At 34.2% G+C, this 115,343-nt stretch carries 120 protein-coding genes, 2 tRNA genes and 1 pseudogene (2 of these 123 cut by a window edge); 65 read left to right on the top strand and 58 right to left on the bottom strand.

Annotated elements, in window-relative coordinates:
• The 8 genes from H5J24_RS12665 to H5J24_RS12630 form a co-directional block, all read right to left on the bottom strand.
• On the bottom strand, window positions 1–788 hold the start of the coding sequence (locus H5J24_RS12665; RefSeq protein WP_068942882.1) for a hypothetical protein. Its footprint begins 4,858 nt before the window's first position; only the first 788 of its 5,646 coding nucleotides appear in the window; its start codon is at window positions 786–788; the stop codon falls past the left edge of the window.
• A 98-nt stretch (window positions 789–886) separates the two neighbouring features.
• Window positions 887–1,732: a tail fiber domain-containing protein gene (locus H5J24_RS12660; RefSeq protein WP_232816353.1), complete on the bottom strand. Its 846-nt coding sequence runs from the start codon at window positions 1,730–1,732 to the stop codon at window positions 887–889.
• A 60-nt stretch (window positions 1,733–1,792) separates the two neighbouring features.
• Entirely contained in the window at window positions 1,793–2,329 is a 537-nt protein-coding gene (locus tag H5J24_RS12655) for a TetR/AcrR family transcriptional regulator (protein ID WP_068942884.1), read from the bottom strand.
• 290 nt (window positions 2,330–2,619) lie between these two features.
• Window positions 2,620–4,065 carry an autotransporter outer membrane beta-barrel domain-containing protein gene (locus H5J24_RS12650; RefSeq protein WP_068942885.1) on the bottom strand — a complete coding sequence of 482 codons (1,446 nt, stop codon included), beginning with the start codon at window positions 4,063–4,065 and terminating at the stop codon, window positions 2,620–2,622.
• 198 nt (window positions 4,066–4,263) lie between these two features.
• Window positions 4,264–4,584, bottom strand: a complete 321-nt coding sequence (locus tag H5J24_RS12645; RefSeq protein WP_068945048.1) for a transposase — start codon at window positions 4,582–4,584, stop codon at window positions 4,264–4,266.
• A gap of 25 nt (window positions 4,585–4,609) precedes the next feature.
• Window positions 4,610–4,924: a hypothetical protein gene (locus H5J24_RS12640; RefSeq protein ID WP_315096836.1), complete on the bottom strand. Its 315-nt coding sequence runs from the start codon at window positions 4,922–4,924 to the stop codon at window positions 4,610–4,612.
• 598 nt (window positions 4,925–5,522) lie between these two features.
• Complete coding sequence (locus H5J24_RS12635; protein ID WP_068942887.1) at window positions 5,523–6,245, bottom strand: hypothetical protein; 723 nt, start codon at window positions 6,243–6,245, stop codon at window positions 5,523–5,525.
• 87 nt (window positions 6,246–6,332) lie between these two features.
• Window positions 6,333–7,214 carry a cupin-like domain-containing protein gene (locus H5J24_RS12630; RefSeq protein WP_068942888.1) on the bottom strand — a complete coding sequence of 294 codons (882 nt, stop codon included), beginning with the start codon at window positions 7,212–7,214 and terminating at the stop codon, window positions 6,333–6,335.
• A 567-nt stretch (window positions 7,215–7,781) separates the two neighbouring features.
• On the opposite strand from H5J24_RS12630, the gene H5J24_RS12625 reads away from it, so the two are divergent.
• From H5J24_RS12625 to H5J24_RS12610, 4 genes are all read left to right on the top strand, one after another.
• Window positions 7,782–10,349 carry a M1 family aminopeptidase gene (locus H5J24_RS12625; protein ID WP_068942889.1) on the top strand — a complete coding sequence of 856 codons (2,568 nt, stop codon included), beginning with the start codon at window positions 7,782–7,784 and terminating at the stop codon, window positions 10,347–10,349.
• 335 nt (window positions 10,350–10,684) lie between these two features.
• On the top strand, window positions 10,685–12,184 hold the full coding sequence (gene putP / locus H5J24_RS12620; RefSeq protein ID WP_068945049.1) for a sodium/proline symporter PutP: 1,500 nt from the start codon (window positions 10,685–10,687) through the stop codon (window positions 12,182–12,184).
• Window positions 12,185–12,520: 336 nt separating this feature from the next.
• A complete protein-coding gene (locus H5J24_RS12615) occupies window positions 12,521–13,432 on the top strand; it encodes a hypothetical protein (RefSeq protein ID WP_068942890.1) in 912 nt (303 codons plus the stop codon).
• The gene (locus tag H5J24_RS12610; RefSeq protein WP_068942891.1) at window positions 13,419–14,054 is read left to right on the top strand and encodes an ABC transporter ATP-binding protein; all 636 of its coding nucleotides are present in this window, start codon (window positions 13,419–13,421) and stop codon (window positions 14,052–14,054) included. Before H5J24_RS12615 ends, H5J24_RS12610 begins: the two co-directional genes overlap by 14 nt.
• A 13-nt stretch (window positions 14,055–14,067) precedes the next feature.
• Here H5J24_RS12610 and H5J24_RS12605 read toward each other — a convergent pair whose 3' ends face one another.
• Window positions 14,068–14,478: an MFS transporter gene (locus tag H5J24_RS12605; RefSeq protein WP_232816352.1), complete on the bottom strand. Its 411-nt coding sequence runs from the start codon at window positions 14,476–14,478 to the stop codon at window positions 14,068–14,070.
• On the bottom strand, window positions 14,447–15,211 hold the full coding sequence (locus H5J24_RS12600) for an MFS transporter (RefSeq protein WP_232816351.1): 765 nt from the start codon (window positions 15,209–15,211) through the stop codon (window positions 14,447–14,449). The genes H5J24_RS12605 and H5J24_RS12600 overlap by 32 nt, the downstream gene beginning before the upstream one ends.
• 104 nt (window positions 15,212–15,315) lie before the next feature.
• Here H5J24_RS12600 and H5J24_RS12595 point away from each other — a divergent pair, with 104 nt between their 5' ends.
• The 4 genes from H5J24_RS12595 (at window position 15,316) to H5J24_RS25620 (ending at window position 17,165) form a co-directional block, all read left to right on the top strand.
• Complete coding sequence (locus tag H5J24_RS12595; RefSeq protein WP_068942893.1) at window positions 15,316–15,672, top strand: winged helix-turn-helix transcriptional regulator; 357 nt, start codon at window positions 15,316–15,318, stop codon at window positions 15,670–15,672.
• Window positions 15,673–15,946: 274 nt separating this feature from the next.
• The gene (locus H5J24_RS12590; protein WP_068942894.1) at window positions 15,947–16,507 is read left to right on the top strand and encodes an AAA family ATPase; all 561 of its coding nucleotides are present in this window, start codon (window positions 15,947–15,949) and stop codon (window positions 16,505–16,507) included.
• A gap of 80 nt (window positions 16,508–16,587) precedes the next feature.
• Window positions 16,588–17,025: a DUF6624 domain-containing protein gene (locus tag H5J24_RS12585; RefSeq protein ID WP_232816350.1), complete on the top strand. Its 438-nt coding sequence runs from the start codon at window positions 16,588–16,590 to the stop codon at window positions 17,023–17,025.
• Window positions 17,026–17,042: 17 nt separating this feature from the next.
• Window positions 17,043–17,165 (top strand): hypothetical protein, encoded by a 123-nt coding sequence (locus tag H5J24_RS25620; protein WP_283250783.1) that lies wholly within the window; start codon window positions 17,043–17,045, stop codon window positions 17,163–17,165.
• Window positions 17,166–17,400: 235 nt separating this feature from the next.
• Here the strand turns inward: H5J24_RS25620 and H5J24_RS12580 are convergent, their stop codons facing one another.
• From H5J24_RS12580 to H5J24_RS12570, 3 genes are all read right to left on the bottom strand, one after another.
• A complete protein-coding gene (locus H5J24_RS12580) occupies window positions 17,401–17,739 on the bottom strand; it encodes a nuclear transport factor 2 family protein (RefSeq protein ID WP_068942895.1) in 339 nt (112 codons plus the stop codon).
• A 345-nt stretch (window positions 17,740–18,084) separates the two neighbouring features.
• The gene (locus tag H5J24_RS12575) at window positions 18,085–18,249 is read right to left on the bottom strand and encodes a hypothetical protein (protein WP_232816349.1); all 165 of its coding nucleotides are present in this window, start codon (window positions 18,247–18,249) and stop codon (window positions 18,085–18,087) included.
• 38 nt (window positions 18,250–18,287) lie between these two features.
• Window positions 18,288–19,226, bottom strand: coding sequence for a tetratricopeptide repeat protein (locus tag H5J24_RS12570; protein ID WP_232816348.1), 939 nt, complete (start codon window positions 19,224–19,226; stop codon window positions 18,288–18,290).
• 180 nt (window positions 19,227–19,406) lie between these two features.
• Here H5J24_RS12570 and H5J24_RS12565 point away from each other — a divergent pair, with 180 nt between their 5' ends.
• The 4 genes from H5J24_RS12565 (at window position 19,407) to H5J24_RS12550 (ending at window position 23,234) form a co-directional block, all read left to right on the top strand.
• On the top strand, window positions 19,407–19,910 hold the full coding sequence (locus tag H5J24_RS12565) for a DinB family protein (RefSeq protein WP_068942897.1): 504 nt from the start codon (window positions 19,407–19,409) through the stop codon (window positions 19,908–19,910).
• A 76-nt stretch (window positions 19,911–19,986) separates the two neighbouring features.
• Window positions 19,987–21,723 (top strand): S41 family peptidase, encoded by a 1,737-nt coding sequence (locus H5J24_RS12560; protein WP_232816347.1) that lies wholly within the window; start codon window positions 19,987–19,989, stop codon window positions 21,721–21,723.
• Window positions 21,724–22,265: 542 nt separating this feature from the next.
• Window positions 22,266–22,616, top strand: a complete 351-nt coding sequence (locus tag H5J24_RS12555; RefSeq protein ID WP_068942900.1) for an immunity 51 family protein — start codon at window positions 22,266–22,268, stop codon at window positions 22,614–22,616.
• 123 nt (window positions 22,617–22,739) lie between these two features.
• Window positions 22,740–23,234: a hypothetical protein gene (locus tag H5J24_RS12550; protein ID WP_068942901.1), complete on the top strand. Its 495-nt coding sequence runs from the start codon at window positions 22,740–22,742 to the stop codon at window positions 23,232–23,234.
• Window positions 23,235–23,833: 599 nt separating this feature from the next.
• Here H5J24_RS12550 and H5J24_RS12545 read toward each other — a convergent pair.
• Window positions 23,834–24,262 (bottom strand): hypothetical protein, encoded by a 429-nt coding sequence (locus H5J24_RS12545; protein ID WP_232816346.1) that lies wholly within the window; start codon window positions 24,260–24,262, stop codon window positions 23,834–23,836.
• A 161-nt stretch (window positions 24,263–24,423) separates the two neighbouring features.
• Between H5J24_RS12545 and H5J24_RS12540 the strand changes: the two genes are divergently transcribed.
• Together H5J24_RS12540 and H5J24_RS12535 are read left to right on the top strand one after the other, a co-directional pair.
• A complete protein-coding gene (locus H5J24_RS12540; protein ID WP_068942903.1) occupies window positions 24,424–25,203 on the top strand; it encodes a hypothetical protein in 780 nt (259 codons plus the stop codon).
• Window positions 25,204–25,347: 144 nt separating this feature from the next.
• Window positions 25,348–25,686, top strand: coding sequence for a hypothetical protein (locus H5J24_RS12535; RefSeq protein WP_232816345.1), 339 nt, complete (start codon window positions 25,348–25,350; stop codon window positions 25,684–25,686).
• A 95-nt stretch (window positions 25,687–25,781) separates the two neighbouring features.
• Here the strand turns inward: H5J24_RS12535 and H5J24_RS12530 are convergent, their stop codons facing one another.
• The gene (locus H5J24_RS12530; protein ID WP_068945051.1) at window positions 25,782–26,630 is read right to left on the bottom strand and encodes an alpha/beta hydrolase family protein; all 849 of its coding nucleotides are present in this window, start codon (window positions 26,628–26,630) and stop codon (window positions 25,782–25,784) included.
• An 864-nt stretch (window positions 26,631–27,494) separates the two neighbouring features.
• On the opposite strand from H5J24_RS12530, the gene H5J24_RS12525 reads away from it, so the two are divergent.
• The 5 genes from H5J24_RS12525 to H5J24_RS12505 all read left to right on the top strand — a co-directional run bounded on the left by H5J24_RS12525 (window position 27,495) and on the right by H5J24_RS12505 (window position 31,902).
• Window positions 27,495–28,313, top strand: a complete 819-nt coding sequence (locus H5J24_RS12525; RefSeq protein WP_228407613.1) for a helix-turn-helix domain-containing protein — start codon at window positions 27,495–27,497, stop codon at window positions 28,311–28,313.
• 136 nt (window positions 28,314–28,449) lie between these two features.
• Window positions 28,450–29,913 (top strand): serine hydrolase domain-containing protein, encoded by a 1,464-nt coding sequence (locus tag H5J24_RS12520; protein WP_068942906.1) that lies wholly within the window; start codon window positions 28,450–28,452, stop codon window positions 29,911–29,913.
• 86 nt (window positions 29,914–29,999) lie between these two features.
• Window positions 30,000–30,278, top strand: a complete 279-nt coding sequence (locus H5J24_RS12515; protein ID WP_232816344.1) for a hypothetical protein — start codon at window positions 30,000–30,002, stop codon at window positions 30,276–30,278.
• A gap of 205 nt (window positions 30,279–30,483) precedes the next feature.
• On the top strand, window positions 30,484–31,182 hold the full coding sequence (locus H5J24_RS12510) for a Z-ring associated ZapG family protein (protein ID WP_068942908.1): 699 nt from the start codon (window positions 30,484–30,486) through the stop codon (window positions 31,180–31,182).
• A gap of 66 nt (window positions 31,183–31,248) precedes the next feature.
• Window positions 31,249–31,902 (top strand): DUF1266 domain-containing protein, encoded by a 654-nt coding sequence (locus H5J24_RS12505; RefSeq protein ID WP_228407614.1) that lies wholly within the window; start codon window positions 31,249–31,251, stop codon window positions 31,900–31,902.
• Window positions 31,903–32,058: 156 nt separating this feature from the next.
• On the opposite strand, the gene H5J24_RS12500 is transcribed toward H5J24_RS12505, so the two are convergent.
• The 8 genes and pseudogenes from H5J24_RS12500 to H5J24_RS12470 all read right to left on the bottom strand — a co-directional run bounded on the left by H5J24_RS12500 (window position 32,059) and on the right by H5J24_RS12470 (window position 41,668).
• Window positions 32,059–32,598 carry a DUF3575 domain-containing protein gene (locus H5J24_RS12500; RefSeq protein ID WP_068942910.1) on the bottom strand — a complete coding sequence of 180 codons (540 nt, stop codon included), beginning with the start codon at window positions 32,596–32,598 and terminating at the stop codon, window positions 32,059–32,061.
• A gap of 89 nt (window positions 32,599–32,687) precedes the next feature.
• Window positions 32,688–33,317, bottom strand: coding sequence for a helix-turn-helix domain-containing protein (locus H5J24_RS12495; RefSeq protein ID WP_232816343.1), 630 nt, complete (start codon window positions 33,315–33,317; stop codon window positions 32,688–32,690).
• Window positions 33,318–34,409: 1,092 nt separating this feature from the next.
• Entirely contained in the window at window positions 34,410–35,006 is a 597-nt protein-coding gene (locus H5J24_RS12490; protein WP_027383975.1) for a master DNA invertase Mpi family serine-type recombinase, read from the bottom strand.
• 1,788 nt (window positions 35,007–36,794) lie between these two features.
• Window positions 36,795–38,417, bottom strand: coding sequence for an Eco57I restriction-modification methylase domain-containing protein (locus H5J24_RS26195; RefSeq protein WP_488153963.1), 1,623 nt, complete (start codon window positions 38,415–38,417; stop codon window positions 36,795–36,797).
• A 54-nt stretch (window positions 38,418–38,471) separates the two neighbouring features.
• Window positions 38,472–39,823 (bottom strand): annotated as a pseudogene (locus H5J24_RS26370) (DUF7149 domain-containing protein); the annotation flags it as partial.
• Between the two features lie 21 nt (window positions 39,824–39,844).
• Entirely contained in the window at window positions 39,845–40,945 is a 1,101-nt protein-coding gene (locus H5J24_RS12480; RefSeq protein WP_228407616.1) for a PDDEXK nuclease domain-containing protein, read from the bottom strand.
• A gap of 107 nt (window positions 40,946–41,052) precedes the next feature.
• The gene (locus tag H5J24_RS12475; protein WP_082811166.1) at window positions 41,053–41,385 is read right to left on the bottom strand and encodes a hypothetical protein; all 333 of its coding nucleotides are present in this window, start codon (window positions 41,383–41,385) and stop codon (window positions 41,053–41,055) included.
• Window positions 41,386–41,410: 25 nt separating this feature from the next.
• Entirely contained in the window at window positions 41,411–41,668 is a 258-nt protein-coding gene (locus H5J24_RS12470) for a helix-turn-helix domain-containing protein (protein ID WP_068942914.1), read from the bottom strand.
• A 1,023-nt stretch (window positions 41,669–42,691) separates the two neighbouring features.
• Between H5J24_RS12470 and H5J24_RS12465 the strand changes: the two genes are divergently transcribed.
• Both H5J24_RS12465 and H5J24_RS12460 read left to right on the top strand, forming a co-directional pair.
• Complete coding sequence (locus H5J24_RS12465; protein WP_068942915.1) at window positions 42,692–43,507, top strand: helix-turn-helix transcriptional regulator; 816 nt, start codon at window positions 42,692–42,694, stop codon at window positions 43,505–43,507.
• 126 nt (window positions 43,508–43,633) lie between these two features.
• Window positions 43,634–44,116, top strand: coding sequence for a DUF6265 family protein (locus H5J24_RS12460; RefSeq protein WP_068945053.1), 483 nt, complete (start codon window positions 43,634–43,636; stop codon window positions 44,114–44,116).
• Between the two features lie 16 nt (window positions 44,117–44,132).
• Here the strand turns inward: H5J24_RS12460 and H5J24_RS12455 are convergent, their stop codons facing one another.
• The 4 genes from H5J24_RS12455 to H5J24_RS12440 all read right to left on the bottom strand — a co-directional run bounded on the left by H5J24_RS12455 (window position 44,133) and on the right by H5J24_RS12440 (window position 47,330).
• Window positions 44,133–44,654 (bottom strand): AAA family ATPase, encoded by a 522-nt coding sequence (locus H5J24_RS12455; protein WP_068942916.1) that lies wholly within the window; start codon window positions 44,652–44,654, stop codon window positions 44,133–44,135.
• Window positions 44,655–44,708: 54 nt separating this feature from the next.
• Window positions 44,709–45,449, bottom strand: coding sequence for a hypothetical protein (locus tag H5J24_RS12450; RefSeq protein ID WP_068942917.1), 741 nt, complete (start codon window positions 45,447–45,449; stop codon window positions 44,709–44,711).
• Window positions 45,450–45,655: 206 nt separating this feature from the next.
• Window positions 45,656–46,627 carry a helix-turn-helix domain-containing protein gene (locus H5J24_RS12445; protein WP_232816341.1) on the bottom strand — a complete coding sequence of 324 codons (972 nt, stop codon included), beginning with the start codon at window positions 46,625–46,627 and terminating at the stop codon, window positions 45,656–45,658.
• Complete coding sequence (locus H5J24_RS12440) at window positions 46,617–47,330, bottom strand: hypothetical protein (protein ID WP_232816340.1); 714 nt, start codon at window positions 47,328–47,330, stop codon at window positions 46,617–46,619. The genes H5J24_RS12445 and H5J24_RS12440 overlap by 11 nt, the downstream gene beginning before the upstream one ends.
• A 402-nt stretch (window positions 47,331–47,732) precedes the next feature.
• Here H5J24_RS12440 and H5J24_RS12435 point away from each other — a divergent pair, with 402 nt between their 5' ends.
• A complete protein-coding gene (locus H5J24_RS12435; protein WP_346729999.1) occupies window positions 47,733–48,155 on the top strand; it encodes a MauE/DoxX family redox-associated membrane protein in 423 nt (140 codons plus the stop codon).
• A gap of 279 nt (window positions 48,156–48,434) precedes the next feature.
• A complete protein-coding gene (locus tag H5J24_RS12430; protein ID WP_141395671.1) occupies window positions 48,435–48,743 on the top strand; it encodes a hypothetical protein in 309 nt (102 codons plus the stop codon).
• A gap of 81 nt (window positions 48,744–48,824) precedes the next feature.
• Here the strand turns inward: H5J24_RS12430 and H5J24_RS12425 are convergent, their stop codons facing one another.
• The 4 genes from H5J24_RS12425 to H5J24_RS12410 form a co-directional block, all read right to left on the bottom strand.
• Complete coding sequence (locus H5J24_RS12425; RefSeq protein ID WP_082811168.1) at window positions 48,825–50,189, bottom strand: RagB/SusD family nutrient uptake outer membrane protein; 1,365 nt, start codon at window positions 50,187–50,189, stop codon at window positions 48,825–48,827.
• A 29-nt stretch (window positions 50,190–50,218) separates the two neighbouring features.
• Window positions 50,219–53,413: a SusC/RagA family TonB-linked outer membrane protein gene (locus tag H5J24_RS12420; protein WP_232816339.1), complete on the bottom strand. Its 3,195-nt coding sequence runs from the start codon at window positions 53,411–53,413 to the stop codon at window positions 50,219–50,221.
• A 95-nt stretch (window positions 53,414–53,508) separates the two neighbouring features.
• Window positions 53,509–54,807 (bottom strand): TlpA family protein disulfide reductase, encoded by a 1,299-nt coding sequence (locus H5J24_RS12415; RefSeq protein ID WP_068942923.1) that lies wholly within the window; start codon window positions 54,805–54,807, stop codon window positions 53,509–53,511.
• Window positions 54,808–54,952: 145 nt separating this feature from the next.
• Entirely contained in the window at window positions 54,953–55,483 is a 531-nt protein-coding gene (locus tag H5J24_RS12410) for a hypothetical protein (protein WP_141395672.1), read from the bottom strand.
• Between the two features lie 502 nt (window positions 55,484–55,985).
• Here H5J24_RS12410 and H5J24_RS12405 point away from each other — a divergent pair.
• The 11 genes from H5J24_RS12405 to H5J24_RS12355 all read left to right on the top strand — a co-directional run bounded on the left by H5J24_RS12405 (window position 55,986) and on the right by H5J24_RS12355 (window position 65,289).
• Window positions 55,986–56,273: a helix-turn-helix domain-containing protein gene (locus H5J24_RS12405; protein ID WP_068942925.1), complete on the top strand. Its 288-nt coding sequence runs from the start codon at window positions 55,986–55,988 to the stop codon at window positions 56,271–56,273.
• Window positions 56,274–56,405: 132 nt separating this feature from the next.
• The gene (locus tag H5J24_RS12400) at window positions 56,406–56,933 is read left to right on the top strand and encodes a hypothetical protein (RefSeq protein ID WP_068942926.1); all 528 of its coding nucleotides are present in this window, start codon (window positions 56,406–56,408) and stop codon (window positions 56,931–56,933) included.
• The gene (locus H5J24_RS12395) at window positions 56,930–57,115 is read left to right on the top strand and encodes a hypothetical protein (RefSeq protein WP_068942927.1); all 186 of its coding nucleotides are present in this window, start codon (window positions 56,930–56,932) and stop codon (window positions 57,113–57,115) included. The genes H5J24_RS12400 and H5J24_RS12395 overlap by 4 nt, the downstream gene beginning before the upstream one ends.
• 134 nt (window positions 57,116–57,249) lie before the next feature.
• Window positions 57,250–57,426 carry a DUF3606 domain-containing protein gene (locus H5J24_RS12390; protein WP_068942928.1) on the top strand — a complete coding sequence of 59 codons (177 nt, stop codon included), beginning with the start codon at window positions 57,250–57,252 and terminating at the stop codon, window positions 57,424–57,426.
• Window positions 57,427–57,529: 103 nt separating this feature from the next.
• Window positions 57,530–58,474, top strand: a complete 945-nt coding sequence (locus tag H5J24_RS12385) for a hypothetical protein (protein ID WP_068942929.1) — start codon at window positions 57,530–57,532, stop codon at window positions 58,472–58,474.
• A 65-nt stretch (window positions 58,475–58,539) separates the two neighbouring features.
• Window positions 58,540–59,472 carry a hypothetical protein gene (locus H5J24_RS12380; protein WP_068942930.1) on the top strand — a complete coding sequence of 311 codons (933 nt, stop codon included), beginning with the start codon at window positions 58,540–58,542 and terminating at the stop codon, window positions 59,470–59,472.
• 273 nt (window positions 59,473–59,745) lie between these two features.
• On the top strand, window positions 59,746–60,174 hold the full coding sequence (locus H5J24_RS12375) for a hypothetical protein (RefSeq protein WP_232816338.1): 429 nt from the start codon (window positions 59,746–59,748) through the stop codon (window positions 60,172–60,174).
• 179 nt (window positions 60,175–60,353) lie between these two features.
• Window positions 60,354–62,480 carry an AAA family ATPase gene (locus tag H5J24_RS12370; protein WP_068942932.1) on the top strand — a complete coding sequence of 709 codons (2,127 nt, stop codon included), beginning with the start codon at window positions 60,354–60,356 and terminating at the stop codon, window positions 62,478–62,480.
• Between the two features lie 146 nt (window positions 62,481–62,626).
• Entirely contained in the window at window positions 62,627–63,691 is a 1,065-nt protein-coding gene (locus H5J24_RS12365) for an endonuclease domain-containing protein (RefSeq protein ID WP_068942933.1), read from the top strand.
• 114 nt (window positions 63,692–63,805) lie between these two features.
• Window positions 63,806–64,984, top strand: coding sequence for a hypothetical protein (locus tag H5J24_RS12360; RefSeq protein WP_232816337.1), 1,179 nt, complete (start codon window positions 63,806–63,808; stop codon window positions 64,982–64,984).
• Window positions 64,954–65,289: a hypothetical protein gene (locus tag H5J24_RS12355; RefSeq protein ID WP_232816336.1), complete on the top strand. Its 336-nt coding sequence runs from the start codon at window positions 64,954–64,956 to the stop codon at window positions 65,287–65,289. Before H5J24_RS12360 ends, H5J24_RS12355 begins: the two co-directional genes overlap by 31 nt.
• A gap of 88 nt (window positions 65,290–65,377) precedes the next feature.
• On the opposite strand, the gene H5J24_RS12350 is transcribed toward H5J24_RS12355, so the two are convergent.
• From H5J24_RS12350 to H5J24_RS12280, 15 genes are all read right to left on the bottom strand, one after another.
• A complete protein-coding gene (locus H5J24_RS12350) occupies window positions 65,378–66,463 on the bottom strand; it encodes an IS481 family transposase (protein WP_068942935.1) in 1,086 nt (361 codons plus the stop codon).
• Between the two features lie 210 nt (window positions 66,464–66,673).
• Window positions 66,674–67,162 (bottom strand): hypothetical protein, encoded by a 489-nt coding sequence (locus H5J24_RS12345; protein WP_068942936.1) that lies wholly within the window; start codon window positions 67,160–67,162, stop codon window positions 66,674–66,676.
• A gap of 182 nt (window positions 67,163–67,344) precedes the next feature.
• Window positions 67,345–67,755 carry a TIR domain-containing protein gene (locus tag H5J24_RS12340; protein WP_068942937.1) on the bottom strand — a complete coding sequence of 137 codons (411 nt, stop codon included), beginning with the start codon at window positions 67,753–67,755 and terminating at the stop codon, window positions 67,345–67,347.
• A gap of 86 nt (window positions 67,756–67,841) precedes the next feature.
• On the bottom strand, window positions 67,842–68,171 hold the full coding sequence (locus H5J24_RS12335; protein WP_068942938.1) for a WW domain-containing protein: 330 nt from the start codon (window positions 68,169–68,171) through the stop codon (window positions 67,842–67,844).
• 16 nt (window positions 68,172–68,187) lie between these two features.
• Window positions 68,188–69,156 (bottom strand): caspase family protein, encoded by a 969-nt coding sequence (locus tag H5J24_RS12330; RefSeq protein ID WP_068942939.1) that lies wholly within the window; start codon window positions 69,154–69,156, stop codon window positions 68,188–68,190.
• Between the two features lie 113 nt (window positions 69,157–69,269).
• A complete protein-coding gene (locus tag H5J24_RS12325) occupies window positions 69,270–69,827 on the bottom strand; it encodes a TIR domain-containing protein (protein ID WP_082811170.1) in 558 nt (185 codons plus the stop codon).
• Between the two features lie 9 nt (window positions 69,828–69,836).
• On the bottom strand, window positions 69,837–70,280 hold the full coding sequence (locus H5J24_RS12320; RefSeq protein ID WP_232816335.1) for a hypothetical protein: 444 nt from the start codon (window positions 70,278–70,280) through the stop codon (window positions 69,837–69,839).
• Window positions 70,281–70,393: 113 nt separating this feature from the next.
• Window positions 70,394–70,606, bottom strand: a complete 213-nt coding sequence (locus H5J24_RS12315; protein WP_232816334.1) for a hypothetical protein — start codon at window positions 70,604–70,606, stop codon at window positions 70,394–70,396.
• Window positions 70,607–70,736: 130 nt separating this feature from the next.
• Window positions 70,737–71,372, bottom strand: coding sequence for a response regulator (locus tag H5J24_RS12310; RefSeq protein WP_068942941.1), 636 nt, complete (start codon window positions 71,370–71,372; stop codon window positions 70,737–70,739).
• Complete coding sequence (locus tag H5J24_RS12305) at window positions 71,369–73,486, bottom strand: tetratricopeptide repeat-containing sensor histidine kinase (RefSeq protein WP_068942942.1); 2,118 nt, start codon at window positions 73,484–73,486, stop codon at window positions 71,369–71,371. The genes H5J24_RS12310 and H5J24_RS12305 overlap by 4 nt, the downstream gene beginning before the upstream one ends.
• 66 nt (window positions 73,487–73,552) lie before the next feature.
• Entirely contained in the window at window positions 73,553–73,765 is a 213-nt protein-coding gene (locus tag H5J24_RS12300; RefSeq protein ID WP_068942943.1) for a hypothetical protein, read from the bottom strand.
• A gap of 189 nt (window positions 73,766–73,954) precedes the next feature.
• Window positions 73,955–75,184, bottom strand: a complete 1,230-nt coding sequence (locus H5J24_RS12295; protein ID WP_068942944.1) for a site-specific integrase — start codon at window positions 75,182–75,184, stop codon at window positions 73,955–73,957.
• A gap of 251 nt (window positions 75,185–75,435) precedes the next feature.
• A tRNA-Ser gene (locus H5J24_RS12290) sits at window positions 75,436–75,523 on the bottom strand.
• A 240-nt stretch (window positions 75,524–75,763) separates the two neighbouring features.
• Entirely contained in the window at window positions 75,764–77,065 is a 1,302-nt protein-coding gene (locus H5J24_RS12285) for an Ig-like domain-containing domain (RefSeq protein ID WP_068942945.1), read from the bottom strand.
• 56 nt (window positions 77,066–77,121) lie between these two features.
• Window positions 77,122–77,206, bottom strand: a tRNA-Ser gene (locus H5J24_RS12280).
• Between the two features lie 381 nt (window positions 77,207–77,587).
• Between H5J24_RS12280 and H5J24_RS12275 the strand changes: the two genes are divergently transcribed.
• From H5J24_RS12275 to H5J24_RS12255, 5 genes are all read left to right on the top strand, one after another.
• Window positions 77,588–78,634 (top strand): hypothetical protein, encoded by a 1,047-nt coding sequence (locus tag H5J24_RS12275; protein WP_068942946.1) that lies wholly within the window; start codon window positions 77,588–77,590, stop codon window positions 78,632–78,634.
• 113 nt (window positions 78,635–78,747) lie between these two features.
• Window positions 78,748–79,245 (top strand): DUF4280 domain-containing protein, encoded by a 498-nt coding sequence (locus tag H5J24_RS12270; protein WP_068942947.1) that lies wholly within the window; start codon window positions 78,748–78,750, stop codon window positions 79,243–79,245.
• Window positions 79,223–79,570, top strand: a complete 348-nt coding sequence (locus H5J24_RS12265; protein ID WP_232816333.1) for a hypothetical protein — start codon at window positions 79,223–79,225, stop codon at window positions 79,568–79,570. The genes H5J24_RS12270 and H5J24_RS12265 overlap by 23 nt, the downstream gene beginning before the upstream one ends.
• Entirely contained in the window at window positions 79,548–82,100 is a 2,553-nt protein-coding gene (locus H5J24_RS12260) for a hypothetical protein (RefSeq protein ID WP_232816332.1), read from the top strand. The genes H5J24_RS12265 and H5J24_RS12260 overlap by 23 nt, the downstream gene beginning before the upstream one ends.
• 1 nt (window position 82,101) lies before the next feature.
• On the top strand, window positions 82,102–83,139 hold the full coding sequence (locus H5J24_RS12255) for a hypothetical protein (RefSeq protein WP_068942949.1): 1,038 nt from the start codon (window positions 82,102–82,104) through the stop codon (window positions 83,137–83,139).
• 606 nt (window positions 83,140–83,745) lie between these two features.
• Here H5J24_RS12255 and H5J24_RS12250 read toward each other — a convergent pair.
• Together H5J24_RS12250 and H5J24_RS12245 are read right to left on the bottom strand one after the other, a co-directional pair.
• Entirely contained in the window at window positions 83,746–84,978 is a 1,233-nt protein-coding gene (locus H5J24_RS12250) for a TCR/Tet family MFS transporter (protein ID WP_068942950.1), read from the bottom strand.
• 160 nt (window positions 84,979–85,138) lie between these two features.
• Window positions 85,139–86,011: an AraC family transcriptional regulator gene (locus H5J24_RS12245; RefSeq protein WP_068942951.1), complete on the bottom strand. Its 873-nt coding sequence runs from the start codon at window positions 86,009–86,011 to the stop codon at window positions 85,139–85,141.
• Between the two features lie 289 nt (window positions 86,012–86,300).
• Between H5J24_RS12245 and H5J24_RS12240 the strand changes: the two genes are divergently transcribed.
• The gene (locus tag H5J24_RS12240; RefSeq protein WP_141395673.1) at window positions 86,301–86,621 is read left to right on the top strand and encodes an FHA domain-containing protein; all 321 of its coding nucleotides are present in this window, start codon (window positions 86,301–86,303) and stop codon (window positions 86,619–86,621) included.
• Between the two features lie 92 nt (window positions 86,622–86,713).
• Here the strand turns inward: H5J24_RS12240 and H5J24_RS12235 are convergent, their stop codons facing one another.
• Window positions 86,714–87,388, bottom strand: coding sequence for a suppressor of fused domain protein (locus tag H5J24_RS12235; protein WP_068942952.1), 675 nt, complete (start codon window positions 87,386–87,388; stop codon window positions 86,714–86,716).
• A gap of 16 nt (window positions 87,389–87,404) precedes the next feature.
• On the bottom strand, window positions 87,405–87,827 hold the full coding sequence (locus H5J24_RS12230) for a hypothetical protein (protein ID WP_141395674.1): 423 nt from the start codon (window positions 87,825–87,827) through the stop codon (window positions 87,405–87,407).
• 306 nt (window positions 87,828–88,133) lie between these two features.
• Between H5J24_RS12230 and H5J24_RS12225 the strand changes: the two genes are divergently transcribed.
• Window positions 88,134–89,474: a hypothetical protein gene (locus H5J24_RS12225; protein WP_141395675.1), complete on the top strand. Its 1,341-nt coding sequence runs from the start codon at window positions 88,134–88,136 to the stop codon at window positions 89,472–89,474.
• Between the two features lie 366 nt (window positions 89,475–89,840).
• Complete coding sequence (gene arr / locus H5J24_RS25950; protein WP_068945056.1) at window positions 89,841–90,254, top strand: NAD(+)--rifampin ADP-ribosyltransferase; 414 nt, start codon at window positions 89,841–89,843, stop codon at window positions 90,252–90,254.
• A gap of 68 nt (window positions 90,255–90,322) precedes the next feature.
• On the opposite strand, the gene H5J24_RS25615 is transcribed toward arr, so the two are convergent.
• Window positions 90,323–90,685 carry an MBL fold metallo-hydrolase gene (locus H5J24_RS25615; RefSeq protein ID WP_283250795.1) on the bottom strand — a complete coding sequence of 121 codons (363 nt, stop codon included), beginning with the start codon at window positions 90,683–90,685 and terminating at the stop codon, window positions 90,323–90,325.
• A gap of 80 nt (window positions 90,686–90,765) precedes the next feature.
• Window positions 90,766–91,266 (bottom strand): MBL fold metallo-hydrolase, encoded by a 501-nt coding sequence (locus tag H5J24_RS25610; protein ID WP_283250782.1) that lies wholly within the window; start codon window positions 91,264–91,266, stop codon window positions 90,766–90,768.
• A 319-nt stretch (window positions 91,267–91,585) separates the two neighbouring features.
• On the opposite strand from H5J24_RS25610, the gene H5J24_RS12210 reads away from it, so the two are divergent.
• Complete coding sequence (locus H5J24_RS12210) at window positions 91,586–92,128, top strand: hypothetical protein (RefSeq protein WP_068942956.1); 543 nt, start codon at window positions 91,586–91,588, stop codon at window positions 92,126–92,128.
• 78 nt (window positions 92,129–92,206) lie between these two features.
• Window positions 92,207–92,458 (top strand): hypothetical protein, encoded by a 252-nt coding sequence (locus H5J24_RS12205; RefSeq protein ID WP_068942957.1) that lies wholly within the window; start codon window positions 92,207–92,209, stop codon window positions 92,456–92,458.
• A gap of 109 nt (window positions 92,459–92,567) precedes the next feature.
• Here the strand turns inward: H5J24_RS12205 and H5J24_RS12200 are convergent, their stop codons facing one another.
• On the bottom strand, window positions 92,568–93,560 hold the full coding sequence (locus tag H5J24_RS12200) for an MsnO8 family LLM class oxidoreductase (protein WP_068942958.1): 993 nt from the start codon (window positions 93,558–93,560) through the stop codon (window positions 92,568–92,570).
• A 90-nt stretch (window positions 93,561–93,650) separates the two neighbouring features.
• Complete coding sequence (locus H5J24_RS12195) at window positions 93,651–94,283, bottom strand: NAD(P)H-dependent oxidoreductase (RefSeq protein ID WP_068942959.1); 633 nt, start codon at window positions 94,281–94,283, stop codon at window positions 93,651–93,653.
• A 154-nt stretch (window positions 94,284–94,437) separates the two neighbouring features.
• Here H5J24_RS12195 and H5J24_RS12190 point away from each other — a divergent pair, with 154 nt between their 5' ends.
• From H5J24_RS12190 to H5J24_RS12165, 6 genes are all read left to right on the top strand, one after another.
• Window positions 94,438–94,794, top strand: a complete 357-nt coding sequence (locus tag H5J24_RS12190; protein ID WP_068942960.1) for a winged helix-turn-helix transcriptional regulator — start codon at window positions 94,438–94,440, stop codon at window positions 94,792–94,794.
• Between the two features lie 215 nt (window positions 94,795–95,009).
• Window positions 95,010–96,464 (top strand): tetratricopeptide repeat protein, encoded by a 1,455-nt coding sequence (locus H5J24_RS12185; RefSeq protein ID WP_068942961.1) that lies wholly within the window; start codon window positions 95,010–95,012, stop codon window positions 96,462–96,464.
• 750 nt (window positions 96,465–97,214) lie between these two features.
• Window positions 97,215–97,571, top strand: a complete 357-nt coding sequence (locus tag H5J24_RS12180) for a hypothetical protein (protein ID WP_068942962.1) — start codon at window positions 97,215–97,217, stop codon at window positions 97,569–97,571.
• Window positions 97,572–97,717: 146 nt separating this feature from the next.
• The gene (locus tag H5J24_RS12175; RefSeq protein ID WP_068942963.1) at window positions 97,718–97,954 is read left to right on the top strand and encodes a hypothetical protein; all 237 of its coding nucleotides are present in this window, start codon (window positions 97,718–97,720) and stop codon (window positions 97,952–97,954) included.
• A 74-nt stretch (window positions 97,955–98,028) separates the two neighbouring features.
• Window positions 98,029–99,471, top strand: coding sequence for an autotransporter outer membrane beta-barrel domain-containing protein (locus tag H5J24_RS12170; RefSeq protein WP_232816331.1), 1,443 nt, complete (start codon window positions 98,029–98,031; stop codon window positions 99,469–99,471).
• Window positions 99,472–99,574: 103 nt separating this feature from the next.
• The gene (locus H5J24_RS12165; RefSeq protein ID WP_228407617.1) at window positions 99,575–100,042 is read left to right on the top strand and encodes a transposase; all 468 of its coding nucleotides are present in this window, start codon (window positions 99,575–99,577) and stop codon (window positions 100,040–100,042) included.
• 421 nt (window positions 100,043–100,463) lie between these two features.
• On the opposite strand, the gene H5J24_RS25605 is transcribed toward H5J24_RS12165, so the two are convergent.
• Window positions 100,464–100,961, bottom strand: a complete 498-nt coding sequence (locus H5J24_RS25605) for a DNA glycosylase AlkZ-like family protein (protein WP_283250781.1) — start codon at window positions 100,959–100,961, stop codon at window positions 100,464–100,466.
• Window positions 100,933–101,661: a DNA glycosylase AlkZ-like family protein gene (locus H5J24_RS25600; protein WP_283250780.1), complete on the bottom strand. Its 729-nt coding sequence runs from the start codon at window positions 101,659–101,661 to the stop codon at window positions 100,933–100,935. Before H5J24_RS25600 ends, H5J24_RS25605 begins: the two co-directional genes overlap by 29 nt.
• 251 nt (window positions 101,662–101,912) lie before the next feature.
• Between H5J24_RS25600 and H5J24_RS25595 the strand changes: the two genes are divergently transcribed.
• The 5 genes from H5J24_RS25595 to H5J24_RS12140 all read left to right on the top strand — a co-directional run bounded on the left by H5J24_RS25595 (window position 101,913) and on the right by H5J24_RS12140 (window position 105,975).
• Window positions 101,913–102,047, top strand: a complete 135-nt coding sequence (locus H5J24_RS25595) for a hypothetical protein (RefSeq protein ID WP_262495872.1) — start codon at window positions 101,913–101,915, stop codon at window positions 102,045–102,047.
• Window positions 102,048–102,586: 539 nt separating this feature from the next.
• On the top strand, window positions 102,587–103,846 hold the full coding sequence (locus H5J24_RS12155) for a hypothetical protein (RefSeq protein WP_141395676.1): 1,260 nt from the start codon (window positions 102,587–102,589) through the stop codon (window positions 103,844–103,846).
• 179 nt (window positions 103,847–104,025) lie between these two features.
• Window positions 104,026–104,454: a transposase gene (locus H5J24_RS12150; RefSeq protein ID WP_068942968.1), complete on the top strand. Its 429-nt coding sequence runs from the start codon at window positions 104,026–104,028 to the stop codon at window positions 104,452–104,454.
• 110 nt (window positions 104,455–104,564) lie between these two features.
• Window positions 104,565–104,882, top strand: a complete 318-nt coding sequence (locus H5J24_RS12145; RefSeq protein WP_068942969.1) for a transposase — start codon at window positions 104,565–104,567, stop codon at window positions 104,880–104,882.
• 148 nt (window positions 104,883–105,030) lie between these two features.
• The gene (locus H5J24_RS12140; RefSeq protein WP_068942970.1) at window positions 105,031–105,975 is read left to right on the top strand and encodes a helix-turn-helix transcriptional regulator; all 945 of its coding nucleotides are present in this window, start codon (window positions 105,031–105,033) and stop codon (window positions 105,973–105,975) included.
• A 108-nt stretch (window positions 105,976–106,083) separates the two neighbouring features.
• On the opposite strand, the gene H5J24_RS12135 is transcribed toward H5J24_RS12140, so the two are convergent.
• Window positions 106,084–106,503 (bottom strand): EamA family transporter, encoded by a 420-nt coding sequence (locus H5J24_RS12135; RefSeq protein WP_068942971.1) that lies wholly within the window; start codon window positions 106,501–106,503, stop codon window positions 106,084–106,086.
• 659 nt (window positions 106,504–107,162) lie between these two features.
• Here H5J24_RS12135 and H5J24_RS12130 point away from each other — a divergent pair.
• Window positions 107,163–107,624 (top strand): DUF1062 domain-containing protein, encoded by a 462-nt coding sequence (locus H5J24_RS12130; protein ID WP_232816330.1) that lies wholly within the window; start codon window positions 107,163–107,165, stop codon window positions 107,622–107,624.
• Between the two features lie 204 nt (window positions 107,625–107,828).
• On the opposite strand, the gene H5J24_RS12125 is transcribed toward H5J24_RS12130, so the two are convergent.
• Window positions 107,829–108,755, bottom strand: a complete 927-nt coding sequence (locus tag H5J24_RS12125) for a Dyp-type peroxidase (protein ID WP_068945058.1) — start codon at window positions 108,753–108,755, stop codon at window positions 107,829–107,831.
• A gap of 210 nt (window positions 108,756–108,965) precedes the next feature.
• On the opposite strand from H5J24_RS12125, the gene H5J24_RS12120 reads away from it, so the two are divergent.
• The 9 genes from H5J24_RS12120 to H5J24_RS12085 form a co-directional block, all read left to right on the top strand.
• Window positions 108,966–109,715: a sulfite exporter TauE/SafE family protein gene (locus H5J24_RS12120; protein WP_068942973.1), complete on the top strand. Its 750-nt coding sequence runs from the start codon at window positions 108,966–108,968 to the stop codon at window positions 109,713–109,715.
• A gap of 82 nt (window positions 109,716–109,797) precedes the next feature.
• Window positions 109,798–109,977: a MoaD/ThiS family protein gene (locus H5J24_RS12115; protein ID WP_232816329.1), complete on the top strand. Its 180-nt coding sequence runs from the start codon at window positions 109,798–109,800 to the stop codon at window positions 109,975–109,977.
• A gap of 28 nt (window positions 109,978–110,005) precedes the next feature.
• Window positions 110,006–110,422, top strand: a complete 417-nt coding sequence (locus H5J24_RS12110) for a molybdenum cofactor biosynthesis protein MoaE (protein WP_068942975.1) — start codon at window positions 110,006–110,008, stop codon at window positions 110,420–110,422.
• A 46-nt stretch (window positions 110,423–110,468) separates the two neighbouring features.
• The gene (gene fdhD / locus H5J24_RS12105; RefSeq protein WP_068942976.1) at window positions 110,469–111,341 is read left to right on the top strand and encodes a formate dehydrogenase accessory sulfurtransferase FdhD; all 873 of its coding nucleotides are present in this window, start codon (window positions 110,469–110,471) and stop codon (window positions 111,339–111,341) included.
• A 130-nt stretch (window positions 111,342–111,471) separates the two neighbouring features.
• Entirely contained in the window at window positions 111,472–111,822 is a 351-nt protein-coding gene (locus H5J24_RS12100; RefSeq protein ID WP_068942977.1) for a DUF7009 family protein, read from the top strand.
• Window positions 111,823–111,844: 22 nt separating this feature from the next.
• Window positions 111,845–114,238, top strand: coding sequence for an FdhF/YdeP family oxidoreductase (locus H5J24_RS12095; RefSeq protein WP_068942978.1), 2,394 nt, complete (start codon window positions 111,845–111,847; stop codon window positions 114,236–114,238).
• Between the two features lie 18 nt (window positions 114,239–114,256).
• Window positions 114,257–114,742 carry a molybdopterin-dependent oxidoreductase gene (locus H5J24_RS12090; RefSeq protein WP_068942979.1) on the top strand — a complete coding sequence of 162 codons (486 nt, stop codon included), beginning with the start codon at window positions 114,257–114,259 and terminating at the stop codon, window positions 114,740–114,742.
• A 31-nt stretch (window positions 114,743–114,773) separates the two neighbouring features.
• A complete protein-coding gene (locus H5J24_RS25590; protein WP_346729978.1) occupies window positions 114,774–114,920 on the top strand; it encodes a bestrophin family ion channel in 147 nt (48 codons plus the stop codon).
• Window positions 114,892–115,343, top strand: the 5' portion of a protein-coding gene (locus H5J24_RS12085; RefSeq protein ID WP_346729998.1) for a bestrophin family protein. The gene runs 349 nt beyond the window's last position; the window shows 452 of its 801 coding nt (coding positions 1–452); it begins with the start codon at window positions 114,892–114,894; its stop codon lies beyond the right edge, outside the window. Before H5J24_RS25590 ends, H5J24_RS12085 begins: the two co-directional genes overlap by 29 nt.

Raw genomic sequence — 115,343 nt, 5'->3', positions numbered from 1 at the left:
ATATTTCCGCCTGCTATTTGAGAATATCCTGAAGCACTAAGGACGATCTTTTTAATATTCTGGGTCGTCTGTATGTTCAGCATGGGAAAAGAAACAGTTGCCTGGGTAAGATTGGCCGCTGAATTCAATGTCATTGTACTGGTGGTAGTTACTGTTGAAGATCTGAAATTAGAAGCTGCTGTAGAAGTATGGTTGAAGACCATCGCACTGATATTCTTACTATCCGTATCTAAAAAAGCGCTTTCATTGATGTTGAAACTGAAAAAACCATTGCTGGCAAAATTTTTCACAAGTTTGAAAGTACCGTTCCCTTTAAAATTGATAGCAGATTGATAACCACCGCTGATATAGTATGAGTCAATCATATTATCAGGAATATCAATCAGATTAGGGGTTGGATTCGTGCTTTCTGAAAAGAGATTCACCGTAAGGTTGTATAAAGCTGTGGCATTGGACTTCCATTTCAGATTTCCATAGATATTAAAAACACTTGCTGATGGAAAGCTCAGTTTAGTGGTAAATGAATCATCTATAATGAAATCTTTACAGGTAGCTGATGATGGGATGGTTAACGTTCCTCCACTGGCAGGAAATCCACTTCCTGAAGTAATATAAACATTATCATACCGTGAGGGGATAATTGTGGCTGCTTGTCCTGATGCTGACCCTATTCGCCAGTGATTCAGGTCACTCCAGCTGCCAGCACCACCTACCCAGTAGTAATTATTCTGGGCCATGAGAAGCTGAGAGGCCAGGAATAATATGATGAAATATAATTTATGTTTCATGTTCTTAGAATTACAAAATTGGTAATCGATTGAGAGATTCTGTCTCAATCTTTGCTAAACATAGTACACCTTTGAATTAAGGTGTTCCTGGATGAAGTTTATCTGGATTTTTTCAGATGCTGCAGTTCTTTCTGTAATTCTTCTATCTTTTTGCCCTGTTCCTGAACGGTTTGTAATAATAAAGGAATCAGTTCGTTATAATTGACTGATTTATAGCCTTCATTGTCGGTGCTGACGATATTGGGCAGCACTTTTTCTACCTCCTGAGCAACAAGACCATATTGAAGCTGGGCATTTCCGCCTTTCTTTTTTCCGGTTTTATTCCAAAAATAGGAGACAGGTCTTAGCTTGTTGATGATTTCTTGAGAAGAGTGTAATTCAACGATATTTTGCTTTAATCTTTCATCAGAGTTATAATCTATAGCACTGGCTTTTATTGTTCCGGCAACATCCAGTTTAGCTGTTGCAGAAGGAGTGGTTCCAATCCCAACACTTCCAGTTCCGGAAAAGACAAGGTTTTTACCATTCAAATCTACATTTCTTGCGGCCAAAGAAGTTGTGATAGCTCCATCCGAGGTATAGAGGTTTGAGTTTACCCCCATACTTTCCCAATTGCTTCCATTCCAGAAATAATAACCTGGCTGAGTGATCTTTGCGACCTTAGAAGTAGGAGATGCTGGAGTAGCGGTTGCATAGATCATCAGGGACTCCGTTCCCGGCTGGATGCTTGCTGTCATGGTTTGAATCTGATCTCCCGTGAGTCTTGGAATCATCAGCCCTTCAGCCTGGGAACTTCCGTCCGTTTTAGCATTAATATCCAAAGTAGCTTTTGGGTTGGGAGTGTTAATTCCGATTTTACCTCCTGCTTGGGAAAACATCATTGAGCTGGTAGTGATACTTCCGATGAGGCATAGTCTGAACATTGCAGAATAAGTCTTCTGCACAAAAGTAGAGTTTTGCATAGTTTTTTAATTGCTTTTTATTTGAGTATGTTTAATACTTCCTTAGTGCGAGGTATGAAGTATATTTTTAATAATCGTTTTGGAGGTTTCAATGAATTCGTTTGACCTGTAGAGCTGGCTGGTAAGTATTGAACTTTCAAAAAGGAGATAAACATGTGCTGCTGTTGTCTCATTCTTCATTTCATCGTTGAAGAATATTCTCAGCTTATTCTTGTGATAACGGAGAGTAGTATGAATGTTCTCTTTATCAGCGGGTATTTCAGATAAGATATTCCAAAAGCTGCAGCCTCTGAAATCTTCTTTTTCATTCATATAAATAAGGAAATCAAAAGATTTCAAGACTTTTTCTTCAGGCGTTGAAGTTCCGGAAATAAACTTTTCCAGCTCAGACACCCAATAATTGTATCTTTTGTTAAGAAATTCAATACATAGATCGTCTTTTGACTTAAAATGTTGGTAGAAGCTTGCTTTTGAAACCTTGGCTTCTTCAATAATTTGGTTAATACCGGTACTGTTAAAACCTTGCTTATGAAACAGAAGCAAAGTTGTACTTAATATTCTTTCACGAGGTTTGGACATGGGTCAAAGTTTTTCACAAATGTAATTAAAATATGAACAGACTGGTATGTTTGTTAAAAAAACATTAAAAAATATATAAAATGTAGATTTATAAAGATTTATATTAACTAAATTAACTTGTTTTGGGATAAAGTATTTCTTTTTTAACAAAGTAAGGAAGCCTGAAGTTAGATGAAGGAATCTATTCAGCCTCTGTTCAATCCGCCAGTCTTCTCAATCTTAATTTTACATGGATATCAAAAAATGGCAGTGAATCTCACTGCCATTGGATAGGATATAAAATAAAAAAGTTAATTTTTTACAACAAATAAGGTATTGAGCAGGAAAGTTCCCTGCCAATTGTTAAGTATATTATCAGCTCTTACGATCGATACAGTCATTCTTGTTTTACCACCTATTGTTTCGAGCTTAATAAAAGAGGGAGTATATACATCAGGAAATGACTGATTATTACCTGCGGTGAGCTGTGGATAAATCTTTCCAGGATCTGAAAAAGGAGTTCCTTGATATTCATAGACGATAGTCATTCTTGCAGGATTGAGATTAGTTGCTTTGGTTGTGTAGGGACTGCTGCTTCCGCTAAAACCACTTCCAGTTGTTGTAAAAGTAACATTGGATGCAACTGATGATTTTGAGATTACCCACCATCCATTAGAATCATAAGCTGTATTTGAATGGTTACTAAAATCTGCAGTAAATTCATTGTGTGGTGGGATCATCAACTGGAAGGAAGACATAGAGAGAGAAGAATATCCTAACGTACCATCTGCTTTGGCAACAACCGATCTAGGGAAGTTTGCAGCATCATTGCCGTCTACTAATCCTCTTATGCGGGCATTACCGTTTACATCCAGCTTTTCTGTGGGAGTATCCGTTGTTCCCACCCCTACATTTCCTGTGGGTTTGATGACTAGGCGATCTGTTAGTCCGGAAGCATCGCCTCGTGTTTGAAAAGATAAACCACCAAAATTGCTGCCAACATTTCTATCGATGCTTTTAATTACTGCTGCTGAAATTCCGGTGGAAGCAATGGCGGAAACAAAATCTATGGATCCTGCGGAAGTGCTTGTCGCATTGGTGTTATAAATAACCATATTTCGAGCTGCACTTTGGGTACAGTTTGCTCCACAATTACTGATTCCTGTTGCAAAAACATCTCCGGTATCACCAGCAATAGGATTAAGTGTGTTGAGTATGGCTGATGGAGTAGTTGTTCCCATTCCGATACGATTTGAGAAAGTATTGACACTGAAGGTAGTTCCGTCAATATTAAAATGATCTGATCCTGAGGCAGCAGAAGAAGTAAAAGCAAGTGTTTTATCTGTCATAGTTACAGTACGGTTCGCTCCAATAGTTCCGTCAGCTGTGTAGATATTAACAGCCCCGGGACCACCACTTATTTTCTGCCATAAAGTTCCATCAAAATAATAATAGCCAATAGTATTCATATTAATTCTTGAACCCGTTGTATTACCACTACTACTATCAGTAATATAAACTAATGCCCCTTTTTGATCTGCTCCATAGTCCGCTGTATTGACTGTAAGTTCCCCTCTTGTAATTCTTGGTGCTTGTAACCCAATAAACTGGCTGTTATCCGTAATATTTCCCGAAGCATCTCTTTTAGCACTTACATCTAGTGAAGTTTTAGAAATAGTAGTGTTAATTCCTACCTGTGCATTGATTAAACTGTTAAAAGTAATAATACCAATAATAGATAAAATAGTTTTTTTCATAATTTTATATTGTAAAAGGTTATTAATTAAATGAAGTGGAAAGGTATCCAGGTGAGAAATATTTTACGATACAAGAATTATTTAGTATCTCTTTGTACTCAATAAAAATACCTCTCAAGTGGTATACAATAACTATATATTGTGTAATTGGAATAATTTTTCGATATAAAATAGACTGGTTTTAAACCTAATTTCTTTTCATGATAAAAATAATTTTTTCCATTTGGTAACAGTATTCCTGCTAAGTCTGAAATGAATTGCCAACTGACTGTTATTCAGATTGTGGGTTTTTTGATATTCCAGAATCTGTAAAATAGAAGTTTCATTAAATGACCTGTGCTTTTGATTAATGTCTGTATATCCAGTGTTAAAAATAAGCCTGTTCAGCTGTAGAACATCCAATGCCGTAAGTTCTTTTTTGCTGAGAATAGGAGTGCAGGTTTCTAATTTTTCAGGATATTTTCTGGTAAGGATATCTGTGAAAATACGTCTATAGTTGGGCTCGTGATACTTTTTCATATAATAGTAATAAATAATGGTCGATTTAGGAGGAATATTTTTCAATCCATTTATACAATGTAGTTTTAGGAATCCTGTATTCCTTAATGACCTGTTGTTTGGTTTTTGTTCCGGAACGGATCATTTCTAAAATAAAATCTATCATTTCAGTGGTGTAGATATTTTTTCTAAATTGTGGCAGAGAGGTTTTAAATTCAGAATCTTTACGTTCATTCTTAACAACTGGCGGAGAATAGAAAATGAGATGCTGGGAATAGAGCCTGAAAAAATCATATTCCAATAGCTTACTCCATTTTAAAAGTAATGCTGCCGAAATATCTTCAGATTTGTATATTTTCATAAGATCATTTTCCGTGCATTTAAAGTAACTGCATAAACGTGCAGTTTCAATTTCCATTTCTTCAACTCTTATGTGTATGAGTTGACCAATATGTATTTCCTTCAGATTCATCGGTATATGGTTTTGTGTTTTTTTATTGACCTCCCTGCCACATGTTTATAGAGATCTAGTGATTCCCAAATAGTAGCAAAAATAAAAATGCTAATTCCTACTTGCGTTTTCCAGATAATAACAAATAATGGTGAGAATAATTAAAATACTTTTTATCCATGATTGTAACTTTTTAAAGAAAATAACTTTCAATCCATGAGAATTGGATTTGAAAATATTTTGTGTTTTATATGAATACAATGTTAGTGAAAAACAATTTTCTATAAATGATAATTCATGCCTACTTACATTATACATGATTTTAATTTATTGAAAATCAGGTTGTTTTATATTTGAAGAGGGATAAATGTAGTATCTTCAAAAGAAATAAAGAATCTTTTTTTATATCTTTTTGAAGAGAACCATGGAGTCAAATTATAGATTTTGGGACATAGATATTACATTTTTTCTTAAGCAAATTGAATAATCGGGCCTAAGAAATAATATTTTATATAAATCCTTTCGTGTAATAAAGCTGGATAAGAAAAAATAATAAGGTAAAAAACCATACTACATAAGGATGGTAACGGAAATTTTCTTTCAGAATATGATGCAGGGCTTTGAATAGTTTTGCCAATCCAATGATTCCAATGATAAAAAACACAATGAAAATGATAAAAAAGAATTTGTCTCTCCAACTATAGCTTCCGGAACGGGTCAGGTTATCAAGGTGGTCTAAATAAGATTGGACATTGATGGTCTGTCCTAGAAACATCACCGAAAAGATCAGGATAAAAAATGGAGTAGAAGTATAAACCGTAGTATAGATAAAGGAAAAAAGTAAAGTACGGAAGGTTACCGTATTCACTTTTTCTTTTTTATACCATAATAAGATTACGCTAAAAATGACGGCCGTAAAATTGTTCATCAAGAAAATAAATAAGGCTTTTTCCACCATACTTAATCCTTTGATCTTTGACAGAAAATTCTGTTCTCCGCCATAATCCATTAAAAGCACAGATACAATCACTGAAGTATAAACTGAAAGTTTGATAGGAGACAAATAATCACGAAATCGCTCAGTTTCTTCTTTTTCCATTTCATGTACGGACAGATCATAGCAGCGGCGTGGATCCTGAAACAATTTAAAGATAGTTACCGGAACCAGCAATATTTCAATAATAATCTGAAGACACAGCTTCTCAAAACTGTCAATCAATTTTTCGAACATACACTAGGTGTTAAGGGAACGGGTTCTCTATGCAATTTAATCATTTTTAAATTGCATATTGTATAAAACCTGTGAATTAAAGTGTGTTTATTTAGGAAGCCCTTTTTTCAGAGCGTTATTGGCTCTTTCTACGGATTTTCTTTCCTTCCAGTCCATATATCTTTTTTTATACCTCCCTTTCATGAAGTTATCAAAATTACGCTGAATGGCAAGATTCCATAGGGAATGCGCTTTTACCGCCCAGCTTTTATCCCATGCACGAAGAGAAAGCGAGAAAGATCCATCCAGATATTTCATCCAGTGCCACCAGCCGGTAGGCATAAACAAAGTATCTCCATGTTCCAGATAGCATTCTATCCCTTCAATACCGTTCAGTGCCGGGAACTTTTCAAAATCAGGATTGGCAATATCATAGTCTTCCAAAGCATAAGTAGCGTAAGGAAGCTTGTACAAACGGGTTTTCCATTTGTATTCGAAAAGAAGGACATGCTTTCTTCCATTAAAATGAGTGTGGAAGATATGAGGCATATCGATATCATAATGAAGGAAAGTCACAGAACCCTTACCCCCAAAGAACATACTCGGATATTTATCCAAAAAACCACCCATTAGATTCTTAGGCGGGATATAGTCATCCAACAACTTAGGCGCAAATTTGATCGGGTCAAAAAAGAAGATTCTCAGATCTGTAGGTTCCCGTTGAATCAAATCCACATATTCTCCAAAAGGCATTTTGGTGGTAGGTGTATTGATAGGAGCTGCAGGATCAGCTTTAGCACTGTCGTATAAAGGAACAACAACGTCGCCAACCACTTCCTTCATATACTCCATGGTCCATTTTTGATATGCAGGCCAATTTTTAGCCATGTTTTTGATGACGACTGGTTTGCGAGGCTTTAAATATTTTTCACGGAAATCTTCTTGTGAAATATCATCTACAATATCAATCGGTTTAAGGAGTATGCCCATTCGTTTTAATTATTCCGCTAAATTATTAATAATTTATGATAATAGATGAAAATAATTTTGTTTATCTGGAATTAATATAAATAAATAAAAAAGTAACAAGATGTTTTTTATTGTAAAGCGTTTATTAATAAGGTTATTTGTGCTTTTTTTTGCTTAAAATAAATTTAATTTTTTGAAAATAATTATTGCTTAAGTTACATCATAATATAGCATTATGTCTCATGTTGGCAGGAAGCAAAATGGGCCGCCAAATTCTACCAATAATTATAAAACGAAAGTATTGAAAACGGTGTATATTTTTTTGTAGGAGAGAAAGCCGCTTTTCTTCTTGTATTTTTACCACTGCGGAACTGGCAGAGCAATGAATCATAAAATATTCTTTAAGTCGAATATTAAGCCAATATTCTGTAGATGAAGGACTCTATGATTGGGCTATAGAGAAGGATTTAAGGTTAAAAATGTACTTTATAGAATATTTTCATTTTGAAACGGAAAAAAAGATAGGTCAATGTGATTTTTGATTGATTTTTTTCACTTAGCTTCCAATCGTTATATTATATTTGATGTATGAAAAAAGTACGTCTATTAGCATTATGTCTTTTCGTTTTCAATAGTGGTTATTATGCACAAACAAAATCTTTACCTAAGATTGAATCTGGAGTATCATATGAATTGGTCCAGTTGAGAAAAAGTACATTAAGTGATATTAAATATGAGCTTCATCTGAAGATTCCTGAAAGTAAATCAGAAAGAATTTCCGGAACTGAAGTTCTTACATTTAACTATAAGAAACAAAACGAATCTCCGTTACTAATAGACTTTAAAGAAGATCCCGCTTCGCTTTTATCAGTATCTGTGAATGGGCAAACGATACAACCGGTTCTGGAAAATGAACATGTAGTTATTGATACCCAATACCTGAAGTCGGGATCCAATCAGATTAATTTCAGTTTTCTGGCAGGAAATGGAGCATTGAACAGACGTGACGGATATTTGTATGCTTTATTTGTACCGGATCGTGCAAGAACGATGTTTCCATGCTTTGATCAGCCCAATTTGAAGGCGAAATATTCTTTGACCTTAACAATTCCTGAAAAATGGAGTGCAATATCCAACGGAAAATTAGAGGATACCTTTGTACAACAAGGACAGAAAACATTGCGGTTTCATCAGTCGGAGCTGCTTCCAACATATCTTTTTTCTTTTACAGCGGGAGATTTTAAAAACCATACAGAGAAAATTAGTCAGCAGGATTCCAGAATTTTATACCGTGAAACCGATTCTGAAAAAATTAAAAACAGTATGGATTCTATTTTCACACTGTACCGTAATTCTCTGGCCTATTATGAAAAATGGACAGGTATCAAACATCCTTTCCAAAAACATGGAATGGCTGCCATTCCGGATTTCCAATTCGGAGGAATGGAACATCCGGGAGCTATCTTATTCCAAAACTCTACATTGTTTTTAGATAAAAGTGCAACACAGAATCAGTTGAATAACCGTTCCAATCTGATTGCTCATGAAGTGGCTCATCTTTGGTTTGGAGATATGGTGACGATGGATTGGTTCAATGATGTCTGGATGAAAGAGGTCTTTGCCAATTTTATGGCAGATAAAAGCACTGGAGCGTCTTCAGATAAGAGTATATATGATCTGAAGTTTTTAACGACTCATTTTCCGGCTGCATATTCCGTGGATCGTACTTTGGGGGCAAATCCTATCCGCCAGATTTTAGATAATCTGCAGAATGCAGGAATGATGTATGGGCCAATTATTTATAACAAAGCCCCGATTATGATGCGCCAGTTAGAACTATTGATCGGTGAGGAAGATTTCCGAAAAGGAGTCAGTGAATACCTTACCCAATATGCCTTCAACAATGCAAGCTGGCCGGATCTTATTGCCATTCTCGATAAACATACGCCGAAAGATCTGCAAAGTTGGAATAAAGTATGGGTAAATGATCCCGGAAGACCAGTCATCGATTATGATGTAAAATATAACGGTGATAAGATAGAACGTTTTACCAGTATTCAAACACCGGAATATGGAAAAGAACCTAAACTATGGCCGCAGGAATTTGAGATCAGTTTATTTTATCCTGACAGAATTGAGAAGGTTATTGTAAAACTGGATGGTAAACAGCAGGATATTCCTGAATTAAAAGGAAAATTGAAACCTCTCTTTATCCTGCAAAATTCATCGGGAATAGGATATGGAGTGTTCAAAACAGATCAAACGATTATCTCCAATTTTGCTTTGATAAAAGATCCAATCAACCGTGCAAGTGCTTATATTTCTTTGTATGAAAATATGCTGAACGGAGCAGGGGGTAATAAACAGGATGTATTGAATTTCTTTGCAGAACAATTGCCTAAAGAAACTACAGAACTGAACCTTCGTTTGATTACCGGCTATATTTCCTCTGTTTATTGGAATTTTTTACCTGAAAATACCAGACTGAAGGAATCTGGAAATATAGAAGATAAATTATGGAAAGCATTACAGGTACAGACAGCAAAAAACAACAAGAAAATTGTGTTTGACGGTTACCAGAGTATTTTCCAATCTCAACAGGCTTATGATAATCTGTATAAGATCTGGAAGTCGCAAACTCCTCCACAAGGAGTATCGCTTAATGATGAAGATTTCACAAACCTTGCACTTGCTTTATCATTAAGAAATTCAAATAATAATGATTTGCTGCAGGAGCAACTGACAAGAATTAAAAATCCGGATCGGGTGAATCGCTTCAAAATCATTATGCAGGCGGTTTCATCCGATCAAAAAATACGTGACAATTTTTTCAACGGACTGATGCAAAAACAGAATAGATCCAATGAATCTGCTGTGGGATCAGCGTTGGGTTATCTGCACCATCCATTAAGGCAGCAGACATCCGTTCATTATCTTCCTAAGACTTTGGAGATTTTACAGGAAATTCAGAAAACAGGGGATATATTTTTTCCGGATAACTGGCTCCGTTCCACATTTAGCAGTTATCAGGATCCAAAAGCGTTTGAAGTGGTCAATCAGTTCCTTTTGAAAAACCCTGATTATAATGCTATTCTGAAAAATAAAATTTTACAGGCGACAGATAATTTGAGAAGAGCACAGAAGCTGGTGAAATAAAATCTAACTGGATATTTCACTCTGTCATTCTGACGGAGGAAGAATCTAAACAATAAATGAGACTCTTCCTTCGTCAGATGATAATAGCGTAAAATTGTATATTAAGTACTTTGATTTTATCTGATGCCCCTAATAATCATCTGAAACACATATCCAAAGCTTTATCTTGATAATTTAAGCTTTCAATACTTCTTCAGGAAAAAATAATTTAAAATATATCATTTTTTAGTTGAAAATTTACACTGCTTTTCCCGGTGTCTGATAACGTTATTACCAGACAAAAGGCTCCTTATTTCTCAGAAAATGGCTATATTCGGCTTCATAAAAAAAATGATATGCAATTATATGAAGGGATTTCTGTGGGGTTGTATCTGTTATTAATGATAGGTATAGGCATATATTCTTATAGAAAATCAACAAACAATTCAGAAGAATTTTTAATTGGAGGAAGAAAAATGGGGGCGGCTGTTACGGCACTTTCTGCAGGAGCAGCTGATATGAGTGGCTGGCTGCTGATGGGAGTTCCGGGAGCCATGTATCTTTCCGGTATTTCTAGCTCATGGATCGCGATAGGGTTAACCCTTGGAGCATTTCTGAACTACATTATCGTAGCACCGAGGCTTAGAATTTATACCGAAGTGGCTCAAAACGCTATTACATTACCCGTATTTTTTGAAAACAGGTTTAAAAACAAGAACCACCTTTTGAAGATTACGTCTTCAATCTTTATTCTGGTATTTTTTACCCTTTATACCTCAGCAGGAATGGTGTCGGGCGGAAAACTTTTCGAATCAGCTTTCGGAATGGATTATACTGTAGGGCTATTGCTGACGAGTTTAGTTGTGGTTTTATATACTTTCTTAGGCGGTTTCCTGGCCGTAAGTCTTACGGATTTTGTGCAGGGAACGATTATGGTATTGGCGCTAGTCATTGTACCCATTGTTGCCATTATTCAGATTGGAGGAGTAGGAGAGACTTTATCACTGATTGAGGCTAAAGATCCAAAATATCTGGATTTATTCAGAGGAACAACTACCGTGAGTATTGTATCTTTATTAGCCTGGGGACTAGGATACTGCGGACAGCCGCATATTTTGGTTCGTTTTATGGCTATTGATAAGCCTAAAGATCTGGTTAAGGCAAGAAGAATCGGGATTACATGGATGATCTTTACGGTAGCGGGAGCCTTAGCGATTGGACTGGTGGGAATTGCCTATCTTCAGAAATTTGATATCGAAACGATGATGAAATTCGACGGATCAAAAACCGAGGCAGAAACTATTTTTATTTATTTCTCACGTATTTTATTTCATCCATTTATTGCAGGATTCTTATTGACAGCAATTCTTGCGGCTGTAATGAGTACTATTTCTTCCCAGTTATTGGTAACTTCAAGTTCATTGACCGAAGATATTTACAAAGCGTTCCTGAATAAAAAAGCGACACCCAAGCAATTACTTTTTGCCAGCAGACTTTCCGTTTTATTAGTTGCTGTTATTGCGGTACTTTTATCATTAGATCCTAAAGATAGCATCCTTAATCTGGTTGGAAATGCCTGGGCAGGTTTCGGTTCTGCATTCGGACCATTGATTCTGTTATCTCTTTTATGGAAGAAAACAACCTGGCAGGGAGGTTTGGCAGGAATGTTAGTGGGAGGAATTACAGTGCTGGCATGGGTATATCTTCAACACCCTTTAAAAGACTGGTATGAAATCATTCCGGGATTCGTTCTTTCTTTACTTACCAACATTATTGTATCCTTAGCCACTTACAAGTCTGATGCAGTAATTGAAAGTGAATTCGATGAGGTTAAAAAGATTATGCAGGAACCATAGTGGTAACTGAGCTAGAATATAATAGATAACCCTTGCCGAAAAGCGAGGGTTTTGTATTTTTATAGGAGATAGGGAAAAGAAGCTGTGGCGCTGGAAGAGGAAGTAGCTAAAGTTCTCTAGATATTTTTATTAAGATTGGAATTTCATTGACAAATTATAAATGGATTTTTCTTTCAGTTTCACTTAAAGCCGAACTTGAAAAAGAATATGCTCCTTATTTGTATTTTTCAGATAAAAGTCTCAACTTTCAACTTTTTACAACCAGTCAGAACAAATTGTATTTGATAAGCCCTCTTCAATAGACTTTATAGATAAAAAAGATAACCTTAGAACCTTTTGGAAAAACTCATTAACCATTTTAAATTCAGATTCGTTCAGGTCTTTAGAATATTCAACCTGAATCCTAAAGTAAGTATTCCTGCTTTGCTTGTTTTTGTCGCTTTGATTGCCGTAAAGCTGCCGAAACACTCTTATTACCCCATTATATTCTGCGTTATTATCGCTCTTTTTCATGCTGAAAGAAAGGATATTCCTTTTCTGAAGAAGGTTTTTGTGCAAAACTGGCGATGGATTATTTTATTGGAAGTAACCATTATATACACTGTTTTATTGTTGGTAAACATCCATTACAAAATTGAGAGAATAGGGTTGATTTCCTATCTATTGATAACTTCATTGATCTTTATTCCTTCAAGAACAAAACCATGGCTCAGTTTGGAATGGAATATTGTTCCTAACAGTTTGTTTGAATGGAAGAGCTTTTTGCGTAAGAATAGCTGGAAGGCAATACTGGGATTTATAATTGTTCTCTTTTCCTCCTATCAGCCGGCAGTCTTGATTTTTATAGGAGCTTTTGTGCTGGATTTTATTTCCCATATTTATCAACCGCATGAAAGTAAGGAAATGCTTGAAATGTACTTCAAAAAATATACACTGAAGGAAAAAATACGGAAAAACACCTTGTTTTTCAATATGCTGCTTTTACCTACTTGCTTTTCTTTTTTGATTTTAAATCCTTATCAAAGCCTATATATATTATATTACTTTGCCTTTATGAACCTGTACCTTCTCTTAATGCTGGTGAGAAAATATAAAAATTACAACCATAAAAATAAAGATAGCGATTACAATATGGGTATTTATTTTGAATATTTCCTATGTAGTATGACTATTATTCCTGCTCTTTTTATCCTTAAATCCGGAATAAAAGAGGCTAACCAAAATATTAAAACCTATGTTGGAAATTAAAAATGTGAATGTTGAATTTAAAAATCAGAAAGTTTTAAACGATTTGAACTTATCAATAGAAGAAGGATGTATTTTGGGAATTCTCGGAAAGAATGGGGCAGGGAAGACCACTTTGTTTGAATCCATGTACCAAAGTTTATCATTCTCAGGAAATATTACCTGGAAAAATATGCGTTTACAGCGGAAACATATCTCTTATCTGGAAACCGAAAATTACTTTTATCCCTATATGACAGGAGAAGAGTACCTATCTTATTTTTCTTCTGAAAAGGAAGACGAAATCCATAATATCATTGATAAATTTAATCTTCCACTGAAAAAATATATACAATATTATTCCAGTGGAATGAAGAAAAAATTGTCCCTCATTGGGATGCTTATGTTGAATAAACCGATTAATATTTTGGATGAACCTTTTAATGGAGTAGATTTCGAGGGCGTTCATCTTCTGTATGATATCATCAGACAATTAAAGACGCAGAATAAAGTGGTTGTGATAAGCTCCCATATCATAGAAACACTTTTCCATACCTGTGATAAAATTGCTTTGCTGCAAAACGGAAGAGTTGAAGCTATATACCATAAAGAAGATTTTGGACAGCTGAATACACTAAGATTTTAAGGCTGGCAGTGATTTATTTCACAAGTTTTTTCTTAATGCAGACCATTATTAAAGCAAGGATCAAAATCAAAATGCTTGATCCAATACTGTTTTCAATACCGTAATGAGCAATCCAGAAACCTCCGAATAAAGTTCCGACTGTGACTGCAAAATTTCCACAGGAAGTAAAAATACTGTTGATAAATTCCGAAGAACCAGAAACAGAAGAAATCACATTCATATTGCTGATAAGAAACCCTCCGGAATGAATCATTCCCCAAAATGCAATAATCCAGATCATGGGAACAAAATAACTTCCATAAGAATAGATAAATATATGGGTAACAGTGAGTAAGATCAGGAATAAACTGGTGGTATGTAACGGAAACCTGCTCATATATTTTCCTGCCATTTTATTTCCTAAAATTCCCACTGTACCAAACATAAAAAAGCATTATACTGATCTGTTTGCCATTCATATGGGTTACTTTTTTAAGAAAATCAGCCATATATCCGTAGGTAGAATACATTGCAGCAATGGTGAAAAATGCAATGGATAATCCTATCCACAGGCTTTTATTTTGAAAAATTTTAAGATCAAATACCGCTTGAGCTTCAGTTTCTTTTTCAATAACCGGCAATAAAAGCTGTACTCCAATTAATGCCACTATGTTAATACCTGCTGTAAGTAAGAATGAAGACTGCCAGGAAAATAAATCAGACATTAAAGTGGCTAATGGCACTCCTAAAACAGTGGCTAATGTAAGTCCGGAAAAGATAATGCTTACCGATTTTGATGTATCAGAAGGATCAGAAGTTTTTTCGGCAAATGATAAAGCAATAGACCAATAAACAGGGTGAAAAAATGCCGGAATCATTCTAACCGCCAATAATGCATAAAAATTTCCTATATAAGCAGAAAGAATATTAGCCACAGCAAAAATCAGCAGGGAAGAAACCAACAGGCTTTTTCTTTTGAATGCAGATAATGCAATCAGCATAAACGGCCCGAAAACAGCCACAATCAAAGCGAAGGCACTCAGAAGCCAGCCTGCTTTTTCAATGGAGATATTGAAGGCAGATGCAATTTCCGGTAATACTCCAATAACTCCAAATTCTGTAGTGGTAATCCCAAATACTCCTAATGCAAGCACATAAAGATTTCTTTTCGATTTCATAATTTTTTTTGTGCAAATTTGCAGAATAGACTATCGGAAAACTATATACTTACCTTTTAGTTCTATACTTACTTTTTAGAAAGTGTAACAATAAAAATACTACTATGCCTCAGTTTTTTCACGATAAAAGATTGTATTATACTCCTATAGAATTTGCATTGAGCCATATTGGAGGGACATGGAAAATGCCTATTCTATGGAGATTACAGGAAAGGCCACTTCGTTTTAGTGAATTGAAAAAGGATATTCCCCATATCACAGACAAAATGCTGACCAGCCAGCTTAGGGAATTGGAAAGTAAGGAAATGATTCATCGTGAAGTATATCCCGTTGTGCCTCCAAAAGTAGAATATAGTCTTACTGAAAAAGGCAAAAAATCCATTCCTGTCATTGAAACCATCATGCAGTTTGGATATGACCTGATTCAGGATGCCGGGATTACTTTCCCACCCAAGGAATAACAGATTTTTCTGTATTTCTTTTCATTCTTAAAAAATAAAGTATCTTTACTCAAAGGATTCTGATACTTTCAATATTCCATGTTTCTATTGGATGTGAAACATGCTGCCGGGAATATTTTTGGCTTTCTATGCTGTTCTTTGCCCGGACACTTACTTTTCTTCATTATAGTAATTCATATTCATAGTTTTTATAACCTTGTTGATAAGAAGACTCGTTCGTATGCTGTTTCCACAATATAATTCCGACTAAAAAATGATCAAATAAGATTTAAAAATGAAAAATAATAGGACAGTTCAAAATTTTTATATTCTTACCGGAGGGCCAGGAGCTGGTAAAACAACTTTACTGGATGGATTAAGGCAGGCAGGCTTTACAACTGTACCTGAAGAAGGACGGAAAATTATCAAAGAGCAGCTAAGTGCTCATGGAAATGGACTGCCCTGGATCGATAAAGAATTTTTTGCTGAGCTTATGTTTGATGCCTCTGTAGATGCCTATCAGAAGATACTTCACACTTCAGGTTCTGATCCTGTTTTTTTCGATCGGGGAATTATAGACACCATTGGCTATCTTAAGCTTGAAAATATTCCTGTTCCTGAGGAGATGAAAACTACAGCACGCGAAATGAAGTATAACAAGAATGTTTTCATTCTTCCTCCATGGCCGGAAATCTATGAAAATGATTCTGAAAGAAAACAAACTCCTGAAATAGCCCAACATACCTTTGAGTACATGTATGAAACTTATCAGGAATATGGCTATCACGTTATTGAGGTTCCCAGATTAACAATAGAACAACGCGTCAAGTTTATTCTGAATACTCTCAATCAATAATTTTCATGAAGCTCTATTGAAAATTAACCATTTTTGTAACTTTGAGTGAACCTTTAGTTATATTCTAAATATTTTAAGTTATGAATCTGAGACCAATGGATGAAGAAGAATTTGAAAAAGAATTAATAAGTCTTGCCAATCACGATCTCGAGATAAGGGAAAAACTATTTGCAGAAGGAAAGCTGGAGGGAGGATATCATCCGGAAATGGAGGCGGTTCATAAAGCTAATGCCAAAAGACTTCGGGAAATCATAGAAAAGATTGGGTTCCCAACGATATCAAAGGTAGGAGGAAAAGCAAGTGACGCTGCCTGGCTTATCATTCAGCATTCTATTGGGGAACCAGAATTTATGAAATCATGTTATACAATAATGGAGGAAAACGGTCTTGATGTTAATCTCAAAAATATAGCCTATTTATACGATCGGATTCAGGTTTTTCAAGGCAAACCTCAAAAATATGGCACCCAGCTTATTGTTGGCGGAATTCCTTTTCCGGTAGAAGATAAAAAAGGCTGAATAAGGAACGGGAAAAAATGAGTTTACATCCACTATCTGCAAAAGAAATTGATCAGATTTCTGATCCGGGAGAAATTCCTGAAATTGATAGCAGAGATCAGGAATATTTAGCCTGGAGAAAGGAAGTAGGATGGATATAAGGAGCAACCGGTTTAATGTTTAAAGCGCTGGGTTATGAGTCGAGTACTTTTGATTACTCATATTCACAATCATTACTCTGACTGTTTCAGGATTCAATTATTCTTTTTTCGGGAGATTCTGCTTTTCATGCATCCTGTTTTTATACTGTAACAGCATCTATGAATTGCACAGAAAGTTTGCATAAGACCACCACTTCTGAGGAATGGCAGCCTTTATCTAGTATTTGAAAGACAATTACTGACCGTTCAGCAGTGGCCTTGGATCAAACAGAACTTTTAAGGAATGGATTTTTCCATTATTGATCTGATACCATCCGGAGGCTTCTATAGTTTTATTACCCATATCAATCATATACCAGAAAGAAACATCTTCACCAGCTATAAAGGTTTTTATAATCTGATATTTAAGTTTCATTTGCTTCATCTCCTGAATATAGAGTGAAGCACCTTCTCTTGTTCCCAACACTCCAATGAATTTAAAATCAGGATCGAGACAGCCTTCTGCCTTTTCAAAATTTTCTTCATTTAAGTATTGAATAAACTGTTCTGCGACATTTGGGGTTGTATTGCTCATATGGATTGTTTTATATGAACAAAATTAATGCATCAGGAAGGATCTTCTTTGTGACGATCGTCACAAAAGAAGGATACATCTAATTTTTTCAACATCTTTTTATCTCTACTAAAAAAAGCCCGGGTTATCATAAATATTCTGCTTAATAATAATTGCTAAAGGTTTATTGATACTGCTAATTTCTTTAGTATTTTTCAAATTATGCTGGTAAAAAAGTTCAGATATAGTATCATAATATGCTTCTGTAATTTCGTCTTTTAGGGTTATTTTCATAGGTAATTATTAGATAATGATTCTAAAAAAGCTAAATCAAAAGGTTAAAATTGAGTAGTGAAGAGTCAAAGGCTATTTTACACCAAGCAATGAGATTCTGCCTTTAGCATAAGCAATTTGGTCTTTTTCCTTTTCCTGATCTGGAGTATTCTTAAGGTATAAGTGGTAGTAAATAACGGCATTTTTAGGCTGCTTCAGGTTAAGATCATATAAAAGTCCTAAACGATAGTAAATCATATTGCTGGCTCCAAAGGTAAGCCCTCTTTTATAGGCTGTTACAGCATCGTTATACTGATTTTTTGCTTCATAAATTCCTGCCAGTGCAGCATAATAGAGGGGGTGTGGTCTGAAATCGCCTCATCAATGGTCTTTTGAGCATAGATAGCTGCTTTATCATAATCTTTCAGTTCACGATAACTCAATGTCATAAAGTATAATGTTCCTTCATTCTGCAGCCCTGATTTTTCCAATGTTGTATAAATTTCAACACATTTCTGGTAATTCTTTACATAAAAATAAGCTTGTCCCATTTCGTTCATAACGTTAGCATCTGTATGAGCCTTTAATAATTTTTCTCCTGTTTCAATAACTTCCTGGTATTTCCCCAACTTGTTGGCGATGGGCAATTGGGCCTGCTGCAGAGTGAAATTTTCCGGATCAGTGGCAATAGCTGTTTTTAAAATATCATAAGCAGGCTGAAACTGCTTAAGTTCATTATAAACCATAGCCAGATCATAGGCGGTGTCAGGATCAGTTGTATTCAGATTATTGGCTTTTTTAAGGTATTCCAGTTTGGTTTCAGGAGTATCTGCATAACCTGCCATTTGTTTGTAAGCATTGAAGTTTTGACTGTCAAGCTTGATGATTTGTTGAAGGTAAGCCTTTGCATTTGTAATATTTCCTCTTCTGGAATTGATACTGGCCAGGCTGAAGAGAGCCGGAATATTGTCAGGCTGAATGGTATTAATTTTCATATAGTTTTTTTCAGCATCCGGAAGTTTTCCTGCCATCATTTGACAATAAGCAATCTGAGTTAATGCCTTTACATCCTGTGTGTCTGCCGAGTAAAGACTTTGAAGATATTGAGCCGCATCTGCAAAACGCTGAGTCTCATAATATCCAAGCAGCTTTTCGGTATCAATTTTTGTTGTCTGGGCTGTCATTATTCTAAAGCCTAATCCAATAAGGACGATAGAGAACCATATTTTCATCATTGCTTTTAATTTATAACTAAAATATTTGTTATTTGATACACTTGCAAGTTTTGCAGTCACTTATTAGGGAATTTTTTGATATTTTAGTTAATAAGTGATGTATAATGATATAGCTATTTCTGTATTTCTTATATTCACAATACCGAAATCATCATTAAAGATTATAAAAACCTTTTCGAAATGGAAATTACATCTGTAGCATCATTCATTGATTATTATGAGAAAATAAGAGCCAGAACCAACCGGATTATTGAAATTGTTCCTCCTGAGCATATTGATTTTTCTTATAAACCCGGAAAATTTACGATTGGAGATCAGATCAGGCATATTGCGGCTATAGAAAGGTATATGTATGGTGAAACCATCTCAGGAAGAGAAAGTGCCTATCCCGGATGTGGAAAAGAACTGGCAGACGGATATGAAAATAGTGTAGTTTTTTTCAATGAAATGCACAGACAGACTCTGGAAATTATTTCGGGACTTTCGGATGAGGACCTTAACCGTAAATGTATGACTCCAGCAAATAATCCAATCTCTATATGGAAATGGCTTAGGGCTATGGTAGAACATGAGATTCACCATAGAGCAGAAATTTATATTTATCTTAATCTGCTTGATGTGAAAACACCGCAGATCTTTGGTTTTTCAGCAGAAGAAGTTCAGGATTTGAGCGTCAAGTTATAATCCTTAATACCAGCAAAGATAGGCAGCCACTCAATGGATGAAGGTTAATTTGTATATTGCCGTTCAAAAATTAATAATGATCAGACCCTTTATTATTCCTTTATTACTGCTTGTAAATTCTGTATATGGCCAGAAAGATATTGAGTTAAAACCAGGAGATACGCTGAAGTATTCACCAATATCTCAAAAACCAGTATGGGTAACCATTCAGTCAAACGAAGCCAATATTGCAATGAGCCTGTTTATAGACGGAAAAAAAATAAAGGAGCAGGATGATTCCAGAGGAATAAAAAGTATTGAAAGACTGTTTTTTACTCCTGAAAAAGGCAGAAAATATGAACTTCGAATCTGGGCTAAATCCTATGTTGAAAAAAATAAACCTTCGAAGATCTCTATTACAGAATCTAAAACCGTTTCCAGCCTGAATGGGCAGTTCACTTCAGCCCAGTTTGTAGAAGATCTGCGGGTTTTCCGTTCCATCAGAGAAAAAGCAAATTCAGGATTATATGTTTACAGAAGCAGGCATCAGATAGATAGTATGTATAAAAAAGCAGAGGAAGAAGCGGCCAGCAGCAAGAATATATTTGATTTCTATAAAGTAATAGCAAAGGTCACAGGCTTTGAAGGAAGCTGTCATAATTATACAGATCTTCCTAATCACGCATCTTATTATTTAGCACAAAGACCTGAATATCTGCCCATCACTCTGAAAAATATTGACGGCCGTTTGCTCCAGGATTCAAAAGATATTAAAATACCGCTTGCTGCCGAAATTATTTCTATTAATGGCATTCCTGCAAAAGAAATGATTAGCCGTTTTTCCCAATACTATTTTTCTGATGGATATTCTGTACCTTACAGAGAAACGGCAGGCTTTGAAAGAGGAATGCTGGATAAGTTTTATATAGAATTCGGTACTCATAAACAATATGACATCAGGTATCAATGGAATGGGCAGACTCATGACGTAAGTTTGCCCGGAATATCATTGGAAGCTTTTAAAAAACTTCAGGAATCAAGACACTCTCTTACTTTGGATAAAAAATTGATGGCTGAAAAATACAGTTTTACCAAAGAAGGTGATCACGTATACCGTTTATCAATAAGAGGTTTTGATTTTGCCACAGGTAAAGAAGATCCTGCCTATAAAAAATTCAGTATTTTTCTTGATCAGATGATGGATACTCTGGAGCGTGAGAAAATAGAAAATCTTATTATTGATCTGAGAGGAAATACCGGCGGAACCGGAGCGCTTTATGAAAAAGTTTTCTCTTATCTTACCCAAAGGCCTTTTCGTGACAGCAATTATGCTTATACCTGGTTCAATGAGGTTCCCATGGAAGATAAGTTAATCATTACCCCACTTTTCCTGTCCAATGGAGTAACGGATAAGAATGGAATTAATACTTATCTGAAACAGCTTTATCCTAAACAAATCCAGGGTAAATATTATTGGGCTGATGATAAGAACCTCTTGATTTTACCCAACGAAAGAACCTTTAGAGGACAGCTTTATCTTCTGGCAGATCAACGGGTGGCTTCTGCAGCTTCTCACCTGGCTTCTTTAATAAAATCTTATACCAATGCCATTGTGATTGGAAAAGAAACGGTTGGCGGATATTACGAACATAACGGGCATCTTCCGTTAGTGTATGAGCTTCCCAACACAGGAATTCAAACCGGATTCTCTATCGTTCATGTGATTCAGGATGCTCAAAATCTTCCGGATCAGAAAAAGGACAGGGGATTGTTCCGCATTATGAAATCCGGCTTACCAATCAAGAGTTTCTGGATCAGTCTGATGTTTATTTGAGAAAAGCACTTGAACTTCAGAAACACAACCAAAAGTAAATTAGAAGAGCTGCAGAGGATTGATTTGCAGCTATTTTTTAAAATAATAACAAAAATGTTAATTATATCCCATATCGGGCGAGAAAATATGTTTTTATAAACATGTTGTGTCGCTTGTATGATTTTAAAACAGAGTTGGTTAGGGTGTTTTTTGTCTTCGAAATACCAGAAATAGTATTTAAAAGTCGTAGAACTACTACAAATTTTCAGATTGATGCTTTAAAATTTTTTGAATATAAATAACCGCTTTATATTTGTTATACCATCACATCATTACAAAGTATTATTAACGATTAAAATTTACATACTATGACGGCAATTAAAAAGAGATCCTGATACCCGATAATAGGAAAAGAGCAAAAGCTGTTCAAGCTGTATCTGATCCACCAGCAATTCATAAAGCTTATACGTATCTATTAATGAATTCATTTTAATTATTTTCTGAAACTTTTGTTTCAGGATGTATTTGCTGTTGCCGAAAAATAGAAATAAAAACCTAAGAACATGGACATTAATCACTTTAAGGAAACCATTAAACCCTTCTCTTGGGTAGAGCATGCCAACAGTTTTTCGGTATGTTTAGATGTGGGAAGTTATAAACAGGAAATCTTTGATACCAGGGCAGATGAAGGTTTTGAAGGAAATGGATACGACTGGGGTTCATTAGCTCAGGTTTTTCTGGATGAAAAAAGACCGGATTTAAGAGAATATATAAGATTTGATCCTGAGGGTGGGATGTTTTGTGCGTACTCGTCTGAACAAAATCAGCTAAAAGATTTTATTCTGGATTTTAAACAAGCGTGTGAAGATGAAACGCTGATAAGAGATTTGTTTTCAAGAGCAGAACTGGATTGATTCACATAATAGATCAGGGAATTTCGAACAATGAAGATGAGATCTGCTTGTCTTGAATCGTAAAAAGAGTTAGTATGACCGGATTCGGTACATCATATTTTAAACCAATCTAATAAAAGTAATATGAAGAAAATATTTTCAGAACTCAAAGGATTTGTGATATACAGCCCCGAGCTTTTAGCAAAATATCTGCAGGATCATAATTTGCCAGGAAACAATATCCTGAAATATTTTGTAGAAAATGACCACGGAGATGTAATAACAAAATCTGGAATTGCTATTCCTGTAATAGGGGTAGAAGAGGATTATTATTCATTCTGTATTTCTGCTAACGAAGACCACGTATTGGGGCATGATGAAGTTGCTGCACAGTCAGAAGGATGGATATTTCAAACTTCTAATAACGAGCTGAGAGTTGTAGGTATTGGTTATTTAAAAGATATCTCTACCATTAATGATGAGAACAGCATCCGCATGAACCTTGAAAACGGATGGTTTTCGTTAAAAATACGGGCCGGCCATAAAAATGGAGAAAGGCTCTTCGAACTCAATACAAGGAAACAGGAAAATAAACCGGACTTTAGCGGCGATCTTACTGCAACGTATTATTTTAATTGATATGACAGATGGCTTAGATTAATGTAATATCTTTAAGAGATCTTATCAGGTATGTAGAAGATATTCTTGAAAAGAATGGTGGAGTCTTCCTAATAGAAGAAAAATATGAAGATGATGCTTTTGGGATGAGAAAAATTCCTTGCTGCAATTCAGATGCTTATATTGAAGACTGCCGGGAAAAGAATCTTGGATTTTTATTGTCTCTCAGGAGATTGATGGAATTTCATCTGATCATATGTATAAAGCTGAAACAGCTCCTTTTATGTTAGAAGGAGAAGGAGGATGAGTATCTGAAGACTCTATCGAACGGATTTCTCTTAGGATTCTTTCAAAAGATTCTGATAGAAATGCCGCAAAGATCTTTAAGGCCATCAGAAACAAATTAAAGAAAGATCACAAAATAGGAATGGGAGTTGAAGGCGGCTCACAACTACACAATAATTATTTTTATCAAAAACATTATGTTGGCAAAAAAGTTTTTAAAAATGATTTTTATAATGAAAAAGCAGGAATTATCCTTGTGAAAGAATAGTTTGAAAAGCAGATACGAAGAGATTAAAACCCGAATAACCCGCTGAAAATCACAAAGCATAATATACCTAAAGCCAGGGCCAGGTTAATAGCAACCTGTTCATATTTTTCTTTCCATATAACAACAGGGATTCAATGACAGCATAAGTAAAGATCGCATAGCCCATCACCATCATCACAATATAGAGTATATGGCCTGCTCCTATCCCTAAGGTCTGCTCTTTAAGAAGCCATATTGAACCAATTGCAATGAGAAAGAAAAAGATCAGAATCCCAAGTCTTAAGAATAGATGCTTTTTAAGTTCACTTTCTGAGCTGATTGGGCGGTAAATAAGGGTATACACTCCGCAAGCATATACAAATAGTAAAATAAAACCAATGATGGATCGGAATTGATAAGGTACAATGATCCAGTTTTTTGTAAAAACAAATCCTGCCATCAGGAATGCAATAAAGAAGTATTTTATTTTTTTGAAATCCATCAAAGATCTATTCATGATATAGGGTTGTTTTTCAAATTTATTTAATATTTTGCTTGTGTGCAACTATTCTATTTTCAGAAGGTTAATTCATTTTTGTTAATCAGTGGGAAAATCGTATTTTTTGAGAATAATCTAAGGCTTACTGTTGTATTATATAATCCAAAACTTAAAATAAAATGAAAAAACTATTTCTTTTAGTAGGTATAAGCCTTTCTGCATGTCTTTATTCCCAGCAAAATATTCTTTTTGACCGGGCGGGTCAGTATTTTGATTTTATAGAATTGAGTTTTAAAATGGAAAATAAGCCCAATGGTAAGTTTCATTTGATAAAATTTGACACTATTACAGCCACTGGTAAAAAAGATAACATATTGATTGATAATTATGAGGCAGAAAATATCTATAGAAGAGCTAATATTCTGGTGCGTTATGAAGTCCCAAAAGAACAGTTGAAAAGTGTAAATGCCAGAGGAGTTATCAGATATTTCAAGCCTTCAAAGGATAATAATTCTTATTTTGTATTGGGTACAGTAAAAGAGGTAAAGAAAGATGTGAATCTTATTGATAATAGACTTCTGGCTAAAAATCCGAAGCTTTATTTTGGAATCGTATCTGTAGAATCAGCCAATGAAATTTTTAAAGAATTTATCATTTACAAGATGAATAAAGGCGAAAAGGTGAATTTTGATCATTATGACCTGATCATTGCGAAAACAGCAGGTAAAAACCATGAAATCATCCCGGTTATTCCCACAATGAATGATGAATTGGATTACGGATACAACAATCTTACTCTAAAAGATCCCAAAACAAAGATGATCTATACATTTTATAAGCTTGAACAATCTATGACACCCGCAGAACGAGGTAATATTCCACTTGAACTGTTCATTGAAAATGAAGAATCTGTACAGAAGATTCCTTTTGATTTCAAAAACTTTCAGGTGAAACAGTAAAATATGAATCTTTAACTCATTTCATTATAATCTGTTAAGGATGATGAAGAGGGATTGTAATCAATTTCTTTGTTTATCTTCTTTGTATGCAGTGATATATCATAAAAATTTATATTTTAGGGAAATAACCATGAACACTTATTTATGAGCAGTCTGTATTTTATTTTCGTTCTGATTTTAATGTTTACTTTTCAATATACTAACGGGCAGGGAAGAGCTGTTTCGGGAGCTGCTGATGAGAGTAATGATGTAAACGAAGACTGTATTGGAAACGAAAATTATTGCTGCAATTCCACTTTGGTAAAGACTAATGATTACCTGGAAGAAAATCAGGAACTCATTGTTAACAGCCCAATCCCATTGGATGAGAATGTTTTCTTCGGGCCTCTGTTGATTATTATTAGCCTGTTGGTTTTGAGGTTTTTTTTCAAAAAGGGTAGAAGAGTAAACAATATATATACTGTAACTTTTGTAATGTATTGATATGGAAAGGAGTTGACTTTTACATTCTGGTCAGAAGTGTTGTTTCTCTCATACTGGCTTGTATGAGCATTCTACTTTATAGCTTCTTATTCAGATCATTTTCTGTTTTTGATCCATTTGATGGCGTATTCTACTGGTTCGGTTGAATCAGAAAATGCAGTATTGTGGCCTAAGTCTGGGTATAGTTTGTACTCATACTGTTTACTGCCAGGCTTTAGTTTGTTCAGCAGTTCAATGGATAAGTTAACAGGGACCTGTATATCCTTACCTCCAAAAATCCATAACCCTGGAATTGACAATTTAGTAAGAGTATCTAAAGGATCAGTATCTATAAACTCATATTTATCTGGGTCAGTCATAGTGTGGTTCCGTGCATCTTCTTCTGTGTGTGTATCCCAAAAACTTGAATTTCCATTGGTGTAAAACTGAAAACGAAGCTGTTGTTTCACAGTAATCAGTGCCCCGCTGAATATCGTCATAAATTTGATTTTCTTATTTTTTTGAGCCGTCAAAGGAATGATCCATCCTGCTTGACTGCCGCCAATTAAGCCAATGGGGATGCGATTATTCTGTAAATCCTTAGACAAAACATCCACAGCGGAGCTTGCATCTAAAGACAAAAGGTTAAGATTTAAAGAATCTACATTATTGGTTCCCACTTCCGGTCCCGCATAAACACCTCCGGATTCTCCAACACCGCGTTTGTCATAAGTTAAAACAGCAATACCATTGTTAGCCAAAAGTGTTGCAAACTCTGTCATCCTTTTTTCCTGTCCGGATCCATGCACAATGACAACTGCAGCAGAAGCATTTTTAGGATTGAAAATTGTCCCCGAAAGAGATATTCCTTCACTTTGAAACTTTACATTTTTAGTCGTAAAATTAGAGGAAATTGCTAATAATGAATTGCTTATAAAAAGAAATGGCAACAAGAGAAAGTTCATAAAAAAAGTCTTGCAGGTATGGCATTTTTAAGAAGAGTCAATGGGGTTAAAACAGTATGTTTCATTTTGTTATTAGTTTATTCTTTCTATTAGTTTAAAAAAACTGAAATGATAGTTTTGCTGTTGAAAGATAACATTTTTATACGAAGCTATATACAGAAAATCTGATGGGATTTATATGAAGTTTATATTACATGAAATCAGTGTTTCAAAATTAATTTAACTTTGATTGTTTTTTGTTAGATATACTTGTTGGGTATCCGCATGATATCTATCTGTAATAAATGTGGGTGATATAATGTTTAATTGTAACATTTTATTGTAAAGATGTTTATGTTTTGTATTTGAATCGGATCAAATTAAAATTTTTAGAGTTTTCTTGTGGGAATATACTTTTGATTAAAAAAAAATAAAAACAGTCAATCTAATTTTTATATTTGCATCTGTTGGATTTTTAATATTGATAAACAGCCTGAATTCCAATAAAAGCTTAAAAATAAAACAATAATAAACAAAGAAAAGTAAAGAATGGATAAAATTAATTTATTGGTTATTGTGACTATAGTCTCTTTATTCATTTCACTTTTTCTGGTATTTTTCCTGATTACAGTTAAAACAAAGTATAAAACAAGTAACTCCTTATTTGCAATCTTTATTCTGTTAAATGCAATAGATATTAGTGAGCCTTTGTTTAATATGATGACGGATGGCCCTTCAAACCTGGGAATGTTTAGGAGCACCTTTGCTTTCCTGCAAACTCCGGTTTTTTATCTCTATGTATTGTCAGTTTGTTACTCAGATTTTAAGCTGAAGCCAAAACATCTACTGCATCTAGTTCCATTTTTAGTTGTGAATTTGATTTTAATGCCGCGTTTTTACACCGTAGATCTGGCATCAAAAATGAGTTTTCTTCAGAACCGTCAAAGTATGATAGAGTTTCAGTTCATTCATATTTTAATACATACTCAGATTGCTTTATATATCATAGCCGTTTTCAGAGTATTAAGAAGATCGAAGACACTTTATCTTGAAAACTATGCCGGGAAAAGTATCAATTCTTATCATTGGTTATTTCAGTTTACCATTGTATTGACCACTTTGTATACGGTGGCACTTATAAAAAATATTTTTAAATTTTCGGATTATCCACATATTTCTGAATGGTTAAAGATCGGGCTTCTGGTATCTTCTCTCTTTATTTTTTGTTGGTATTTATTCAAAGCATTAAATAATCCTGATCTTTTTAGAAATATTGATTCAAAGCTAAAGCTTGTTGCTGAGATTGTTTTAGAAGAAAAAAGCAGTGAAGAATCGATAGGAGATGAAAGAGAGTTTAATGAACAGGTTTTGAAATTAAAAAAATATATGGTTGAGAAAAAACCTTTTCTCAACTCTTCGCTCACTATTCAGGATGTTTCCAGGGATATTGAAATTCCGGTAAGAGATTTGTCTCTTTTAATCAATCATCAATTAGGGAAGCATTTTTATGATTTTGTGAATACCTATCGGATAGAGAATGCTATGGATATTTTAAAGGATGGTACAAAAAGTAAGGTAACAATTCTTGAAATTCTATATGAAGTGGGCTTTAATTCAAAATCTTCTTTTAATACTGCCTTTAAAAAACATACAGGTAATACACCAACTAACTATCGTAAAGGATTGAAGGTTAGTGAATTGTAATTATTCGTACTTTTTTTGTAAATACTTGTACCTATTTTTCTGAGCAAATACGACCAATTGTTTTTATTCGGTCGCATAGCTTGAATGCCTTCCGCATTTTTGTATCGAAATAAACTTTAACCTCAAATTCGATACCATGAAAAATAGTTTTTATTTACTCATTCTAATAGTTCTGATTTCAAGCTGCCAGACAAGTAAAAAAATCATTTCACAAAAAAAAGACTACAGTTTTCTTACTGATAGCTTACATGTTGAACAGCAATTGGAGAATTACAAACTTCCGGGATTGAGTCTTGTTGTTTTTAAAAACTATAAGATTGTATATTCCAATCAGACAGGAGTGAAATCAATGAGCTCCAAAGAAAAGATAGATGAAAATACTGCTTTTTCCACCGCATCAATCACAAAGCCAATCACAGCACTTCTTTGTCATATCCTTGAAGAAAAAGGCTTAATTAAACTGGATGAGCCCATTGATAAATACTTAAAACGATGGCATTTACCAAAAAGTAAGTTTACGGAAAAGAATAGCCCAACCTGGAGACAATTTTTTAATCATACCTCAGGTACAAACCAAGGTGGATTCTCAGATTATTATAATGGAGATGTTATTCCAAGTATAAAACAAAGCCTTTTAGGGCAGATCCCAAGATATGATAAGGAAATTGAATTCCTGTTTACTCCGGGAACCGGTTTTGAATATAGCGGTGGAGGGTATGTAATTGTTCAAATGGCATTAGAAGATACTTTGAATAAGTCTATTGCAGAACTGGCAGAAGAACATCTTTTTGCACCTCTTGGTTTGATGAATACCACGATGATACAGCCTAATGAAAAGGGATTTCCAACCAATGTAGCTTCTGTTCATGATAAAGATGGAAAAGTGATAAGAACAGGCTTGCCAATTACTCCACAGATTGGAGCATCAGGAGTATGGTCTACCCCTACAGATCTGGCTAAACTTTCTATTGAAATACAAAATGCTTTACGCAATAAAAATAACAAAGTGATTTCTCATCAGGTTGCCAAAAAAGTAACAGAAGTAACCGCTTTGAAAGATGCTGTTGGAGGTTGGGGATATGGCTGGCAAAAGTCTGTTGCTTATAACAACTATGACTGGTTTATGTGTAATGGTTCCAATACCGGAGTTGGAGGAAGTATTTTGGCTAGTATGGAAGATGGAAATGGCTTTGTAATGCTTGCGAATGGTGAAAAACCTAATCGTATTCCGGTGATCAACGAAGCCCGTATAAAACTTCTGACTTTAATGGACTGGAATAAGAAAATATCTGATGAAAACACTCAGGAACTTCCTTTGAATTTTAAAAAACAACTTATCGGGACGTATAACGACTTTCTTTATGGACAGGGAGCGGAAACGAAAATTGTAGAAAAGAATAACCGTCTCTATGTTGAATCTCTATTTTTAGGATATTTTAAAGGAAAAAACGAAAACGAGTTAGTATACCTGAAAAATGGAACCTTTAGAATTGTAGATTATCCAAATACATTACAATTTGATTTCAGCAATGGAACAGTGAATTCTGTCCTCTTAACAAGAGATTCCATGAAAACAAGAGTTCAAATTACAAAAAAATAATAATAGCCCCATTCATAAGCATGTTTGTAAGCGTTACAACATCTCAAAATGTTTTTAGATAGTATATATCAATCAAATATCAAAAAATGATAAAAAAAATTCTCTTATTATCTTTTGTTTTAATATTTACAACCAACTTTTTATCAGCAAAGGCGAAAATTCCTTTTGGCAAAATTGACAAAATAGAAATAATAGCAGATTTGCCCGACACGGAGAAATATGCTGTAAGTAAAGGTTCAAAAGAATACCTGGATTTAGCAAGAATACACCAGGAATATAATATTGCCTGGGTGCTTCCGGTCTGGATAACCCAGGAACCCAAATTGGTTCTGGCAAAAAAGAAAGTGATGAATATTTCGAATTAACCAATGAACAGCTTGATCAGGTGGTGAGTGAAAATAAATTGAATAAAGAAAGTCTTCTACAGCTTCGATTTTACACAAAATATGGAGGGAAATTCATAGGGCTATTGATTATCGCACTAATCCTATATGGGATCTTTTCTAAAGACAAACCTAAAAAAATAAATACAACACATATCTAAACCTAAAAAACTTAAACCTACAAAAAATGAATCCATTATTTTTAATTCCAGTCGTATTAATCATTGCAGGAGTAGCTTTCATGATCGTCATGAATAAAAAGCACAAAACTGCAAAACTAGAAATTGATTTAGATTCTGAAAGAACTAAATATGGCCAATACAAACAAGAGCTTCTCGCTCAGGATTTTTCAAAATTGACACAATGGATGAATGGCAAACCCATTGATGCTTTTACCTCTGCCTCTGTTCCGCAGTCAACAAGTGATAAAGTGCAGGAACTTGTAACTACCGGAATGAAAAATGTTGCATTATCTGCCATTGGTGTGAAACTTAAGCGAATTGAAACAGATTGTTTCTGGGTTTTAAGTGGAAATGATCTTCATTTTTTCAGTACCAATACAGTGGGCGAATTAGATGAACACATTGTATTCGATCATTTTAGAGTTGAAAATGCCAGCCTTCGATATGGAGGAATCCTGAAATCGCAATTGGGGGTGTATTCAAAATCATCGGAAGAATATTTACCCCAAACCCATGTTATTACTTTTGATATTGACGGAAGTTCGCTGTCTCTTGAAATTCATGATAGACTTAATTATAGGGTGGATCCGGGGGATATGCTCAATCTAAAAATGCAATTGGAAACGAGAGCAAAATATCAGGTCGTTGGTGAAAGGTTTGTGAAAATTTTACAGGATAAATTCTCTAATTTAAAAATGTCTTAATGTATCATGGGATTTTTTTCAATTTTTTTTAATTCATTTAAAAGCATTCGATTAAATGATAAAAATATGGTAAGTGGTTATTTATTAGAGCACTTACTCGTAGGTTCAATGTATGCCGAACAACAGTCGGCATACTTGAATTCTTATGAAACGGGTTTAAATCAATCTGATATTATAACTCTAGTTGAAACGTATTGGGGGATATCAGATCAAAATGGGGCTGTAGAAATACTCCAGAGTTTACATGATAGAAATCAAGATGAAAATATTGATATTGTCTATAGAGCATTTGAAAATTCAGAAAATTATGTTGATATTTTAAGATCAAATCTACCCCATGAAGATGGTCTTTTTGAATATTATGTAGACCTATACCGAAAACTGAGAAGTGTTGTTCCTGAATTGATTGAACAAAAGGTTATTACAGGCTTTACTCAACTGAAAAAAGCAAAAGATAGCAGCTGGAATTATGGTAGAGGTGCATTTTTAGCACGCTGCTGCTACGAATTAGGTTATATCTCTGAAAAAGAACTCAAAGAGTATTTGGCAAAATCCCACAATGAATTGAAAAAATATTGTAACACCTGGAAAGAATATACAACGAGTTATATTTTCGGAAGAGCTATTTGGGGTGGAGGGAATAATAATGGAATGGTGCAGATTGCAAATGACTTATTGAGTAACCCAAAAAGCCCGCTCAAAAGCAGAACATATATCTGATTAGAAAATTCTATGCTCAAAAATTTTCACCCTTTTTCTTTTTAGAATAACTCAATTTTGACAAAAGAATCCCAACTCTGCTCTGTTGTTGGGATTCTTTTTCATTTTTTTCAGCTGAAAAAAAAGCATATTGTGCTTTTTTAGATAGATTAGGTATTAAAATCTATAGCCAATACTCAATCCAAGCTTTATAACCTGGTCATGATCTGTTTTGTTTGCATTGAATACAAGTCTTCCGTACCCTGCGTTGGCTTCAAAAACAAGTCCTTTTTTTGTGGCCAACTTCCAACCTAAACCGGCCCCCAGGGCAAGATCATAAACATCTTTGCCTTCAATAAAGGTAAGGTTGTCTGCTGCAACTATTTTTTTTCCATCAATGGATGTAAACATTCCAAATCCTTCCACAAAAAAACCGGAAGCATATTTTTTCCCAAAATAATATCTGTAATAAGGAGAGAGATAGTAATTCATATCTTTCTCTTTTGTATTATCATAAACAGTAAATGCAGAGATTCCAAGGGATGATTTTTTGTTGAGATACCGTTCAAAACCTACTTCCACAGCACCGGATAACGGCGCGATTACGTTTAATTTAATTTCATTATTTTTCTGATAAGGTGTTACATCAGTTTCACTTTGAGCTTTTATAGAATAAAAAGCAAACAAAGTAATGAGTGATAAAAACATTTTTTTCATAAAAAAGTTATTTGAATTATTGAAGTGCAAAACTCAAATAATTCAAATTAGAACGGGTTTCAAAAGCTTAAAAATGGATAAAATGGTACTTATTTGATGGTGTTTTTATATTCATTGGGTGTCTGACCCGTGACTTTTTTAAAGGCATTATAAAAAGTTGTTTTTGAAGTAAACCCAGATTCTAATCCGATCGTTAATAAAGTATAGTTTTCATATTCCGGATCTGATATCATTTCCTTTACTGCCTCCACCCGATATTGATTGATGTAGTGGGCAAAGTTGTCTTCTGTTATGGTGTTTATAATTTGTGAAAGATATCCTGCGCTTATGCCTAGTTTTTCAGCAACTTTCTCTCTGTTTAATGTACTGTCAGTATAAATGTGCTGATCTTTGCAAAGAAGTTCCAGTTTTTGAAAATAAAGATTATCAGCCGTAATAGATTCCTTATATTGTTGTGGTATGTTGTTTTGTGGAATTTGCGGATTGGTATATGAAATATTTGAATCTTGATTTAGAAAATTGTAGACAGCATTTCTGTTTTTGGCCAATTTATATTTATAAATGCCTATATAGGCTGTCCAGTGCATGATAAATGTCGCAGATAAAGCCAGCCCACTCATGGTAGAGGAAATGTCTATTCCAAAAAGAAGCCAGCCATATACGTAATTAGCCAGGTAGATAATAATAAATAGAGAGTAGTTAGTAAGGTCATTATCCATTTTTTCTCTTGTGGATCTTTTAAGTGCTTTATCATAAAATAAGAATAAAAAGGAGGAAACAGAATAATGATAAAGGCAAATATAAGCTGAATCAGTCTGAGTATATTGATGATGAAAATACCAGAATCTGTGATTTTGTAAATTCCTAAAATATTATTAAGATGGTATATAATGGTAAAAGTAGAGGAGTAGGCAAACGGAATGTAATACAAATAAGTTCTTTGTCTGTTCCTTACAGTATCATCAATTCGGTTTATTATAAAAAGGAAGATGAAGACGGAGGGTAGAAATATCCACTCAATATAGTCCAGAAAACATAGCAAAGGATAGGATTTAAATGCCCCTTCAATTTCAAAAACGTAATTCAATAAAACAAAGGAAAGTGCAAATAACAAGTAGGCTAAATATCTATTTGATTGACTATTGAATAGGGAAGACCTTAAAATAACTATGCCCAAGACTATTCCCTGAAAAATTGCAATATTTAAAAGTGTTGTATAGATCAATTTTTTAATATAAAATTTGTTTTAAATATAGCTCTTTCGTACAAAATCTATGAAAAATAAAAAACCTACTGGTATTCAGTAGGTTTTTTATTTGTTTTTGCGGAGAGTGAGGGATTTTGTGCCCAATCCTCATCGCTTTATGGATAAGATTTTCGCTGTAGCATCTCTGTGAATGGCCTCAAATAGGACATTTGCAAAAAAGTGGTAAAATCCTAATTTAAATTTTACGTAGTAAAACTAAAAATTTCTGCTCAAATCTGCAAGTAAAAAGGTCAAATTTTGAACAGGTTTTTTAAAGTTTAAGGCCAGAATTTAATCCTTCTCTTAGCGCCTGAATTTTCTCAGTTGAAATATTTCTAAAAGAAAACGAAGAAAAAAAAAATTTAAAAAACAGAAAAAAAGAAAGCCTTTTGAAAATGAGCTTGGCATTCTGTCAAGGTTTTTTGGAAAAAGTTTTTACGTAGATTTTTATATGTAAAAAGTTTTTCTGAAAATCCGGAGGGCTTGACCTTGACAGAATTTAGCTATTGGGCTTGGTAGCGAATTACCTTTGGTTTCTGTTTTTTATTTTAATTTGTAGTTGTAATTAGTTCATTCTTTCTTTTACAAAACTAGAAACGGTTAATCTATGTACACCTAAAATCCTACCTATTGCAGAATATGAAACTTTTTTTTCAATCAATTCTTGAATCTTCTTTTCCTGACCAGTTAATTTTGTCTTAGAAGATTTACTACCCACAGGACGGCCTAAAATTACACCTTCTGCTCTTTTCCGAGCTAATGCTTCTTTAGTTCTTTGGGATATAAGGTTTCTTTCAATTTCGGCTGATAAACCAAATGCAAATGCTAATACTTTAGAATTAATATCACTTCCTAAGCGATAATTGTCTTTAATGGTCCAAACTTGAATATCACGATTCATACATTCATTAAGTACACCCATAATCATCAGAAGATTTCTTCCAAGCCTGGATAATTCTGAGCAAATTAAAACATCTCCTTTTTTCATTTTTTTTAAAAGTTTTCCTAATTTTCTGTCATCAACATTCTTTGCTCCTGAAATAGTTTCTTCAATCCATTTGTTTACCACAATTTGTTGCTTGTCACAAAAATGATTGATTTCAAATCTTTGATTTTCTACTGTTTGTTTGTCTGTGCTTACTCTGATGTATCCGTAAATCATTTCTTTCGTTTAAAATTTTATACAATAATGGTATAAAATATATTATAACTGTCTAAAATAAACATAGACTATTAAAATAACATCTATATGAGCGATTATTTTAGACAGAATTCTTCAGTAAAGTCAAATTTTTCCAGTAGTGACTCCTTGGGTGATATTAAATGATATCGAACAACAGATAAAAGCAAAAATTGAGAAGCTGTAGGAACACCTCTTGAAAGAGTGGAATATGGATAATATCTACAGAGGAATCTTGACTGGGTATAATGAGGCCTTTATTATAGATAAAAAAGAAAGAAAAGAACTTATTAACAGAAGATCCAAAATCTGCCGAAATTATACGACCCTTATTAAGAGGGCGTGATATTAAGCGATACTCATACGAATTCGACTGATTTATATCTTATTACGACTCATAATGGAATCAAAGTTTGAAAATAGATATTGAACTGATTATCCCGTTGTAAAAAAGCACCTTTAGATCCTTCGGATATGATCTAGACTAAAACAGACTGGAGATAAAGGTGCTCGTAAAAGACTCCAATAATCAATGGTTTGAAACACAAGATTCGATAAGTTATTGGGAGGATTTTTTATAGACCGAAAATAGTCTGGATCGTAATATAACTAACAATCCTAATTTTTGTTTAGATAAAAACAAGTATTTATTAAAATAATACTATCTTTTTTGATTAGCGGGAAAGCATTAGTATTTAGTATCACTGATTTTTGAACTCGTCAAATTCTGCAAATGGTATTTTACTGATAGCTTGCCTGCATTACAACTGGTGTTGGCACGACAAGATGAATTAAGGAAAATATATCTGAGCAGCTAAAAGTTCCGTATGGGGAATTGACCCAACGATTTAGGAACTATTTACTAATTTAGCAATAATAGTTAGAAAATTCAGGCAAACTCATAGAGTCCAAAACTATTAACCACACTTATATTGGAAAATTTAGTGAATCAAAGGATGTTACAATTTATTTGAGTTAAATGATGAAGAAATCAGGTTTTATTGAGATCTCAATAAAACCTATTGCAGTTCATCATTTAACTCGGATAATCCATATAGGTCAAACATCATTTTATTCACTAAATTGTCCAAATAGATCAGTTGGTTAATAGTAGTGGAATTCTATGTTTGCCTGAATTTTGCTAACTATTAGTTCAAATTTAGAGTTCTAAATCATTAGGTCAATTTCCAATACAGGAATTCTTAGCTGCTCAAGAATATTTTCCTTAATTCATCGTGTTCCTCCTATGTAATTCAGGAAAGTTATCAATAAAACAATATTTGAAGAGTGACGAGTTCAAAAATGCAGTCTAAATAAGAAAGATGCTTTCACCGCTAATCATAAAGGATTGTATTATTTAATACATAAATGTTTTTATCGTAGAGATAAATTTGGAATTTTTGTTATATTAGGATACATAATTTTTTCGGTATATAAAAAATCCTCCATATAAGCTTATCGAGTCTTGTGTTCAGACCATATGATTAGTAGTCTCTTCTACCAGCTCCTTTATCGACAATCTGTTTTAGGCTATCATATCCGAAGGATCTAAAGTGCTTTTTTACAACAGGATAATCATTTCAATATCTATTGCCTTTACGCCCTCTTTGATTCCATTATGAGTATTAATCAGCCATAAATCAGTTGCTTCATAAGCATATCTTTTTATATCTCGGCCTCGTAAAAAAGGTCGTATAATTTCTGCACTTTTAGGATCTTCTGATTAATAAGTTCATCTTTCGTTTTGCTCCGTCTATAATAAAGGCATCATTAAACCCTGTTTAGATTCCTCTGTAGATTTATCCTTATGTTCCAATCTTTCAACGGTGTGCCAATCTTCTCAATTTTTTCCTTTATCTGCTGTTCGATTAGAGTTAGTATTACCCAAGTTTCAGAATTTGAAAAATTTGACGACAATGAAGAATTCTGTCTAAAATAATCGCTCAAATTAATTAACAGCTTTTCTTTAACAATACAGGCTTCTGTTTGTTGTCTATTTTTATCCCTAGTAAATGTCAAAATATTAGTATCTACTGTTGCTGTATCAAATATCTGATTTCCTGAGAAGTCAATTAAAATTTCAGGATTTGTTTTCTCTGCAAAAAATTTACGCAGACTCTCGCCATAGGCAGCTCTCATCCATTTATTGGAAGTAATAAAGGTTAATATTCCTTTAGGTTTAAGAATATCATATCCTAACTCATAAAATAAACTATAAATATCCCCAGTTTTAGCAAAAGTTTCATATTCCATTTGCTGAAGCGCATCACTTTCAGCTCCCATTTTTTGTAGTTGAATGTATGGGGGATTCCCTATGATAGCATCAAAACCAATAAAATTTCCTTCGTTATCCAATACTTCCGGAAATTCAAAACGCCACTCAAAAGCATTTTCATATATCTTATTGTTCTTAATCTCTTCAATAAAATCTTCAATTTTTTTGATTTTAGCTTCCAGAGTTTTCTTATCTTTCTGTTGAGCCTTTGTTAATGCAGTTTCAAAAAGTTGCTCACTCTGATATTTTGTATAATATTCTCCTCTCAATAAATTGAGAGATTTTATTTCCTTACTGTTTTTGCTAATTTCTGTCCTGAATCCTGTTTTGATGTTATTAATAACTTGTTCTAATTCCCATTTTTGAGCTTTACTTTCTGCATTACGGTAAAGATCAACAGCTTCCTTATATTTTTCTATGGAAATTCCTGTTTTTTTCAGAGCAGATGACAAGTTACTGTCCAATCCAAACCGGTTAATTAATGAATTGCCATTCTTAATATTAATATCAATATTAGGAAGTGTTTCCAATTCGTTCTCTGATTTATAATAAGCATTCTTCAGTAATTCAATCCAAAGACGAAGACGACATATTTTTACAGAATTAGGATTTATGTCTACACCAAACAAACAGTTTTCTATAATGGTTTGTTTTTCGTGAAATAAAGTCTCCTGAATTCTCTGGCTTTCTTTAATTTTAGGATTATATTCGAAAAGTTCTCCATTTTCGTCTGTAATTATTAATTCGTCATTCTGTACTTCGATATTATAATCTTTTAATTTCTTCCCGAATTTATCTACCAGAATTCCAAGATCATTTTTAATCGCTATCAATTCATTAAGAGCAGATACCAAAAAGTGACCTGAACCAACCGCGGGATCGCAAACACGTAAAGAATTGACAATCTCATTTGCCTCTTTTATATCGTTTATTCTATTATGTAAATCGACAATTGATTTACAATCCCAATTCTTTATCTCATTGAATTTTTGTAAAACTGCTTTGCGTAACGTTTCTTTACACATATACATTGTGATAAAGCCCGGAGTATAAAAACTACCATCTTTATATCCATTAATCTTCTCAAAAATCAACCCTAGGACAGAAGCATTAATCAAGGTCTTATTTTCATCTAAAATATCTGCTGTCCCTTCACTTGCAAAATCATAAGCATCTAAAAATTCAAATAGATATTCTAAAGTATTAAGTTCTCCACTTCTTTTTTTACCTGTTGTATCTTTCAGAACTGTTGTAGGAAGTATGGGTATTTTCTTTTCGTCCTTTAAATTACTAATAATTAGAGTCGAATGCTCTAATTCGGTAGGTTCAAAAAGCGAACTATTCAAGTAAGGAACCTTTTCATATGCTTTCTTAACATCTTCATTTCTGTCCTCATACCTTCTCGCTAGAACCTGAAAGAATAAAGTATTAAGGTCATCGTACTGTCTTATCTTATTAAAATTTAAGAAGAGAAATGCTTTGTCACCTCTGTGATAATTGACGAGCTGTCCCTCCATTAACTTTAGGAATAAAACCCGGTTAATCCAAGTAATATTGAGTTCTAGTGCGATGTTGAAAAGTCTTTCTTCATATGAATCTCCATACAAGAATGGCTTATTGATACGATTTACCTTATCCAAAGAATCCAATTGTATAATGGTATCTTCTAATAAAGAACCTAAATTTCTTTGTCCAGACTTATTGCGCTCGATTAATCGTTTTCCAGCTTCCTTTGTCTCTGTTAATCCAATAATATGTAACAATTCATTATAAAAACTCTTATCTAAAGTATTACTGTCATTGATGAATGGAAGTTTTAGGAGATGAGCCGGACTAAATATTTTAAAAATAGCAATCAGCTTGTTGTCATCCCTTTGAGAATGGTTCTTTACAATAGATGCGTAATCTTTTAAATTGAAATAGGTAAACTCTAATTGACTAGCTACCTCATCTAAAAATGGCTTTGCAATTTCTTTATAGAATACATCTGTTGATATTCCTGAAAGTCTTTTCGTTTCAAAATCCTCAAATTGCTTAACTAATTTTTTGTTCTTAGCAAAAAAATATTCGAATTGATACGCATCAAAAATGAACCACTCATATAGATTGGTTACAATAAGATGTTTAACCTCCAAATTTTTATGTGTAATTCTCTCCCTAAGAAAATATAATAACAATTCCTGAAGTGCTTTAGTGTTTAGTCTTTTAGCACTTACCATTTCCGCAGAATTGCTAATGCTCTTGGTTTCAATAATTACCCCTACAGGACTAGCAGTTGTTTTATCAGTATGTATAACTAAATCATTTTTTCCTTTTGTATTTATATAGAAATCAGCATCAAAACCATTTTTTTTAGGAAGTCTATAATGAGATTTTTTTGAAATTCTTCGGATTCTTTTTCATTGATCCTTTCAAAAAGTGTTACAAAATTGTGCTTGAAATTTTCAATATCTTTTCTGTTTGGTTTAAGTTTCAGAAAGGATTTATTTAGAGATTTATGAGGAGTTAATATTTTTTGTGACACAGGTTTAGTTTTTATTGATGGTTATCCAATTTGTTTTTTTAATTCTTCTTTACTTGGAAGAATAGCTTTGTATTCTTTCGCAAAAATGGTCTTATTGTTTTCCGGAAGTGTAAATTCTATCACTGTTTTGTTCTCCTCTTTACAGAGAATGATTCCTATTGTAGGATTTTCATCCTTCGTTCTTATCTTTCTATCATAATAATTTACATACATCTGCATCTGTCCAATATCTTGGTGGGTTAGTTTTCCAATTTTTAAATCTAATAGAACAAAACATTTTAGCAACCGATTATAGAAAACCAAATCCACAAAAAAGCTGTCACCGTCAAAAGTAAATCGCCTTTGCCTGCCTTCAAAAAGGAAACCTTTACCCAATTCTAACATAAAATGTTCCAGCTTATTGATGATTTCTGTCTCCAAATCACTTTCGGAATAGCGACTATCTTCTTTCAAATCCAGAAATTCCAAAACATAATGACTTTTTAGAACGTCGGTGGGCTTTTCTATAATTTGCCCTTTTTGAGCTAATTGTTTCACACCTTCTTTATCCCTGCTAAGAGCTAATCTTTCATAAATTGCAGAATTATATTGTCTGGTCAATTCTCTTACGCTCCAATTGTTTTGAGAAGCTTCTATTTCATAAAAGTTTCTTTCGTCTTCATTCTCAATTTTAAGTAATTGTATATAGTGAGTCCACGATAGTGTAAATGGTAAATTACGAGATGGTATTTCATCATTTAAATTTTCTGAAGAAATCCCAATCACTGATTGGGATTTTCTAAATTCCCCAGTCATCGATTGGGGAATTCTGTCTTGAAATGTTAAATAAAATTTTCTGAAATATTCCAGATTTGAAATAGAATATCCTATTCCAAATTCTTTCGTTAATTGTTTACTGAGTTTTTTAAGTATCTCCTTAGCGTATTCGGCTCTATCTCTGCCATTTTGTTCGTCCTCAACAATTATTCTACCTATTTCAAAATAAGTTAACAACATAGTAGTGTTAATATTGCGGACGATACTATTCTTAGCATTTTCAATCAAATGCTTAATGGATGTGAAAAGAGTGGATGATAATTGATGCATATTTACAAATTTAACATTATTTCCATTATCCTTCATCAATATCATATACTAAGAAGATGATTCTTTTCTTACGTAAGTTTATTTATTTAGGAATTGATTAAAAATACTTATTCAATTTGTTCGTTGGGGATTTTAAGAAAAAATTACTTTTTCCTATTTTGCTGTTTAACACCAACCTTCAGCTCCCTAGCAAAATCCACCATCACCACCTGACTTCCCTGAAACGGATTATAAGACGGCTGATAATCAATATAGCCCGAAGAATGGAGATTCTTCAGGCATTTATGATAGGTGGCTTTTGAGCGGATTTTACTGATGCGCATCACCTCATCGCGGGAAATACTGACCGGATTTCGGAAACGGCTGAAATTCCAGAACTGGAATAAGGCTAAATAGAGGCTGATGTGTGATGGATTAAGTGTATTATCCTGAGCCACCTTTTCATAGAAAGCTGTGAGGTGTTTGATATAATTCATAATTTGGTTCGCTGTTGTTAAATCATTACTTCTTTTTCAGCATTTCTTCAATGTCTTTGTAATTGTAATATAATGTCCCGCCGACACGGGTGTAAGATAAAGTTCCATTGATACGTAGCTTCTGCAATGTTCCGGAGGAAATTTTTAGAAGCGCTTTGACCTCTGACGAACGCAGCCATAATTTCTGCTGGGAAATCTTAATTTGAAACAGGTTTTGTAGGTCTTCCAGCAATTCGGTTCTAAATTCCTGAAGGCCTTCTTTGGTAATTAGGTTTACGATCATAACTACTTCATTTTTGTTTTTGACTTAGCTTTCTTCTACAAAGTTGCAGCAATAAAACCCTGAAAACAATAGGGTTAGAGGAGCGTGGGCTAAATAAGAACAATCTGGATGATGCAGAAATCTTTTGGAGATTAAAAAAGAATAAATTGGATTCTACTAGATGGTGTACAAAGAAAAAAGACGAGTTCCGAAGTCTTTTCCCTTTTTGCAAAAAAGGCAAGAGAGTCTTGGATATAAAACTTGAAAAGTTTGTATATACAAAGACACATCTTGCTTAATTGTACCGCCGATTTTTCAGAGTTCTAAAAAAAAGCTTACATTTGATTGATTATTAATGAGTTGCATTAATTGCTTTTGAAAAGAAAAAAAGCAGAAAAGACAATGACATCAGGGTTGTTCAATTTTTGAGCCGCATTAACAGTACCCGGCTCAAATTCTGAGCCGGCTTTGGGATGAGCGGCTTACTTTTTGAGCCGGATCGGAGTGTTGTGGTAACAATTTTGAGCCGGTTTTCAAAAAGGGTGCTCAATTTTTGCGCAGGGATATGAGTTGCTATAGTTTCTTTGATACAGTTTAGCAATATGGCGGTTTAATTTTTTGAGCCGCATCGACAGTACCCGGCTTAAATTCTGCACCGAGTTAGAATTGACCGGCTCACTTTTTGAGCCAGGTAAACCCTTTGTGGTAACATTTTTGAGCCGGTTTTCAAAAAAGTGGTTCAATTTTTAAGCAGCAGAAGAGCTGCTTTACTTTATTGAGATATACTTCAGAAATATGGTTGCTCAAATTTTGAGCACGCATTTAAATATCCTACTCAATTTTTACGCAGGATCAGTGTGGAGTTGCTTAGTTTTTGAGCCGGTTTTAAGTTGAGCTGTGCACATTTTGCGCAGGCTTCCAGTTAACCTGTACTAAAATTACGCAGGTTTATGATAGATTATCCATCAATTTCTTTTTACATAGATTGATTATATTTGAATTACTTTGAAGTTTTTAAATAAATGACTTTTTTAAAGAAGCCAGATGAATTACCAAACATTTGAACCGGATCAGGACTTGACAGCATTTATCAAATGTTATTGGACACTGGAAAGCCCGAAAGAAGAAAAACCTGAAAAACAAACCATCGTTCCTGACGGATGTATGGAGATGATCTTTCATTATGGCGATCTATACAAACAATACTTGGACAATGGGAACAACATTATCCAGCCCAGATGTTTTGTCATCGGACAACTGACAAGGCCACTTGAGATCGAACCGACAGGCGAGACAGGAATTTTCTCCATTCGTTTTCGTCCGGAAGGATTTTTGCCTTTTACCACTACTCCCATAAAGGAGATGGAAAATACTGCTGTTTCATTGGAAAAGCTGTTTGGAAAGGATGGACAGGAAATAGGGCAACAGATCTTAAGTGCCAACTCCACTGCGGAGAGGATAAAGTTTATTGAAATATTTTTACTTGATAGGCTAACTGACCTTGAAACTGTTGACCGCATTGTAAAATCAACGGTTGAAACAATTATGACAGCCAACGGGCAACTCTCGGTTGATGAATTGTCCAGACACTCCAAAGTCGATCGAAGACAATTGTTACGCAAATTTTCTTCAGCCATTGGCCTAAGTCCGAAACAACTGTCTAGGACGATCCGATTGCAGGCTGCACTCAAAATGTTACTGAACGATCAGTTTTCCAGCCTCTCAGATCTGGCCTACGAAAACGAGTATTACGATCAGGCGCACTTTATCAAAGATTTTAAAGAATTTACCGGATCTACGCCCAAAGAATTTTATGGTACTCATCTTAAGATGTCCTCGCTTCTTTACAGAAAGGATTAGACTTGTCCCATTTTTACAATTTTAGTTTTCAAAAACATTGCAACTTTGTCATCTCAGCTTTCACAAAAGAAACCATTTGGTGTTTGGAAATCAAATAAAATGACAATTATTCAATCAGCTAAAATTATGAAAACAGGAGCAAAATTTTTTATTGCGGTCGTTAGTTTGGCGATTCTTTATGCCTGGACAATAAAGCAGGCAAATGACATTCAAAAAGCGGAATGGCTGATCGGTACCTGGGAAAATAAAACCCAGAAAGGCAGCATCTATGAAACCTGGACCAAAACTGGCAATAATGAATTGTCGGGGAAAAGTTATAGTATCAAAGGCAAAGACACGATCGTTTTTGAAAATATCCGGCTCGTGCAGGAAAACAAAAAGTTATTTTACATTCCGACTGTTAAAAATCAAAATGATGGTCTGCCTGTTCTTTTTGCCGCCAAAACTATCTCTGAAAATCAATTGGTCTTTGAAAATCCGGAGCACGACTTTCCGCAGATCATCGCTTACACAAAAATCAATTCCGATTCATTAATAGCCGAAATTTCAGGAACAAAAAACGGACAGAAACGCAAACAGACCTTTCTAATGAAAAGAGTGAAAAGGTAAAAATGTAGATAAGTTTCTATTTTTTCATACTACTTATCTTATCCAATATTTGCTTTTTCCTGTTCTCTAAAGTTCCGCTTACTTCCAGAACTTCATTGCTGAAATCTCCAATCCAGTCTTCTAAAATATCATTTACTTCCTGTCTTAGATTCGGCAGATCCGATTCCCGACAAACTATTAGATCGACTTTTTCTATGGGGATAAAAACCAATAGGTCAATTTCAGCAATTGCCGCGGCCATCTCTTCGTAGAGATCAGATATATTTTTCTTTTTGCCAACCGCATAGACATACGCCAAAAGGTCTAACGGGCAACGGTCAAAAATTGCATTGTCATCACTATTTTGTAATTGTTCTACCGAAAAATTGAATTGCTCAATATAATCTTCCAACGTCGGTATTTCTGAAAACAAATATCCTTCCTCTTCAAGTTGTAAGTAAGGCTCATTTATAAATTCATAATCAGGTAAACTTTCAGCGATCTCTTCCGCCAAAGTTGTTTTTCCGACCCTATGGGAACCTGTAAAAGCTATTCGCATAATTAGTTTCTCTATTTAATTTAAAACTATCATAAACTTTGCAATAAAAGATTTTTATCTTCCACTCATATTTTGGTCATAAAAATCTGTAAACTTATTTATTAGCTCGTCTAAATTTTCTCTATTAAATTCACCAAAACCTAAAGTCATAATGTGCCCTTCAGTATTATTTGACAAAACACGGTTGAAGTTTTCTATATAAGTATGAGCGTGTCCTTGTAATTGTAATTCAGTATTTATTATTTTCACCCAATGCTTCTCATCTTTATCATCATCTATCGAGTAAGTTAAATAAGGTAGAACAAAAGGAACAAATTTATCATATTGCTTATTTTTATGTGGATTTAAATTGTCATTTGGCCAAATTCTGAAATTTTCAAATAGGTTTAAATTTTCAGATTGAACGATTGTAGCAGTCTCATTTTTTGCAATTTCTGAAATGATTTTCCCTTGGTCCTGAGTATACAACCAAAACCAAGCTAAATCCCAGGCAGTAGCACCTTTATGATTTATTAAATTATAAGGATGAAATATTGAATCTATTGCGATATAACCTTTTTCACCAATCGTGTTTCTAATAATTTCTATTAAATCATTATGATTGGAGATTTTTTGCATAGGATTTCCATTAATGAATCCATAAATATAATTCGACGTCCAATTTGATGGTTTATGGTATCCGTCATCAAGAATAGAATTTTCAATGATTTTTTTCGATTGTGAAATTGCGTCATCACTTTCTTTTAATTCATTTTCCTTTTTTTGTGTTGTCTTGAAAAAGTCAAAAAATCCCATATTTATCTCTTATTTAATTATTCTTGAACATTCCAAATATACGCATTGAATCAATATATACACGATTTCAGCAATTCAATCTTCCTCAATCTCCTTCAATCTCTTGAATCAAAGAAAATCTATGAAATTGATTTTGGCAATTTTAAAATGCAGATATCAGAAAACTTACGATTTGAGGAGTGTTGTAGACATCATCCAAACACAACTTAATTAAGATCTTCATTCGCAGCAAACTTTTCTCTGCACTGATGCTGATACTCTTGCAGCGACATACCATAGATCTCTGAAAACAGTTTTAGAAAGTTAGAGCGAGAGGCAATTCCGCATAACTTGGATAGAACTTCTGTTTTCTGATTAGCTGATATAGGATCTTCTGCGATCAATTTGGCGATGTAATTGATGCGCAACTCACTTAGGTAACGATTAAAATGCATTCCTTTCTCCGTGTTAATGTAGGCAGATAGATAATTAGGATTTGTCCCTACTCTTATGGCAATTTTTTTCAAACTCAGGTTCGGCTTTAAAAACTCTTTTTCATCTTCAAATTTCTGTAGATTCTTCCGAATTCTGTTGCGAATCTCTGCACTCAATGTGGATTTTGGCGGTGAGACATCAGTTTTTAATCTCTCAATATCAACACCTACACCCGCTAAGACCACATTGTATGTTTTCTCGGACTTCTTTTCCAGATAAGTGTTTATAGTGAATATAAGTAAAAACATAGAGAATGTTACAACTCCAAAGAGAATATTCCTGTAACGCTGTGTAATACTCGAATATTCAATATTTATCCGCTCGGCCTCAAACTGTATAAAAAGATGATGTGTGTCTTCTATGTTTATTTTTTCAATTTTGTGGAGGGTATTGGCAAAAGATAAGCTCTCATCTATATTTGATTTTTTATGGGCATTCTCCAGTAAAATCTTATAGTTTTCCGTAAGCTCAGGAAAGAAAAAATGGTATTTCTGATAAAGAGAATCAACTTTTCTAAAAAAACTAAAGGATTCTTGTTCTCGGTGCTGAGCCAATTTATTCTTTCCCAGATAAAAGTAGATCACTGATACCCCGGCAAAGTCATTTACCCTGACCAGTTCCGGAAGTGCACGATTGAGATCGGCAATACTTTGCTCGTAATTTCCTTTACGGAATTTAGAAATGCCTTCTGATTTAAAAAACACAACTCCTTAACTGGACAAAATCTAAATCTTTGGGTATTTCCCTCTTGCCTATTTCAATTAAGCGGTCGGCACTATCATCATCTCCTATTTGCTGGTAGCAATAGATAAGTTGATGTAAAGTATTATAATAGCCTTTGCGCATATTGTACAGGATATCTGGGGAATTATTTTTCAAAATTTCCTGTCTAAAGAATGCAGAACAGGCCTCAAATTGACTGACCGCTTCATTATAATATCCCAGATAACTCTTCATTACACCCAGGTGATATAATATATTATACTTTATGTATGGACTAGTGCTATATCTGGCGTAGGATAACGCTTTTATATAATCATCCAATGCAGGTTGATAGTCTTTAAAAATAAAGTAAGACACAATTCCCCTTCCAAGATAAGCAGAGCCAATAAGATCGTTATTACAACTATGCTGAGCGGAAGTTATTGCACTGTCTGCATACAGCTTTTTGCGGTATCCTGATGGCTCAAAATGTAGGGCATCTTGGTATGCATATGTTAATTCGGAATAATTTTTTTCTTTTTTCGCGAGGGCAATTAAAAGGTCAACGTAAGAAAGTGCTGTAGTATCATTAACCTTCTTGTAATCGTACTTTTTTCTGATTTGATGATAGGCTACATTGTCTGTACTCTGCGCAACCCATAATTCCGCAGTGGAAACCAAAAGCAATATAAACAACCTGAACATCTGCACGTTATCTTCATTTTATTAAAACCTTTTATAAAATTACGTTATTTTTTATGGAATATCCAACTGTTTGTAAACTACATAACCAAAAATACCATCCATTATGGTTCTTATTCACACAAAATAACATTTGATTTGCTGAATAAGCATCATTTGTCTTTTTGAGCACAATGTCTAATTCCAACTTATAATCACTTTTATGAAAAAAACTATAGCCTACAGCTATGCCGCTCTGGGATTTTGATACAGAGGATCAGTTTATAAACTGGCATCAGACATAGGAAACAGGCATCGTAAATCATTTTTTTGTTGAATTTCTGTTTTACATTTGATCAGTAATTGTAAGAAAAATAGACATACAGTTTACACAAAATACTTTCAACAATAAACTAATGTCATGAAATATTTAAAAAGATAATACCATTTGCGGTAAGCATTTTCTTTGTTATTCTCTTCTGCTATGCAGCTATCAGTAAGATATTGGATTTTGAGAATTTCCAGGTTCAGATTTCAGCATCACCATTGTTGAATGCATTTTCGCAATTCCTGCCTTACACGATAATCATTGTCGAAGTTATTATAGCAGGATTGTTATGCTACCCGAAAACCAGAACTATAGGACTGATAGGAAGCTTTATTTTGATGCTCATCTTTACTGGATATATTGCTAAACTACTAAGTACAAGTAAAAATCTCCCTTGTTCCTGCGGCGGAATATTGGAGAAAATGAGCTGGAACCAGCATCTGTATTTTAATATGGGTTGTGTCGTTCTTTCTATCATCGCTTTAGGTTTAAATCTAAAATACAGCAGGCCTGCTGAATAAGTATGTTACCGTAATATTTACGGACAATTATGACTGAATTTGTAATTAATGTTCAACCTTAAAATTAGACAGCCGAAAGCTGTTTAACAACCCGAAATTCTAAAATGATTTTATTAACAACAATTTGTTTGAGAATATGTAGAATAGGATATTTTGGTGCGATAAGATTTGTAAATCTATCGATTTAATTAAATGACTTAACCTACTCAGTCTTACTTCTCACGCAAGTTTCTAAAGTTTTTATGGTAATCTTTTTTGATGTATAAAAAGACCGGAATTATGAAACTTAATCAAATTTTGAAAGCCAATGCGGTAGCGATTGCAGCCGTGATATTCTCTGGGGCTGTGATGTCGTTTAAAGTGGCAGAGAAAAAAGCGGCTACGACGTATTTCTATAACAGCACGGACATTGCCTCCGGAGCATTTGCCAATACCTCACACTGGCAGACCACCAATGCTTCAGGATGTGAAGTTGAAGGAGAAAGACCTTGTAGTATTGTGGTTCCCGACGGACAGACCCTGAATGATGTTTTGGATGGAAAAAGCAATGCGCAGGTTCTATCTATGAGTTCCAATCGTAAGCCCTAACTACTTTTGGCAATAAATGATAAATTGAAGGCTGGCACTGGCCAGCCTTCTTTTATAGATCTTATTCTACTGCTATTGTATCTATCTTGGATTCTGCGGCATTCCGCTTAGCGTTATAATATCTTCCGGAATAGCTATTGCGTACCGAAGGTCATTCGGAGGTAGCGTATAAGTTTGTCCTTTGACCGTTCTTATTAACGTAATTTTGGCCCCGTCCCGGTTATACCGTTTAAGATCTGCCCAGCGAATTCCCCTGAACAAGAGTTCTTTGCATCTTTCTTTTTTAATAATTGACAAGGCTTCTTGCTTTGAGCCAGCTGTAAAAGGAATATAGGTTCCGCTTTGCCATCTCTTAATAAGCAGATTGTTTAGCATCATCATAGCATTGGTGATGTCATTCGTTTGAGCATAGGATTCTGCGGCGATCAGGTACAATTCGTCCACTGCAACGCTGGTTATTTTCCCTGAAGATCCTCCGGTATAATTGCCCTTAAAGGAAATATCACCGTTAGCATTAACTCTGAAATAGGCCGATCTCCTGATATCATTAGCGTGATAGCTCTGATACAGCGTATCGATCACTTTAGCTGCTGCAAAGCGTACAGGTGCTGAGATCCTCATAGTTGTCCGCAGCAAAACTTCAGAATTCATATCCTTGATGGGGTAAGATTCTGCTACGTTCAGAGTATTGAAATCCACCAGGATATTTTGATAGCTCAATGCCTGCAAGGCATAGGTCAGGGCTGTCTGGTAATCGCCCATAAAGAGATAAGTCCTTGCCAGGTATCCTAAGGCCGTAACCCTGGATGGTCTGCTGGCAGCAACCTGTTTGACCGGCAAAAGATCCACCGCTTGCTGAAGATCTGTCAGGATCTGATCATATGTCTGTTTCACGGTAGAACGCTGGGAGGGAATATTCATATCCGGGTCCAAACGAAGCGGTAGTCCCAGATCTGTTGAAGCCTTATCACTGCTATAGGCAGGACACCAGATCTGCGCCGCATCCAGGTAGCGTATCGCTCTCATTGCCAATGCCTGTCCTCTAACGTTCTCAGATCCCGGAATGGCATAGGTTTCCAGATTATTGAGAACAACATTAGAAATATAAATAGCTTTGTAAGTATAATACCAATCATTGCCTGCACCCTGACTGGCGGATACATGATCTTTCTGCCAGGTGTATAAGCTTTTATCCTCCTGATATTCCATAGCATCAAAATCGGCATCCGACAAATAGAGTTCATCACAGGAGGCCAGTCCACTGGATGCAAAATTGATCATCACATCAGAAAGGCGATCCATCAATGCCTGGTTATCTTCAAGACTCACAGGGACGGCGAGTGTCGAATCAGACTTTTCATCCAGAAAGCGGCTACAGCCTGTCTGTATTGTCAGTATCATTAATACAGATAATAATCCCAATGTTATTTTAAATGACTTTTTCATAATATAATAAATAATGTTAGATCAGAAGTTTAGAAGTTTGCACGTAATCCGATGGTATACACGGAAGGTGGTTTCAATCCGTTGCCACCCAGGTTAAAATCCGGATCAATTCCACTTTTATTGGCTTTCCACAACAGACCAAGATCACTGAGGTTTACAAATAAACTGAGATCTTTGAACATTGTCGATCCTAAAAAATGTTTATTGAAACGATAGTTGAGATTGATGTATTGCAAACGGATGTGGTCTGCCTTTTCTACCAGTACGCTTGAACCACTGTAAAAAGCATCCCTGTTGGCGTTGCTCTGTAAAGTATTGGAAGGAACATCCGTGAATGCTTCATCACCCTCTTTCTGCCATCGGTCGGCAAAATCACTATGCCCCGTCCAGCTCCTGTATAAGTTGGTATAATTAATAGAACTTCTTCTGAAGTAGTATCCCAATTTAAATACAATACCGATATCGAGACTCAAATTCTGATAGCCCACCGAGTTGATGAACGATCCATATACCGTTGGTAAAGCTGAACCAAAAAACACCAGATCATTGACCGATGTTCCTGAGCCGGTAAGAGCTGCATAGTCCTTGCTTACTTCGTCATTAAGATAACCTCTGGGATCTCCCGTTTTGGGGTCCAGTCCTGCCCATTGGTAAGCGAAGATGGAATACACCGGTTTTCCTTCAATTCCTGAAATCGGTACGGAAGACCCATTTCCGATAAATTGATTGGCCATTGGGTTCAGTAGATAATATTTTGAGATCTTATCGTGGTAGATGCTGAAGTTGAGAATCGTATTCCATTGAATGCCCTTATCAATGTTGAGTGTTTTGAATACTATATCCATTCCTTTTCCTTTGATCTCTGCCACATTGGAACGCATATAATCAATACCTGTGGTATAGTCCATCTGCGCAGGGCCAAAGAGATTGGTTCCTTTCTTGGTAAAATATTCTACGGAGCCGCTGATCCTGTTGTTCCGGGATGAAAAGTCGAGGCCCATGTTAACCATACGTGAAGTTTCCCATCGAAGATTTGGATTGTAATAATTGTCAATACGGGCCATTGGCGTTCCCGTATAAAGTGAGTTATCCAGGTCGTAAGCAATGGTACTTACTGCCACCATTGCAGGATCGATATTTCCATTATACCCGATAGAGCCTCTAAGCTTCAGGCTAGGAAGCCAGGCTATCCCATAGAAATTTTCTTTTGAAATATCCCATAAAGTACCGACCGACCAGAAAGGATTCCACTGGTCATTCGTTTTAAGCCCGAACAGGTTGCTGGCGTCCCTTCGGAAACTTGCGGAAACCGTATATCTGTTATCGTAAGTATAGGCTGCATTGGCATAAAGGGAGACAAAACGGGTGGTACGTTTTCCCAAAGACTGGTTTCGCTGTATGAAATCAGTGCTGCCTGTGGGAAGCAGCGGGTATTGATGAGCGTAATCTACGGCGCCGGAGGTCATCCGTTCCTCATCAAATCCATAATAGCGGTTGTAATTATAGGTCCTGACCGCATCACGGCTTTCACCTCCTGCTATGGCGGAGATGTTATGCCTGTTCCATTGCCCTGTATAGCTGAGCTGCCCTCGGATATTGTTGATGGTGGTCAGAGAAGTGGATTGGTCTAAAATACCTCCTTTGGGAACAATGAACGTTACATTGCCATTATTGATCTGCGCAAAACTATTGACATAGTTCCTCGCGTAGTAACTCTGGGCATTATGCAGGTTATCCGAATTGTCATTCAAACGTTGATGCTGATATTTTACATCTGCTTCCAGTCCTTTCAGTATTTTATAATTAATGCCAGCGTTGACCATCACTTCCGAGCCTTTGGTTTTTACCTGGTCATTCTGCCAGTCGGTCAGAGGATAATAATTCCAGTCATTCAGCTTGCCCTTTTCAAAGCTGTCCTTGTAGTTCTGGTTATAATCCTTATTCACGACAAGAGGGCGACCGTTTTCATCTGCCAGCTGCATATAAGGAACGAATGAGTTTTTTCCCATAATAATCCCGCCGTAGGCAGTACGCCCGCTTTTTGTATTGGTTTCCGTGTAATACAGGCTGCTGGTGAGCGATATTTTATTTACAGGTCGCCATACGTTCTGGAAACGCAGGTTCATCCTGTTATAGTCTTCCCCTAAATTGCCGGTATTATCATCATACCCCAGTGCGGAACTCCATAAAAATGCAGGAGCTCCCCCTGTAAATCCTACGTAGTATTGTCTTTTTTCCGAAGGCGTGTACATATAGCGGCGGAACTGTTCTTTAGCGTCAATGCTCTTTAGTTGCTGGATCTGACGATCAGCTTCATCTGAAGAGATCGATCCGTTTTTTGCTCTATTCAAAAGATCGACCACAGGTGACAGGACAGGATGAGAGGAAGAGTTGATATCACTGTTATAAAAGCCCTTTTGAAATAATCCTTTTTCAACCTCTATAAAATCGGAAGATGACATTGTTTTCAGATAGCCAAAATCAGGCTTAGGGCTAAAGCTTGTATTGAAATTGAATTCCACTTTGACAGGCTGATTGAATTTTCCGGTTTTTGTAGTAATGACAATGACCCCATTGGCGGCTCTTGCGCCCCAGATACTGGCTGCTGAGGCATCTTTCAGTACCGTGATGCTTTCCACCATATTGGGATTGATATTACTGATGTCGCCTTCATAGGGAAAATTATCGACCACGATCAAGGGGGATTTGGGACCGTTGATGGTACTGAGCCCTCTGACCATCAGCTGCGGATTTCCGGAACGTCCCCGTTCGAGGAAAACACCGCCGGCAACACTGGCAAGCCTGTCGAGTATATTGGTACTGACCTGTTGATTAAGCAGTTTATTATCCGTGAATGTAAAGGAACCGGTAGCTCTTTCCTTGGGGATCTTCTGGTAACCGGTGGAGATATTCACTTCCTGAATGTCATTCACTTTGTGAGAAAGAACAATTCTCAGCGGTGTACCAAGTGGTAATGCTACATCAAGCGAAACCGATTTGTAGCCGCTGTGCGAAATATTCAGGGTGACCTTTTCCCCATTCGCAGGAAGTTTGAAAAAGCCATTTTTATCAGTGATTGTAACGGTTTTTAAATTTAGAATATTGATCGTTGCCCCCGAAAGCGGAAGCGAATTTTCTTCAGTGATCACATAACCTGAAACAGTGTGCTGTGCCGTGAGTGACAGCGTACAGCATAGCAGAAGCGGGATGCTTAGTTTCTTCATAGTTAAAATTACAGTTTGAATTAATTGTATAGTTTTTTGGAATGATATAGGAAAATGCTATTCTTTAGTACCATTCCCCACAGTATATCCGGGAGCTAATTTTTCAATTTGTCCCCTATGATCAGCATATCAATTTCACGCTCTTCTTCCTGAAGGTCCAGGTCATATTTTGAAAGCGCTCTCCTGATAGAAGGTACATCTGAGATTGTTCCCATTGTCAGGTCTACATTGCCCGTGATTCCTGTATCATCCACTATTGGTAAGGAAACCGTGGACAAGGCATTCAGGTTATTGACCAATTTATAGAGTGAAGCATTTTTTAAAATCGTTTCCGTCATTGAGAATGAAAAACGAGTTGGGCCTTCCTTGGTCCTTAGCTTATCGATGGATGATGTTCTTTTTAGTACTAAACATCTAACCTTCCTTTTTTCGATCGTAGCGCTATAATCTGCATACTCGCTGATATTTTTCAGCATTAACGGATAGAGGGAATCTGCTTTGGATAGCGGAACAATGTATTCATAGCTGTAGAGATTGCCATCTTCTACGGATCCGTCAGCTTTTTTGATATAGTCCAATACGGTAGGGTTTTGAACTTCTACGATTCTTCGCTTCTCACTAAAAGATTCTTTACGCACCTGAAATATCTCATCGGCAAGCGTGGAAAAGATCTCAAGAAGGGAAAGATTGGTAAACTGTCTTCCGTATATCTGGTTACCCGATCTTCGAAAACCGGAACCAAAGCCCATTCCCCGTATTCTTCCTTTGGCAAAAATGGAATAATTGATCATTGACAAGCCCTTTTCACGGTCAAAATCCTCGGAAAGCATCAGGGGTCTTTCCCTGCTCATCTGGATGACGGTCTGAAGACCAGAACTTTCCCCGCCTAAGACCTTACTGATGGTATTTTCATTGACCTGGGCACCGTCTGTTGTGCTGAGTAGCTTTCCATCTTTGATCCATACAACATAGGGAACGCCCTGATGCGGAAACAAGGGATGAAAGAGCTGGTCTCCTGCTACGGAAACAACATTATTGAAACGCTGACCGTTTTTGGAGGCAAAGAACTTTTCAAGGGTCTGGCGGTCCTGGTTGCTTACGGCCAGGATTTTTACTTTATGCCCGAACTGTTCTTTGAGCTGTTCCATCTTGGGAAACGCTTTCAGGCAGGCACTGCACCAGGTGTTCCAGAAGTCCAGAAGAATCAGTTTATTCTTATCGTCAGAAAGATCTAAGGTTTTTTGCGGATGATTCACTACCTGAAAAGAAGTTGTCCAGAAATTGTCAGGAAGAGATTCTCCGACTTTAACAGACTTGTTCTGCGCAAAGGATGTGGTAGTCGCAACAAAGGTAAAAACAAGGGATAGTATTCCCCTGCAAAAGATTTTTTTCATACTTTTGAATAGGTTTTTGATAATTATTAATCACTGATTATGCTCTTTCCGTTTGGTCGCCAAACTCTTGCGGAAAGGGCTTTCTTATTTTATTGGGGATGTTTTTAAGTACTGTTTTCCATTCTCTGCTTTTTACTTTTAATGGTTATTGATTCTTTTGGATTCTTCTTTCGAGGATAAGATGTGTCGCATCCAGCATTTTGGTAAGGTGGATATAAGGGCTGATAAGGCTGCTTTCCTCAGCATTTTTAAATATACCCATTGAGAAATAGACTGCAATGGCTATATAGTAATCAAAGTCCTTAATGCTGTATTCGGCAAAAGCCTTTCTAAATACTAGGGTTGGGTTTAGATATTCCTCATCCGAAAGGGAAGCCTGCATCAATGGAGAACGATTCTCTGTACTACTATTCATTTCCCAGGTCGTTTCCTTCAACCTGATTGCATAACACGCCCGTACAAAGGACCGCAAGGCCTGATGAAAGTGGAAGATTACCGAAGAATCCTCATTAATCGTCGTTTTCTTTTTGCCGGCATAGATCATAATTTTGTTGAGCATTTGTTTGGCAGTAACCAGGTCATTAAAATGGAAGAATGATTCAATAAGCTTTATCCCGGAATGTTTCCTACTGCCAGACCAAAACCTGGCTTCAAAGTCTATCCTTTTATTTTTCAATCGTTTTTGTTTTGTTTAGTGACCGCATAGGAGGAAACCTTGGAAATCTTTCATACAAAGCTCCCTGCCTATACAAGCCAAAATTAATATGAATGAAAATGTGTCCCGTGAAAGCTGTAAAGCCGCAATGGTTGCGCTGCCATTGTATCTGTCTTAATCTGATACTGTATTTTGTAAAAGCAGCTTAGAGAATTGTAGAGATAGCGGACTGCATAGGAAAATAAAACGGCGTGGAACTCTACTTACTGTATCAGAGGTACTGCCATACCTTTTACCACGAATAAGAGAGCCCACGCCAAAGCGTGAGCCTTCTACTTATCCTCTCGTGGTAAAATGAAAATTGGCAGTTTTCTGATACGAGATTCTAAGCGAATAGCTTCTAATGTTTTTCTGAAGTATCGCAAAGTTACGTTTCGGTAACTTATTTTACAAATATAATAAAATTCCAAGTATGTGACAAATATGTCAATGATATTTTTGACAAATATGTCACTTTTATTTAATGAAATATATTGATGATAAATACTTTATCGCGCTTGCTGATCACATTAAATCAATACTTGAAGATAAAAAAATTGATATTGCTGATTTAGCCGCCGCCGCTAATTTAGATAGAAGGCAAGTTTATAGATTGTTAAATAAAGAAAACGTTCCAAAATTATCAACATTAGTACGCATTTCTTTAGCTGCTGGAATAGAGCCGCAACAACTTTTTTCACTAAAATTTGATTTTGATGGTTATATGAAAGAAAATAATATACTTAAGGTAACTAAAAAAAGGAAAACATAGTAATACTACAAATTTTATTATTCTTAAAACGTAGAGGACCTAAATAATTTCTAAGAATATTAAAATAGTCAGAATTTCTGTGAAACAGAAATTTATAATGATGCATATATACCTTTGAAATCAAGCAAAATTATGGATAATTATAACTTTTATAAATCTTTATATGATAGAGAATTAAACAGAAGAAAAGACTTAGATGCTTCAATTAATTTGCCGTTAACAATAATTGGCATTTTGATAACTGGTAATACTTATATTGCAAAAGATTTATTTCCTATTCAAAGTTTTTGCAATATTAATTTCAGGCATTTTTTAATGTTGATATTTTTTCTATTAATTATTCTCACAACAGCTTACTTAACCAAATCATATAATAATTTTTATAAAGGTTTCAAATACAGGAATATAGGAAATTACAAAGAACTAAGAGAATACCAAAATAAAGTTATAGATTATAATGGAAGAATTAACGATCCTAAAAAAAATATTGATTTTGAAACGAAAATTATTGATAAATTTGTAGATATTGCTGAGAATCATTGTACAATAAATGATAAAAGAAGTTACGACCTCTATATTGCAAAAACGATGATTCTTTTCACTATTGCAACTACATTACTTAATTATATAATATTAATTTTTAAAAACAGTTTATTATGAGCGACGAAGATAATAATCCTCAGGATACAGCTCCAGAACCGCCAAGTGAGCCAGAAATTCCACAATTTCCAACAGATAGAATTGAGAATTCTGAAAATGATATTCCTTCTTTTCCAAGTGATAGATTTGAAAAAGGTGAATTAATGGACATCATCAGAAAAATACAGAATGATTTGGAATAATTTTCTATTTCATTTTATTAAAAGATTAAAGTTAATCCTGACAAAAGTTGGGATTTTTTTTTTTTTACGGAAAACCGTAGTGATATAATATATAACCTTTTTAAATTTACTTTACTAACCAAAAATTATTTATTATGAGTGACGATCTAAGTAAAAAAGGACCTCAAGATGCAACTAAAGTAAATGTGAACGAAACTTGGGAACTGGAATACTGGTCAAAAAAGTTTGGTGTTACCAAAGAACGTTTGAAAGAAGCAGTTAAAGCTGTCGGAACTTCTGCTGCTGCAGTACAGAAGTATCTTGGGAAATAGTGTGAGTTTTTAATTTAATCAATAAATCCTGACGAGAGTTGGGATTTGTTATATAGTTACTCGAAAATTATTTATTTTAGCTATATTATCTAAACAGTAACCAATGAAACTTTTAAAAAAACAAGGTGAAAAAATTATTCCCGATTTTATTGAAGAAGATTATATTTCAGCAATCGAGACCGCATTGAATAGATGCTATTATTACTTTGATAAAAATATAGAAATACGAAGAATTTCTCAGGCTGATGAAAATGAATTAGGTTACGATGGAGTTTTAAATACCATTGTACCTTTTTATATTCAGTTTAAACGTTCTGATTTTTATTCTCCAAGATTTACCGGGAAAATAGCAAATCAACGAAAATCAGTCTCTTTGCCAATCGAAAAAGGTTTTTTTGCATTTGAACTTTTAAAAAAAGGTAAAGAATACGGACAACATAATGCCTTATATAAACTTTCACAGAATAACAAAGCAGCTTATGTTGCACCTTTGTTCTTTAAAAGTACCGAATTGAAAAAATTAAAATTCCTTTCATCTGCATTATTACCAGTTCAGTATCGTGAAGTTTATTTCCATCCTTTAAGAGGAAGAGATTTAATTTGGAGAAATAAAACAATATTCAAGAATTCAATTACAATTCCGCCACACGAAATTATTTCAGATAGAAGCGTAAATCATCATTATTCATTTTGTAAAGATTATAAGGTTGGATTTCACAGTGACCCAATAAATTTAGAAAATTCGAAATCAAATAATTTATATTATTTTATTCAAGATGTTTTTGAGCAATTAAATTATAATAATAGCGAAAATATAATTGATAAAAATTTCCGATTATTATCAGAATTACTTGGACTAAAAGATGAGTCCGAAGAATATAATTTTATATTGACAGCTTCAATTAATAGGATTTCGGGTTTAAATTTAGAAAATGATATAAAAAATATAACCAAAGAATTAAGCCCAATAGATAAATTACTGATAATTGAAGATATTTTATATCAATATTTTAATATTCGTCAATTTGTAATGTATAATGCTTGGTAAAGGATTTAAGTTTTCAAAAATATCAGTAATAAATTGCTATAACAATTCTAAAAAAATCATAAAATATGGGTAATTTCGATTTGACTCTTTTACCACCCCAGAAGTGGGAATATTTTGAAAGTTTTTTAAAAGGACTGGTAGATGTAATTTGGAAAGATGAAGGTTGGCAATTGTATGGGAGAAAAGGGCAAAAACAAAATGGTATAGACCTAATAGGATATGATGAAAAACGTAGGCTACCAGGTATTCAGGCAAAGAAAGTCATAAATACAAGTTCCCAAGGACAGTTACTAAATTACAGTTTGCTAACAGAAGATATTATAAAAAAAGAAATAATTAATGCAGAAAATTTTAGTCCCCAACTCGAAAGATTAATTTTTGCTACAACTTCTTTCAGAGATGTAAAAATTCAAAATATAATATTAGCAATTAATGAGGAAAGAGCTAGAAAGAATCTTTTTCGAGTAGAAATATGGTTTTGGGAAGATCTGCAAGCAATGATTTTAAACCATAAGGATTTAATGTATTTCTACTTTTCAGATGTTTTAGATAAAATTTATCAATATGACAAAAATGAACATATTTTATTAACTTTTAGAAGAGCATTTTCTCGTCCTGCTTTTGACAGACATATGCAATATGAGGAAAGTGGCGGAGATTTTATTGAAGCCATTAAAGATACTATGCAGACAATTTCGACTGGAAAATTGTATAATAGAGAAAAAGATTTAATTGCTACAACTTTTGACTTTACTGAATTATCAAATGAAAATTGGAGAAAAGAGATACGAAAAATCGTAGTAAAACTTAACGAAATCAGAACGCTATATTTAGAAGGAATTCAGGATGGAAGAATTAGACAACACGAAACTTGTCTTGAAATTATGGATTTTAAACTAAGGAATAAATTCGATACTGTCAGAAAAGAATGTTTGGAAATAATGAATAAAATTTTGAAGGAAGCCAAATTGGATTTAATCGAATCAGAACTTTTATAAAAATAATGAACTAATTCATTCTGTATATGTTTGTACAATTATTTCAAAATAAAGTAATGAACATAAATTATCAATACCTGTAATCTGATGGAAAATTGCAAAAACAAATGCTTACCAGATTTGGGGTCACAGCTTTCACAATTGCAGAATAATCGCTGAGAAGATTCAGTGAAAATACTGATAGTGAATTTTATAATGGTTTTTATTTTTGTCATTTACAGAGTCAGAATATAAATTAACTGTAATTTAAAAACATAAAGAAATATTTATAATATGAAAGAAAACCATTACTATGTTTTAACCGATTCACATTTAAAACAACATATAGTACGATTTGTTAATAAAGATAATGACAAATTGAATGTATACTTCGTGAAAGACAAAGAAGAAAAAAAATTGAATGCTGACATTAAATATTATGAAGCTCCATTAACTCATTCACATCTAAATAAACTGGGATTTTTAAATAATAGCCATCAATACCTTCCTATTGATGGGAAATATGTTTTTTCATTAAATGCAATAGGAAGCTCTGATAATGGCTTAAGTTTTCTGCTTCTTGGATTTTCGATCGTATCTGAGAAAGATGTATTTAATTTTTTAGTAGAATTTAAAGACAGAACTAAAGAAATTATCACTGAAAAAGAAGTAGTTGAAATACAAAAAAATTTAATTCTTCATATTCAATTAATAATGTACTAGACAATTTTAATTTCAACAATGAATTAATAGATTCAATAATTATAGATTAAAACAATTTTTCTTCGATTTCGGCAATTGGAAATAACTTCATTTTAGTGCTGTATTAATTAAATTTTAAAATTAAATTCAGCACTTAATTTTCTGATAATTTAATAATACCAAACCAAAAATTATAACTGATGAAAACAATATTAGACAGATTTAAGGTAATTAATTTTAGATCAATAGAAGAAAGTGATTGGATAGAAGTATCTGATAATACTTGCTTAGTTGGAACAAACGAAGCTGGAAAAACTAACTTGCTGATAGCTTTGTGGAAATTGAGACCTGCTAACAATGAACCAATCGTACCGTTAGACGATTTTCCACGAAATTTATATAGTAAATACAAGACAGACAATCACTCTGAGGATGTATTCATACAAGCTGACTTTATTTTAAACGATAAGTTGGCAAATGAAATATCATCAGAATTAGATTGTGATATTGAACAAGTCAAAAGAACTTTAGTACAAAGAAAATATAACGGAGAATATCGTATATCTTTCCCATATTCGGAAGTTAGAAGTTTTTCGAGTGAAAGGATAATAACAGTTTTGAACCAATTTAAGACTAATATTGCGAATGAAGATTTTTTCATTAAAGAATCTGATGAAAACAAAAACTTAATTAATGATCTGTTAGAAAATCTAAAGAAAAACTTTGAGGAAGATTATTTTGTTAAATCTGATATTGAAAAAATTATAGTAGAAATTCAAAATTTATTGAACACAAATTTTAGCAGAAAGAAAAATATCCCAGAATATTTTGCAAACAATATTTCTAAAAATCTTCAATTTTTCATTGATGCTTTTGATGCGAAGCCCATTACAACAACTAAAGAAATTAGGCAAAAAGTCCTAAAAAATATACCAAAATTTGTTTATTACTCTGACTATGGAAATCTAGATAGTGAAATCTTTTTACCTAGGGTAATTGAAGATTTGGAACGTAAGGATTTATCTGAATCAGCTAGAGCAAAAGTTAGGACTTTAGATGTGCTTTTTAAATATGTTGGTTTATCACCTCAAGAAATTTATGAGTTAGGTAATGATAGAAAAGTCATTATTAAAAAACTAAATCATTATGAGCAAGAAATAAGCTCGGAAGAAGTTGATTTAACAGATGATGAAGTAAAGGAATGGTCCGAAAAGAAAAAAGAAAGAGGTGTTCTATTACGATCTGCAGCGACGGAATTAACAACTAGCTTTAAAAAATGGTGGCTGCAAGGTGATTATATTTTTGATTTTCAAGCTGATGGAAATCATTTTCGGATAAATGTTTCCGATAAACTTCGTCCAGAACATATTGAGCTTGAAGGAAGAAGCCGAGGTTTGCAATGGTTTTTTAGTTTTTTTCTTGTATTCTTAGTGGAAACAAAAGAAGAACATAACAATACAATATTACTTTTAGACGAACCCGGTTTATCGCTGCATCCGATTGCACAATATGACTTAGCGAAGTTCTTCAGAAAATTGTCAGAGGATAATCAACTGCTATATACTTCTCATTCTCCATTCTTGGTTGATATGGATAACTTGGCAAATGTAAAAGCTGTATATGTTGATTTAGAAACAGGCCGAACAAAAGTTTCTTCCAATTTGCGATATAATGAAACTGATGCTGAAAAATCTATTTATCCTGTTCATGCCGCATTAGGCTTAACAGTATCAGACACGCTTTTGTTAGGCTGCAAGCCCATTTTAGTTGAAGGACCAAGTGACCAGATATACTTAAGTTTAATAAAAAGATTCTTGATTGGAAATGGTGATTTAAAATACTCAAAAGAGATCGTTTTTATTCCAACTGGTGGAGTTAGAGGAATGTCACCCGTTTCAAAATTGGTAGCTTCACGAGATAATGATTTACCCATTGTTTTATTAGACTCAGATAAAGCAGGAGAGGATTTCCAAAAACAATTAAAAACTGGCAAATATTTGAGCCAAAAGGAAAAAGTAATTGGAGTGAAAGATTTTATAGGGGAAGATATTTATGAAATTGAAGATTTGTTGGAACCAGATTCACTAATTAGGCTGATAGACAAAAAATATAGAGCAGAAAATGATTTTGAAGATTTTTATACCAAAGATAAACCTATTGTAAACCAAGTCGAAGAATGGGCTAGAACAGAGAATATAATTTTAGAAAAAGGTTGGAAAGTCGATATTGCAAGAGATATGCAAAATAAATTTGATAAGAATTTCGATAAAGTTGATGAAAAATACATTTCAATATGGAAGAAACTATTTGAGCAGCTTTTAAGGTGATACGCTGCTTATAATGTTAAAAAAACTATTATTGAAAGACTTCAATTGGACATCTATTTTCATTCTTAATAAAACTTTGTCGCTAGCAAAATCCACCTGTAGCTTTACAGGAAACATTCAATTAACATATCACACTAAATATTCGTATGATTCTAAATAGACCTAAATTTTTGGAAGATAATTTAAAATATTATAAAAATTTTCCTAAACAAAAAGATTTAGAAATTGATTTTAGAAATATTCCACCGATATTAAATCTAGACTTTCATGCCTTAAATGGAATATTACCAATTACAAATTCGAGATTAAAATTTATAACTGATTCGGGTCATCCACCAATTTTAACAGTAAATCCTGCTGAAATAGAATATGAATATTATAAAAGTATTGGAGTAAATGAGTTTCAAGCAATTTCAATTGTTTTTAATTTTTTTGCCATAGAAGACAATCCAGAAGGCTCATTAAAAGGTTTACCATATAATATTTCTTTATTACCTATGACAAACAAAGGTAAAATTGATACTTGGAGGATAGAATTACTTGAGCAAATGGATGTTGAACAATTAAGCCAAGAAGGAAATTTAGTTTTCACAGAATTTAATCCTTTTCAATCTTGGAAACAAGGAATGGGAATAGATTATCAAATTTTTTCAAATTTAGATTATAATGATTATATAGATACTGTTGGTTTTAATTGGGGAATGTATTTTTTATCTCCAATTTTTGATAAGCGAGAAATAAAATTCTTAGAGAATAGTACGTCATCAAAAGAAATCAATGCAAAATATAGAAAATATAAGACGAATTTATTTTTTAAAAACTTTTCAAATACTGAACCTCGTAGAATTTTTAGGTGTGATTCTCCTATTGAATTATTTCTATTACAAGGAATGTATTTGAAGAAATTGACTCCAATAATACAGACAAATATTTTTAAGTCAGGAGATATCATTGCAAATTATTTCGAAATGCAAGACAGTGGCATTTGGTTGGGACAAGAACAACTTATTACTCAAGCTGATTTTTATTTTCCGGATAAAAAGTTAGCAATTTTTTGTGACGGAAAAGAATTTCATGATTTAAATAAAGATAAAAAAATTAATGAAGCTTTAAACAAATTAGATATAAATGTTTTAAGATTTACTGGAAAAGATATTACTGAAAATTTAGAAAATGTGTTAGAAACCATTCTAAACGAATACGAAAAATAATATCTCAACTAAAGTTGTATCAATAAACATGGTTGAGATACATAACAGTGATTATCTAAAAAAAATTGTATTTACTTTTATAATAAAAACGATGATAAAAAACTGCGGATATAAATGAAAAAGATTGAGAACAAAAAATTTCAAAGTTATGATTGGGAAGGCAATGAGTTTCCTCTAAAAGTAACTGAACTTTTTTCACTAACTAATCATTATAAAATTCCTTCTGATTCGACTATTGAAATTTTTAGAGATTATGATTATAGCCTAAAAGGGATATTAAAAGGTGTAACAAAAAATCCAAAAGAATTAGAATACTATGAAGACGATGAACTAAAAAAAGTCGGCTTTATAAAAGGTGAAACAATTGAAGCCAAATCAAATGGAAATATATATCGTATAAAGGGATTTGGTATTTCATTTATTAATCAGATTCCATTTAAAAAAGATGATGTATTATATTTTGAGTTTAGATGTGAAGTATATTTAGAAGGTATTGAATTAGTAAATAACAGCAATATTCTACCGGATAAAATATGCGATTACTCTCTTTGCTCAATTCCTGATATTTTGTTTAGTGGACTAACAAAAAGAATAAACTTTAGTGAGCATTATAAATATAGAACCAGTTTAGATCATTACGAAGAGAATATCGAATACTTCGGTAATGGATACTCAAGTTCATGGGATTATTTTGTATTGAATTATCAAAACCAAATTATTTGTATTCAAGCAGTAAATAAAAAATATTTGCCAGATAATATGGATGGAATTTTAGTCGAGTATCGTAATATTTCAAATGATTTTCCAGACCAATATTTCAGAAAAATAGTACAAGAGTTTTTATCATTTATATTTGGAAGTCATCTGCAAAATATTGGATCAAGCTCATTCATTAATGGATATGAACTTATCGCCACAGAATCAATAAATCCGTGGTCGAGAAAGTTGTATAAAAATATAAATATGAATCCTATACCATTAAGTAACGGAAAAGATAGAAATTTTCTTGAGAAAATTCTAAATGAACTTTTTAGTAATTTCGTTAACCAATATAATAAGATATCGCTTTCTGATTGTTTATGGAAACTTTGGATTGGTCAAAGTTCACCGTTAGGAACCAATCTACCAACATTATCTTCGGGCTTAGAGAGTTTAATAGATTCATTTGTTAAAGTTCATGGATTACAAAAAACATACAGTAAAGATGAAAAAAATAATTATCATATTTTAATCAAAGATGAACTCGAATCTTTAGAAAAAAGTTGGAAGGATATGAATTTAAGTCATCTATAATTAATAAAATAAAGAATCCTTATAATTTTAGTATTGGAGAAAAGATGCGAGTGTTTTTTAAATATCTAGAGATTCATTTCGATAAAAAATCTATTGAAAATCAAGCTTTATTAGCACGTAACCAAATGACCCATCAAGCTATAAATTATGATACAGTTGAAGAACAACAAAGGATAAAAAAAATATCTGATGCATACGCTACTCTTATTCATCGAGTTATATTAAAAATTTTAGGATATAATTTTTATTACATAGATTATAGTAAACAAGGGATTAAGTATTTACATATTGACAAAAACATGTAATAATTAAATAAAACAAGAAATTTTCTATCGACTCATTTGTAATAGCCACGACTTTATCTGACAGTTAGGGTTTAAAAATAATTGTCAGTTATCCCATATTTTCCTTACTTCCAAAAGTAAGGATTTTTTGTTCCTCTGCAAGAGTTTCCAATAATTTCTCTTTTGCCATAGTTTTACTATCTAGAAACGTCTGCATCGGTGTTTTACCATAGCAATGTTTTCCTGTATGTGTTCTTTCATTGTTGTAATAGGACAGCCAGCTGTTCAGATCTAATTGCAGTTCCTCAATGCTTCTGTAAATTTTTTTTCTGAAAGCTATGGCATAAAATTCTTCCTGAATCGTTCTGTGAAAACGTTCACAGATGCCGTTGGTCTGAGGACTTTTAGCCTTGGTCTTCGTGTGATCAATATCTTCAATGGCCAAATAGAGCTGGTATTCATGCTGCTCCCTTATTCCACAGTATTCAGTTCCCCGGTCTGTTAAAATTCTGAGTAAACGAAGCTCCTGTTGCTCAAAGAAAGGAACCACCTGATCATTAAGCATATCAGCAGCAATAAGGGCATTTTTACGATCATATAGCTTTGCAAAAACAACTTTGGAATACGTGTCAATAAAAGTTTGCTGATAAATATGTCCAACTCCTTTTATATTGCCCACGTAATAAGTGTCTTGAGCTCCTAAATATCCAGGATGGTGAGTTTCAATTTCTCCATGAGCTTTTTTCTCCTCCTTAGCCTTCTCTAATGCTGAAAGCTGAGATTCGGTAAGGACTATACCATCTTGAGCGGATTTGGCTTCCAGGGCTTTTAATCTAAGTTTAAATGTATGTAGATCGTGTCTTAACCAAATACTTCTGACTCCGCCCGGAGATACGATAAAGCCTTTCTTTTTAAGCTCATTACTTACTCTAAGCTGTCCTAAAGCAGGGTTCTCAATGGCTATCTCAACAACAGCCTTTTCTATGGCTTCATCTACACGGTTTTTTAATACTGGCTTTCTTCTTGAGATTTCCTGTAACGCCAATTCACCTCCTTGCTCATACAGTTCTTTGAATCTATAGAAACTGTCTCGGGAATATCCCATCACCTTACAGGCTTTGGAGACGTTTCCTAAATGTTGTGCTAATTCAAGTACACCTAACTTGTTTTTGATGATTTTTTGTTGTGTTGTCATAATACTTAATCTGTTTTAAAGTTATTCAATTTGATTATAACTGTCAGATTAAGTATTGACTAATTCAACTCATTCAACTCATTCAACTCATTTTTTAGTTTGCTGATATAAAAGACTCAGATTATAAAATCTAAGCCTAGGTCTTTTTAACTTACAAATCTCATGGGATAGGGGTGTAAATGGGTAATTCATTTTATTTTGTAAATTGCCTTAACTTTGCTTCAAGCAATTAGATCTTTTATTTACTGGATTAATATGAAAAACAGATTTTTTCTGCTTTAATGCAAACTCAACAATATCCCCTGTGCCACCTAGGCCTTTTGCTGGCTTTCCATCCCATATAGCTAACATTACTGTTGTTTTATTAACAATTTCAATGCCTGCTGAATAGAATGCAGATTCACTAGGTTTATCAAAATCAAGTGTATAAGTATCTTTTGACATGTTTAATAAATCTAAGAAAGACCTCGAATCATCTAGAGTTTTAAAAGTAGATATATAGTTATTGCATGGAATAACCACATCATAGTTGATATTTCTTTTAATTAGTTCTCTACAGAAAAGTTGATCCGCACCAATTGCTAAGGATGAAACCCCGTTTATAACATTATTTTCCGCTATAAAATTACCTATCGTCAATTTAATCCAGTCTAAATCAAAACTCTCCAGACTTTGATGCCCCGTTATTCCTAAAATCATTTGAATCTGTTTTTATTAATTATTTAAGTATAGAATTTAACATGATTTATTAAAAATTTAAATACTGTTATAAATATAACAGTATTTAAAACGATTTTATTCAGTAAACTGAAAGTTTTCAGTTTCAATATCTAGTTAAAGAATAAATGTATTATTACTTTATACATTTTTCAAAAAATGTTTTAAAGATTTTTGCCTTCCTTCATCATCTGAGAAATAGCCTTTGCAATACCATCCCATGTCCACTGAATAACCCTATTCCTAGCCAATCCAACAGGTAAAATAGATGAAGAATTCGCTCCAGCGACGTATACTCCAAAAAAAGGAACATTGTTTTTAATTGCCATATCAATTTCCTTATTAACACCAGTTGCAGTACCCATATTTCTACCCACCAAAACTATCATCATATTACACCTCTTCATCTTATCTTCAATAATTTTTTGCCATGTTGATTGTGCCAATGCTTCTTTTGAAGACCAATCCTCAATATTAAAAGGAGTACGGGAGTTTACTGCTTGACCGACAAAATACATTTTTTCACCAGCGTTATTATCAAAGTCAAAGCTTATAAATGCTCTTGGATTTGCCATATTGTTTTTATTTTAATTTTGTTTAAATATTTCTTAGGATATTCTTTTAAGCTATCCTTTACTTATTTTACACTCTTATGATTTACTTACTTAAATTCAAGACTGTTAAATTGATCTGAAAAATTTACCATTAATACTTCCGTAAATCTCCCTAATAGGTATCCAAAAGATGGTTCAAAATCAATTATTTCACCATCAGATTTGGTGATACAAAACTTAATTTGTTTCTTTTCAATATTTAAAAATGGTTTCACAAATAAATCATCTTCCCACTGACCTGATTTCGTAGTATGGTAATATAATGTATACCCATTATCATCAGTTTTCTTTTCCCAAGTTTTAAGTTCTGTTGAGATTTTATTTCTAATATCTTGATCCAGTTTTTTTACAGTATCTGTGTTTAAAATAATTTCCATACGTTACTGATTTAATTTAAATTCTATTATTTTTTACAAGATTCCAATAATGTTCACCTAATGTTGTAAGCTTACAAGATTTTGAGTTTATAGCAGCATAATACATATGATCCGCTTCAATTGGAACGACAAGGCCCACTCTGTTATAATTTTGCATAATCTTAAATTTTTCACAATTATTTTTATCTGCATTATCACTTGTTGGTTCATAAGTGGGATTTAATATATGTTCTTCTCTATCTGGAAAAAGTTCAGTGATTCGGCTCAAATCAGAAAGTGAAACAGAAGGATTTACTTCCCGTAAACTAATAAATGTTTTTACATTGGTTCGAAACATTGGACGTTGGCCGAATTCTCCTAAAGATTGATCAATGTGAGCATATACACTACCTGGGGTAATGTTACCCAAAATGTTAGCAGCTCCTCCCATTAATGCATCGACAAACAGTTTAGTAAATAAACCAGATCCGTCAATTTCTGAGGCATATTGTTTGTCTGTGGAGGCTGTTAATATAGTCATCCCCTCGCAGATTGTTACAGATGTTTCAGCACCTGGACTACCCATTTTACCACTGTGACAGCAATCTAAAATTATAATTTTGTTTAAAGCATTTGAATTATTAGCATAATCTAAGATTTCTCTCATAGAAAGTCCTTCATCTCCATCTTCACAATCAGAAGTTACCAGATATCCTCCTGAATCTTCTAAATAGCCATGACCTGAAAAATAGAACAATGCTATTTCAGGATTATCTTCATTAAAAACATCCAAAATGAGATCTTTTAACATTCTTCTATCAATGGATGAATTATCATCAACGGCGGTTTCTAATACCACATCGAAATTTTTTGTGCCGTCGGCATCTCTTTCTAAAACTGTTTTAACTTCATAAGCATCACTTACACATCCAAAAAGATTATTCACCTTATTAGATCTATAATAATTTATACCTACTACTACTGCTTTTGCTCTTCTTCTTCTCATTATTCTAGAGTTTTAATTGTTTACAATTACATTTTGATTTATCTGTAAAAAACTATTATAAGCATTACTATAAGTCCAAGAATTACTAATAAATAATAATTTCATTATCATTTTTATCTTAACCATTCTTTTAAGCTTTGATAATTCCGTGAGTTTTCGTTCAACCATAATATTTCTTCTGTCGAAATATTGCCTGTTACAAGACCTTTTACAGACTCTTTTGTGACATAGGGGTAGACAGATAAAAATTCTTGACCTTCAAACGTAGAGTTTTCGTAATCTGTAATTGGAAGAATGGCACATCTGCTAGTTTCACCATCCATATAGCCTAATTCCCAAGGCATCCAATTTGATGTTGAAGCATTTTCGGAAGTTGCATAAATTAGAGATTTTGACTGCTTCATCCTGTTTCGTATTAAGGCAACAGTCCTCTTATCTACATTTTTTCTGTCAAGATGTGAATCAACTATCCAGTCAACATAAACCTTGAATCCTTTTGATGATAATTCTAAAAATAAACCTTCTATATACTCCTTATCTCGATAACTATGAGACAAGAAAATGTCAAAGGACATACTATTTTTACTTTCATTTACTGTTGCGGAAAAGGTTTTTGTACCCTTTCTTCCGGTTTTTGAGAGATCTCTCAAATAACTTTTTGTGTAGAACATTTTTTTAAATTATATAATTAAACTATTTACTTGGACATGAATCAATCTGCCATTAGGTTCTTTTGTGTTAAGATTTTTGTTGATAACTTGGAATGTTTCTTTTTCAAACTTCATTAATTCCATAAAAACACTAACATTCTGTGACCAGTCTTTTATGAAAAAATCTCCATTTTGATTCTTAATATTTAATTCTGCTGAAACCCCAATGTCTATTCCTTGTGTTTTTAATCCGTTGATGTTTCCTGCTAAAGTAATTTCAGAGTTTTTTGACCTGGACTGCATTATTAAAGCATTTGATGCATAGGTTACTGAAGTTACGAGATAAGTATTGTCCCATATTAGAACCTTACTTTTTGAAATGATTTCATTTTCAAGTTTTGTGATGTCACCGATTTGCTTTTTATAGCATTCAATAGCATGGAAGTAAATAGAACCTTCCGACGTAAATTGCAATTTTATTTCACCATTTGCATTCGGTAACTCGTCTACAACTTCAATTTGTGAATTTGCTGATGTAATACTCTTTACAGAGTTTTTACTCGAAAATTTGTAACTATGTTTATTTCCTAAACTATCATATTCTGAATAGTTGACATCAAGATTTTTGAGAGAAGAAATTTTTGTGAAAGTACCAAGTGGAGCTTCTTTTTTAAAAACCCTGTTTTACCATATGGAAATTTAATAATATCACCTACCTCAATGATTTCACCTGGCAGATAAACCGCAATCTTACCAAGCTCCTTGGCAATTTCTGTTGAATATTTTATTTGTAAAGACATTGTAATATTTTTATAATTTGATTACAATGCAAAGTTAAATAGCCGTATTATAGTGCTTTTCCCCAGTTTTGAGGATTTTTCATCCTCACTTTTGAGGATAAAAAAAGCTGCTCAAGAAGCAGCTTTAAAATTAATTAGGATTACAATATCCGTTTAAAATCGCAAATTTGATAAGTGCATTTGAATTCCGGACACCTGTTTTTTCGAGAAGGTTTCTTTTGTGGGTCTCAAATGTAGTCTTTGCAATATTTAGCTTGTCTGCAATTTCAGGCCCCGTAAAACCGTCTCCAATATATGCAAGTACTTGCTTTTCTTTTTCAGTAAGTCTAATTTCTCCAGCTACATCTTTTGATTTTAATGTCGCATAGATCGATTGATTAACTTCATCCGAGAAATAGTTTTTTCCATTAAAAATGCTATTTATAGCAGCTAATAATTCTTCCTTTCCTTTATTTTTCAATATATATCCATTAGCTTCTGCATTGAATATGTTTCTTATAAAACTTATTTCCTCATGCATACTGAGAATAAGTATTTTAATTTCAGGATGATTTTTTTTAAGAAATTTGGTTGTCTCAATACCATCCATAATCGGCATATTGATGTCAAGCACAACAATATCTACATTTTTAGTATTAACTATTGAAATAACATCTTTCCCTGTCAGTGCACGTCCAACAATTTCAATATTAGGGTCATTCTTAATGACTAATTCTAAACCATCAAGAACTATCTCATGGTCATCAGCAATAATAATCTTTATCATACATTACTATTTATAGGTATTTCTATATTCACGTAGGTTCCACGTCCAATTACAGAATCAATATTGATTTCACCGCCTAATGAGCCGACTCTAGACCTTACATTTTGTAACCCCATGCCACTAGACTGTTCATTAGTGTTAAAGCCGATACCATCATCTTCTACTTGAACATTTACTTTATTTTTAAGCTTTAATATTTGAATAGTTACATGACTTGAATCTGCATACTTTAAAATATTGTTCATCAACTCTTGAATGATTCTATATATTTGGATTTCAACATTGTTTTCTAGTCTGTTTTCTAAATCACCAGCTATGAATTCTATCTTTATTTTCTTAGTTTGTTCAATAGTGATTACTAAATCTTCGACGGCTGATAGTAATCCGAATTTAGTGAGTACTCCAGAGGACATTTCGTAAGATAACCTTCTGACTTCTTGGCATGCTTCATCTATCAACTCATTTGCTTTCTGGAAACTCACAAGATCAAGATTCTTATTTTGTAGAAGCTGTTCTTCCCCAGACTTGTAATAAACCTTGGCAACTGATAGTATGCTTCCTATCCTGTCATGTAAATCTTGTGAAATTCTCTTACGTTCTCGATGCTGTGTATTCAACATTTCATTGTAAGATTTGATTTCTTGATTTTTAATTAGTTGCTCTAATTTTTTTTCCTCTAATTCTTTATCTTTTAATGCTATTTTTTTCTTTTGTCTTTCAACTTTCCATTTTGTCCAAAGAAGAAATAATAATACGAATAAAGAAAATATGGTAGATAAGGTGTATATTAATATGTTATTATTTTGATTTTTAAGTTCTAAATTTTTAATATTTACTATTGAAATTTTTTTATCTCTTTGTAAAAGTTCATTTTCTTTCAGTATTCTCGCAAACTTTTCTCTGTAATCTACAGCTTTCTTATAGTCAGTTTCCAAACTATCTCTTAAAGAATTATACTGTTGGGAGTAATATATTGCAGAATCATAATCTTGTTTTACAGAATATGCTACGTATAACCCATCTAAGGATTTTAATTTTTCTGATTTATTTTTTGAATTTTCTGAGGTTTTTAATGAGTTTTTATAATATTTTATAGCTTGATCATATTCTTGATTCCGGAAGTAAATATGCCCTAAATTTATATTCGCTTCTTTAAGGCTATTTTTAGGAACATATTTTTTCTGCATATCAATACTTCTTTTAAATTCCCGAATAGCTTGTTTATCATCGCCTTGTTTATAATAAAGAGCTCCAAGGTTATTGTGTATTTCAGAATTTGTATCTTTTAAACCTAATTTAACCTTCAGTTTCATAGCTTTATCATAATATTCTTGAGATAAAGTATTATTACCAGTTTCAAAATATATAATTCCTAAATTATTGTATATTTTCGAGAGTTCATAATCATCATTGAATTTAATAAAGTAATATTCACTTTTAAGAAAGTAATCTTTAGCACTTTCATAATTTTTCATTACTAGATAAAGAATACCTAAATTCGTATAGCTATTCGCTATATTTTTATCCTCCTTTAATTGTTCTCTTATAGCAAGTCCCTTTAAAAGGTATTTGTTAGCTTGCTCATACGATCCCATGTTCTGATATATAAGTCCTACATTATTAGAAACTAAAGCCTCTAATGATTGTTTTTTAAGCTGTTCAAATACATTCAATGCATCTAATCCATAAGAAAGCGCCTTAGATAAATCTTTTTTATTTCTGTATATTTCACTAAGTTGATTGTTGGCTCGGCCAATACCATATTTATTTCCGGATTGCTTTTCTAAGCGTAAGACTTTCAAATATTCTTTTTCCGCACGTGAAAATTGTTTATTAAAAATATATGCAGTACCAATTCTATTCAAGCTTGTAACAATACCTTTCGGATAGTTTATTTTCTTACTAATCGTATAAGCATTTAGAGCGTAGTATTTTGCTTTATTAAAATTAGTTTTTCTAAATTCCCAAGAGAGTTCAGTGAAAGCCTGTATTTTCACAGTATCATGTGATGCTTCGGATTGTGACAATAAAATTAGACTATCTATTATGTTTTTTTGCTGGCTGTTAGCATTAATAAAACAAATGCTAAAAAATATTATAAATATCTTGTACATATACAAAGGTGAGGGCTTTACTACGTAAATATAGTAAAACCCTCTGTTTTCAGTTAAAGCGAAAATTTATCGCTTCTTAGGATTTCTCTCTCTTTCTCCAATAGGTTTAATAACTTCACCCGCACCTTCCGGTGATGTTGTTGGAGGTGGATCTACAGTTGTCTTTGAAGGTGTTGATCCTTCTGTTTTTGAACTTTCGGTTTCTCCCGTTGAATCGTTAGAGCTGTTACCAGTTGCATTTGGTTTAGGCTCTTCTTCTAATCTGTTTTTTTCTTCCATAATGAATTTGTTTTAAGTCTTGCAAATTTCAGCAATGGATATCTCAATAAAATCCTTAGAAAAAAGTATTTTTCTATCCTTACATGTGGGGATAGAAATAACAGAAAAAATAAATTCCTGTAAAATAATTTAACTGTCAAAACGATTTTTGAAGTCAACACAATGAGAAATTTCGGAAAATTAGAATCTTTATTTGTTGTTTAAGCCACTGTTAAATAAATCCTTTAAAGCAACCATATCATCACTCACTTTCTTATCCAAAATCTTCGCATAATGCTGAGTAGTTTTAATATTCGTATGCCCAAGCATCTTACTCACACTTTCAATCGGAACACCATTGGACAAAGTAACAGTAGTAGCAAATGTATGCCTCGCGATATGGAAAGTCAAATCTTTATTGATTCCACAGACGCTCGCAATCTCTTTCAGATACGAATTCATTTTTTGATTGCTTAGAACAGGAAACAAAACATCTGAATTGCCGCATTGCTGATGGTTCTCATACTTTAAAACCAGCTCCTGAGCCAAAGGTAATAGCGGAACTCTGGTTGAGGTATCGGTCTTTTGACGATGGGTAAAAATCCATTGATCACCATCAATGCCGACGTTTATGTTTGATTTTGATAAATGCTTGACATCCACATAGGCCAGGCCGGTATAGCAACTGAAAAGAAAAATATCCCGAACCTGGTTCAATCGATCTGATGTAAATTCCTTTTCATAGATCATCTGGATCTCTTCTTTGGTAAGGTAAGGACGCTCTACAGCTTTAATCTTTGCTTTGTAGCCCAGAAAAGGATCTTTGGTGATCCAGCCATGCGCCATACACAAACGGATGATCTTTTTGAAATTCTTGAGATACTTCACAGCAGTATTGTTTCCGCATTTACGGACACTGCGCAGCCAGAAATCATAATCGCTGATAAAACCATGATCGATTTGCTTGATATCAATATCAGAAACTTTGTATTTCCAGTTAATGAATTCCTGCGTATGCTTTAAAGACGTTTTGTAACGCTCCAATGTTCCCGGGGCAAAATCCTGACCGACTAGGGCTTCCACTTTGTCATTATGCTCCTGAAAGATGGGAATGAGCATTCTTTGCTCAATATCGGTTCCAAGCAGTTTAGATTTTAAACTCTCTGCAGTTACAAAGTTTTCTTCTTTCAGCATCAGGTAGTGGAAATCGTAAACTTTTTGTTCCAAAGTTTTAAGATAGAGATTCAGTGTTTTGGCTTCTTGCGAATTACCCAATGCCTTGTGTGCTTTAACATCCCATTTCTTCGGATCGATATACCTTTTAGCAGCAATGTCCGCTGCCTTGCCGTCTATCGTGATTCGTAAGTAGATGGGAGCGGTTCCGTTGGTTCTGATCTTGTTCTTTTTGATGAAGAATAACAGGTTGAATGTTTTGTTCATTGTGTGATAACTTTAATTAATTAATAATTTACTTTTTGTTACCACTTTTTGCAAGATGTACAATCGTTAGACTGCCTATTGGTCGGGCTTTCCTTGATTTTTCGTGACCCATTTTTGTCTTTTTTTGAATGGGACACGAAATAGGACATATAAATCGTGACCTATTTTAATTTTTTTTGATACTCCGCTAAAACAAAAAACGCTGTAAACATTGATGTTTACAGCGTTTTAGCTTATTTTGGTTTCCCAACTGGCGGAGAGTGAGGGATTCGAACCCCCGGACCTGTTACAGTCAACAGTTTTCAAGACTGCCGCAATCGACCACTCTGCCAACTCTCCTTAAACTCCGATAGTATCGTCGTTTTCAGTGGTGCAAATATAGAAAAAATTATAATAACTCTACCCATAAAAAACAAACTAAATCCTATCTGTCGGGTTATCAGAGAGATTTTTTTTATGATCACCTGAATTTGGATTTTTAATCTTAATTTCAGTGCTGCCAAGCGCTATTTGGGCTGGCTGTAAAGCTTTTCATGATAGATGATTCAGTCCCGAATAGCCATAAAAAGCTTATGGAAATTATTTTTTTTCGGTTTTAAAAGATATTTTATATTCTTCAGTATCAAAAGGGTAGTTGTCTTCAGATTTCGTAACCCTGTCTGTTATATAAAAATCATATTCTGTATCATATTGCAGGTCAGTTGTTTCAATGGTTAAAATGATCTTTGATTCATCTAAGCCCACGATATTTTTTAACGGAAAATGTTCTTTTCCATTTTTTGAAAAATTGATTGAAACCTTTTCATTCATTGGTTTTGAGAATACAATCTGAATTTTTTTTGTATGTATTCTTACATTCTGACTGCCATTTTCAAATTCTATGACTTTTATTAATCGGGGTTGATGTTCCTTATATTCAGAAAGGATTTGGTCAGCGTTTTTTTTATTTTCAAAATAATCTGATTTTACTAAAAATTCAAGTACATCGGCCTGATTACTGAAATCTAACTCAATGATGTTCTTAATTGCAGTTTTCTTGTCTGCAGAATTTTCATAATATTTTTTTGAAATCACATATCCTACAAAATATCCAAGATCAGGATTTTTAGCATTGCTATTATAAAACCAGTTCTCAAATCTTTTACTAAACAGCTCTTTTTTAAACTCTGATTTTACGCTTTCATAATTTTTAAATCCATAATCCAGATACGATGCAGTAAACTTTTTGTTCAAAACTAATTCTGCAATAAAATCACAAGAGCCTTCTTTAATGGCCTTCGATAGAACGTTAATCTCTCCATCTTTTTGAAAAGTATGAATAAATTCGTGCACTGTTACCTGTTCCAATTGTGATGGATTGGTAAACTGGAACATTTTTCGAAGATTTTCATTTTCAAATTCAGAAACCACAGTGTTTTGATTACCGATAATTTTTTCTACACCTAATAATAAATCCTCATGATGAATTGTTCCACCAGATTTTAAGGCTCCAATTGTATAATAAATATTTCCCTTAGAATTATTGGGATAAAGTTTCCCCAGTTTCCTTAAAGCAGTATTTATTGTTTTGATTTTTTTAGCATCAATAAAAGTATTGGGTCTGATGGAATTCCAAAATTGAGGGTACTTCTCAATGACATTTAAATAATCATCTTTTCCGAATTTTTTAATCTCCATAAAAGATGTAAGGCCTTCAGTTTTCTTGCTCAGGAAAATATTTTCGAGGATTTCGCTTTTATTTTTTTTATTTTTCTGAATACTGTCATAGGCAATCCAAAAATGATTAATATCTGTACTAATGATTTTTTGAGCACTTGAGTAATTGAAAAATGTCAAAATAGATAATGTGAAGAGTATTTGTATTCTTGGTTTAGTTTTCATGGGTGATGGTCTTTAAAATGAAAAAGGTACAAATCATATGATTTGTACCTTTTTTGCGGAGAGTGAGGGATTCGAACCCCCGGACCTGTTACAGTCAACAGTTTTCAAGACTGCCGCAATCGACCACTCTGCCAACTCTCCTTAAACTCCGATAGTATCGTTGTTTTTAGTGGTGCAAATATAGGAAGTTTTTAATTTCTGGCAAAATATTTTTTGATAAAATTTATTTTTTTTGAATCAGGCAACAGATGGGACTTTTCATAAGATTCTGTTTTAAGATAGCGGATGTGTCTAAAGTGTTTGACTATCATTATTATGGAAAAAAGAGTATATGTAGGCTTTTATTTGATAGGAATTAATCTAAAAGCAGGTTGTTTGTCATTATTTCAATAACATTTGTTGATAGTTGGTATTAAATACAAACTAAAAGTCGTAGAATTACGACAATTTCTGAATTTATACCCAATTCATTTGTCCCTTAGATTTATAGCTACTATCTTGCATGTTAAACAACTAAGTATCATGAAAAAAACGCACAGGAAATATCAGGTAGAGGCTGGAGATACGCTTTCAGCTGTTGCTGGTAAACTGGGATTACCTGTTGCGGAACTTGTGTATTATCATAATCTTCATTGTGGGATAGTAGATGAATACATCTATGGAGATATGCTGCCTAAACAACTCAAAAATATTTTGATTCCGATAAGCTATGATCAGGAAATTCCTACTTCTCCCAAAGTTGCCTACTCAAACAATAAAGTGACCAAGGCCATTGGAAGAACAACGAAGAAATATGGAATAACCCAACGTTATTTTAATCATAAAGAATTGGTGAGTGTATTGGATTTTGAAGTTGATATCACGGAAGAAGCAGATGAAGAACGTTGTATAACAACATTCAATAAACATTCTGTGAGGGTAAATAACAGTGATAACTTCCGATTGGTAGAGCAGCTGTATGATAAGATTGACCATTGTCTTTATCCGCTTATGATCGGTTGTAATAAAGATGGAAGTTTTAAAAATATTGTTAATAGTAAAGAGATTAAAGAGCGATGGATCCTATTGAGGCCAGTATTAGAGGATTATTATCAGGGAGAAACAGGCCAAGAGATTTTATCTAAAGCAGAAGAGGCGGTATGCAATACAGAGATGTATGGAGGCAGGCTTTTGAATAGCATTTTTTTCAAAATATGGCATACTCCAGTGTATAGAAACTATGTAGAAGGACAAACAATAGAGTTTGAAGATCGTTATCTTATCTTTCCGAAACATACAGGGGTGAAATTTAAAATGAAACTGGAGGCCAATCTGAAGATTAGTGAAAGTAATAAGTTTATGATCCGTCTTACAGGAACCTGTACAGATAACAGGTCGGAACTGGAACTTTGGAATGCCCCTTCTCACGCTTTGATCAGCAGAAACCCTGATAATAAAGTAAAGGGAAGCATCAACATTCTATTTAAAATGGATGAAACAGATAAAAGGATTTTTTCCGTAACAGGTTTTATTGAATTACAAGGAAAAATCCATCATAAGAGAATTGAAATAGGAATTTATGAATTATAAATGGCCTGTTAAAGTATACAGGAATAAGGTCCTGTCTGCTGTTTGGAATTTTTCTATATTGGGCTAACCAACCCTAGAATTTTATACACTAAATCAACACAAATAGGAATAATATGAGTGAAAAACACTTGGTTTGTCAAGGGGCAATCTGCAAGTGCAATTTCGGGACAACCCCCGATAAACTTAAAGTAAATACCCAAAGCAGACGTTACATCAATGATAAGGACGGCAAAAAAAAATTGACCGCAACACATGTAGATATAGGATCAACTTTCGAAAAGAATACCTTCGGAAGCTGTTCTAAAAAAAATAATAGTCCATGTACTGCTGTGGTGACACAGTGGAGTGGATATTACGATAAAATAATTATTGAAGATAACGGCGGAATGGTTTTGCTGGAAGACAGCAAAGCAACCTGCCCCATTGGAGGTACAGATTGTATTACGATTGTCAATCATGGACAAATTGCAGAATTAGGCCCTAAAAATAAAGAGAAGTCAGATCCGGATACCTTGAATGAGCTTTGTCCTATGCTTACAGAGCCCGAAAAACCAAGACATTCCTTAACTTTTAATACCAAACAAGATCATGGCCAGGATAGTAGTCAGTAATCATAAGATTGAAAACAACAGAATTGTTGTTAATTTCGATACGATCAGAGATGACTCCTTCAATCTTGAAATGGAGCTTATAGAGACCCCGGCCGCTTCTAAAGCAATTTGGGTAATTTTCAGCAATGGTGAACAATTGGATACGGGCGATCTTACCAAAGGAAATAAAGCAGAGCTTATTGTCTTGAAATCCTATGCAGGATCGCATGAAAGACCTCATCTCTTTACCATTTCCGCAAAAGATGAAAATGGAAATGCTATTGCTTCCATACAACTTATAGTAGTGGCAAAGCCTAGAATTATTGGAAGCAAAATGGTGGAATAGTAAAGAAGATAGGGAAGCTTACGAGGTGGGTATTAATAATAATAGTACTGCTCATATCAGTGGGGTTGGGCTATTTGGACACCCGCTGAAAATAGATGTTTATTTTAAAAGAAGAGATGGCGAATCTAAGCTGGTGTTTACCAGTATCTTTACTATCACTGAACTTTATAGTATACAAGGATTTTATCTCTCACATGAAGAATTTCTCAAAAATAAGAGTTTTTATGCTGCTCTTCTGCCTATTCTTCTTGCAGATATGCTGCCTGATACATTGGCCATTACAGGAAAAGTGAAACATAAATCTTTAGGAAAATTGTATTTTATAATTTCCTATGACGATTTGCTGCTATTTGATGGTGATAAGAGAAAGAAATATCTTGATGTATTTTTTGATTTCAATCTGCAGGATAAACCTGTCACCAATCTAAGTCCTGTCACAATATATGATGAAAAATACTTTACCCAGAAGTACGAGCCTTGTAAATATGAAAAAGTATTTTACAAATATGGAAACGCTCCGGAAGTAAAACTTTTTGATGAAAAAGAGCCGGTCAGAAAAGATCAGAATGGACAGCTGGGAAACATGAAATTTCTGGTTTCTGCCATTGCTCCCCCTAAAGACAGTAAAAATATCAAAGAACTCAGTATACGGCTTGAAAATGTAAATACCAAAGAATGTCAGCATACTGAAGAAAATATGAAGCAGACTTTCTTTTCAGAGGATGATGTCCGGGATAAGAAAACACCGCACAAAGGCCGGGTAATAGATACCCAGATACTGAAAGAAAGTCAGATAAAAGTTCAGGTGGTAAAAGAAGATGAGAGCGTTACCATTTATCCTTCTTTCAATTATCAGTATGATGAAAAAAGCAGCTGGGATTTTTTAAAGAATTATTTTCTGTTTTCCAGTATGATGTCTAATACCGATCCTGCCTATTCTACATTGAAAAGTGTATTGATGGATTGGGAGATCAGCAGTAAAGATCTCATACAATATTATAGAATACCCGTAGAAACCTGCCGCTATCATAAAAGTCTGTATTTGAAAACATTTGCGGATGTTGCGTGGGGATTTCATGCATTGTTTGATGATCCATATATTCCTGAATATTATATTTTTGGCCAGCAAAAAACAATAAAAACCGTAAAGGGACTTAGTGAAGAATTGGATTGGATTAAAAACAGTCCTATAGCAGATCGTCTTTCAGCAACCATTATTAGTCCTGTAATTGGAACGGCTTTTATTCGTAATTTTATTCTTGATATCATAAAAGATATGGCTGATAGATACGAGTTTGGATTTACTGCTTACTATGATTTTGATAATGCAGGGAAAAAGAATTCAAAACAGATTGACTATGCAGAAAAATACCCCGCAGTATTTAAGGCTATGGTTGCTGGTGTGGTTACTTTGGAAATTCTTATTGATGTCCTGCTCATTATTCTTACGGAAGGAGCTGCGCTTGCTAATTTTATTTCGAAAGCGGGAAAGGTGGCTAGTGTAGTCAATAAAGGAGCAAAGATTGCAAATGCCGGAAAAAAAGCAGGAAATATATTGACTAAATATTCGAAAACTTTTGAAACTGCAAGAAACGTAAATATGGCAAAAAATACTCTTGAAATGATGAAAGGATCATATTTTAGAGGCTATAGATTTGCAGATGATCCCAATATTGGGGTTCAGCCAGTTATGGAAGAGCGAATAAAAATTAGTCCGCTTCTCAATATGGGAGTAAAGCAAAAGAAGAGTCTGGGAGAATTATTACTGGATAAAACTCCTGCTGGAATGACTCTTAATATGGCGAAAGCAGCAACAGGAGGATTTGGTTTAGGGGTTAGCAGGATGTTCCTTACAAAAGTAAAAGGAGGAAAGGAGGTTGTTGGCTGGTACGGAGCCATTACTTATCCTTTACATGTTGCCAACACGGCCTTGGATGGAGTGTATAAACTTTTGGCATTTGCTACAGATACAGCGCTGAAAGAGGTTTTTGGTGCTGAAGCAGAATTTGAAAAAGATATTACGGCCCATATAGATCTTGATTTTTGGTTAAAAATTCATAATGCTGAAAAGAGCCTCAATATGGTAACTCTTGCTAAAGGTGAAAGTAAAAAAGATCATTCTTCAATCAGTGTTGCGCCTTCAGGAGCTTTTACTGTAAGGTTAAAACTTTCGGGAAGTATCACCAATCAGAATCTATTGGTAAGAGGTATGCATGTACTAACATGGAATAATAATGAAGAAAAAGAAATGCAAAATTTAAATGCAAAGGGAGCGTTTGAAGTAAATGGTAATGTTTTTATTGAAAGACGGTACTATTTTAAAGCGGATAGTAAGCCTTATCATGAAGATAAAATTGCTTTTACAGGACTAGCAGGAGAATATGAGTATACTGCTGAAGTGGTAGGACAAAGGGGTAAAGGTAAAAGTACTGTCTTGGCAAAAAAGGAACCTACTCAGTTTATGTTAATGGAGCCTTGTCAATTAGTATTTAATTCTTCAGAAATGACTAAAAATCCATCAGAAAGATAATATGAAAAAACTATTTTTAATAATAATAGCTAATACTTGTTTATTAAGTTGTGCTCAGAAAAAAGACAATAACCAACCAACAACAATAAATAATTCTAAAAATATGTATGATATCAATCAATATATCTTTCCAGAAGCAAAGGATATTACGGAAACTAATTTTGTGGCAAAAGTAAGTTCACAAATTAAGCACTATGATAAAGAACCCATGTATTATGTTAGAATTAATAAGGAGAATTGTTTGATTGAAGTATATATTAATGATGTTTTTAATAATAGTGATTATGAATTATCAAATGTAATTACTCCTATCGGAATATATCCGGTTTTGAAATCAGGCCCACAGAAAGTTACTGTAAAAATGTATCCTGTTGGAGATTTAATTAATAAAGATTTAGGATTAGAAAATCAAGTGCCAACTACCAAATTATCAGACAAAGCAAAGGTTGATATTTCAGTAGTCATGATGGATAATAAATCTAAAAAAAGCTTTGATGATGAAAAAGTAATTACAACACAAGTAAGTCCAAAAGAAGCTGCTGGAAAAGAATTTTATGAGTTCAGCTTTACATTTAATGCCGAAGTTCCCTATGAGTTTGAAGGGTGGACAAAAGGACAGGATTTGAGAAAGCTAGATCAGGATTTGGTAAGAAAGAAAGCATTAGAATTTTATAAAATGATTGGCCAAATCCATGTAAATAATGATATAAATGCTGAATTAAAGCTGGTTTATCCGTCTACAGCTAGGATTCAACAAGTATTATATAAAGACAATAATATAAAGAATATATTAGAAGAATATAGAGGGTATGTGATAGATAATTATAAGCAGCTTCCTATTACTACATATAAGATGGATTATATGGGGGATGGGAAATTATTATGCCTTATCACCGATAGCCTGGATCCTAAATTAAGAGGCGGGGGAGCATTAATGCTTGAGTATGGAGAAGACAAGAGTATTTATCAACCCGGCATTACTCTCTATCTTCCAGAAGGCAGAGACTTGGCAACGCAAGGATTTATGATGTGGAAGTAAAAAGATAAGTAATATGATTATATTAGTTTTATTCATTCAGGTAGTGAGTATCATATTTTTTTTCAAAATTATAATAGAAAGTGATATAGAGTCATACAGGTATTATTGGTATAGTGTTGCAGTTCTTCATTTTCTTTTTATCCTGCGTTTTATCTATGTAGAGACTCATTTTTCCTATTCGTGGTATGATCATATTATGGAATTTATTTCATTAGCGATTGCTTTATTAATAGTGATTCCAACCTCAATATATTATCTTATTAGGCGTAGTAGAAAAGAAAAGAAGAAATAGTAGCTTTATGCAGATTGGTATTTAGCTTTGCAATATCAATTTTCAGAATCATAAACAATATATATTTAAATACTTTATGCTCCCTCTCTCGAGGTTCAATATCCCTTAGCAATCAAGCAGATTTATGCTGTAACACAATGAGTGACTAAGCATGGAGAAAAGATCGGTGTAGATGGAAAGAACCTTGTTCTTGAAGAGTGTGAATGGAAGAGTATCAGAATATTTTTAGAAATAACACCAGATCATTTTTGAGCTGGTGTTGTTATTTAAAAAAGATTCATTTTGATTTTTCGTAAAAAATATTGAGAAGCTTTCTAATTCTTCAGTGTATCTCCCTTCTTTCGTCGGAATACAAAATGGAGAATGATTACACTCATAATCATCAAAATAGAGGCAAAGAGAAAAGGAGCTCCTGGAAATTTGAAAGGCGCTTCATCATGGGTGAAATAATAAAATAAATTAGTCATGATTGGAGGGCCTAAAATAGAGGTAGCACTTACTAAACTCGTTAATGCCCCCTGAAGTTCACCTTGTTCATTCGATGGAATATTTTTGGTGATGACTGATTGCAAAGCAGGACCGCAAATTCCACCTAAACTATAGGGGATAAGGAAGATAAACATCATCCATTCCTGTGTAGCAAAAGCAAATAAAAACAATCCTACGGCATAACCAATCAGCCCATAACAAATACTTTTATATTCCCCCAATTTAGGAGTTGTCCATCTTATTAAAATACCTTGAACCAATCCTAATAATAATCCAAGTACCCCAAGAGAAATTCCGACCATTCGTTCAGTCCAGCCAAATGTATACATGGTAAAAAAATGCCAGTTGCTCTGTACAGCATGAATTCCAATATAGATTAGAATTAAAACAATAACCAAACCGGAGATTTCATGGTGCTTGCCTAAAAATTGAAGGGATCCGATCGGATTTGCCCGTTTCCAGTCAAATTTTCTTCTCTTCTCTTTATCCAAACTTTCAGGAAGGATAAAATATCCATAAAGGAAATTTAAAATACAAAGACAGGCAGCAGCATAGAAAGGAATTCTTGACCCATAATGCCCCAGCAGCCCTCCAATAACAGGTCCGATAATGAATCCCATCCCCAGGGCAGCTCCAATCATCCCAAAGTTTTTAGCCCTGTCTTTATCTGTTGAAATATCAGCAATATAGGCGCTTGCAGTTGATATGCTGGCTCCAGTAAATCCTGCAATGATTCTTCCTAAAAATAACCATCCGATAGACGGAGCAAGCGCCACAAAAATATAATCTACAGCAAATCCAAAAAGAGAAATTAAAATAATTGGACGTCTTCCGTACCGGTCACTGAGATTTCCTACCACAGGAGAAAATATAAACTGAGTAAAGGCATAGGCGAAACCAAGCCAGCCACCATATTGAGCAGCTTCACTGATATCCCCATGAATAAGTTCTTTAATTAGCTTAGGTATTACCGGAAGAATAATTCCCCAGCCTGTAATGTCAATCAGTAAGGTTACAAATATAAACCCAATAGCCGCTTTTTTTGTTGAATTTTTCATGGTGTAAAAGTAGAATGAGGTAAGCCCTATTTCTTTTACACTTTGATGGTATTGATGTACTATTTTTAATGTTATTTTTGATTTTATGGTTGAATGTTATCCTAAAATTTGTCTTTTTGTAATACTGCATACCATATCATCTAAAGGTAGGTGCTGCGCATTATCCATTCCTGAAACTTCTTGGTGAAACCCCGGTAATTCTTTTGAAAAATCTGCAGAAGACACTAGAATCTTCAAAATTTAATTCATGGCCAATCTGTTTAACAGATAAATTGGTGGATTTGAGTAATGTTTTGGCATGCAGAATCATCGCATGGTCAATCCATTGCAATACTGATTTGCCTGTTTTTTGTTTCAAAAAAGTGGAGAGGTATTGTGGTGTTAAATGAAGTTTTTCTGCATAAAATTTAACACTTCGTTGTTGGGTTGCATATTTTGAAATCAAAACATAAAAATCGTCAATGATTTCATGAGTGCGGTTTTTGGTAAAGCTGTTTTGATGTGTTAGTCCGGAATAGGCTTCCGAAATCAGACACATGAGAGCCATCACAAGATGACGTAACATTTCTGCCTTTTTGGGAGTGGGACTTTTATGATAAAAATTTTGTATTAGGGTTACCAATTCCTTTTGTAAACCTATTTCTTCAGATTGAAGCCTGATAACAGGCTGCCACCGGACCTCATTGTTCATCACAAATTCACGCAGGACGGGGAATGCTGTAATAAAGTCTAATGAAAGCCCAATCGTAACTATTTCTGCATCTTCGCTTAAGGATTTTGTGTCGATCATCAGTTTTGGCTGTAATACAGCAATATCACCTGCATTGAGTTCATATTCCTGAAAGTGGATCTGGGCTTTCATAGATCCCTTTATCATAAATCCTAACAATAGCCCATCAAATATACGGGTATGCTTTGTATATTCCTTTTCAGGATGATTGTGTTGATGCAGAATAACAATACCTTCTATCTTTTTTGAGGGATCAATATGGTACAGATTATAAACATTGTCAGGAGTTAAGAATAAAGCCATACTCAAAGTTCGGAAAAAATGTACATTTATTGCAAGAATAAAGACCTAGTATTTAATAGGATATTACAAATTGTATATAATTCCAATGAAAACATAAACGAAATATCTATATTCAACGGGACAGAAGTGGTCTTTTGATATGTTCTGTTTTTTTGTTGTGAAAAAAAGGAATAAAGTTGTGGTTTCTCTTTATTATAGATATGATCTACGAATTCGGCTGATAGAAAGCTCTTTTTTTGTTCTTTCTGAAAATAACTATTTTTGTTCAAAAGCATTCAAAAAGATAAGGATGGGAGCCAAGGAATTTATGACCAATGAAATTGAAAAACTGAACAACTTAATCAGCGAAGGAATAGACCAAGAGGCAAATGTACAGTTAAAGAAAGAATTGTCAGAACTTGTTCATTTATTGGATATTTTTCATCGTTATCAGATCAGTAAAAATACAATTGATACCATTTTTGTACTGCCGGATTCTAATACCGGCTATTCAGATTATCGGATTATAAATGATTGTGAATCGGATAATCCAGCTCAATGGGCAGAACTGAAAATCAATGATGAAGATGTAAGGTTATCAGAAGGAGATGTCATTATCAGAAAGAAATAAACTCCGATATTCCTTTTTTAATTAAAAAAAGCCTGATAACCGAATGTAAGAACTCAACTATCAGACTTGAAAATTTATATTTATATTATAGTTTAACCTAACAAATTTTTACGATTATTATCAAGAATATCGGGGGTATTACCAGCAATCAGTAAGTCGAAAAACTTACCATAACCATTTTCTATTTTATATTCCAGTTCATTTTGGTAAAGAGGAAAAAGGGTGTAAAGATTAATGATTCTATCATCACTGGTGATCTGCATAAAATCGTCATCAAAAGTAGCAGAAGGCAATAAGATACAGCTTGTAAACTGAGTGTTTTCGTCATATGGTTCTGAAATATCACTCCATGCCTGTAGAGAGTGTCCTTCGGTTAAGAATGTATCCTGATGATGTGGAAACCTTGCCATATCTTTTATCATGCCTATGATCCAATCATTTTCTCCTTCACTTGGAAACGTTTTTTCAAATTTCAGATCTTTAGGAAGCAAGATCAAAAGTTCTGCAAAAGTATAATCTTCTTTATTTTCGATGGCATCAGGAACCTGCATTTCCAGCAGACTCATACCAGAAGTTATCAACAGATTAAAGTCTTCATCTTGAGGCTGGATAAAGTAGACATCCAGGTGAAAATCAAGAGAAAGCATCTCATGAAAAACAGTCATTTCTTCACTTTTGAAATGTTGGTCCAGATGTTTCTCCAATGCTTCAACATTTTCATGATAGTGTTTTTTATCCTGTATTTTTTTGATAAGTTCTTTGTCCATATTTATTTTCTTTGTTTTAATCTCTCTGAGTTTTGCGTTTAAAAATCGTTTTTTCTTCAAGTTTATTGTTAGTATTGACTATATTTCCTTTGTCATCCCATGCTACCTGCTTCATCCTTAAATGCAGTCTCCCTTTTATAACTTCAAGCTCTATATAATCATTTGTATGCTGCTGGGCAGGAATAATTAGTAAATTTCCTTTCACCTCAGCCTGAAAGGTGTGGGGTGGTGCTTCACCGGTTCCAATATCTGTGAAAAGAGCAAAATCCTTTCCTTGTTCAAAATCAATAGCTACAGAGTTTGTGAAATATTTAGTTTTATATACCCAATATCCTTTAAAGGCATCCTTAGTACTTTGAAGAATTTTATGGGTTTGTGCATTGAATATGCCCATCAATAGAAATAATAAAGTATAGCACAGTCTTTTTATAACTTTCATACAATAGATGATTGAGTTGTTTCTTATAATAACAGAGATTTTTCTGTTAAGGCATATTGTTTCTTTAAATATAATGTTATTTTTCAAATTCTACACGTCTGAAACAATTAATTGGAAGTGTGATTATAGAAAATTCCGGAATGCAAAAGTTCCATATGCGGAGATCATGAAATTTTCAAAAAGAATTTGATAGTGCTTTAAACCAATAAAAGTTCAAATCATAAGCTTACCAATTTTAATGATGATGATATCGCAGGTTTATATTAAATTTATGGTCATCATATAATGGGAACTAAATACCAAATCATGAAACAATTTACATTCAGATACCAGAATAGCAAAGGTGCTTTATATGTTTTGCTGTTTCTTTTTGGAATTCCTTTGGTTATAATTTTGTTGAGTAGTGCTCTTCTGGATACTATTCCATGGAGTTTATGGATTATCATCCCGCTCGGAATCGGAGCCTTACTGTATTGTATAGCCCGTTTTATCAAAATATCAAGTGAAACAGATACACTTATGGTAGATCATGAAGGTTTTACTTCAGAAAAGTATGGTCGTATTCGTTATGAAGATATAGACAGCATTCCACCCTATAACTTTTTGCAGGCTCCGCCACCTTCTATGCGCATCAAGCTGAAGAATGGAAAAAAGCTGGTATGGCAATTTAATCCCCGGAATCAAAAGTCAGCAGATGATATTGCAATATTCATTGCATTCAGGGATGAGCTTCTCGTGAATCTGGAACAGAATACTCAACAGTCTTTTCAGACCAATGAAGAAGAGATTGGGAAAAATAAACAGGAAAAAGAGTCCCATCTTGTAAAACAACTGCAAGTCTCCAAAAATCGTAATTATAAATATATTGCCATTTCTTTGTCAGCGGTATCTGCTCTGTTAATACTGGCCCGTACCTGTGGCTCAGATAGTATTCAAAACAAAAGAAATGAAGAAGCAAGATCTCTCACCAGAGCCATGCTCCAAATAGAATCTGATTATGAGAAAAACTTTGAGCGGGCTCAAAAAGTAGCAGCCGATTATGCACTAAAATTTGGTCCGATAGTTCTCTTTACCAATGATCCGAAAGCTTCTATAGAATTTGTTCCGGAGATAGGCAGCAATCCATATACGCCGAAAATAGAAATCATAGGCTTACGTCGTACGGAAGATAATGAAATTCTTGAAAAATACATCAAACATCCCGATAGTGTTGCCTATCACATGGCGGTTATCAATAAACCTGGAAAATTCTTTGCTGTAATGAATAAAAGTATATTCAGTAAGGATGATGGAAATGCTGTTCCTGTTTATCTGACTGTTTATAATCCACATGAGACATTTCCGGTTTCCAATTTCCAGACATCAAAAGATACTGCATTTAGACCCATTGAGTTCAGTTCTTCCATTAGTTTGCCTCTTAAAGGTGATTTCACAGATGAAATCCTTACAAATATGGACTATGCTTCAGTTCGTTCAGTTCTTCAGAAATATAAGGGTACATTTTTTTATATGGCAGTAAAAGAATGGGATGGAGTATCCGCAGAAAGGTTTCAAAAATTGAAAGAAATGATCATTTCCGATTTTGAAAAACATGGGATTTCAACAGAGTCATTTCTGGAGCAAAGGTTTAATACCCATGATAAGTAATAGAAATTTAAAAATTTGAAACAAAATATTTAGACCATGGAATTTTCACCATTTAATAATGTTGTTAAGCTTTGTATCCAGGGAATGAGCAGAGAGGAACAAAATAATCCTGAAGAAGCTGAGAAATTATTTGAGCAAGCCTGGAATGAGGCAACAAACGATTTTGAAAAATTTCTTGCGGCCTATTATATTGCCCGGAATCAAACAAAATCTTCTGATCGGTTGAAATGGTTTGAAACAGCCTTAGCACATGCTTTAAAAACAAATGATGATACCGCTAAAAGTGCTTTTTACACTCTTTATTTAAAGATAGCTGAAAGTTATGAAGCACTTTCTGATCCGGAAAAATCAAAGGAATATCATGATCTGGCTCTGTCAATAAAAGATAAAATTTTTGATCAAGGTCCATTCTATCATGGAACAAAAGCCGATTTACCGATAGGAGGCCTGCTAACACCGGGCGGTAATTCCAATTATAAAGAAGAATTCAGGATGAATCATATTTATTTCACTGCATTAGCTAATGGTGCGGGACTTGCTGCTGCTTTAGCAAAAGGGGATGGTGTTGAAAGAGTATATGTAGTAGAACCCACAGGTCCTTTTGAAAATGATCCGAATCTAACCGACAAAAAATTTCCAGGTAATTTGACCCGTTCTTATCGTTCAGATCTTCCCTTGAAAATTATTGGAGAAGCAGCAGAATGGAGCAAGCCAAATCCTGAAGAGCTTCAGAACTTCCGTGGAAAACTGAAAGATGGTAAAGGAGAAATAATCAATTAGTAGAAATACAACCTGAAAAATGTAATACATAAAGAGCGATGAGACATCAGTTTCATCGCTCTTTATGACTATGGTAAGTTAATTCTTTTGCCCTGTTCAGGGAAAATATATTTTACTTTTAAAGGATTGTTTTTTAAAAGCTCCTCTTTGATGATCTCAGGATTGTTACCTGTAGGTTTTCTATGCGTAACCACGATATTCAGGCCTTCCAGATCTTTTTGTCCGGCTTTTTCCTTCAGATTTTCCAGTTCCTTCACCAACAGGTTAGGAGTAAGGTGGCCAAATAAAAGATTTTCAGGCTGGCTGTTTGGGAAAGAAACTTCGATCAATATAGTATTCAATTGCTTACTTTGTACCAATGGGGCTACATTTTTCCAGAGGTTATCCATGCGGTCAGACTTTTCGATTTTATCTGCACCAGTATCCCCCAGATAAAGCAGGTAATGGTCTTCATTTCTGACAAGTGCAGCACTGCTTTTATAAGGATTAACATGGCTAAGCTCATATCCCGTTAAGAAAAAGAGGTTTTTGGGGTTGGGATTTCTACCCCTTCCTGCAGCTCATTATAATGGTATTTTCCAAGGATAGGCTTCTGGCCCTGATCGGCAAAATTGATCCATGTATCTGTGATAAAATAATGATTTTGCAGAATTTGAATTACCGACGGTATTGCAAAAATATCTTTTTTAGAATCAGCCGGAGAGTTGATGATAAGACCGGCTAAATGATCCAAATGACCGTGAGAAATAAAATATCCTTTAATCTGATCTTTTAGAACAGTTTCTTCAGGACCGGTGAGGCTTTTTTCTTGAATTGCTTTTCGGATTCCGGTGTTTACAGTTCCGGCATCAAGGCAAAGAAATGTATTGTCATTAGTTGCTCCTACCAAATAAGCAGATAAATTATCTTCCTGTTCTCCGCCATAGATCCCTAATGGAATAACGTCAAAATTTTGTGCCTGGCATGCAAAATGAAACAAAAGCGCCAGTAAAGAAAATGCTGTTTTTTTCATGATATTAAAGAATAAATCCTGCCTTTGCCGCAGGATGGTACAAATTTACATTATTTTTTCCCGGTTCTGCTTATCAATAAACGATCATTATTCAAGAAAAAGTACCGTTGATGGAAAGGTTGGGTATTTGGCCGCTTATAAAGAATTAATGAAGTCGATTCCATCTTAGCCTCCTTAAAAATATACATCAGTATCATAAAACTTTGCGTTTCCCTTAAAAAGTAATACAGTAATGGCTTGTTAAATAGTAACTTCCAACTTCCAGCTTATTCACTCTATTTTTAATATCTTTAAACCCGAAACCATCAAAATAATCAACATGAAAATAAAACCATTCACCTTGGTTCTTGCTGTATTTTTTCAATTATTAAGTATAAGTGCTTTTTCGCAAAAAACAGCTGCGCTCAATTCTTTACTGAATAAAAAATCTGAATTTATTTTTCCACAGACCCCGGATACAATGTCGAAGGCTTTAAATACAAAAACGATATTCTATGAAGATGCCAATGGTGAAAAATATGCCAAATGGCCAACAAAATCAGGATTAGAATTGTATTCCGGCCTTGGAAAGAATAATATTATTAATGAAATGTTTTTTGATATATCGGAACATAATGCTTTGGTCATTGGAGGACTGCCTTATGGGCTTATAATGAACAAAACAACATTAGATGAAGCAAAAATCCAATTCAAAAAAAATAGAGTAAAAGTTCAAAAACTGGGTGCTGATAGTGAATTTTCCGGAGGATCAAAACTTGTTTTCAAAAATGAAAAGCACTTCACAACATTATTTTTTGATAATAAAAATCTTTTGAAATCTTTAAGTATTACTACTGAACTGATTGATCCTGCCGCTAATTAATTAAATATTGTTATTGACAAAATACAAAACTTTTGTAAGTTAGCTGGAGCTCAAATAAAAAACTAAAAACGATTACCCATGAATGAAAAAGAGTTAAATAAATTAACTGACCAGGAACTATTAGAGAAAAAGAAGAAATCCAAATCGGATAAAATAATCAATGCTGTTCTTATAGGTTTTTTGGTTGGTGTTGCTGTGTATAGCAGTGTGAGCCACGGAATCGGATTTTTTACCTTTTTCCCATTATTTTTTGCAGGCTTCGTGGGAATTCAATGGAACAAACGCAATCAGGAATTAGAAAAAGAACTGGAATCCAGAAATTTGAAATAGGAAAATGGGATCTTATGCCTTTTGATAAACTAAGCCAGAAAATAAGATTATTTCTGGCTATTTTTCTGGTATATTCTAAACTTTTTTGAAAACCGATATTTTCATATACTCACTTTTTTTGAATCATACTTTTATAGGTAAAAAGCCTGTCTTCTTCGTTGAACATATTGGATAACAGAACAAGATCCTGGGTTCCGTATTGCAATGCTTTTTCTTCAAGTTTTGAATGAATAGTGTCCGGAGTACCCATCACTACCTTATTTAGTAAAATATTGAAAAGGTTTTGGTCTTCAGTATCATTAATGAGAGATTGCACTTCTTCGGAGGATTTTAATGCAGCTGGTGCTAAAATCTTTCTGGATTCAAGGAACTGATACACCATTCCGAATGCATTATAACGTGCCTGCTCCAGATTGTCAGCCACAGAAACAGAAATGGCAACCTGAAAAGAAGGTCGGTTTTTATATCCGGAATAATTAAATGTATCCAGATATGTTTTATGAATCTCTGTATTGGATCCGTCTACTATGAAATCGGCCATAGAATAAGAAATACCATACTTAGCGGCTTCTTTTGCTGAGCTGTCACCTGAACCCAGCCAGGTGATCTCTGGTAATACCGGAACATGGGTAGGTTGGGCAAACAAATCAGTGTCCTTATGATTTTGATCTTTTAAATACGAAATAATTTCTTCCAACTTTTCATTGATATTGTTGAGGATAGGAAGCTTATGACCGTTCAGGGCTAATACAGCGTCTTTCAGACCGCCGGGAGCTTTTCCAAGTCCCAGTATAAAACGGTTTGGGTACATGGAAGCAAGCATTTTGGCCCATTCTGCAATCTTAAAAGCAGAATAATTACGAAGCATAATTCCTCCCGTACCTACTTTAATATTGTTTGTATTGGCAAGAACCGTTGCTGCAAGAATTTCCGGACTGGAACTTCCATACGCTTCCACACCATGATGCTCCGAATATAAAATGCTGTGATAGCCTAGTTCATCAGCTGTTTTTGCAAGTGTCAGGCTATTGTTGAGCGCCTTGGAGGGGCTGCTGCCTTTAACAACGGGAGTCTGATCAAGGATGCTTAATTTCAATTCCATGATAATGATTTATGGGTCTATGAATGTAAAACAAAAAACAGAAGACCTTCAAAAGATTTCCTGTTTTTTATTATTAATTTTAGACTTAATTTAGTTGATCTCCACAAACAGTTCCTCCTTCGACCTTCTTACTCTGTCCAGTTTCCCCCACCAGTCGGTTTCTTCATCTTTATAGCCAAGAGCCATTAAAACAGTACTTTTTAAACCTTGTCCAGGCAAATTAAGCAGCTCATCTACAGCTTCATTGTTAAATCCTTCTATTGGAGTAGCATCTACTCTAAGATCAGCTGCTGCTAAAAGTCCAAAACCTAAAGCAATATAAGTTTGTTTGGAAGCATTATTAAAATGCTGGTCTCTGGTTTGTTTTTCCAGCATGCCCAATAAATTCAAACGATAATCATCTGTAGCACTGTTGGGTAGTTTTCTTACCTGATTGCTGAACTCAAAAAATGAATCTACTCTTTCTGTGGTATATTCATCCCACGCAGCAAAGATCAGGATATGTGAAGCTTGTACAATCTGATCCTGATTGCAGGAAATAGGCTGTAATTTTTCTCTTAATTCCTTATTTGTAATAACTAAAACTTTAAATGGCTGTAGTCCTGAGCTTGAAGGGGCAAGACGAATAGCTTCCAGTATTTGCTCCATTTTATCATCTTCAATGGTTTTTCCATTATAGCCTTTGGTGGCAGATCTCCAGTTTAGTGTTTCATTTAGTGACATAATTGTATTATTTACTTACTGATTGATGATGCAAAGTTACACCATAAGCAGTTGCTTTTATATACCTGTTACCCGTAGGTAATCAGTTACCTATAGGTAATCAAGTTTCAATAGTTTTGAATAATTACCTAATTTTGTGATCTAATGATTCAATATGAAAAAGGAAAGATTGGAATTGGGACCAGAGTGTAAAAATCATATCAGAGGTGTAAAAGATACAGTCTATCTGCTGGAAGGGAAATGGAAAACCATTATCATCAGCCATCTCTATTTTGGGGGTAAAATGCGTTTTATGGATCTGAAAAGGCAGCTTGAAGGGATTGCTGCCAAAACCCTTTCAAAAGAGCTTAAAGATTTAGAGATGAATAATCTGGTGAGCAGAACCCAAAACAATACAATGCCTGTAACGGTAGATTATGAACTTACGGATTTTGGAAAAAGCCTGCACGACATTATTGATACGATGGCGAAATGGGGAATAGAGTACCGGGAACAGCTGCTTAAAAGCTAAGCATAACTTACATTGTCAAAAATATAGAATCCTTAATATTTGCAGGTAATGAGGGCTTATTCTTTAGTTCTCTGTATTTTTTTATGAATATCAGTAGAAAGCCTTTGTTATCGATAAAAATCTATAAAAATTCACTTTTTTCATTGTTTTATTAATGATAATTTTGCGTCTATCTTAATTGTATAGGTATTTTGTTTCTTAATGTTATCGATTTAATGAAAAATTTCCACATTTTTATTCTGCTATTGAGCAGCCTTTTTGTTCAGGGCCAAATGAATGTAGAGAAGCAAATAGACCTTCTTCTTGATAAATCTTTTACAGAATTTACTGATGTACAATTAATTCCTGCTCTTACAAGTGCCAATGAAGCTTTAAAGAAATCGGATAAAATTAATTATTCTAAGGGCAAAACACTGGCAAATATTTACATTGCGAAGGTATTGGCTGAAACAGGTGGATATAATGAGGCATTAAGTTATCTCAAAAAAGCTGAGAATGAACCTTATTTTACCTCTTATATTGATATACAGGTTGAGGTCTGCAGATTGAGAGGAAGAACGTATGGACTTCTTAGCATGATGAATCTTTCTCTTCAGGAATTCTATAAGCAATTGAAATTTTCTCAAAAGATAAAGGACCCTTATAGAAAGGCAATGTCTACTTATTGGTCCCATGAAAACCTTACAGAAGTTTACACACAGCTGAAGCAATATGACTCAGTCTGGGTGCATTTACAAAAACAGGAGGACATTTTAAAAAAGATGAAAGAAGAGCAGGTCTTTTTTGATCTTAGTGGAACCTATGCTAAAAAAGGACAGATATATACCCTGCAAAAAGAGTATGGAAAAGCCCAGAAATATCTGGATAAATCATTGTTTTTGCTTGAAAAATATAAGGTTCCTTATTTATACTATGCTTTGAGAAAGTATGGAGATCTGGAAGCTGCCAGAGGAAACAAGGATTTGGCAATCAGTTATTATCGCAAAGCACTTCAGAGTGCTGCAGAATTAGAGGCCACAGATGCTGTGCAGCAATTATACAGAGTATTGGGAGATTATTTTATGAAAAATAATCTTGATCCCAAGGAAGCTAACCAGTATCTTTACCAATATCAAAAACTGAGTGATTCTCTTGATGTTGCAAATAAACAAGTAGTAGAGCAGGCACTCAGCCAAATTCTGGACCAGAAAGAACATGAAAATAAAATCAAAAGCAGACAGTATATATATCTTATTATCTCTGTAGTTATTCTATTATTGATTGGGGCTTTATTTTGGTACAGATGGCACATTCAAAATAAAAAGCTTATTTATAAAAATAAAAAGACACTTTCTGAGATGAGCCAGACCACCGTAGAGCTCGAAAAGAAAATAGAAGAAAATAAATTCAATGATCTTCTTACGTTGGCCAAAAATAATAATCCCGAATTTCTGATTCTTTTTTCAGAATTATATCCGGATTTTATCCAAAAATTAAAAACTATCGACCCAAAAATAAGGAGCAGTGAGCTCATCTTCTGTGCAATGGCCTATCTTAATTTTTCAGCCAAAGATGTTGCAACCTATACGTACGTAACCTTGGGAGCTGTTGAGATGCGGCGAAGCAGGCTCCGTAAAAAGTATTCTATTCCTTCAGATATAGACTTTAATAACTGGATGAGAGAATATTAGCATCTTAAAGCATTTTATTGATTGAAATAATAGCAACCGTTGGCAGAATGTCAATGGTTGTTTGCTTTAATAGATCATAAAAACAGGCTTTTACGGAGCTTTGTATTTGATAATTAGTAGAAAATACTATTCATTTTTATGATGACATGATCAGTAGTGTATTACTATTCATCAGAGGAAGAAAGAGAATGTATAATTTCCGATGTAACAGAATCCATAATAATCAAAATTTCTTTCTTCTGACCTATGATTACAAGTCTTAAATCTCTATTTGGGAGGGTATAATGTGGATGAGAATGTCAAACAGAATTGTATATACTTAATAGAGTTTTTTTGCGAATCTTCTTAGAATATTTACATCAAAATATAAAGGATTTTGGTTTCAAAGCTATTGCTGCGGTCTCCCAGTTCTTTGTGTGAAATATGATAGGAAGTTGTCCTTACTTTTCAGGATTAAAGGTTTTCGTTTTTTAAATAGAAATCGCTTGTTTGTAAAGGTAGAGTTATTAAAATAATTTTGTTTTTATTTCATTGATAGTCAGGTTGTTGAAATTGTGTATAGCTTTTGTAGGGGGTGTTTAATTTGCTATTAAGTACTAAAATAATGAATATTTGCGCATTCTAATTGATGAGAAAAAACAGAACTGAAAAACACAGATAATTCACAAAAAGGAAAATGGAAATTTGATTGTAAAGACAATTATTTATCTATCCATGTTGTGATTGTAACACTAAGACTATTATTCATCCATGACAACACAAATAATAACATTTAAAGAAGATGCTTTTCATTTTATATGGAGATTGCTTTTGCCGGGTAGTGTTGTAATTAATAGCTTTTTTAATGCGCAGGTATATATTGGTAATGTGATGGCCAGGAGCATTGTTTTTATGGGATTTTCTTTTTTAGAGAATAAAAATAATATTCACCATGTTACTATACAAAATTCAGGTACGAAATCTAAAGCTTTCACGATGTTTCTGCTTTATGCTTATGGAAGATCAATAAATCCTGAGAAGGCTCTTTTAAAGAGAGATAAACCATTTGAAAACATTCCTGTAAAACGGACCTTATTTTTACCAAGGTCACCACCTTATATAAATTAACATAAACCATATCTATTAGATAACACTCAACCTTTCATTCATAATAAAATAGATGAAGATCTTAAGTTTCATTACATCAAAAGTGTAGTGCAGGTACTGAACTGCCTGCCATTAAAATAAAAAAACAAATACATGCCTCAACAACAATGAAGAAAAAATTAATTTTTGTAGCGGTACTCTTATCCGGAATATCAGCCTTCGGACAGATTGGTATTAGTACGCCGGATCCCAAGGAAACACTGGATATTGTAGCTTCTTCTACAGATAGTACCAAAACTTACGGACTTATTATTCCAAGGCTAAAAGGCACGGAACTTAAGGCAAAAGATTCTAAATACACAAATGATCCCTCAGATTTATATAAGATCTGTATTCTTAAATAACACACAAGGATAAATAAATATACAACACATGAAAAAAAAACATCATTCTTTTAGGAACATTATTGATCTCCGGATTGGCATTTTCGCAGGTAGGAGTTAATACAACATCTCCCCAGGCAACTTTTGATATCGTAGGAATGTCAACAGATATTACTAAAACAGATGGTCTGATTGCCCCGAGATTGAAAGGCTCAGAACTGAAAACCAAAGATGGATTATATTCCACAGCCCAGACAGGGGCCATTGTCTACATTACTGAGGCTTTGGCTTCTACCGGAACGACTGCAAAAACAGCTAATGTTACAACAGTAGGATATTTCTATTTTGATGGAACACTATGGCAGAAGTTAACATATGGAACTTTTACAGAAACAGACGGCGTGATTGGTAATGAGGTGCTCAATGCAACTGCTAACGGCGGATTAACCAGGGCCGGATCCGGAACAGCAGCAAGTCCTTATACATTGGGCCTTATTTCTGGTACAGCCAATGGCCAGGTAATGACTTGGAATGGCACAACATGGAACCCGGCGGCTGTAAACCTTACCGAGGTAGACGGGGTCATTGGTAATGAAGTACTCAACGCAACTGCTAATGGTGGATTAACCAGAGCTGGATCCGGAACAGCAGCAAATCCTTATACATTGGGCCTTACCTCTGGAACTGCCAATGGACAGGTAATGACTTGGAACGGGACAACATGGAGTCCATCAAACGCTTTGAATATCTATAATGCTGATGGAAAACTTACAGGACCGAGAACTTTAACACAAAATGGGAATTACCTTAATTTTAAAGGTGCTCAAAATACTCAGTTTTTAAATACCTCAGGAATAGGAATACAACAAGACTCAGGCACTGGAGCTAGATCTTCCATAGGATTTTCGAATGGTGGTAATTATCAACTTTGGATATATACTGATACAAATAATGCTGCTCAAATTAATGCTGTCGGTAATAGTACTTCTTTATCAATAGGAACCAATAATACAACTAATCCTGCAGGAATTGACTTCAAAACAAGTACAGGTGGAGGTGTAGTGGGCACTCAAAGGGCAGAGATTGATCCGGCTGGAAAATTCAATATTATTAACACCTTAAGTGTTGGATACCCCGGCCAGCAAACCTTTGCCAGCAATCAGAAGCTGAAAGTAAACGGAAGTATTGCAACGGCAACTACTACTTATCCTGATTACGTTTTTGAAGATTATTACGATAAAAGTTCGTTGATAAAACCTGCTTATAAGTTCACTTCTTTATATGAAACTGAAAAATTCATTAAAGAAAACAAGCACCTTCCCGGCGTAACTTCTATTAAAGAGCTTGAGAAAACTGAAGAAGGGTATTCTTTCAATATTTCTGATCTGTCTGTACAATCATTGGAGAAGATTGAAGAACTGTATCTACACACCATAGAACAGCAGAAGCAGATTGATGAACAAAAAAACAATATCATTTCATTACTGAAAATTACAGAAAAGCTTCAGGCGGAAATAGACGTTTTGAAAAAGCAATAAGATACTCAATAATGTGATTACAGTGTTTCGGTACGAAGGGGGCAAAAATTGTCCCCGGAGTACTGATTGAATAAACGTTGATGAATTAAAATTGTATTTGAGAATGATAAAACACAATGTATTGATAGACTTTAAAGAAATTCATATGGGTAACCTGATTAATATCCGGGTTCGGGAGAAAAAGATCGGTTTACTTCGAATATGTGGTTTTCTTAAATGTACAGGGGAAGAAATTGAAAAGATGTATACTTCAAGCAGTATTGATTCCGAGATGCTTTTGAAATGGAGTAAACTCTTGGAATATGATTTCTTTCGTATTTATTCGCAGCATATTATTCTGTTTGCCCCATGTAATTCTGATCAGGAAAAAGCACAACCCAAAGAAGATTCAATATTACCCAATTTTAGAAAAAGCCTTTATACCAGGGAAATCATTGATTTTATGCTGAATCAGTATAATTCAGGAAATATGTCCAGACAGGAAATTTATCAAAGGTATAAGATCCCAAAATCAACCTTTCATAAATGGCTGAATAAATATAATAATAAACTTAGAGAATCTGAAGATTAGTATGCTGAGCCCTTTCAAATAACAAAATTTAAATAATCCCATGAATATAAATCGCCCCGATTATAGAATTATTTACCAGGATATGCTTCATAAGCAGTACCCGGAGAAGATAAATGAATGTAACGAATTATTAAAAAAGAAGACCTGGATACTGCGGATATTCTGGAACTTAACCGGCGGATCTTTCCTCATATTTATAAAAGCAAAGAAAAATGTTCTCAAAGACACCGTGCTTATAATGAGTCTGATATTTTGAGAGTACTGGATTATCAGAAAAAAACAGATTGAACAATTCGCAGCTCGCCAGCCATTTTAAAATGAGCAGAAATACCATTACCAAATGGAAAAGGCTGGAGCAGTTTGTAAAGTAAAATTAAAAAAACGGCAGTTCTTAGAGTTGCTGTTTTTTATATATTCTCAGTTAATGAGATAGTGCTTTATTGATTGCCTTTTTCAACGTAGATGGACTTACCTGGGTGAGCTGCAATGACTCACAACCATTAAAGAAAGCAAAACGTTTAACAGCATCAGCAAAAGACGGTAACCAAAGTTCCGGAGCAATGGCTGTATTCTCAATATGAAGATGAATCAGCTCCAATTTTTTTTCCTTTCTATGGGCTTTACAATCCACTCTTCCGATAAAAATATTTCCAAACAAGATGGGCAGGCAGAAATAACCATACTGCCTTTTTTCCTTAGGAACATAGCACTCAAGACGGAAATCAAAATCAAAAATATGTTTGATTCGGTCACGATGAATAATAGAATTGTCAAAGGGAGACAGTAACCTGATCTCTGGATTATCAATGTCATTAGATTTTTCAAGCAAACCACTTTGAATAAAGACAGAAGGAAGCCCTTCAATAGAGATTTTCTGTATTTCACCCTTTTCAAGCAATGACTGTAAAACCAAATTCACATTTTTTTTTCAACACATCACCTTTCCTGAGATGGGTGATCTGTTTTAAAGTGGTAAAACCATACGCATTGAGCGTTGTTTTTACCAGATATTGAGCAAATTCAAATGGAGTAGGAACTGTTGCATTAATAGATGAAGGCAATACCTTTTCTGTAAGATCATAGGTTTTCTGCATACCACTGCGCCCGCTTATCATGAGGTCTCCCTGCATGAAAAGTCTTTCAAGAGCCAATTTTGCAGGTTTCCAGTTCCACCAGCTTCCGGTTTTATCCTTTTTACTCTCAAAATCTCTTGCCATTTTGGGGCCTTCTGCGCGGATCGTATCTACTACATATTTCATGATCTTTTTATCTGCATTATAATAATGAGAATCACTTTGCTTTACATGAAGCATCTGAGGCAATGCATAACGAAAATCCTGCATAGGAAGATAAGAGGCAGCATGAAACCAATATTCAAAAACTTTACGTTCTTGTACCAATGTTTCCAGAACATCTGATTGAAAATCAGGAATTCTTGTCCATAAAGTATGATGATGAGCCCTTTCTATTACAGATAATGTATCAATCTGTATATATCCGAGACGTTCCATAGCAGTAAGCACAGCCTCTTTTCCGGTTCCAAATGGTGTGGCTTGTACTAATCCCTGGCGATCTAATGTAATAAGCTGTAAGGTTTGTAATGCTGGTATCTTTTTCATATCAATAAGATACAAATGTATCAAATTAAAAGAGACAAAGTGATTATCATCCACTTCTGTTTTTGACTTTTCAGAACTTAAGTTTTTTGTATTTTAGTCCTATTCCTAATCAGATTGGCCGTTGTGCATAGAAAAAAATACTGTTTTATATAAAATTTGAAGAATTGAATCCTAATTTATAGACTAAAATAGAAAAAGCAGAAGAGGTTGCTATTGGCTATACAGAGACCGATGAAAATTTTTTTATTAAGATGAATGCAGGAAGCTATCTGATATTTCCCAAGAAACAGGTTCATGATCTTATGGGGTTAAAAAACTATTTCCATGAAATCTGCAGCGGCCAGAAAATTCCCTATTATGAAGAATTGAACTGGGAATGGAAATAGTAAAAAAATAATATCTTAATGATGAAGACTCATCTTGGTTACTTTGAAAGCATAGATAGTAAAACTAAAGCTTTGCCCTAATTTCAGATCCATATTTTTCCTATTTTAAAATAGTACAATACTTCTCCTGATTCTGAATGAAGTTTTCTTTTGGGAATTTTATTTTTAAAGAATATATGGAATAAAACAAGCTTCATGGAGTATTTATTTTTTAACCTCAATGTAAATAATCAGAATTTTTGTAAAACGAACGTGTTTTATTGTAATGGTTTTATTTTCAATGTATTGTTGCTTGTTTGTTGCTGTCGGACGTATCTGTGACGTATCTGATGATAAGTTTGTAGTGTATCTGTAGCGTATAGGTTTTCTTGGGTTGTGGATACAATAACTCTAATCTTGCATTGAAATTTTAATCGATCAATGGGTGTTTAGAAAAAGCAGTTTGGAGTTATGAAAAAGTATTCAGTATGCTCTATATAGTACAAAACTTCTTTGGCTAAAACCATTGTAATACTCAATTTAAATACAATAAACACAGAATGAAAAAGTATCTTCTGCCATTAATGATAATGGCTTACTCGATGAGTTATTCACAGGTTGGTATTAATACTCCTAATCCCCAAGGAATCTTTAATATTGATGGAAAAAAAGACAATAGTGCAACAGGAAGCCCTACTGTAGGGCAACAAGCCAATGATTTTGTTGTAATGGCTGATGGAAGTGTAGGAGTAGGAACTACATCTCCTGATCTGTCAGCAATATTAGAGCTTAATGTGAGTCAATTGGTATCAGGAAAACAGAAAGGTTTTCTGGGACCAAGAGTAGCTTTAACGGCCTACAACGATTCCTCTACAATTCCGAATCCTGCTACCGGATTATTGGTTTATAATCTGGGAACACAATCTACATTTACCTATGCCGGATATGTATATTGGGATGGTACTCAATGGAGACCTTTGGATGGACGTTTATTGCAGCAGGGTACTATAGGAGCTTTGCGATGTACTGATGCTAATCTGGACCCGCTTACCTATACAGCCGGTACTCCTTTTCAAGGAACAATGACTATTCCTTATACCGGCGGAAACGGCGGAATATATTCTACACAGACCTTAGGGCCTGTAAACGGACTTACTGCAACCATTACCCAAGGAAATTTCGCACAAGGATCAGGTACTTTAATTTATACTATTTCCGGAACTCCCACGGTATCTAGCCCTAATACAACAGTATTCCCTGTTTCTATAGGTGGACAGACGTGTAATGCGGAAATAGGCGGAGGTAAAAAGCTCAATCCGGGAGAGTATCAGTTCTTCACCTATGAAGTTCCGGCAACTACCACAGGTTTGCTAAGTACGATGACTTCCAATCCGCCTATTTTAGGAGCAAAAGTTAGACTGGATCTTAATTTTTCGGGCAGTTCCAATACAGGGTCAGGTGGAGTAACATATAATCCCAGATTAGTCAATGTATCTTCCAGTAATGTGAAAATGTGGTATGCGGCATTATCCAGTGTAGACCGTTTCCGTAGAGCCAATATTTTAGTCGCTCCTGGAGGGTATGTGGAAACAGATAACGGGATCTATCTTAACTGGGGTGATAATATGAACAGCAGTTCTACCCCTATAAATTCTACAAGCACTACTGATGATTCTCAGGAAATAGAAACCATAGACCTGGCAATTGATGGTATTTGGTATCGATTAACCATTTTTGTGTATGTGGATAATTTAAATGATACTATTGCAGCCAATAATATCAGACGTATTCATATTACAGCACAGAGAATGTCTTCCTAATGTTTAGTTCCGGCGGGGCGGAGCGCCCCGCCGGAACCTTTAAATATCCTGTCTGATAAGAATAAAAATAATCAAAGTATCCTTTTACAGACCTAGTTGACCTATTAAAATAAAACACAAACCGATTATAAATACTGTTTCCTTTCTGGAGTACTGGTATTTTAAAAGAAAAAATAAATATGAATTATAAAAACATTCATATAGGAAATCTGATTAAGCATGCCGTTTCTGAAAGCAATATAGAATTATCCCGTATCTGTAATTTTTTCCACTGTACTGAAAAAGAGGTAGGTGAAATGTATACCTGCAGCAGTCTGGATACTGAAATTGTCCTTAAATGGAGTAAACTTTTGGAATATGATTTTTTTAGAATCTATACTCAGCATTTGATTCTTTATGCTCCAGCCTCCCCTAAAATTAAAAATACTCTATCCGAAGATAAAAAAACGGGATTGCCTCAGTTTCGCAAAAATATTTATACCAGAGAAGTCATAGATTTTATTCTTGAACAAATAAAAAATGGCAGAATGACGAGGGAAGAAATTATTATACGATATAGAATTCCTAAAACAACTCTCCATAAATGGATAGGTAAATACAGCCGGTAAGTTATTGTTAAATTTTGTTGACATTGGCTGGTATGGAAGCAGAAAGATAATTTATATAGACTTTGATACTGTTCCCGAAACAGTAATCCGTTAATATACTGCAGCAAAATATGGAAAAATATAAACAACCTGATTTTAAAAAGATCTACAAAGATATCATTACAATTAAATGTCCTGATAAATATAATCTGTGCGAATATTTATTGTTGAAAGATGAACTTTTAGCCTTAGATATTCTTAAACTTAACACTATTATTTTTGGAGCTTCTGAAAAGAAAAACAGTCAATATCACTCTTATAAAAGAACAGATGTTCTTAGAATTCTGGATTATCAGAAAAAAAATAAACTGAATAATACCCAGCTAGCCCATCATTTTAAACTAAGCCGGAATACCATCGCGAAATGGAGAAAGATATTTTTAGTGTAAATAATTTTGTAATAGTCAAACAATTTTTAATATAATAGCAAATTTATAAATATACTTTTAACCAAAATTGATTATATGAATAAAATATAAAAGCATTTTATTTATTTTTGTATTGAATTTCATGTTTTTTGCTCAATATCTATAAATTATGTTTCGAAAAATCTGGGATTATATAGCAAACAGACATATTGCTTCCAATATAGACCCGCTTGAGCTTATCGAAGCTCAGAGAATGAATTTATTTGCATTTTCTATTGGAGCTGTTCTGATTTTTAACGGCTGCAGGGATCTGATATTTGGATTGAAGACCAACTTTTTTGTTTTATCAACACTGGGAATATTCTATCTCTTCCTTTTCTTTTTTACAAAATTGCGGTACAATCATTTTGTGGCCTTGTTTAGCCTTGAACTTTTGTTGTTGTTGGTTTTTTTCTTTTCATCCACTACGGGCTTTGAAAATGGTCTTTCATTATACTATTTTGTCATTATGCTGGCCTCGCTGTTTATTTTTAATTCCAAAAAGACAGTTCGGTACAATCTGATTGTTTATCTCTCTGTACTTATTCTTTTCAGTTTCAGCCATTATTATGATTTCAGAATATTTGCCGTTGAAGGGGCAGATAATGTACTGTTTTCAGAAAACCAAAGACTGATTACCTTTTTACAGGTGTTTTTAGGAGTGAGTATCCTGGGATACTTTATACTTTCAAAACAGTTTAAAATAGTGAAACTATACCAACAGGCGCTGAGAAGTGAAAAGATTATTGCTGATATGAGGGCAAAACTCAATAGTAAGGATCAGATAGATCTTGAAGGTATTGTAAAGCTGGCTATGAGCGATGATATTGCCTTCATTCCTAAAGTTAAACAGATGTTTCCTGATTTATACGATAACCTCATGAAAATTAATACTGATATGAGCACAGACGAATTTAAGCTTTGTGCCTTGATTAAACTAGGTTTTACAACAAAAGATATTGCGGAGTACAATCACCTTGCAGTACGTACTATTCAAACCAGGAAGAGCAGACTCAGAAAATCATTTGGAATCTCTGCTGATGTTGATCTGTATAAATGGATTGATATGGTGTGATGAATAAATGGTTGAGAATCATTTATTTATTTTAATGCTGTTTAATTGGCTTTGCAAACGAATAAAGTATTCAATTCTCCTCTTGTAAAACTTGTGCTTAAAAGTCAATCATTGTTCAAAGATCAAAACCACAGTTCCTATAATAATCAATAAAGCCCCAATTGCTGTTTTTAAAGTAAGAGATTCCCCAAGAAATATAACGGAAAGAACAATCGTTAAAGCAACACTTAATTTATCAACAGGAGCCACCTGGGTCACTTTACCAACCTGCAGAGCTTTAAAATAAAATATCCATGAAAGCCCCGTTGTCAGCCCGGAAACGACAAGATAAATAAGATTATGACGGGAAAGGGCAGGGATACCTTTGTATTCACTCCGTGCTAAAACAATTCCCCATGCTGCCATCAGGATAATCACACTTCTGATAGCAGTGGCAAGGTTCGAGTTCACCCCTATAATACCAATCTTGGCAAAAATGGCAGTAAGCGAAGCAAAAAATGCTGAAAGAATTGCATATACCCACCACATACCGTAAGCTTTTAAATGGTTAGATAAAAATAGTAATACGCTGAAACTTTCTCTAAGCTACAAAATAATATTGGTTTTTATCTGACTTAGTAAAATTGTCATCGCATTTTATTATTTTAATTTTAAAATAAAAAGGGAGATAAAAACTTGTTTTTTGTCTAGAATTAACTACTTTTATCCCAACCAAGTAAACAATTCGTTTTGAGAACTACTCTTAAACCTGTTATCGCTTACAATTAGCCTTCAAAAACCGTAGGCTAATTATTCTTTCGTTCAGGTAACTCTACCTGAACAGGTTTTCATTTAACCCTATTATTTATTGCATTGCCAATAAGGCAACTGTATCTCTATTTCTGTTTTTGACGGTTCTGCTGTTCAGAAAAGAATAGGAGAGGATATTTCTGTTCAATAGCTGTACTGACTTTGTAATGCGTGAATAATAGGTAAGAAATTACTAAAGAATATTAAGCACAAATTATAATGAGTATAGAGTATACATGGGTAGTAAAAGCCCGGAACACGCCCCTTTTGAAAAAGAAATGCAACCATTGCGACAGCGAAAGGTTTCATTGTAGTGATAAATTCAGGCTCAATGCCCAAAAAAGAATATTGATATATGGTTAATTTACAGATGTGTAAAATGCCACCACCGATACAACATGACTATATTTTCCAGAATCAGAAAAGAGTCCATCAGTAAAGAAATGTTTAATAGACTTTCTGAGAATAATGTTGATCTGGCCTGGGAATATGCTTTTTCCCGCGAAATAAGAAGGAAAAACAATGCAGAAGTAGATTTAGACAGTGTTGAATATGAAATTCAGTTTGATGAGGTTCCGCTAGAGTACATGATGACTTCAGATAGTGAAGTACTGAGCTTTATAATCAAATGTCCTTTTGAATTTAACCTGAGATTATCTACAGTGGTGAGAAGTTGCTTACACCTTTCATCAAGCAAAATGAATCAATTGATTGATGCAGAGGCTATTTTTGTTCATGGAAGACGGTTACAGAAAAAACATAAAGTTCAGAACGGAGACATTGTCAAGATTTATAAAAATATTTTCATCAATATAGCATACAATGAAGATAAACAACTGGAAATAAATGTAAAGGAATAGATTTCCATAAAACATTAAGTTGTATACTATTTAGCCACTAATTCACGAATTATTTTGATTTGTGAATTAGTGGCAATTAAAATCTGTGTAATCTCCAGAATCTGCGAGAGAAAATACAACTCTCAAAGAGGTTTTTCATCACGTATTGCTTTATTAAGAACGATATTTTGAAGCAGTCTCAGCTAAGCTATTGTATGAGTTAATTTATGAAGAAAATTCATCCAGCATATCCGCTGAAGGAACAAAAAATAAAGTTCCGGTCTGCGCAGTACTGAAATCCAGAATGCGGTCATAATTTCCTACAGGATCACCAATGAACATGTTCGTCAGCATTTTTTCTACGGTACTGAATGTGCTCGCATAGCAGATAAAATAAGTCCCCATTTCATTTGTGGAAACATTCCCGAAAGGCATATTGTCTCTCACTACTTTGAAATCATCTCCTACATTGGCCAGAGCAATATGTGAGTTTTTAGGTTTTACATCATCATCCATTTCAATATCCTGTTCTTTCGATCTTCCGATCACCTTTTCCTGATCCTCTACAGAAAGAGATTTCCAGGCATTCATATTATGGATATATTTCTGAACAAAAAGATAACTTCCCCCTTCATATTCAGGATCTGTATCTCCGATAATGGCAAAATAATCACGGTCTTTTCCATGCGGATTTTCCGTACCATCCACAAAGCCTAAAATGGATCTGCTGTCCCAATAACGGAATCCCTGTACTTCTACAACACAGTCTGCAATTCCAGTCATGAAATCCGAAATCGTAGAAGCCATATCATAGGCTAGGCTTTTTTCATCAGAACGGATATGAAAATGAAGATCTCCTTTTGTACTTACCGCAGTATGTTTACTGCCTTTTATTTCTTCGAATTTTTTAAATTCTTTGGGCAACGGACTGGGTAATTCAAGTTGTAGCCATGCCTCGTAACCGATTCCCATCACGCAGCTTGCTTTAGAATTCGGAAAACGATCAAGAGCAGAATTGTTAAGATTGGTGATCAGAGCACATATTCTCTGAAATATCGATTTAATTTTTGCAGGATTTGCATCCTGTTTAAAATTCCAGACCAGGAAATAAGTATTGTTGTTAGGATAATCAGTGACATTCTGAGAATTCATGTTTTTTTGTGTTTCGTTTGCGGGCATTTTTTACTGTTTCTAATGAATCAAATTTAATAAATGATAATGGTACCACACCACTTTATTCTTGAGATAAACAATTTATGACATTTTTTTCACAAATTACTGTAGAGACTTTTAGATTTTCTATCCGTAATCAAGCTCTAAAATGAGTATTATTGTAATAAAATAAACCGTCAATAAAATAATATGGGCCATTGGGAGATTTTTCTGCTGTTTTTGATCATTGCATTTGTATACTCATCCGTAGGATTTGGCGGTGGTTCAAGTTATCTGGCTGTATTGGCCATGTATAGCCTGCCTTATCAGGAAATCCGTTTAACAGCATTAATCTGTAACGTTATTGTTGTAGTGGGAGGTGTATATATTTATGTTAAAAATAAACAGATCAATTGGAGAAAAGTGCTGCCCATAACGCTGGTAAGTGTTCCCATGGCTTATTTGGGAGCCATACTGAAAATAAGTCAGGAAACTTTTTTTATGATCTTAGGAATTACTCTTATTATAGCGGCTGTCTTGTTATGGGTTAAAACGGAAGCTAAAAATGAAGAAAAGATCTCGTATGAATCAAAAACTACAATTGTGGGAAACAGTTTTTTAGGAGGTGGAATTGGCTTTTTATCCGGATTGGTAGGAATTGGAGGCGGAATTTTTCTTTCCCCTTTATTGAATCTGATGAAATGGGACACACCAAGAAAAATAGCTGCTACCTCCAGTGTATTTATATTGGTGAATTCTGTATCAGGTATTTTCGGACAATTATCGAAACTGTCTGTGGAGATAGATTATTTCAGGATTTTAAGCTTATGCCTGGCAGTTTTGATAGGGGGCCAGATAGGTTCCAGAATGTCCCTGAAATGGAATCCTTTGGTGATAAAAAGAATGACTGCAATCTTGGTTTTGGTGGCAGGAATAAATGTTCTCATGAAATATTGGTAAAATCTTAGTGTAAAAATAAAATGAAACTCAAAATATTAGCTTTTGGAATCACGAAAGATATTTTCGGAGCATCAAAAAAGAATTGGAAGTTCAAGACGATTTGAACGTCAGACAATTAAAAGAAAAATTGGAAGAAGACTTCCCTCAACTCATAAAGTTGAAATCCTATTTCATTGCAGTCAATGAAGAATATGCTGAAGACGATCAGATCATTGTAAACACAGATGAAATAGCCATCATTCCTCCTGTAAGTGGCGGATAAGACTTATGAAGATTCAAAATAAAAAGAAATGATTGATATCAAAATCACAGAAGATATATTAAACATAACCGAATGCCTAACCTTGGCTCAGGATCTGAGCAGTGGCGGTGTTTCAACATTTATAGGAACTGTTCGCAACGTTACTAAAAATAAACCTGTTAGCCGTTTGGAATACGAATGCTATCAACCTATGGCGGTAAAAGAAATCAAGAAAATTATAGATCAGGCTATAGAATTGTTTGGTGTACGGAATATTGTGGTTCATCATCGTATTGGAATATTGTTTCCAGGTGATGCCGCAGTAATCATTGTGGTAAGTGACGGACATCGGGATGCTGTTTTTGATGCTTGCCGTTATATTATTGATACCATAAAGAAAACCGTTCCTATATGGAAAAAAGAGATTTTTGAAGATGGAGAAGAATGGGTTTCAGCACACCCATAATTGAATAACGAAAATTCGTATATTTACTATAACAGATTATTCAGATATGAAAACCAATACATTAGAAAATAAATCTGTACAGAAGATAGAGATTATCAAAGTAAAAGAAAACAAGAGTTTTCCTTATTCTGATGATCTTTCTGTAGAAGAACCTCTGGAAATCCGGATTTCCTATGGTCCAAAAGACCAAAGGATTACTAAAAACATATCCGTAACCATGAGAACGCCCGGCAATGATGCAGAATTGGCAGCCGGTTTTCTATTCACAGAAGGAATTATTTCAGGCTCCCATCAGATTCAGAATATAGATCATCCACAGGCAGAATGTTCCAGAAACCGGGAAAATATCATTGAAGTGGAATTGACTGAAGATTTTACTCCCCATCTTCAAAATGCTGACAGAAATTTTTATACTACATCCAGTTGTGGAGTATGTGGAAAAGGTTCTATAGAATCTATAAAAACCGTAAGTACTTTTCAGGATATCAAACGTGAAGAACGTATCTTATTATTTGATGTTTTGTATCAGTTATCTGATAATCTGCAGTCTTTTCAGAATAATTTCAGTGCCACAGGAGGAATTCATGCCTCAGGAGTTTTCGATGTTGATGGACAGCTGCTGGCTTTACGGGAAGATGTAGGAAGACACAATGCACTAGATAAACTGATTGGCCATGCATTATTCACAGGACAGCTTCCTCTGAAAGATAAGATTTTAGTACTTAGTGGCAGGGCTAGTTTTGAACTTATTCAGAAGGCGGCTATGGCAGGAATTACTGTAGTGGCAGCAATCGGAGCCCCATCCAGCCTTGCAGTAGATGTAGCAAAAGAGTTTAATATGACGCTGTTAGGATTTCTTAGAGATAACAGATTTAATATTTATAACGAAAGTAGCTTTCACAAAATCATTGAAAAGTAAATTTTAACGGCCACGAATCCACTAATAAGAATAATACATCTACAAACCTATGTATCTATGTGGTTTTAAAAAAAATATTTTTACCACATAGGTGCATAGATAAAGTGAATTAATAATTAAAAAGAAACTAATGAAAATAAGAATAAAAGACAATTCCATCAGATTTCGTTTAACCCAATCTGAAGTTTCAGAATTAGGAAAGAACGGGACGGTTTCCAGTTTTACAGAATTTGTAGACAGACCATTCATCTATGCCATAGAGAAAACAAACGATACTACATTATCAGCGGCATTCATTGAAAATAAAATGGTCATGAAAATGCCTGAAGCCATGGTAGAAGAGTGGATCTCTACAGATATTGTGGGATTTGACGGTCAGTCAGGCCCAGTTAAGCTTTTGGTAGAAAAAGATTTTGTATGTATAGACAATACGATGGAAGATCAAAGCGACAACTATCCGAATCCCAATCTTAAATGTTAATCACTTTACAAAATAAAAGGTTATGGAAGACAATCATAAAAAGAAAGTAGAAGAAGAGATCAGCAGAGAACCTAATGCTGAGAATCCATTCACTTTATTAGACCTTAAGTTAACACACGTAGAAAAAGCTGCTGCAGGAGTTCCTGCGGTAATGGCTGCTTTTAGTGATTTATTTGAAGAAAAAACACCTGTCCGGGGAATGAGAGCCCTGTTCAAAATGAATCAGATAGGTGGCTTCGACTGTCCGAGTTGTGCCTGGCCCGATCCTGATGATGAACGCTCTGTATTGGGAGAATATTGTGAAAATGGTGCAAAGGCTCTTGCAGAAGAAGCTACAACTAAAAAAGTAACACCTGAGTTTTTCAAACAAAACTCCGTATATGATCTGGCAAAATTAGATGACTATCAGATAGGGAAAATGGGAAGGCTTACCGATCCGATGTACCTGGCTCCGGGAGCAACCCATTATGAACCCATCAGTTGGGATCATGCCTTTAAAAAAATAGCAGAACATTTCAATGCATTGGAATCTCCGGATCAGGCTGCTTTTTATACATCAGGCCGAACGAGTAATGAAGCATCATTTGTATACCAATTATTCGCTAAAGAATTTGGAACCAATAATATGCCTGATTGTTCCAATATGTGCCATGAAACTTCAGGTTCTGCACTTCGCCCAACCATAGGAATCGGTAAAGGAACCGTAACTCTGGAAGATTTTTATGATGCTGAAGTGATTGTAATCATCGGACAAAACCCAGGAACCAATGCTCCGAGAATGATGAGTGCTTTGGCAAAAGGGAAGAAAAATGGAGCTAAAATTATAGCGATCAATCCATTACCTGAAGCAGGGTTGATGGGATTTATTAACCCTCAGAGCGTGAGAGAAGTCCTTACCGGTGGTGTACAACTGGCAGACCTTTATTTGCCTGTAAAGATCAATGGAGATATGGCTTTATTGAAAGCTTTGGAACTCCTTTTAATTGAGTTTGAAAAACAAAATCCAGGGAAGGTATTTGATGAAGATTTCATTAAAAATAAAACGGTGGGATACGAAGATTTCATGAAACAGTTTGATGAGTATAAGCTTGACGAATTGGCTGAACTTTCAGGTGTTTCCAAAGAAGCTCTTCGTCAGGCAGCAGAAATGATGGCTTTTAAAAAGAAAATTATAGTCAGTTGGGGAATGGGGCTTACCCAGCAACCGAACGGCGTTGATATGATCCGCGAAATACTGAATATTCTTTTACTGAAAGGCAGCATTGGTAAACCGGGAGCAGGAGTTTGTCCTGTAAGAGGCCACAGCAATGTTCAGGGAAACAGAACGATGATGATTGATGAAAAACCAACTGATGAACAGCTTGACCGTCTTGAAAATTTCTATGGTTTTAAAGTTCCCCGCAAACATGGATACGATGTAGTGCGTGCCATAAAAGCCATTCACGAAGAAAAAATAAAAGTAATGTTCTGTATGGGCGGAAACTTTATTTCTGCGACTCCTGATACCACTTATACAGCCAATGCCTTGAGAAAACTGAATTTATTGGTGTCTGTTTCCACCAAGTTGAACAGAGGACACCTTGTTCATGGAAAAGAGGCTTTAATTCTTCCTACTTATGGGCGTAGTGACAAAGATATTGTGAATGGCGAAGTACAGATCATCACTACAGAAAACTCAATGGGCGTTGTTCAGAGTTCAAAAGGAATGCTGGATGCCGTTTCGGATAACCTCATCAATGAGACCCAGATTGTATGCCGTATGGCCATGGCTACTTTAGGGGATCGTTCTGTGGTGAACTGGCAGCGTTTCCATGATAGTTATGATGCCGTGAGAGATGATATTGAACAATGCATACCTGGCTTTACAGATTATAACGTTCGTGTCAGACAGAAAGGAGGATTTTACCTTCCCAATGCAGCAAGAGACGAACAAAGCTTTTCTAAAGAGCTTGGCGGACGTGCCCCTTTTACATTAACAGAAATTCCTGATAATACGCTGGCTTCCGATGAATATATGATGGCTACAACCCGTACTCACGATCAATTTAATACAACCATTTACGGATTAGATGACCGTTACCGCGGAATAAAAAATGAACGCCGGGTGATATTCATGAATCAAAAAGATATTGATAAAGCAGGATTTAAAGCAGGTGATAAAGTAGACCTTTTCAACTATGATGATGGTATAGAAAGAGTCGCTCCTCTGTTTATTATTGTTTCTTACCAGATTCCAGAAAAGAATACTGTTACCTATTTTCCGGAAACCAATGTTTTAGTATCCGTAAATAATGTGGTAAAGGAAAGTAATATGCCGGCTTCCAAATATGTGAAAATCAAGATTAAAAAACATAATCCCGAAGTCTATAAAAAAGTAGATGAAATGTTATATCAGGGAGCTATTCAAAGACCATAATTATTCTTATATTGTTGTATGAAAAAAATACTGCCTGTAGCGCTGTTATTGCTTTCCGGCTGGGCCTTCGGTCAATCCGGATTCAAATTGAAAGTGAGTGGGGAAGTTCCTACTCCTTTAGAATTGCGTCTGAACGATTTATCAAAGATGCCAAGAAAAGAAGCCTCACTTAAAGATAAAGATGGAACAATTCATGTATACACAGGAGTTTCCATTCGTGATATTCTTGCAAAAGTTGGAGCTCCTTCAGGAAAGGAACTTCACGGTGAAAATATCTCAAAATATCTGCTGGCAAAATGTAAAGACGGATATCAGGTTTTGTTTTCATTAGCTGAGCTGGATGCTTCTATTGCAGATAAAAACGTTATTGTAGCAGATACAATGGATGGAAAACCTTTGGCAGAATCAAAAGGTCCGCTTCGCATCGTTGCAGAAGGCGAAAAAAAACCTGCACGCAGCTCTTATCAATTGGAATCTCTGGTAATAGGACAGATCAAAAAATAAAATTTTAAATAAAGGCTTTACAACAAACGGTATGATTATAAGGAAGAAGGAACATTGGTTTAAAATGCTTTTTGTCTGGCATGGTTCAGTATTGCCTGGACTGTTGCCGCGTCTTTTTTTGCTTTTTATTTTATCATTGGGCGTAGTTTATCTGCGCGGGGTTATTTTTTTCCTTTAAAATTCCGCTTAATCCGGCACCATTAACGCTATTCGGATTTGTACTGGCTTTATTTTTAGGATTCAAGAATAACGCCAGCTATGATAGATTCTGGGAAGGACGTAAATTGTGGGGCGCTTTATTAAATACTGCGCGTTCCTTAACCCGTCAGGCTTTAACCTTGAAAAATAGAAAAGAAAGCAGTGTTTCTGTTCCTGAATTTATCAAATTATTAGGTGCTTTTATTTTCGCATTGAAACATCAGTTGAGAGGAACAGATGCTCATGAAGACCTAAAAGAGAGATTGAATGAGGATCAGTTAAAAATAGTTTCTGCAGCAAAGTATAAACCCGCTGTCATTATGAGGTTATTGGCAGAATGGGTTCAGAAAGCAAAAGAGGAGGGAAGTATAGATACCATTCAACAGGCACGTTTTGACGAAAA

It is taken from the genome of Chryseobacterium capnotolerans (assembly GCF_021278965.1).
In the GTDB taxonomy this organism is placed as follows: domain Bacteria; phylum Bacteroidota; class Bacteroidia; order Flavobacteriales; family Weeksellaceae; genus Chryseobacterium; species Chryseobacterium capnotolerans.
Note: the sequence above shows the minus strand (reverse complement) of the source record. Positions and strands in the feature narration are given on the sequence as shown.

What these genes read in the sequence shown, in the direction of transcription:
- H5J24_RS12630 (WP_068942888.1), bottom strand. Translation starts at nt 7,214, where the DNA reads ATGGGCATACTCCTTAAACCGATTGATATTGTAGATGATATTTCACAA.
- H5J24_RS12505 (WP_228407614.1), top strand. Translation starts at nt 31,249, where the DNA reads ATGGTAAGTGGTTATTTATTAGAGCACTTACTCGTAGGTTCAATGTAT.
- H5J24_RS12225 (WP_141395675.1), top strand. Translation starts at nt 88,134, where the DNA reads ATGAAACAATTTACATTCAGATACCAGAATAGCAAAGGTGCTTTATAT.
- H5J24_RS12450 (WP_068942917.1), bottom strand. Translation starts at nt 45,449, where the DNA reads ATGGGATTTTTTGACTTTTTCAAGACAACACAAAAAAAGGAAAATGAA.
- putP (WP_068945049.1), top strand. Translation starts at nt 10,685, where the DNA reads ATGCAATTATATGAAGGGATTTCTGTGGGGTTGTATCTGTTATTAATG.
- H5J24_RS12595 (WP_068942893.1), top strand. Translation starts at nt 15,316, where the DNA reads ATGCCTCAGTTTTTTCACGATAAAAGATTGTATTATACTCCTATAGAA.
- H5J24_RS12520 (WP_068942906.1), top strand. Translation starts at nt 28,450, where the DNA reads ATGAAAAATAGTTTTTATTTACTCATTCTAATAGTTCTGATTTCAAGC.
- H5J24_RS12155 (WP_141395676.1), top strand. Translation starts at nt 102,587, where the DNA reads ATGAAAAAGTATCTTCTGCCATTAATGATAATGGCTTACTCGATGAGT.
- H5J24_RS12550 (WP_068942901.1), top strand. Translation starts at nt 22,740, where the DNA reads ATGAAGAAAATATTTTCAGAACTCAAAGGATTTGTGATATACAGCCCC.
- H5J24_RS12185 (WP_068942961.1), top strand. Translation starts at nt 95,010, where the DNA reads ATGAAAAATTTCCACATTTTTATTCTGCTATTGAGCAGCCTTTTTGTT.
- H5J24_RS12420 (WP_232816339.1), bottom strand. Translation starts at nt 53,413, where the DNA reads ATGAAGAAACTAAGCATCCCGCTTCTGCTATGCTGTACGCTGTCACTC.
- H5J24_RS12150 (WP_068942968.1), top strand. Translation starts at nt 104,026, where the DNA reads ATGAATTATAAAAACATTCATATAGGAAATCTGATTAAGCATGCCGTT.
- H5J24_RS12480 (WP_228407616.1), bottom strand. Translation starts at nt 40,945, where the DNA reads ATGAAGGATAATGGAAATAATGTTAAATTTGTAAATATGCATCAATTA.
- H5J24_RS12145 (WP_068942969.1), top strand. Translation starts at nt 104,565, where the DNA reads ATGGAAAAATATAAACAACCTGATTTTAAAAAGATCTACAAAGATATC.
- H5J24_RS25595 (WP_262495872.1), top strand. Translation starts at nt 101,913, where the DNA reads ATGAATGCAGGAAGCTATCTGATATTTCCCAAGAAACAGGTTCATGAT.
- H5J24_RS12525 (WP_228407613.1), top strand. Translation starts at nt 27,495, where the DNA reads ATGCCGCGTTTTTACACCGTAGATCTGGCATCAAAAATGAGTTTTCTT.
- H5J24_RS12430 (WP_141395671.1), top strand. Translation starts at nt 48,435, where the DNA reads ATGAAACTTAATCAAATTTTGAAAGCCAATGCGGTAGCGATTGCAGCC.
- H5J24_RS12575 (WP_232816349.1), bottom strand. Translation starts at nt 18,249, where the DNA reads ATGATTTACTATCGTTTAGGACTTTTATATGATCTTAACCTGAAGCAG.
- H5J24_RS12180 (WP_068942962.1), top strand. Translation starts at nt 97,215, where the DNA reads ATGACAACACAAATAATAACATTTAAAGAAGATGCTTTTCATTTTATA.
- H5J24_RS12635 (WP_068942887.1), bottom strand. Translation starts at nt 6,245, where the DNA reads ATGTTCGAAAAATTGATTGACAGTTTTGAGAAGCTGTGTCTTCAGATT.
- H5J24_RS12530 (WP_068945051.1), bottom strand. Translation starts at nt 26,630, where the DNA reads ATGAACTTTCTCTTGTTGCCATTTCTTTTTATAAGCAATTCATTATTA.
- H5J24_RS12125 (WP_068945058.1), bottom strand. Translation starts at nt 108,755, where the DNA reads ATGAATTCTCAGAATGTCACTGATTATCCTAACAACAATACTTATTTC.
- H5J24_RS12415 (WP_068942923.1), bottom strand. Translation starts at nt 54,807, where the DNA reads ATGAAAAAAATCTTTTGCAGGGGAATACTATCCCTTGTTTTTACCTTT.
- H5J24_RS12490 (WP_027383975.1), bottom strand. Translation starts at nt 35,006, where the DNA reads ATGATTTACGGATACATCAGAGTAAGCACAGACAAACAAACAGTAGAA.
- H5J24_RS12130 (WP_232816330.1), top strand. Translation starts at nt 107,163, where the DNA reads ATGACTATATTTTCCAGAATCAGAAAAGAGTCCATCAGTAAAGAAATG.
- H5J24_RS12400 (WP_068942926.1), top strand. Translation starts at nt 56,406, where the DNA reads ATGGATAATTATAACTTTTATAAATCTTTATATGATAGAGAATTAAAC.
- H5J24_RS12385 (WP_068942929.1), top strand. Translation starts at nt 57,530, where the DNA reads ATGAAACTTTTAAAAAAACAAGGTGAAAAAATTATTCCCGATTTTATT.
- H5J24_RS12405 (WP_068942925.1), top strand. Translation starts at nt 55,986, where the DNA reads ATGAAATATATTGATGATAAATACTTTATCGCGCTTGCTGATCACATT.
- H5J24_RS12600 (WP_232816351.1), bottom strand. Translation starts at nt 15,211, where the DNA reads ATGAAATCGAAAAGAAATCTTTATGTGCTTGCATTAGGAGTATTTGGG.
- H5J24_RS12585 (WP_232816350.1), top strand. Translation starts at nt 16,588, where the DNA reads ATGAATCTGAGACCAATGGATGAAGAAGAATTTGAAAAAGAATTAATA.
- H5J24_RS12365 (WP_068942933.1), top strand. Translation starts at nt 62,627, where the DNA reads ATGATTCTAAATAGACCTAAATTTTTGGAAGATAATTTAAAATATTAT.
- H5J24_RS12270 (WP_068942947.1), top strand. Translation starts at nt 78,748, where the DNA reads ATGAGTGAAAAACACTTGGTTTGTCAAGGGGCAATCTGCAAGTGCAAT.
- H5J24_RS12305 (WP_068942942.1), bottom strand. Translation starts at nt 73,486, where the DNA reads ATGTACAAGATATTTATAATATTTTTTAGCATTTGTTTTATTAATGCT.
- H5J24_RS12535 (WP_232816345.1), top strand. Translation starts at nt 25,348, where the DNA reads ATGAGCAGTCTGTATTTTATTTTCGTTCTGATTTTAATGTTTACTTTT.
- H5J24_RS12460 (WP_068945053.1), top strand. Translation starts at nt 43,634, where the DNA reads ATGAAAACAGGAGCAAAATTTTTTATTGCGGTCGTTAGTTTGGCGATT.
- H5J24_RS12175 (WP_068942963.1), top strand. Translation starts at nt 97,718, where the DNA reads ATGAAGAAAAAATTAATTTTTGTAGCGGTACTCTTATCCGGAATATCA.
- H5J24_RS12500 (WP_068942910.1), bottom strand. Translation starts at nt 32,598, where the DNA reads ATGAAAAAAATGTTTTTATCACTCATTACTTTGTTTGCTTTTTATTCT.
- H5J24_RS12095 (WP_068942978.1), top strand. Translation starts at nt 111,845, where the DNA reads ATGGAAGACAATCATAAAAAGAAAGTAGAAGAAGAGATCAGCAGAGAA.
- H5J24_RS12565 (WP_068942897.1), top strand. Translation starts at nt 19,407, where the DNA reads ATGGAAATTACATCTGTAGCATCATTCATTGATTATTATGAGAAAATA.
- H5J24_RS12110 (WP_068942975.1), top strand. Translation starts at nt 110,006, where the DNA reads ATGATTGATATCAAAATCACAGAAGATATATTAAACATAACCGAATGC.
- H5J24_RS12315 (WP_232816334.1), bottom strand. Translation starts at nt 70,606, where the DNA reads ATGTCTTTACAAATAAAATATTCAACAGAAATTGCCAAGGAGCTTGGT.
- H5J24_RS12570 (WP_232816348.1), bottom strand. Translation starts at nt 19,226, where the DNA reads ATGATGAAAATATGGTTCTCTATCGTCCTTATTGGATTAGGCTTTAGA.
- H5J24_RS12360 (WP_232816337.1), top strand. Translation starts at nt 63,806, where the DNA reads ATGAAAAAGATTGAGAACAAAAAATTTCAAAGTTATGATTGGGAAGGC.
- H5J24_RS12120 (WP_068942973.1), top strand. Translation starts at nt 108,966, where the DNA reads ATGGGCCATTGGGAGATTTTTCTGCTGTTTTTGATCATTGCATTTGTA.
- H5J24_RS12200 (WP_068942958.1), bottom strand. Translation starts at nt 93,560, where the DNA reads ATGGAATTGAAATTAAGCATCCTTGATCAGACTCCCGTTGTTAAAGGC.
- H5J24_RS25590 (WP_346729978.1), top strand. Translation starts at nt 114,774, where the DNA reads ATGATTATAAGGAAGAAGGAACATTGGTTTAAAATGCTTTTTGTCTGG.
- H5J24_RS12495 (WP_232816343.1), bottom strand. Translation starts at nt 33,317, where the DNA reads ATGGATAATGACCTTACTAACTACTCTCTATTTATTATTATCTACCTG.
- H5J24_RS12580 (WP_068942895.1), bottom strand. Translation starts at nt 17,739, where the DNA reads ATGAGCAATACAACCCCAAATGTCGCAGAACAGTTTATTCAATACTTA.
- H5J24_RS12370 (WP_068942932.1), top strand. Translation starts at nt 60,354, where the DNA reads ATGAAAACAATATTAGACAGATTTAAGGTAATTAATTTTAGATCAATA.
- H5J24_RS12165 (WP_228407617.1), top strand. Translation starts at nt 99,575, where the DNA reads ATGATAAAACACAATGTATTGATAGACTTTAAAGAAATTCATATGGGT.
- H5J24_RS12375 (WP_232816338.1), top strand. Translation starts at nt 59,746, where the DNA reads ATGAAAGAAAACCATTACTATGTTTTAACCGATTCACATTTAAAACAA.
- H5J24_RS12195 (WP_068942959.1), bottom strand. Translation starts at nt 94,283, where the DNA reads ATGTCACTAAATGAAACACTAAACTGGAGATCTGCCACCAAAGGCTAT.
- fdhD (WP_068942976.1), top strand. Translation starts at nt 110,469, where the DNA reads ATGAAAACCAATACATTAGAAAATAAATCTGTACAGAAGATAGAGATT.
- H5J24_RS12545 (WP_232816346.1), bottom strand. Translation starts at nt 24,262, where the DNA reads ATGAATAGATCTTTGATGGATTTCAAAAAAATAAAATACTTCTTTATT.
- H5J24_RS12265 (WP_232816333.1), top strand. Translation starts at nt 79,223, where the DNA reads ATGGCCAGGATAGTAGTCAGTAATCATAAGATTGAAAACAACAGAATT.
- H5J24_RS12655 (WP_068942884.1), bottom strand. Translation starts at nt 2,329, where the DNA reads ATGTCCAAACCTCGTGAAAGAATATTAAGTACAACTTTGCTTCTGTTT.
- H5J24_RS12235 (WP_068942952.1), bottom strand. Translation starts at nt 87,388, where the DNA reads ATGGACAAAGAACTTATCAAAAAAATACAGGATAAAAAACACTATCAT.
- H5J24_RS12310 (WP_068942941.1), bottom strand. Translation starts at nt 71,372, where the DNA reads ATGATAAAGATTATTATTGCTGATGACCATGAGATAGTTCTTGATGGT.
- H5J24_RS12135 (WP_068942971.1), bottom strand. Translation starts at nt 106,503, where the DNA reads ATGTGGTGGGTATATGCAATTCTTTCAGCATTTTTTGCTTCGCTTACT.
- H5J24_RS25600 (WP_283250780.1), bottom strand. Translation starts at nt 101,661, where the DNA reads ATGAAAAAGATACCAGCATTACAAACCTTACAGCTTATTACATTAGAT.
- H5J24_RS12390 (WP_068942928.1), top strand. Translation starts at nt 57,250, where the DNA reads ATGAGTGACGATCTAAGTAAAAAAGGACCTCAAGATGCAACTAAAGTA.
- H5J24_RS12455 (WP_068942916.1), bottom strand. Translation starts at nt 44,654, where the DNA reads ATGCGAATAGCTTTTACAGGTTCCCATAGGGTCGGAAAAACAACTTTG.
- H5J24_RS12650 (WP_068942885.1), bottom strand. Translation starts at nt 4,065, where the DNA reads ATGAAAAAAACTATTTTATCTATTATTGGTATTATTACTTTTAACAGT.
- H5J24_RS12645 (WP_068945048.1), bottom strand. Translation starts at nt 4,584, where the DNA reads ATGAAAAAGTATCACGAGCCCAACTATAGACGTATTTTCACAGATATC.
- H5J24_RS12465 (WP_068942915.1), top strand. Translation starts at nt 42,692, where the DNA reads ATGAATTACCAAACATTTGAACCGGATCAGGACTTGACAGCATTTATC.
- H5J24_RS12250 (WP_068942950.1), bottom strand. Translation starts at nt 84,978, where the DNA reads ATGAAAAATTCAACAAAAAAAGCGGCTATTGGGTTTATATTTGTAACC.
- H5J24_RS12475 (WP_082811166.1), bottom strand. Translation starts at nt 41,385, where the DNA reads ATGAATTATATCAAACACCTCACAGCTTTCTATGAAAAGGTGGCTCAG.
- H5J24_RS12210 (WP_068942956.1), top strand. Translation starts at nt 91,586, where the DNA reads ATGAAAATAAAACCATTCACCTTGGTTCTTGCTGTATTTTTTCAATTA.
- H5J24_RS12240 (WP_141395673.1), top strand. Translation starts at nt 86,301, where the DNA reads ATGGGAGCCAAGGAATTTATGACCAATGAAATTGAAAAACTGAACAAC.
- H5J24_RS12510 (WP_068942908.1), top strand. Translation starts at nt 30,484, where the DNA reads ATGAATCCATTATTTTTAATTCCAGTCGTATTAATCATTGCAGGAGTA.
- H5J24_RS12335 (WP_068942938.1), bottom strand. Translation starts at nt 68,171, where the DNA reads ATGGAAATTATTTTAAACACAGATACTGTAAAAAAACTGGATCAAGAT.
- H5J24_RS12395 (WP_068942927.1), top strand. Translation starts at nt 56,930, where the DNA reads ATGAGCGACGAAGATAATAATCCTCAGGATACAGCTCCAGAACCGCCA.
- H5J24_RS12285 (WP_068942945.1), bottom strand. Translation starts at nt 77,065, where the DNA reads ATGAAAACTAAACCAAGAATACAAATACTCTTCACATTATCTATTTTG.
- H5J24_RS12330 (WP_068942939.1), bottom strand. Translation starts at nt 69,156, where the DNA reads ATGAGAAGAAGAAGAGCAAAAGCAGTAGTAGTAGGTATAAATTATTAT.
- H5J24_RS12380 (WP_068942930.1), top strand. Translation starts at nt 58,540, where the DNA reads ATGGGTAATTTCGATTTGACTCTTTTACCACCCCAGAAGTGGGAATAT.
- H5J24_RS12190 (WP_068942960.1), top strand. Translation starts at nt 94,438, where the DNA reads ATGAAAAAGGAAAGATTGGAATTGGGACCAGAGTGTAAAAATCATATC.
- H5J24_RS12625 (WP_068942889.1), top strand. Translation starts at nt 7,782, where the DNA reads ATGAAAAAAGTACGTCTATTAGCATTATGTCTTTTCGTTTTCAATAGT.
- H5J24_RS12205 (WP_068942957.1), top strand. Translation starts at nt 92,207, where the DNA reads ATGAATGAAAAAGAGTTAAATAAATTAACTGACCAGGAACTATTAGAG.
- H5J24_RS25610 (WP_283250782.1), bottom strand. Translation starts at nt 91,266, where the DNA reads ATGAAAAAAACAGCATTTTCTTTACTGGCGCTTTTGTTTCATTTTGCA.
- H5J24_RS12640 (WP_315096836.1), bottom strand. Translation starts at nt 4,924, where the DNA reads ATGAAAATATACAAATCTGAAGATATTTCGGCAGCATTACTTTTAAAA.
- H5J24_RS12350 (WP_068942935.1), bottom strand. Translation starts at nt 66,463, where the DNA reads ATGACAACACAACAAAAAATCATCAAAAACAAGTTAGGTGTACTTGAA.
- H5J24_RS12440 (WP_232816340.1), bottom strand. Translation starts at nt 47,330, where the DNA reads ATGTTCAGGTTGTTTATATTGCTTTTGGTTTCCACTGCGGAATTATGG.
- H5J24_RS12300 (WP_068942943.1), bottom strand. Translation starts at nt 73,765, where the DNA reads ATGGAAGAAAAAAACAGATTAGAAGAAGAGCCTAAACCAAATGCAACT.
- H5J24_RS12230 (WP_141395674.1), bottom strand. Translation starts at nt 87,827, where the DNA reads ATGAAAGTTATAAAAAGACTGTGCTATACTTTATTATTTCTATTGATG.
- H5J24_RS12245 (WP_068942951.1), bottom strand. Translation starts at nt 86,011, where the DNA reads ATGGCTTTATTCTTAACTCCTGACAATGTTTATAATCTGTACCATATT.
- H5J24_RS12345 (WP_068942936.1), bottom strand. Translation starts at nt 67,162, where the DNA reads ATGATTTTAGGAATAACGGGGCATCAAAGTCTGGAGAGTTTTGATTTA.
- H5J24_RS12295 (WP_068942944.1), bottom strand. Translation starts at nt 75,184, where the DNA reads ATGAACAAAACATTCAACCTGTTATTCTTCATCAAAAAGAACAAGATC.
- H5J24_RS12470 (WP_068942914.1), bottom strand. Translation starts at nt 41,668, where the DNA reads ATGATCGTAAACCTAATTACCAAAGAAGGCCTTCAGGAATTTAGAACC.
- H5J24_RS12540 (WP_068942903.1), top strand. Translation starts at nt 24,424, where the DNA reads ATGAAAAAACTATTTCTTTTAGTAGGTATAAGCCTTTCTGCATGTCTT.
- H5J24_RS12610 (WP_068942891.1), top strand. Translation starts at nt 13,419, where the DNA reads ATGTTGGAAATTAAAAATGTGAATGTTGAATTTAAAAATCAGAAAGTT.
- H5J24_RS12555 (WP_068942900.1), top strand. Translation starts at nt 22,266, where the DNA reads ATGGACATTAATCACTTTAAGGAAACCATTAAACCCTTCTCTTGGGTA.
- H5J24_RS12560 (WP_232816347.1), top strand. Translation starts at nt 19,987, where the DNA reads ATGATCAGACCCTTTATTATTCCTTTATTACTGCTTGTAAATTCTGTA.
- H5J24_RS12515 (WP_232816344.1), top strand. Translation starts at nt 30,000, where the DNA reads ATGATAAAAAAAATTCTCTTATTATCTTTTGTTTTAATATTTACAACC.
- H5J24_RS12605 (WP_232816352.1), bottom strand. Translation starts at nt 14,478, where the DNA reads ATGTTTGGTACAGTGGGAATTTTAGGAAATAAAATGGCAGGAAAATAT.
- H5J24_RS25620 (WP_283250783.1), top strand. Translation starts at nt 17,043, where the DNA reads ATGAGTTTACATCCACTATCTGCAAAAGAAATTGATCAGATTTCTGAT.
- H5J24_RS12275 (WP_068942946.1), top strand. Translation starts at nt 77,588, where the DNA reads ATGAAAAAAACGCACAGGAAATATCAGGTAGAGGCTGGAGATACGCTT.
- H5J24_RS12140 (WP_068942970.1), top strand. Translation starts at nt 105,031, where the DNA reads ATGTTTCGAAAAATCTGGGATTATATAGCAAACAGACATATTGCTTCC.
- H5J24_RS12090 (WP_068942979.1), top strand. Translation starts at nt 114,257, where the DNA reads ATGAAAAAAATACTGCCTGTAGCGCTGTTATTGCTTTCCGGCTGGGCC.
- H5J24_RS12255 (WP_068942949.1), top strand. Translation starts at nt 82,102, where the DNA reads ATGAAAAAACTATTTTTAATAATAATAGCTAATACTTGTTTATTAAGT.
- H5J24_RS12340 (WP_068942937.1), bottom strand. Translation starts at nt 67,755, where the DNA reads ATGGCAAATCCAAGAGCATTTATAAGCTTTGACTTTGATAATAACGCT.
- H5J24_RS12590 (WP_068942894.1), top strand. Translation starts at nt 15,947, where the DNA reads ATGAAAAATAATAGGACAGTTCAAAATTTTTATATTCTTACCGGAGGG.
- H5J24_RS12425 (WP_082811168.1), bottom strand. Translation starts at nt 50,189, where the DNA reads ATGAAAAAGTCATTTAAAATAACATTGGGATTATTATCTGTATTAATG.
- H5J24_RS12325 (WP_082811170.1), bottom strand. Translation starts at nt 69,827, where the DNA reads ATGTTCTACACAAAAAGTTATTTGAGAGATCTCTCAAAAACCGGAAGA.
- H5J24_RS12100 (WP_068942977.1), top strand. Translation starts at nt 111,472, where the DNA reads ATGAAAATAAGAATAAAAGACAATTCCATCAGATTTCGTTTAACCCAA.